This window comes from Mesorhizobium sp. WSM3879 (genome assembly GCF_002294915.1).
In the GTDB taxonomy this organism is placed as follows: domain Bacteria; phylum Pseudomonadota; class Alphaproteobacteria; order Rhizobiales; family Rhizobiaceae; genus Mesorhizobium.
Genome location: NZ_NSFZ01000019.1, coordinates 1 through 90,590 on the forward strand (window position 1 = coordinate 1; position 90,590 = coordinate 90,590).

68 protein-coding genes and 12 pseudogenes are annotated in these 90,590 nt (G+C 58.6%); 25 read left to right on the forward strand and 55 right to left on the reverse strand.

Annotated elements, in window-relative coordinates:
- The 8 genes from CK218_RS28050 to CK218_RS28080 form a co-directional block, all read right to left on the reverse strand.
- Nucleotides 1-565: ABC transporter permease (locus CK218_RS28050; protein ID WP_095829617.1), on the reverse strand; the 565-nt coding region annotated here is incomplete at its 3' end.
- A gap of 6 nt (nt 566-571) precedes the next feature.
- Nucleotides 572-1,561 (reverse strand): ABC transporter permease, encoded by a 990-nt coding sequence (locus CK218_RS28055; RefSeq protein ID WP_095829618.1) that lies wholly within the window; start codon nt 1,559-1,561, stop codon nt 572-574.
- Complete coding sequence (locus CK218_RS28060) at nt 1,543-3,132, reverse strand: ABC transporter substrate-binding protein (protein ID WP_095829619.1); 1,590 nt, start codon at nt 3,130-3,132, stop codon at nt 1,543-1,545. Before CK218_RS28060 ends, CK218_RS28055 begins: the two co-directional genes overlap by 19 nt.
- A gap of 711 nt (nt 3,133-3,843) precedes the next feature.
- Nucleotides 3,844-5,238 carry an MmgE/PrpD family protein gene (locus CK218_RS28065; protein WP_095829620.1) on the reverse strand — a complete coding sequence of 465 codons (1,395 nt, stop codon included), beginning with the start codon at nt 5,236-5,238 and terminating at the stop codon, nt 3,844-3,846.
- A 217-nt stretch (nt 5,239-5,455) separates the two neighbouring features.
- The gene (locus CK218_RS28070) at nt 5,456-7,039 is read right to left on the reverse strand and encodes an ABC transporter substrate-binding protein (RefSeq protein ID WP_095829621.1); all 1,584 of its coding nucleotides are present in this window, start codon (nt 7,037-7,039) and stop codon (nt 5,456-5,458) included.
- A gap of 698 nt (nt 7,040-7,737) precedes the next feature.
- Nucleotides 7,738-7,914, reverse strand: a complete 177-nt coding sequence (locus tag CK218_RS30860) for a hypothetical protein (RefSeq protein ID WP_179294627.1) — start codon at nt 7,912-7,914, stop codon at nt 7,738-7,740.
- Between the two features lie 25 nt (nt 7,915-7,939).
- Nucleotides 7,940-9,256, reverse strand: coding sequence for a serine hydrolase (locus CK218_RS28075; RefSeq protein WP_095829622.1), 1,317 nt, complete (start codon nt 9,254-9,256; stop codon nt 7,940-7,942).
- A 681-nt stretch (nt 9,257-9,937) separates the two neighbouring features.
- Nucleotides 9,938-10,399 carry an Lrp/AsnC family transcriptional regulator gene (locus CK218_RS28080; RefSeq protein WP_027163259.1) on the reverse strand — a complete coding sequence of 154 codons (462 nt, stop codon included), beginning with the start codon at nt 10,397-10,399 and terminating at the stop codon, nt 9,938-9,940.
- Nucleotides 10,400-10,675: 276 nt separating this feature from the next.
- Between CK218_RS28080 and CK218_RS28085 the strand changes: the two genes are divergently transcribed.
- From CK218_RS28085 to CK218_RS31250, 3 genes and pseudogenes are all read left to right on the forward strand, one after another.
- Nucleotides 10,676-11,869, forward strand: a complete 1,194-nt coding sequence (locus CK218_RS28085; protein WP_095829655.1) for an aminotransferase class V-fold PLP-dependent enzyme — start codon at nt 10,676-10,678, stop codon at nt 11,867-11,869.
- Nucleotides 11,870-11,906: 37 nt separating this feature from the next.
- On the forward strand, nt 11,907-13,052 hold the full coding sequence (locus tag CK218_RS28090) for a M20 family metallopeptidase (protein ID WP_095829623.1): 1,146 nt from the start codon (nt 11,907-11,909) through the stop codon (nt 13,050-13,052).
- A gap of 169 nt (nt 13,053-13,221) precedes the next feature.
- Nucleotides 13,222-13,425, forward strand: a pseudogene (locus tag CK218_RS31250) (amidophosphoribosyltransferase); the annotation flags it as partial.
- A 1,523-nt stretch (nt 13,426-14,948) separates the two neighbouring features.
- Here CK218_RS31250 and CK218_RS28100 read toward each other — a convergent pair.
- Together CK218_RS28100 and CK218_RS28105 are read right to left on the reverse strand one after the other, a co-directional pair.
- Entirely contained in the window at nt 14,949-17,423 is a 2,475-nt protein-coding gene (locus tag CK218_RS28100) for an FAD-dependent oxidoreductase (RefSeq protein ID WP_095829624.1), read from the reverse strand.
- A gap of 509 nt (nt 17,424-17,932) precedes the next feature.
- On the reverse strand, nt 17,933-19,114 hold the full coding sequence (locus CK218_RS28105) for a Xaa-Pro peptidase family protein (protein WP_095829656.1): 1,182 nt from the start codon (nt 19,112-19,114) through the stop codon (nt 17,933-17,935).
- Between the two features lie 650 nt (nt 19,115-19,764).
- Between CK218_RS28105 and CK218_RS28110 the strand changes: the two genes are divergently transcribed.
- The 7 genes and pseudogenes from CK218_RS28110 to CK218_RS31270 all read left to right on the forward strand — a co-directional run bounded on the left by CK218_RS28110 (nt 19,765) and on the right by CK218_RS31270 (nt 26,656).
- Nucleotides 19,765-21,243: an NAD-dependent succinate-semialdehyde dehydrogenase gene (locus CK218_RS28110; protein ID WP_095829625.1), complete on the forward strand. Its 1,479-nt coding sequence runs from the start codon at nt 19,765-19,767 to the stop codon at nt 21,241-21,243.
- An 11-nt stretch (nt 21,244-21,254) separates the two neighbouring features.
- A complete protein-coding gene (locus CK218_RS28115) occupies nt 21,255-22,658 on the forward strand; it encodes an aspartate aminotransferase family protein (RefSeq protein WP_095829626.1) in 1,404 nt (467 codons plus the stop codon).
- Between the two features lie 418 nt (nt 22,659-23,076).
- Entirely contained in the window at nt 23,077-24,054 is a 978-nt protein-coding gene (locus tag CK218_RS28120; RefSeq protein ID WP_245435229.1) for a GlxA family transcriptional regulator, read from the forward strand.
- Nucleotides 24,055-24,331: 277 nt separating this feature from the next.
- Nucleotides 24,332-25,444, forward strand: a pseudogene (locus CK218_RS28125) (M24 family metallopeptidase).
- Nucleotides 25,445-25,730: 286 nt separating this feature from the next.
- On the forward strand, nt 25,731-25,814 hold the full coding sequence (locus CK218_RS31525) for a hypothetical protein (protein ID WP_348628742.1): 84 nt from the start codon (nt 25,731-25,733) through the stop codon (nt 25,812-25,814).
- A 192-nt stretch (nt 25,815-26,006) separates the two neighbouring features.
- Nucleotides 26,007-26,309, forward strand: coding sequence for a peptidase dimerization domain-containing protein (locus CK218_RS31265; protein WP_245435230.1), 303 nt, complete (start codon nt 26,007-26,009; stop codon nt 26,307-26,309).
- Nucleotides 26,249-26,656, forward strand: a complete 408-nt coding sequence (locus CK218_RS31270) for a M20/M25/M40 family metallo-hydrolase (RefSeq protein ID WP_245435220.1) — start codon at nt 26,249-26,251, stop codon at nt 26,654-26,656. The genes CK218_RS31265 and CK218_RS31270 overlap by 61 nt, the downstream gene beginning before the upstream one ends.
- A gap of 147 nt (nt 26,657-26,803) precedes the next feature.
- On the opposite strand, the gene CK218_RS31275 is transcribed toward CK218_RS31270, so the two are convergent.
- The 9 genes from CK218_RS31275 to CK218_RS28170 form a co-directional block, all read right to left on the reverse strand.
- Nucleotides 26,804-27,106 carry an alpha/beta hydrolase gene (locus CK218_RS31275; RefSeq protein WP_245435221.1) on the reverse strand — a complete coding sequence of 101 codons (303 nt, stop codon included), beginning with the start codon at nt 27,104-27,106 and terminating at the stop codon, nt 26,804-26,806.
- Entirely contained in the window at nt 26,994-27,647 is a 654-nt protein-coding gene (locus CK218_RS31530; protein WP_348628741.1) for an alpha/beta fold hydrolase, read from the reverse strand. Before CK218_RS31530 ends, CK218_RS31275 begins: the two co-directional genes overlap by 113 nt.
- Nucleotides 27,648-28,004: 357 nt before the next feature.
- Complete coding sequence (gene ehuA / locus CK218_RS28140) at nt 28,005-28,781, reverse strand: ectoine/hydroxyectoine ABC transporter ATP-binding protein EhuA (RefSeq protein ID WP_179294629.1); 777 nt, start codon at nt 28,779-28,781, stop codon at nt 28,005-28,007.
- A 106-nt stretch (nt 28,782-28,887) separates the two neighbouring features.
- Nucleotides 28,888-29,556, reverse strand: a complete 669-nt coding sequence (gene ehuD / locus CK218_RS28145; protein ID WP_095829629.1) for an ectoine/hydroxyectoine ABC transporter permease subunit EhuD — start codon at nt 29,554-29,556, stop codon at nt 28,888-28,890.
- Nucleotides 29,553-30,224, reverse strand: coding sequence for an ectoine/hydroxyectoine ABC transporter permease subunit EhuC (gene ehuC, locus CK218_RS28150; protein WP_095829630.1), 672 nt, complete (start codon nt 30,222-30,224; stop codon nt 29,553-29,555). The genes ehuD and ehuC overlap by 4 nt, the downstream gene beginning before the upstream one ends.
- Nucleotides 30,225-30,301: 77 nt before the next feature.
- Entirely contained in the window at nt 30,302-31,186 is an 885-nt protein-coding gene (gene ehuB / locus CK218_RS28155) for an ectoine/hydroxyectoine ABC transporter substrate-binding protein EhuB (protein ID WP_095829631.1), read from the reverse strand.
- Nucleotides 31,187-31,381: 195 nt separating this feature from the next.
- Nucleotides 31,382-32,551, reverse strand: coding sequence for a Xaa-Pro peptidase family protein (locus CK218_RS28160; RefSeq protein WP_095829632.1), 1,170 nt, complete (start codon nt 32,549-32,551; stop codon nt 31,382-31,384).
- Nucleotides 32,552-32,734: 183 nt separating this feature from the next.
- The gene (locus CK218_RS28165; protein WP_095829633.1) at nt 32,735-34,213 is read right to left on the reverse strand and encodes an aldehyde dehydrogenase family protein; all 1,479 of its coding nucleotides are present in this window, start codon (nt 34,211-34,213) and stop codon (nt 32,735-32,737) included.
- A gap of 230 nt (nt 34,214-34,443) precedes the next feature.
- Nucleotides 34,444-34,869: an SET domain-containing protein-lysine N-methyltransferase gene (locus CK218_RS28170; protein WP_095829634.1), complete on the reverse strand. Its 426-nt coding sequence runs from the start codon at nt 34,867-34,869 to the stop codon at nt 34,444-34,446.
- 519 nt (nt 34,870-35,388) lie between these two features.
- Between CK218_RS28170 and CK218_RS28175 the strand changes: the two genes are divergently transcribed.
- On the forward strand, nt 35,389-36,126 hold the full coding sequence (locus CK218_RS28175) for a hypothetical protein (protein ID WP_095829635.1): 738 nt from the start codon (nt 35,389-35,391) through the stop codon (nt 36,124-36,126).
- Nucleotides 36,127-36,276: 150 nt separating this feature from the next.
- Here the strand turns inward: CK218_RS28175 and CK218_RS28180 are convergent.
- Nucleotides 36,277-37,122: pseudogene (locus CK218_RS28180) on the reverse strand (prephenate dehydrogenase/arogenate dehydrogenase family protein).
- Here CK218_RS28180 and CK218_RS30985 point away from each other — a divergent pair.
- Nucleotides 37,046-37,210 carry a hypothetical protein gene (locus CK218_RS30985; protein ID WP_210201082.1) on the forward strand — a complete coding sequence of 55 codons (165 nt, stop codon included), beginning with the start codon at nt 37,046-37,048 and terminating at the stop codon, nt 37,208-37,210. The pseudogene CK218_RS28180 and the gene CK218_RS30985 overlap by 77 nt on opposite strands.
- 99 nt (nt 37,211-37,309) lie before the next feature.
- Complete coding sequence (locus CK218_RS28185; RefSeq protein ID WP_095829636.1) at nt 37,310-38,986, forward strand: GMC family oxidoreductase N-terminal domain-containing protein; 1,677 nt, start codon at nt 37,310-37,312, stop codon at nt 38,984-38,986.
- A 533-nt stretch (nt 38,987-39,519) separates the two neighbouring features.
- Here CK218_RS28185 and CK218_RS28190 read toward each other — a convergent pair.
- Both CK218_RS28190 and CK218_RS28195 read right to left on the reverse strand, forming a co-directional pair.
- The gene (locus CK218_RS28190; RefSeq protein ID WP_245435222.1) at nt 39,520-39,984 is read right to left on the reverse strand and encodes a DUF2267 domain-containing protein; all 465 of its coding nucleotides are present in this window, start codon (nt 39,982-39,984) and stop codon (nt 39,520-39,522) included.
- A gap of 135 nt (nt 39,985-40,119) precedes the next feature.
- The gene (locus tag CK218_RS28195) at nt 40,120-41,046 is read right to left on the reverse strand and encodes a 2-oxoglutarate and iron-dependent oxygenase domain-containing protein (RefSeq protein WP_095829638.1); all 927 of its coding nucleotides are present in this window, start codon (nt 41,044-41,046) and stop codon (nt 40,120-40,122) included.
- 731 nt (nt 41,047-41,777) lie between these two features.
- On the opposite strand from CK218_RS28195, the pseudogene CK218_RS31280 reads away from it, so the two are divergent.
- Nucleotides 41,778-42,574, forward strand: a pseudogene (locus CK218_RS31280) (transposase); the annotation flags it as partial.
- 81 nt (nt 42,575-42,655) lie between these two features.
- Here CK218_RS31280 and CK218_RS28200 read toward each other — a convergent pair.
- The 3 genes from CK218_RS28200 to ectB all read right to left on the reverse strand — a co-directional run bounded on the left by CK218_RS28200 (nt 42,656) and on the right by ectB (nt 46,535).
- The gene (locus CK218_RS28200) at nt 42,656-43,447 is read right to left on the reverse strand and encodes a LuxR family transcriptional regulator (RefSeq protein ID WP_245435223.1); all 792 of its coding nucleotides are present in this window, start codon (nt 43,445-43,447) and stop codon (nt 42,656-42,658) included.
- A gap of 996 nt (nt 43,448-44,443) precedes the next feature.
- On the reverse strand, nt 44,444-45,286 hold the full coding sequence (locus CK218_RS28205; protein ID WP_095829640.1) for a hypothetical protein: 843 nt from the start codon (nt 45,284-45,286) through the stop codon (nt 44,444-44,446).
- The gene (gene ectB / locus CK218_RS28210; protein ID WP_095829641.1) at nt 45,276-46,535 is read right to left on the reverse strand and encodes a diaminobutyrate--2-oxoglutarate transaminase; all 1,260 of its coding nucleotides are present in this window, start codon (nt 46,533-46,535) and stop codon (nt 45,276-45,278) included. The genes CK218_RS28205 and ectB overlap by 11 nt, the downstream gene beginning before the upstream one ends.
- Nucleotides 46,536-47,509: 974 nt before the next feature.
- Between ectB and CK218_RS28215 the strand changes: the two genes are divergently transcribed.
- From CK218_RS28215 to queC, 5 genes are all read left to right on the forward strand, one after another.
- On the forward strand, nt 47,510-47,830 hold the full coding sequence (locus tag CK218_RS28215) for an iron-sulfur cluster assembly accessory protein (RefSeq protein ID WP_095826311.1): 321 nt from the start codon (nt 47,510-47,512) through the stop codon (nt 47,828-47,830).
- Nucleotides 47,831-47,856: 26 nt separating this feature from the next.
- Complete coding sequence (locus CK218_RS28220; protein WP_095780070.1) at nt 47,857-48,318, forward strand: iron-sulfur cluster assembly scaffold protein; 462 nt, start codon at nt 47,857-47,859, stop codon at nt 48,316-48,318.
- Between the two features lie 236 nt (nt 48,319-48,554).
- Entirely contained in the window at nt 48,555-49,190 is a 636-nt protein-coding gene (queE, locus tag CK218_RS28230) for a 7-carboxy-7-deazaguanine synthase (RefSeq protein WP_095780047.1), read from the forward strand.
- A complete protein-coding gene (gene queD / locus CK218_RS28235; RefSeq protein WP_095780046.1) occupies nt 49,187-49,540 on the forward strand; it encodes a 6-carboxytetrahydropterin synthase QueD in 354 nt (117 codons plus the stop codon). The genes queE and queD overlap by 4 nt, the downstream gene beginning before the upstream one ends.
- Before the next feature lie 4 nt (nt 49,541-49,544).
- Nucleotides 49,545-50,282: a 7-cyano-7-deazaguanine synthase QueC gene (gene queC / locus CK218_RS28240; RefSeq protein ID WP_095829642.1), complete on the forward strand. Its 738-nt coding sequence runs from the start codon at nt 49,545-49,547 to the stop codon at nt 50,280-50,282.
- A 1,837-nt stretch (nt 50,283-52,119) separates the two neighbouring features.
- On the opposite strand, the gene CK218_RS28255 is transcribed toward queC, so the two are convergent.
- The 12 genes and pseudogenes from CK218_RS28255 to CK218_RS28305 all read right to left on the reverse strand — a co-directional run bounded on the left by CK218_RS28255 (nt 52,120) and on the right by CK218_RS28305 (nt 65,288).
- Nucleotides 52,120-53,133, reverse strand: coding sequence for a 1-aminocyclopropane-1-carboxylate deaminase (locus tag CK218_RS28255; protein WP_095829657.1), 1,014 nt, complete (start codon nt 53,131-53,133; stop codon nt 52,120-52,122).
- Nucleotides 53,134-53,515: 382 nt separating this feature from the next.
- Nucleotides 53,516-54,475, reverse strand: coding sequence for a S8/S53 family peptidase (locus CK218_RS30865; RefSeq protein ID WP_170950394.1), 960 nt, complete (start codon nt 54,473-54,475; stop codon nt 53,516-53,518).
- Nucleotides 54,476-54,697: 222 nt separating this feature from the next.
- The gene (locus CK218_RS28265; RefSeq protein ID WP_245435231.1) at nt 54,698-55,681 is read right to left on the reverse strand and encodes a S8/S53 family peptidase; all 984 of its coding nucleotides are present in this window, start codon (nt 55,679-55,681) and stop codon (nt 54,698-54,700) included.
- A 34-nt stretch (nt 55,682-55,715) separates the two neighbouring features.
- Nucleotides 55,716-56,240 (reverse strand): hypothetical protein, encoded by a 525-nt coding sequence (locus CK218_RS28270; protein WP_245435224.1) that lies wholly within the window; start codon nt 56,238-56,240, stop codon nt 55,716-55,718.
- A 1,492-nt stretch (nt 56,241-57,732) separates the two neighbouring features.
- Nucleotides 57,733-58,020 (reverse strand): annotated as a pseudogene (locus CK218_RS30990) (ATP-binding protein); the annotation flags it as partial.
- A gap of 63 nt (nt 58,021-58,083) precedes the next feature.
- Entirely contained in the window at nt 58,084-58,404 is a 321-nt protein-coding gene (locus CK218_RS28280; RefSeq protein WP_095829644.1) for an exopolysaccharide production repressor protein, read from the reverse strand.
- 37 nt (nt 58,405-58,441) lie between these two features.
- Nucleotides 58,442-58,757 (reverse strand): annotated as a pseudogene (gene fdxB, locus CK218_RS28285) (ferredoxin III, nif-specific).
- Nucleotides 58,754-58,956, reverse strand: a pseudogene (locus CK218_RS28290) (CCE_0567 family metalloprotein). The pseudogenes fdxB and CK218_RS28290 overlap by 4 nt, the downstream one beginning before the upstream one ends.
- Nucleotides 58,957-59,763: 807 nt before the next feature.
- A complete protein-coding gene (locus CK218_RS28295) occupies nt 59,764-60,918 on the reverse strand; it encodes a TlpA disulfide reductase family protein (RefSeq protein ID WP_170950393.1) in 1,155 nt (384 codons plus the stop codon).
- Between the two features lie 22 nt (nt 60,919-60,940).
- A complete protein-coding gene (locus CK218_RS30435; RefSeq protein WP_141245535.1) occupies nt 60,941-61,324 on the reverse strand; it encodes a hypothetical protein in 384 nt (127 codons plus the stop codon).
- A 363-nt stretch (nt 61,325-61,687) separates the two neighbouring features.
- Nucleotides 61,688-63,670 carry a class I tRNA ligase family protein gene (locus CK218_RS28300; RefSeq protein WP_245435225.1) on the reverse strand — a complete coding sequence of 661 codons (1,983 nt, stop codon included), beginning with the start codon at nt 63,668-63,670 and terminating at the stop codon, nt 61,688-61,690.
- A gap of 313 nt (nt 63,671-63,983) precedes the next feature.
- Nucleotides 63,984-65,288, reverse strand: coding sequence for a SidA/IucD/PvdA family monooxygenase (locus CK218_RS28305; protein WP_095802839.1), 1,305 nt, complete (start codon nt 65,286-65,288; stop codon nt 63,984-63,986).
- Between the two features lie 1,509 nt (nt 65,289-66,797).
- On the opposite strand from CK218_RS28305, the gene pyrE reads away from it, so the two are divergent.
- Nucleotides 66,798-67,394, forward strand: coding sequence for an orotate phosphoribosyltransferase (gene pyrE / locus CK218_RS28315; RefSeq protein ID WP_066993327.1), 597 nt, complete (start codon nt 66,798-66,800; stop codon nt 67,392-67,394).
- A gap of 551 nt (nt 67,395-67,945) precedes the next feature.
- Here the strand turns inward: pyrE and CK218_RS31535 are convergent.
- The 11 genes and pseudogenes from CK218_RS31535 to nifH all read right to left on the reverse strand — a co-directional run.
- A pseudogene (locus CK218_RS31535) lies at nt 67,946-68,565 on the reverse strand (FAD-binding oxidoreductase); the annotation flags it as partial.
- A 203-nt stretch (nt 68,566-68,768) separates the two neighbouring features.
- The gene (locus CK218_RS28330; RefSeq protein ID WP_348626615.1) at nt 68,769-69,092 is read right to left on the reverse strand and encodes a hypothetical protein; all 324 of its coding nucleotides are present in this window, start codon (nt 69,090-69,092) and stop codon (nt 68,769-68,771) included.
- 262 nt (nt 69,093-69,354) lie between these two features.
- Nucleotides 69,355-70,236 carry a universal stress protein gene (locus CK218_RS28340; RefSeq protein WP_095780036.1) on the reverse strand — a complete coding sequence of 294 codons (882 nt, stop codon included), beginning with the start codon at nt 70,234-70,236 and terminating at the stop codon, nt 69,355-69,357.
- Nucleotides 70,237-70,334: 98 nt separating this feature from the next.
- A complete protein-coding gene (locus tag CK218_RS28345) occupies nt 70,335-71,117 on the reverse strand; it encodes a response regulator transcription factor (RefSeq protein WP_095780035.1) in 783 nt (260 codons plus the stop codon).
- A gap of 24 nt (nt 71,118-71,141) precedes the next feature.
- Nucleotides 71,142-71,621 (reverse strand): NifX-associated nitrogen fixation protein, encoded by a 480-nt coding sequence (locus CK218_RS28350; protein ID WP_095829648.1) that lies wholly within the window; start codon nt 71,619-71,621, stop codon nt 71,142-71,144.
- Nucleotides 71,622-71,637: 16 nt separating this feature from the next.
- Nucleotides 71,638-72,135, reverse strand: a complete 498-nt coding sequence (gene nifX / locus CK218_RS28355; protein ID WP_095780033.1) for a nitrogen fixation protein NifX — start codon at nt 72,133-72,135, stop codon at nt 71,638-71,640.
- Nucleotides 72,101-73,483: a nitrogenase iron-molybdenum cofactor biosynthesis protein NifN gene (gene nifN, locus CK218_RS28360; RefSeq protein WP_095809485.1), complete on the reverse strand. Its 1,383-nt coding sequence runs from the start codon at nt 73,481-73,483 to the stop codon at nt 72,101-72,103. Before nifN ends, nifX begins: the two co-directional genes overlap by 35 nt.
- 9 nt (nt 73,484-73,492) lie before the next feature.
- On the reverse strand, nt 73,493-74,983 hold the full coding sequence (nifE, locus tag CK218_RS28365; protein ID WP_095829649.1) for a nitrogenase iron-molybdenum cofactor biosynthesis protein NifE: 1,491 nt from the start codon (nt 74,981-74,983) through the stop codon (nt 73,493-73,495).
- A gap of 59 nt (nt 74,984-75,042) precedes the next feature.
- Nucleotides 75,043-76,584: a nitrogenase molybdenum-iron protein subunit beta gene (gene nifK / locus CK218_RS28370; RefSeq protein ID WP_095829650.1), complete on the reverse strand. Its 1,542-nt coding sequence runs from the start codon at nt 76,582-76,584 to the stop codon at nt 75,043-75,045.
- Between the two features lie 127 nt (nt 76,585-76,711).
- Nucleotides 76,712-78,217, reverse strand: a complete 1,506-nt coding sequence (gene nifD, locus CK218_RS28375) for a nitrogenase molybdenum-iron protein alpha chain (protein WP_095829651.1) — start codon at nt 78,215-78,217, stop codon at nt 76,712-76,714.
- A 102-nt stretch (nt 78,218-78,319) separates the two neighbouring features.
- Nucleotides 78,320-79,213: a nitrogenase iron protein gene (gene nifH / locus CK218_RS28380; RefSeq protein WP_095829660.1), complete on the reverse strand. Its 894-nt coding sequence runs from the start codon at nt 79,211-79,213 to the stop codon at nt 78,320-78,322.
- Nucleotides 79,214-79,876: 663 nt separating this feature from the next.
- Between nifH and CK218_RS28385 the strand changes: the two are divergent.
- Nucleotides 79,877-80,029: pseudogene (locus CK218_RS28385) on the forward strand (aldehyde dehydrogenase family protein); the annotation flags it as partial.
- Nucleotides 80,030-80,626: 597 nt separating this feature from the next.
- Here CK218_RS28385 and CK218_RS28395 read toward each other — a convergent pair.
- From CK218_RS28395 to CK218_RS28410, 4 genes and pseudogenes are all read right to left on the reverse strand, one after another.
- Nucleotides 80,627-81,312 (reverse strand): annotated as a pseudogene (locus CK218_RS28395) (cytochrome); the annotation flags it as partial.
- Between the two features lie 9 nt (nt 81,313-81,321).
- Entirely contained in the window at nt 81,322-82,347 is a 1,026-nt protein-coding gene (locus CK218_RS28400) for an ATP-binding protein (protein WP_095780029.1), read from the reverse strand.
- Nucleotides 82,348-82,350: 3 nt separating this feature from the next.
- Complete coding sequence (locus tag CK218_RS28405; RefSeq protein ID WP_095780028.1) at nt 82,351-83,043, reverse strand: response regulator transcription factor; 693 nt, start codon at nt 83,041-83,043, stop codon at nt 82,351-82,353.
- A gap of 67 nt (nt 83,044-83,110) precedes the next feature.
- Nucleotides 83,111-83,623 carry a Spy/CpxP family protein refolding chaperone gene (locus CK218_RS28410; protein ID WP_095780027.1) on the reverse strand — a complete coding sequence of 171 codons (513 nt, stop codon included), beginning with the start codon at nt 83,621-83,623 and terminating at the stop codon, nt 83,111-83,113.
- Nucleotides 83,624-84,132: 509 nt separating this feature from the next.
- On the opposite strand from CK218_RS28410, the pseudogene CK218_RS31295 reads away from it, so the two are divergent.
- Nucleotides 84,133-84,897, forward strand: a pseudogene (locus CK218_RS31295) (IS256 family transposase); the annotation flags it as partial.
- A 709-nt stretch (nt 84,898-85,606) separates the two neighbouring features.
- Here the strand turns inward: CK218_RS31295 and CK218_RS31300 are convergent.
- Entirely contained in the window at nt 85,607-86,152 is a 546-nt protein-coding gene (locus CK218_RS31300) for a hypothetical protein (RefSeq protein ID WP_245435226.1), read from the reverse strand.
- A gap of 124 nt (nt 86,153-86,276) precedes the next feature.
- Between CK218_RS31300 and CK218_RS28425 the strand changes: the two genes are divergently transcribed.
- Nucleotides 86,277-86,993, forward strand: coding sequence for a tyrosine-type recombinase/integrase (locus CK218_RS28425; protein ID WP_245435227.1), 717 nt, complete (start codon nt 86,277-86,279; stop codon nt 86,991-86,993).
- Here the strand turns inward: CK218_RS28425 and CK218_RS28430 are convergent.
- Nucleotides 86,980-87,279 carry a hypothetical protein gene (locus tag CK218_RS28430; RefSeq protein ID WP_176477790.1) on the reverse strand — a complete coding sequence of 100 codons (300 nt, stop codon included), beginning with the start codon at nt 87,277-87,279 and terminating at the stop codon, nt 86,980-86,982. The two genes, CK218_RS28425 and CK218_RS28430, sit on opposite strands and share 14 nt — an antisense overlap.
- 251 nt (nt 87,280-87,530) lie before the next feature.
- Between CK218_RS28430 and CK218_RS28435 the strand changes: the two genes are divergently transcribed.
- Nucleotides 87,531-88,403, forward strand: coding sequence for an aldehyde dehydrogenase family protein (locus CK218_RS28435; protein WP_348628743.1), 873 nt, complete (start codon nt 87,531-87,533; stop codon nt 88,401-88,403).
- Between the two features lie 110 nt (nt 88,404-88,513).
- Nucleotides 88,514-88,968 (forward strand): annotated as a pseudogene (locus CK218_RS28440) (transposase); the annotation flags it as partial.
- 544 nt (nt 88,969-89,512) lie between these two features.
- On the opposite strand, the gene CK218_RS28445 reads toward CK218_RS28440, so the two are convergent.
- Nucleotides 89,513-90,590 (reverse strand): thioesterase domain-containing protein (locus tag CK218_RS28445; protein WP_245435228.1); only part of this gene is annotated, 1,078 nt, incomplete at its 5' end.

Sequence of the window (90,590 nt, forward strand, 5' to 3'; positions counted from 1 at the left end):
ACATTGCATTGGGCAGGATCTCGCGAAAAATGATCCAGCCAAGACCCTCTCCCCGCAACTTGGCTGCTTCTACGAAGTCCATTGCGTTGATATCCGCAGCAACGGCACGTGAGAGGCGATAGACGCGCGTGGAGCTTAAAATCCCCATCACGAGAATGAGTGTCACATTGTTCGCGGGCAGCACTGCCAAGATCACGAGACCGAAGATCAATGTCGGTATGGCCATTAGTAGATCGACAACGCCCGACATAAGTGTGTCGACCAGTCCCCCGACCACGGCAGCCGTAAAGCCAAGGATAGCGCCGAGAGAAAAGGACAGAGCAGTTGCCATACCGGCAATAAAGATCGTGATGCGGGCGCCGTAGATCATGCGCGAGAGCAGGTCTCGCCCGAGATTATCAGTGCCCAGCCAGTGCGCCGACGACATCGGCACCCATACGTCGCCCACGATCTCGCCATTGCCGTGTGGAGCGATCCATTGCGCAAAAAGCGCACCGATAACTGCCAGACCGGTCAGGAGTAGGCCGATCAACGCCGCGAGCGGGATTTGTCTGATATTGAACATTGTTACCTACTTGGGATGCCTCAGGCGCGGGTTGGCAAGGATCGCAGCGACGTCGGCCACGATGTTGAGCCCGATGTATACAGCAGCAAAGATGAGACCGACGGCTTGGACCACTGGCACGTCTCGCTTGACGACATGATCGACGAGATACTGCCCCATCCCCGGATAGACGAAGATCACCTCGATCACGACAACGCCGACCACTAGGTAGGCCATGTTAAGCATCACGACATTGACGATGGGCGCGATGGCGTTCGGGAAAGCGTGCTTACAGATAATATCCAAGGCTGAAAGCCCCTTGAGCTCGGCCGTCTCGATGTAGGCCGACTGCATCACGTTCAGGATAGCTGCACGCGTCATGCGCATCATGTGCGCCAGCACGACGATCACCAAAGCGATTACCGGCAGCACAATCGCTTTCAGCTTTTCAAGAAACGGCATTCCGCCATAGACGGTCGAGATCGATGGGAACCACTGCAGCTTCACGGCAAGGAATAAGATGAGCAGATAACCGATGAAGAATTCAGGTAGTGACGTCGACGCTAAGGCAAATCCCGAAATCGCCTTATCGACTGGACCGTTGCGGAAACGCACAGCTATCAGCCCCAGGATAATTGAGACGGGAATCGACACGGCGGCGGCCCAGAAGGCGAGGAACAGCGTGTTCCACAGCCGAGGCATCAGCGTCACAGTGATCTCCTGTCGCGTGGTGAGCGCCTTCCCGAGATCGCCAGTCAAAACCCCACCAACCCACTGGAAGTAACGCATATAGGCAGGATCATTGAGGCCCAGCTCCTGACGCAAATTGGCAACCGCCTCGGGCGTGGCCGACTGACCAAGGATGGACTGTGCCACGTCGCCTGGAAGAATCTGGGTCCCCGCGAAGATCAGCACGGAAACGGAAAAAAGGAGGAAAATGCCCAGCGCAATGCGCTGGGCAACCAGCCTTAGAACGGGCGAGCCCCTAAACGCGCCCTTCACGCTTCGATCCAGCATTGCGCCAAGGCGTAGCCGTTGCACATATCCCGCGCAGGATGCTTCACGAAGCCCTTCACGCCGGACCCTGTCGCGTCAATGAACTGGTTGAAGAACGGCACGATCACGCCACCCTCGTCCCGAACGATGTTGGCCATCTCGCGATAGAGGTTCTTGCGCTTCTCCTGGTCGAGTTCGGCGCGCGCCTCTTTGAGAAGCTTGTCGAATTTGTCATTGAAGAAGTGAGTGTCGTTCCACTCCGCCGTAGACAGATACGCACTTGAATACATCTGGTCCTGCGTTGAGCGCCCGGTCCAATAGGAGGCATAGAAAGGCTGCTTTTGCCACACCTCCGTCCAGTAACCGTCCCCCGGCTCACGCTTGACCTTGAGGGTGATGCCGGCCTCGGCGCAACTCTGCTGATAGAGCTGGGCGGCATCAACCGCGCCCGGAAAGGCCACGTCCGAAGTCCTGAGCAGGATCGGCCCGCTATGGCCTGACTTCTGATAGTGGAATTTGGCTTTATCTGGATCGAAAGCGCGCTGCTCCACGTCACCGGGAAAGAGCGGATAGGCATCGTTGATTGGGAAGTCGTTACCCAACGAGCCATACCCCCGCAGAATCTTGTCCAACATTTGCTCGCGGTTCAAAGCAAGCTTCAACGCCATTCGGAGATCGACGTTGTTAAACGGCGAGGTGTCGCAGAACATGTTGAAAAGGTAGCAACCTCGCCCCGTCACATTCTGGATCGTGACGCCAGGGACGCGCTTGACCAGGTCGACGACCTTCGGCTCGACACGGTTGATCATGTGGACCTGTTTGCCTTGCAGCGCAGAGATACGTGCCGTGGCATCGTTGATGACGATGATTTCAATTTGGTCGGCATGGCCGAGGCTGTTGCCCTGCCAGTAATCCTTGAACTTTTCCCCGCCGTGCCGCACGCCGGGCTCGTTGACGGTCACCTTGTAAGGGCCGGCCCCTATCCCTGCGGCAGGAGCATCCTTGCCGCCATTGGGCTGAATGATCAGGTGATAATCGGTCATCAAATAAGGCAGATCAACGTTGGGTTCCTTCAGCGTGATGACGACGTCGCCGCCATCGACCTTGATCGTTTCGAAACCGCGTAGGACCCCCAGAGCGCCTGATTTGGACTCCTTATTGGAATGACGCTCTAACGTGGCCACAACGTCTTGTGGCGTTACATCCTTGCCGTTGTGGAACGCGATGCCCTTCCGAATCTTCAGGGTCCAAGTCTTCGCATCCTTCGAGGAGTCAATTTCCTGGGCGATGCGGTATTCGATCCGGTTGTCGGGGGTTACTTCCATCAGCATCTCGCCCCAACATCTGCCGAACGCAATCGGAGGGGCCCCCGCCGGAAGCGCTGGGTCGAGACTGTCGGTGGCGCCACCGCCCTGAAGACCGGCCTTGAGAATGCCGCCCTTTCTCGGCGCCTGCGCCTCTGCGGCGCCGGCAATGAGCGAGTTGGCGAAGGCGGCGCTCATGCCGAGTGCCGTCGCGCGGCCAAGAAATTCACGTCGGCTCATCCGGCCCGCAACGACGCGGCAGTTGAGATAGTCGAGCTCCTGCAACATCGGATGCTCCTCCCTTTGTTTGGTACCCGACGACGTTCATGCTGGTTTTGTTTTGGTGATTTTAGGCGGCTACGAACTCCGGCTTGCGCAAATTTTTCCATGATTGACGCAGGAAATCGGCATTTTTGACGCATTATGTATATAAGACGGCGGCACCCAACTTGGTAAAGCAGGCCTGCCGGATCCGGTCATGCCTCGGCGAAATTCGACTGGGTTGCAGTAGATAGCCACAGGCGCATATCGCCAAGGCGGTGGCCATTCCCAGAAAATGGTACCGCCAACCCCTTTCACGATCGCAGTTCGAGGCCAACTGAGCGAGCAGTACTTGGGTGATCCCGAGCAACCCTAGGTGCCCGGCCGCCCCGTCGACATACTATCCACGACAGTGTGTCGTACCAATCCTTCGCATCGTGTTCGAGGAGCGCGAAGTGGCGGCCGTAATCAAAAGGGCCCGCGAAGCTCTTGCACAACCACTGCATAGCCCTGTGCCGCGAACATTATGGCTACAGGTTTGCTGGGTTTAGGCAGGCGAGACTTTGCCGTACTTCCTCCAAAATCACGGACAGCTTGCGGGCGGCGGTACACCCCGTTGCAAGTTCCAAGCCGTCGTTCATAGCGACACGCAGCCCCGCCTCCAGAACTATGCGGCGCGAACAGCGTCGTGCCAAGTTCAGGCCACGTGGTGGATGTCTCTATGCTCCTGGATCTGGCCTATTTACCGCCAACCAGCAGATCGAACAGCGGTGCCAACGTAGGCCGCTTATCAAGTTCCTCTATGAACTCGCCGATCAACTCGAGCTGTTTCTCAGAGAACGGCAACATGGACATTTCGGCACAAGCTTTAAGCTTCAGCATGCCATCGGTGAGCGAAGCAGGGTTTTCGGGATGGCCAAACGGCTTATCGATGCGAATGAAATGTTGCGTTCCAGACTTTAGCTTCACCTTTACTGTAGTCGGCGAATTGCCGTACCGACCGTGAGTGCGATTTATTTCTGGATCAATCTCGACCTTTGTGGCCGCCATTATCCGGCGGACCGATGGATCCTGAATGGCCTCGGCGCGGAAATCGCCAATTGCGACTTGCCCGCGCTGCGCCGCCACAGCTACGGCGTAAGGCAGGCTGAAACGCGCCACGACCGGGTCATCTGGATTCCATTTTTGGTCGCGCGGCTCGACGACCACACTCGCCGCACGTTCATTCAAACCGAGCTCAATACAAAGAATATCTTCGCCAGTGAAATTGTGCTCCTCACGCAATTGAAGGAGACCATCGATCCCGTGATGCGTAGCTCTGCAGGATGGCCAAGGTTTAAAGCTAATAGAGGCGTTCACATAGTCGGAACCAAGTTGGTCCACTATCGCATCAAGGCCATAGTCCGGTTCAAAGGCTTTATAGAAGCCGTACTTCCCAAAGAACGGCTCCCTCGGACCGTTGAAACCCACCATCGCTGATAGGGCTGATTCTACACCCGAGCGGGCCCGCAACCCCTGCTGCAGCGCCACCGTGTGTGCATTCTCCTCATACATTTGGAACTCGCCAGCGGCATGGGCGTAAGCGATACCGAATGCATTCCGCATCTTCTCTTCATCGACCCGCAGCAACTTCGCACTCACCGCCGTGGCGCCCCAGACAGCGACCATATTGTCGCGGCCTGTATCTATGGCGTTGGTTGCGACGCTTCGTGATAGACGGATGTGCAGATCGATAGCCGTCGCGAGAGCCGACAGCAATTCGGCTCCGCTTATAGAAGCGTCGCGTTCGGCAAGGGCCAACGCGGGCGGAACATTGTATGCGCTGGCGTGGCAACCATTAATAGCAATCTCGTAGGTGTCATCATAATCAAGGGCTCTAGCTGTCGTGGCATTGACAAGGACAGCCAAGCTGGATGGGAGCTTTTCTCCGGAAATCCAAACTGAGCATTCAGGTTTGCCACCAGACAAAGCGCCCAGTTGGCGGGCAAAGTGCGCAATAAGATCATTCGATCCCCCGATAGCGCACGCTATAGTGTCTAGGATCGAGAGTTTCGCACGTTCAATCGCCTTCCTAGGAATCCTGTCCAAACTCGAATTCAGAACGTGACTGATGATTTGCCTCATAATATCCATTGCCGAACCTCCAGGCAGGTAGATCGCTCTTTTCTGAGGAACAAATCCCAGCCGCCTCGTCAGGACGACAGCAACGATCTCGAGTGCATGACCTACACGAGCGACGTTCTATGTTTAACGCTCACCTCAGCGTCTGGCTGATGACGAGCGCTTTCACAAGCCATCGTTTAGTCAACATAGGAAGCCGGAGATCGTCCGTCAAAAAGCCGGGCTTCATTCAAGGCTCGATCCAGCATTTCGCAAACGCATAACCGTTCATCAGTGAGTCGACCCCTCCGACATAGCCGCCAACCTTGTCGGAAATGGCGTCAATGAACTGGTTGAACATCGGCACGATCGTGCCGCCTTCATCGCGAACGATGTTGGCCATCTCGCGATAGAGGTTCTTGCGCTTATCCTGATCGAGCTCGCCGCGCGCCTCGATGAGAAGCTTGTCGAACTTTGCTTTGGAGAAGCGTGAGTCGTTCCAGGGCGCCTTCGACAAATAGACGGTGGAGTATATTTGGCTCTGCGTCGCTCGTCCGCTCCAGTAGGTTGCGTGAAAGGGCTGCTTGTTCCAGACTTCCGACCAGTAACCGTCGCTCGGCTCGCGCTTGACCTCAATGGCGATGCCGGCCGTGGCGCAGCTCTGTTGGAAGAGCTGCGCGGCGTCGACTGCACCGGCAAAGGCAACCTCGGACGTCCTGAGAAGGATTGGACCACTGTGGCCCGACTTTTTATAGTGGAACTTGGCCCTATCCGCATCGAAGGTGCGCTGCTCGATGCCTTCGGGAAAGAGCGGATAGGAGGCGTTAATCGGGAAGTCGTTGCCGATGGTCCCATAGCCGCGCAAGATCTTATCGACCATTTCCTGCCGATCTATCGCAAGCTTAAGCGCCATCCTCAGATCGCTGTTATCGAACGGCGCTGTGTCGCAGAACATGTTAAAAACGTCATAGCCGGGACCTGACACAGCCTCGACCTTCAGACTGGGCACGCGCTTGACGAGATCGACAACCTTGGGCTCCACCATGTTGATCATGTGGACCTGGCCGCCCTGCAGCGCGGAGATGCGGGCTGTGGGGTCATTAATTGCGAGGATCTCGACCTGATCGGCGAAACCCATCTTGTCAGACTGCCAGAAATTGGCGAAGCGCTCGCCGACGTAGCGGACACCGGGCTGGTTGACGGTCACCTTATAGGGACCTGCGCTGATGCCTTCAGCCGGATTGCCCTTGCCGCCGTTGGGCTGGATGACGAGATGATAGTCCGTCATCAGAAAGGGCAATTCGGCGTCCGGCTTTTTGAGGGTGATGATGACGTTCCGGCCGTCGGCCGTGAGGCTCTCAATGTTGGCCAAGATACCCAGCGCGCCGGATTTCGATTCCTTATTGGAATGCCGTTCCAGCGTAGCCACAACGTCTTCCGCTGTCACCGTCTTGCCGTTGTGGAATTCTACATCGTGACGAATTTTGAAGGTCCAGACCTTGGCGTCCTTGGACGAGCCGACTTCCTCGGCGAGGCGATGCTCCAGTCCGCCGCCGGGCACCATCGCAACCAGATACTCGCCCCAGCATTTGCCGAAGTTGGCCGGCAACGTCATAAACACTGCCGGATCGAGGGTTTGGGTCGCCTCACCACCATGGAGGCCGCCCTTGATAATTCCGCCGCGCACCGGCCCTTGGGCCCGCGCGGCGCTAGCGAGGAGCGAATTCGCGAACGTGACCGAGACGCCGAGCGCCGTCGCGCGGCCGAGAAATTCACGCCGGCTCAGCCGGCCCGCAGCGACGCAGCGGCTCAGATAGTCGGCTTCCTGTGACATCTGGATCTCTCTCCTTCCAAGTGTTACCGTGGGCGCCCTCAGTGCAGCCTCTAGCAGAACAGTAGCAACGCCAATGCGGTCGCTATCCGCGAATCTCCGTCATGGAGCGCAGGAAACCGGCGTTTTCACTCGTCTGATGCACAGAACAACTTCTCATCGAGCGGGTTCGCTGGCGGCCAATCGGACTCCTGCAGTCCAGAAGGGAAGCAGCCAGCAGACTTCAGTTTGAGCTGCTGGATTCGATTGACGGCCGACGAGCCCGATATCCTAGGTTCGTAGCGCGCTGTTTTTGATGTTTGCAGAGATCATCCATTGCCCATGAAACGAGTTGAAAGCGTCTCAACGCCGTGCGGCGCGATGATCGCCTTAAAGGGCAGAGCCTCTTGTCAGCAGCGACTGACGCGACAGTGAGACGCTCTGGTGTCATCGCGGGGGGGGTGATGTTGCCGCAGTGCCCCGCAGGCCGTGATGACCCGTGCTGATGCTCGGGCCATCAGCCTCAAGCGCGATCGAATGCTATCATTAGTCTGCAACAAACGGGATGTGGGGACCAACATGATGAACGTCAAGACTCGGCGCTTGGCGAGGTCGACACGATGTCGTTGGCAAGACACGCCTCCTCGTCACGACCACCCCTTAGGGCTTGGGCCATGCCGGCATCTCAATGATCCCCGCGCCGAGATTGGCCAGAGCCTGCGTCAAATCTTCGCGCCGCAGTCCGCAACAGACGGCGCAATCTCCAAAGCTGTCGATACGCAGGCGATGACGCCGAGTGCCACACCCCTGCCCTGGAGGTCGGCCGGATACATCGCCAGCTCGACCAAATGCCGCTCAATGAGGCCGTCGTCTGGATCGCGTTCCGCGATCGTGGCCACGGAGAGCAGCGCATGCGCACAGCTTCTAGCTTTCCAATTCATCTCGGATGGCGCGGATCGCGGCGAAGGAATCAAATTTTAGTGGCCTTGGGCCTTGGTCTACAAGGTCAGGCCACTGTGCGCGCTTCACCGGCAATTGGCCAGGCTGATGTGAGAGTTTCACCGCTGCGAAGTCCGCCTCAGGATCAATATAGATCACTTGGCCACCATACCCCCACGCGATGTAAGCACCTCTCTCTTGATCTTCGATCCAGAACGTATTGTGATAAGTACCGCTTGGCAACTTTGACTTCGCATCTACGTAAGAGCTTGCGTCATTCTCGAACCGCTTGAACAGGAGAGGATTAGGGCGCCGTGTGGCCTCGATCCATTCAGATGGAACGATCTGCCTTCCGTTCAGTCTGCCACGGCGCAGATGCAGCAGCGCGAATCGTGCAAAATCCCGCAGTGTGGCCTGGAATCCGCCAGACGACATGGCGAAACGGGAGGCGTCCACGATTTGGAAAGCATCTTCCTCCGCCCCCATCGGCCCCCACAATTCACTGCTGAACAGCTCGGGTAGAAACTTGCCGGTTACGCGCTGCATGATGAGCCCCAGCACGTCGATGTTGGGGTCAAAATACGCGAAGCGCGCGCCGTGCGGCGCCTCCTGATCCGTTATCCGCAGAATGGCTTGCCACACGTCCCCTGGAGCGTCAGGATGTGCCTCCGAGGGGCCAAAATATCCTCCAGCCACACAGAAATTGTAGTATTCAGTATGCGGCTCATGCCACGGCCCTTTCATCGTCGCGCCCGTAGTCATGTCTAGCAGATGCTGGACAGTAGCGCCGCGAAAGGCGGTCGCTTGAAGTTCAGGTAAATACTGCGTGACCAGACCTTCGGTGTCGATCAGCCCCCGGTGGACAAGGATCCCAATCATCGTTCCCGTGACGGACTTTGAACCCGATCTCGCAATGTGCTTAGAATGCGGCTCCATCCCATTCATGTATGTTTCGAACACAATCTCGCCGCGATGCAGCACGAGAAACCCGCCAGTATAGTCCTCCTCGAGATATTCGCGAATCGTCGCACGCTGGCCTTCTCTGGACGCGATCTCGATGTCGCCGATATCGTTGAACCGACGCGGAAGCGGCAAGACCGGGCCTGGCCCCCGCCAAACCATGGCCGTTCGCGTGTATTCGCTTACACGCGAAAACGTCCAACGGCTGTATGGCCAAAAGGACCATTCATCGGGCGGGATCATAGGCGCGCCTAGCGTCGGATCGAGCTGCCATGACTGGGGACCAGACTGCGATGGCTTGCAGGCAGAGCGGCGGCTGAGATCGTCGGCTTCTTGCGACATGTAAATGGCTCCCCTTTTGTAGCTCGACAGGCAGGATTAAATGGACCATCTGTATAATAGCATCGTCGCTGAACTGCTTCGCCCGCGCTGCCTACTGTGGACGCATGAAATCGGCGTTTTCTCGTCGGCGAAGCAGTTTGGACGCGCCTTGCAGGCTCGGCGACCAAGACAGTGTCGATCTGGAGGGTCCGGCTTGGGGTCTCAAGTTCGTTGGCCGCTATTGAGAGATTACTAACAAGGAACGTACCCCTCCTCTGCCTACCATCTTGCCGATGGCAGCATCCGAGCATGCGGCCTACCACAATGTTGCGAAAGCATTCGCTACTCTTAGCTTGCGCGACTCGCCCGCTGTCCTAAATTTCAGCAGAGGCTGGTTAAGAGCAAAGCCGGTCCCGGCGCCAGCCTCGCAGGCATTGCGTCTCGAAGGAACCCGGCGCTGTATCGAGCGGCACGATGTGCTGCGATCGCTCTATGATGCGCCATGATCATGAGCCCGATCCTGCTCGAAAGCCAGACGGCCGAGCTCTTGCGCGAAGAACGCTCCAGTACGTCGAGATAAGGAAAGATGTCCGGGCACTTCGCCGACGCAAGGAGATCATATTACTACCCGACGAAACTCAATATTGCTCTTTGGTAGTTGGCACGAAACCCAGCTCTGGGCTGCGAGATCGAATACTGCCGTTACTCTTCAATAGGCAGAGCTAACGACGCCTTTATTCGGTCCATAACCACCATCGTCTTAACTGCTTTGATATCAGACTCGTGGAAAAATCGACGGGTAAATGCCTCATACTCCGCCATATCCCGCACTGATATCAGGAGAACGAAATCAGCTTCACCCGTCACATAATACGCGCTCATGATCTCAGGCGTGCGTCGAACCGCTTGCTTGAAGCGATCAATGATATCCACCCGCTCGCGCTCGAGACTGATGGACGCCAGCATGAGCATGGGTCGACCCACGGCTTGCGGCGAGACTATGGCAACGTCGGCCTCTATCACGCCATCATCCCGCAGTCGCTTCAGTCGCCGCTGGCAAGCCGTCGCAGAGAGGCCGGCAAGTTCGCCTAACTCGGCCGTCGTTAAGCGATTGTCGCGCTGCACAGCGTTCAGAAGCTTCCGATCAACTCGATCCAGGTCCATTTCACGATCATTGCAAAAAAGGAGAGATCTGCGCAGAAAAACTGCTTGACCTGCGCGATATTAGCCTGAGTCCCACAAGGATCAAGCCATAAAATGATCCGATCAGCGAAAGGCGCATTTGCCTCCCGGTGGTGAACCTCTTGCCCTTATAAGTTGGGGCGAATGGTAGGATCGTCCGCAAGTAGCTCGGCTTCTCAATCAAGGCGCTTGGTTGCTCACAACCGCAGAATCGGCGTCCTGATTAGGTTATACGCCTTTCACCACGAACAGGATTTGATGACGAGCATGACTAGCCATTTTCTTCCTTTAGACGTCCTCAGGCGCGAATTTCCAGCCACCAAAAGCGCCATTTACATGGATGTTGCAAATCAGGGACTCATATCCAGAACCACCCGCACGTCCATGGATCAGCACCTTGATAACCGGCTAAACGGCCTGAATGACGAAGAAGCAATGATGCAGCTTGTCGAGCAAACACGCTCCAGATTTGCTCAATTCATTGGGGCCGAAAAAGTCGAAATCGCTGTGACGAAGAATGCATCGGAAGGCATTAACATAATCGGAAACGCGATTGCTTGGAAGTCGGGAGACAACGTTGTCTTGTGTCGCCAATTGGAGCACGCAAACAACATCTTGCCTTGGCTGCAGCTCAGAGACAAGCACGGAGTTGAGCTACGGATTGTAGAAGCTGATAATGGCGCAATCCCGTCCCGCGCCACTATCAATCAAATCGACTCGCGCACCCGTATCGTAACAGTATCGACTGTCACAATGGTGCCAGGCTTCAAGACAGTGATGGAGCCGATAGCTGAGGCTTGCAAGCGCCTTGGCGCCTTTCTTTTGGCTGACGCCTCCCAATCAGTTGGCATCCTCCATACCGATGTTAAACTCCTTGGCGTCGACGGTTTGGTGGCATCATCTTACAAGGGGTTGATGGGCCTCTATGGGTTGGGATTTCTATATTGCCGCCAAGAATGGGCCGATCGCCTAAGCCCCGCCTACCTCGCCCGCTTTAGTGTCGATTTGGGCGACGCACCAGAGTCGGCTCCAATATTCGAATCGGTAAAATTGCGGGCCGGCGCGCCCCGCTTCGAGGTTGGCCATTTCAATTTTCCCGGCGTCATAGCGGTCCACGCATCCATCGGACAGCTGATGAAAATCGGCACGCCCGCCATTGAACAAAGCGTTACATCGGTCGCAAGGCGATTGGCGGCGGGCCTCCTAGACCTCGGGCTACCTGTCTGCGGCGGAACGCCAGGGGATCACATCGGAAGTATTGTTGCTCTGGGAGAGCCAGCACCTGGTTGGGGAAAAGCCGATAGCCGCTTTCAGTCGCTCCACGAGCATTTATTGAAAAACCAGGTGATCGTCTCAGCACGCCGAGGAATGCTGCGCTTCTCGCTACATTTATACAACACCGCAGACGAGGCTGACCGAGTTGTCAGCCTGGCAAAGAACTGGCTGGTATAGCCGCAAACTTGCATTCCACGGGAGGATAGGAGTATTCATGTCGTCCATCAGCACACAGACGGTAGATCTTCTCAAACAACTCATTGAGATTGAGAGCATCAACCCTTCAGCTTCGGCAAAGGGGAGCGGTGAACAAAAGATCGCTGAGTTCCTTGAGGCTTTCTGCCTAGAGCGAAATCTGCCCTTTGAGTATCAGGAGGTAACCGACGGCCGCGCCAACTTCTTCACCTGGGTTCCTGGGCAGGAGCCCGATAAGCGTGTCCTGTTCATATCCCACATGGACACGGTGCCGGTTGATAATTGGGAGGCAGATCCTTTTTCGCCGGACGAACGGGATGGTCGGATCTATGGGCGAGGAAGTTGTGACGATAAGGGCCCGCTCGCGGCAATGCTCATGGCTCTTAGCACGCTGGGGGACCGTAAGCCACGATACACGATTGTCCTAGGCGCAAGCGTCGACGAAGAATACCGAAAGAAGGGAGCGCGAAAGATTGCTCAATCAGGTGTTTCCTACGAGGCTGCGGTGGTCGGTGAGCCCACTGACTTGGAGCTTGTCGTTGCGCATAAAGGATCAGTCCGCTGGCAGGTTGAAGTGGAGGGCGTGCCGGCTCACAGCTCCAAGCCCCACCTCGGAGTGAACGCGATCACGGGAATGGCCAAGGTTATCTTAGCGCTCGACAAGGCTAACGAGTCTCTGTCCCAACGTATGCACCCCCTGGTCAGCCCTCCTACCCTTACCATCACGCTGATCGAAGGGGGTGCGGAATTGGCGACGGTGCCGCCATCCTGCCGCGTGTGGATCGACCGGCGGCTCATCCCGGGAGAGCGACCGGCCGACGCGCTACAGGAGGTAGAAAACATCCTGGAAGGCCTGCGCCGGGGTCCCGATAAGGTCAAGGTGCGCTCGCTGCTACCCGCTCTTGAAGATCCAGCTCCCCCGAGTGCGGAAGCCACAAAAATCGCCGCGGTGGCAGCAAAGGCCTGTGCTGAAGTTGCGGGAACGGGCCAGCACCGCGGAGTTCCATATGGGACGGATGCGAGTCAGCTGTCGTTGGGGGGTATTCCCTGCGTCATTCTTGGACCTGGGAGTATTGATCAGGCCCATACCGCTAATGAGTACGTGGAGATTGATCAGTTGGCCAAAGCCGTCGACATCTACCAAAGGATCATGCTTACCTACTAGCGACACTGGCACGATCACGCAACCATACGATCCCGCGATGACCTGGGCTTCGCGGGACCACGTGTTACGGCATAGTTTCAAGCCCTATCAGTCCCCTTACACATGGATCCCGCCGTTGCCGGATGACCAACGATCATCTCTGATACGGCAAGGTGCATTGGGACGATATCGGCCGGGGGCTTCGCCGGTCGAGGGCCGCAAACGTCTATGAAGTGCGGAAGAAGATTGTCGTCGAGCTCGCCATTGAGAACCCGGTCGATGCCGATATACTTCGTGCCTGTGCCCGACAGCGGCACGCCGGCCGCGATCCGCTCGCTGAAGCCGCCGGCCTCCCTTCGAGCTCGGCATCATCCGCAAGCATAATGTCGGCCGCATAGACCCCACACTGCCTGCCGAAGATAAGGTGGTCAGCCAAGGTCAAACTTGGCCTGTATCGTGAACTCGGTCGAAACCGTGTGGGGGCTGACTCCCTTCGATCCGTTACGCTCGAACACCGCACTACCTCTGAGTCCTTGGTCGGTTTGTTCGACACGGCTCGCCGACAGATGCAGCGTTTGTTCCGGGCACAGGGCGCCTCTGCGCAGATCAGGAGACCAATCTTCGCCCGCTGTTGTGAAGTCGCGATCGCGTCGGGTGGGTCAAATGGTGCGGATCGGCGGCACGTGCGATGAGGTCCTCCGAAAGGTCCGGCTGCTCGGCGAGGACTTTGCGGATCGTTTTACGGGAGGACAGGACAAGCTTTGCAAGCTCTACCATCGGATCATACCGATCGCGGGCATCAGAGCTGTTGCCACGGCGGTGCTGCTTCGAGTATCTGCGGCTAGTCTCTGCATTGGCGGAAATGTCCGCGACGCACTTCGCGCGCCGAACATCGACGGCATTGGTCCGAAGCACAGTGAGTGCAGGATGTTGTAGGCCATCACCGGCTCCATGAGGTTCAGCTGCAGCTGTCCCGCTTCGGAGGCGAGCTAATCGTGAGATCTCAACCGATGAACTGGAAGGCGACCTGTTGGCCACGTCCGGCACTACAGGATTGACCTTTCCGGGCATGATCGAGGAGCCTGGGGCTGAAGCGCTCGCAAATTGATTTCGCTGAAGCCGCCACGCGGGCCGCCGGAAAGCAGCCGCAGATCGTTACATATTTGGCCGTCCATTCCCGAGAAGAGCACGAACGCACAGGTGTGTCCCAGCAGCCTTTAGATTTACGGCCGAGACGAAGGCAGGCCGGAAATCGCGCGCAACTCGGCGACAGATGCCGCCTGATACCAGGGTTCGCATTGATGCCGGTGACAATCGCCGTGCCACCGAGATTGAATTATTGGAGAAAGCGCTGGGGTCGCGTGGCAGTCCTATGATCTCCAAGCCGCGGTTGGCGATCACCTCATGTTCATGTTGGTCGAGGTGCCTGCTCCTGAAACACATCGAGCGGGAAGTGGCTCAGATGGCAAGATGACATCGGCCTTTTGCTCGTACGGATCGCCAAGCGCCGCGTTGGCCGTGCCGCTGCCGTTTTACATAAGCAAGCGCCTTGATAAGGTTCGGAAGATGGCTGATCCGGATACCCGCAATCGGGAAGTTAGCAATGGCCCGAGCGGTTTGCGGGCCATAATAGGCTTCGACCGGGATGCTTACAGACCAAGCGGATCTTTCTCGATGCGCTCTAAATGTGGAACCTTCGTCACCACGGTTACCTCACTCATTTTCGCTGGCGCAGTTGCTCGGGGGCACAGGCCAGTCGGAAGCATCAAACTCGCCGCTCATCGAAGCCTCGTCATGGTGCCTGCCTCTGCGGCCGAGCGGTCCAACAGGCCACAACTTTGGGCCTCTGTAGTTGCGGAGCGGACACGTCCGGGGAACAGAAAGAACTAGCTGCTCCGCCTGATGGTGGTGCACAACCTATTGCTTAGCCCGATCGCCGTTTGGATCGAAAAAGGCCCGGAGCGACGCGTCACATTCATAAAGTTTGCCGGCGATCTCGATTTCCCATCGACCGTTTTCGATCAGGTCCTTCGTGACACCAGCGGGGTGGTTTACATATCCCATTCCAATTGACGTTCCGATCGTAAAACTCTTCACGCCGGACGAAATATATCCAACAATCCTCCCGTCACATCGGATAAGCTCTTCATGAAAGAGGACAGGCTTCGGATCACGAAGCTTGAATGATATCAGTCGTTTTTTTAGCGGTCCGGAATTTTTCTGAGAGGTTAACGCCTCTTTTCCTATAAAGCCGCCTTCTTTATTCCAATCCACTGTAAATCCTAACCCCGCTTCAAGCAACGTATCCACTGGCGTCAGGTCGAGTTGGTATTCTCGGTAGGCGCGCTCGGACCGCAGATGTTCAAGGGCGTGGTATCCTGCCGCCTTGAGCCCATACGCCTGGCCGGCCTTCCAAACAACGTCAAAGACGTGCTGGGCCATCTCGGTTGGAATATGAAGCTCCCAGCCAAGCTCTCCGACATAGGTCAGTCTATTGGCTATTACGCGAGCATACCCGATATCAATTTCCTGACTGGTGGCGAATGGGAAGGCCGAGTTTGCCAGATCTGTGTCCGTTACCCGGGATAGGATTTCGCGCGATCGCGGGCCTTGCAATGAAAGGACCGCGTACCCGGATGTCACATCAGTTACCGTGACATTCCATTCATCGGTAATATGCTTTGAAATCCATGCCTTATCCCTAGGATGGACGGTCGCTGAGGAGATGATTAGGAACTCCGTTTGCGACAAGCGGTTTACAGTGATATCCGTTTCTATCCCGGCCTTTTCATTGAGCATGTGGGTGTACACCAGCTTCCCCACAGCAACATCTACATTGCCGGCGCAAAGCCGCTGGAGGAAGCGGCAGGCGTCGCGACCCTGAACCAGATGTTTGCCGAAAGAGCTTTGGTCCAACAAGATAGCATCGCTGCGGGCAGCCTTGCACTCCTTACTGACATACTTGAACCAGTTCGGCTCGTCGTAGGAATAGATGTTTTTGGTCGGCTCCCCCTCGCCTGCGAACCACATGGGACGCTCCCATCCCATTCCTTCACCAAAGCTGGCTCCAAGCCTCGCCCACCGGTCGTGAAGCGCGCTTTTGCGGACCCCTCGGGATGTCTCAGGCTGGTAGGCTGGCCAGTGCATCTTGTAGTGACGACCCAGCACTTCGGCTGTGCGATCGTGCAAATATCGCTTGTTGATCTGGAAGGGATGAAATCGGGCGACGTCAACGAAGCTGATGTCCATTTGAGGCTCACCCGCGATGATCCACTCTGCCAGAGCTCGCCCGGCTCCTGCGCCGAATTCAATGCCCTCTGAGTTATAACCGGTGGAAACGTAGAGGTTTTTCAATCCAGGAACTTCACCGATCATGAACAAAAGGTCGGGGGTGAAACTTTCCGGACCATTGAAAAATTTGGCAATGCCGGCGTTCGCGAGATCAGGCACAATTTCTATCGCCTTGGTCATCGGCAGTTCAAAGTGCTCCCAGTCTTCCGGAAGCTCAATGAAGGCCGTGTCCTTCGGAAGCTTCCCCATCGGCAAAGGTTTTCCCCAAGGCTCGAAGGCACCCACCAAGAGCTTTCCTGTATCTTCCTTAAGATAGACATGCCCGTCGGTGTCGCGTAGCACTGGCAAGGTGGGCGTCACGAAATCCATGGCTTCGGTCACTACATAAAAGTGCTCTGCCGCATATATCGGGATGCGTGCCCCTAACTTCGACGCAAGTTCTCTGGTCCAAAGCCCACACGCAAGTACGAGAATTTCAGCTTCAACAACTCCGTCATTAGTCCGAACTTGGTAGTGCCCATCTGCTGTGCGCCAGACGTCGGTCACCTCCGCTTTTTCGGCGATTTTTGCGCCGTTTTTCTTGGCACCAAGTGCTAGCGCCATGCACGTGTCAACAGGATTTGTTTGGCCGTCGCCCGGGATAAAGACTGCACCTTCGATGATCGAGGCGTTGAGGGCCGGATAGAGCTTTTTCGCCTCGCTCGGCGAGATAATATTGGCCTCAAGGTCAAAACTCTTGGCGATCGATGCGTTGCGAGCGGTTTCGAATAGGCGCTCTTTGGTTCTGGCGACCCCAAGCGTGCCATTTCGTTTGAATCCGGTAGCTTGCCCGGTCTCGGCCTCCAGAGCGGAGTAGAGTTCTGCATTATACTTTGCGATCTCCGTTAGCGCATGGGTGCCACGCGTCTGCATGATCAAACCTGCAGCGTGCCAAGTTGTTCCGGACGTAAGGCTGTTGCGCTCCAGCAGCGCAACGTCCTTCTTACTGTTCTTTGCAAGGTGAAAGGCAATACTTGCTCCCGCGATGCCTCCACCAACTATCAGAATCTCGTGGTGGCGAGTGGGTACCTCACGAGGACGGAGGGGCGGATTCGTAATCATATGTATCCTTGTTCGGTTTCACTCAAGGGCGGGCGGCAAGGGTTCGACCTGTTTCGCCGGCTTGAGGCTCTATGGCAGCGTTTCCGCGCATTTCCGGCAGGCGATCCAGATTAGTCATTTTGCAACAGATTAAGGGCCGGAGCGCGCAGAGAGCCTCCTAATGGGACGCAAAAACGGTGCCGTTCTGCAATTTCTCAAGTTCGGCGCTGAATTATTGCGCTGGGGGGGGACGGAAGCAGCGAAACCCGGTATGATGCCATTGCGAACGCTTGCATGGCGCGTCCGAGGTCCGATAGTATCCTGCAACCTCTTTCCCGATGACAGTCCTCAAGGCAGACGTCTTGGGACCGCCCTCGCCGCTTGGCGGAGCCTCTGGAAGTTCTATGCCCTCTCTACACGACCCATGAACCGCATTTGAATTTTCGCTTGTTTGCCATGGGCCAGAGGATGGGAAGCAAAGCACATGATTGCAACTTCCCAACCCGATTAAGTAGAAAAATTTAAAGCAGCTAATCCACGACTATCAACTCGCGGGCAACATCAGCTAGCCGCTCTCCACCTTTTTCTGTAACAACAATCGACTCCGATATTGCGGCGCCGAAGGCAGGAGGCCTCACCCCAGATTGGAAATGGAAGCACATACCCGCCTGGAGCACAGTCCTTTCTCCGGCCCGAATGCTCACGGTACGTTCGCCCCAATCCGGCGGAAAATTCATGCCAATTGAGTACCCGGAACGGCCTTTCTTGGTGTACCCGTGGCGATTGAGAACGCTATGCCAGACGGCATTCACCTCGTCGACGACTACACCGGGCTTTGTCATTTCGAGTACAGCATCGCCACCTTCCACTATGGCGTTGGCGAGGTGCCTGACCTCTGCGGGTGGCTTTCCCATGTAAATGGTACGCGTCAGCGGCGCATGATAGTGGCGTCTCGCCGCCGCAACTTCTAAGAGAACGAGCCCTGACGACGGCAATGGTTTATCCGACCACGTGAGGTGCGGAGCATTCGTCTTTTCGCCGACCTGAATCAACGGACAAAGGCTAGTATAATCACCGTATTTTCCGCCAATACCTCTTGTTTGAGAGGCGTAAATCAGAGCGGCGATCTCGTATTCAGGGACTCCCGGCTTTAGATTTTCAATCGCCGTGCGCATGGTATGACTGACAATTTGGCCCGCTTCTCTCATATAGACCAGTTCAGCGTCGGATTTGACGAGCCTCGCCCAATTAACGAGTCCCCGGCTGTCGGAGAACTCTGCATTCGGAAGCCCTTTAACAAGGTGCTGGTGTGCTCGCGCAGTATAGAAATGGGCATCAAGCTCGACCCCTATCCGATCGGATCCCCATCCGCGTGATCTTATGATTTCGGTGACTTCGTCGTAAGGATGCAGCTCCACATGATGGAGTCGGTCATCCGAGAAATTGATGATGTTTTCCGCAGGCAGGTCCGTCGTAGCATGAGCACCGTTTACGTCAACCAGCCGTCCAATCCACATCGGCGATTCTGATTGGAGATGCAGTAGCACTACTTGCGGCGTGTAGAAGGACCAGGCGTCGTATCCGGTGAGCCAGCACATATTTGCCGGATCTTGGCAGATTAGTAGGTCCAGTCCTGCTTGCTCCATCCGTGTCTTTACGTCCTGAACACGGCGTTGGTACTCCGCAGGCAGAAAGGGTTTCTCATAAGTCATTTCGTAGTCGTCCTCTGCACCTATACCGGCCAAGCATTCTGCTAATGCCATTCCCACTAACCGCGATAACCTAGCATGCCTCCCAGGACTACTGGGCGCGGACTCAGCGGGCCAGCCGCACAAAACCTGCGTATTCGGCCTTGCGGGCGCAGTTTGCCTTCCCGTTGCGTGAAACTTTGGCGCCGCGACCGCAGCTCTTCTTTTGCTGACAGAGGCACAACGAGGTGCGAGCCTAGGGTTGGCACCTCAGACTTCCATCATTTGAGAGATCGCCGGCGATCTCTCAAATGAAGTTCACTCGCCAGGTCGCCCGATCTTGTCTGGGCGATGCTCTCTTGGATGATCGAAGCGCCACGACAACTGTAACTGCGTACATGACGATCCGGCACATCCCCGCCACAGCGCGGTAGACACTTGCCGGCTACGCGGCGCTCGACACTGAGGCGTGACCGTCGTCCTCCATGCGTGGACAGCTTCGAACGTTCAGTTGCTCGAAAGTCTCCGAGAAGCAAAGACGGATCAGACGGAGAAAAAACTCGGCAAGACCCCTTTTTTCGCAGGGGAGCGCCTCGGTTGGCCGGGATCCCGCTGCCGACCGCCCGTGATGCAGCGCTAATTTGACGAAAATGAACACTCGATAGGGGTTAGAAATGAAAGGTATAGCAACTGCCGCGTTAAAGGAGCTCAAACGCCCGGACCTTTTCCAAACATGCGCCTATCTGAATGGAGCTTGGCTCTCCAAGTCTGAAACGGTCTTGGTTGTGGATCCGGCTACTGGCCAGCCTTTGGCTCAGGTGGCAGCCTGTGAGGTGTCTGATGTAGATAACGCGGTTAGCATCGCGAGAACCGCATTTGAACAATGGCGCAATGTCCTACCTTTGGATCGGGGCGCATGCCTGCGGAAGTGGGCTGCAGGTATGCGCGAGAATGCGGAAGACTTAGCCGCCATAATGACCGCCGAGCAAGGCAAACCATTGACCGAGGCGCGCGGTGAGATTTCATATGCCGCTAGCTTTCTTGATTGGTTTGCAGCGGAGGGCGAGCGGGCATATGGCGAGACCCTCCCGAGCCATCTTGCGGGTAGCCGGCTCTTTGTGCAGATGCAGCCGGTCGGAGTGACCGTCGCTATCACCCCTTGGAACTTTCCGTCGGCGATGATCACCAGAAAAGCAGGGGCCGCGCTGGCTGCCGGGTGCACCATGATTGTCAAGCCGGCCCCGGAAACGCCCTTGTCAGCCCTGGCGCTTGCCCATCTTGCCGAGGAGGCAGGAGTCCCCGCCGGCGTGTTTCAAGTGATCACAGGAGAGGCTGCCCCACTCGCAGAACGGCTATTGGCTCACAGCGATGTGCGGGCATTCTCGTTCACCGGCTCGACCGAGGTTGGTCGCATCCTGCTCCAGCAATCCGCAGAAACTTTGAAGAAGGCTTCACTTGAGCTCGGCGGCAATGCTCCTTTTATCGTTTTCGATGACGCCCCGTTAGAGACTGCCGTAGCTGGATGCATGGCAGCCAAATTCGCCACGTCCGGTCAGGACTGCCTGGCAGCTAATAGGATCTATGTCCAGCGGGGGAGTTATCAGCGCTTTGTGGACGAATTCGCGAAGGCCACAAGTAAATTGAACGTCGGGCACGGATTCGAGCCCAGTGTCGACATTGGCCCACTGACCAAACCATCTGTCGCGGAAAAGTGCAGGCGACAGGTTTCCGAAGCTCTTTGTGCCGGAGCCCGCATCGTTGTTGGGGGACAGGATAGTCCGCTCGGGGGCAATTTCGTGACTCCAACTGTTCTCGCCGACGTCACGGATGACATGCTGGTCGCGAAGGAAGAGACCTTTGGGCCGGTGGCTGCAGTCCTTCCGTTCGATAAAGAGGCGGAAGTGGTTTCGCGAGCCAACAATTCGGAAATGGGCCTTGCGGCATACGTTTACACAAGAGATCTGAACCGCGCCATGCGGCTGACCGATCAGTTGGAGTATGGCATGGTCGCCGTTAATACCCCGAAATTCACCGGCGCTCCCATACCTTTCGGCGGGTGGAAGCAATCCGGCCTCGGTCGCGAGGGCTCAAGACATGGTCTGGCCGAATATCTCGAACCCAAATACGTGTGCATCGGTAACGTAGCAGACTGAAAGGGAAGCGTATGACCATCGACATCAAGGACATCTGCGAGAAGGATAGAAACGCTGTCCTGCATCCTTTCACGCAGCTGAAGGATTTTGCCACCGGCAAGCTCGGCGATCCTACCATCGTCGAGACGGGCAAAGGCATTCGCATCCAAGATGCACATGGCAACCAACTAATCGACGGGTTCGCCGGCCTTTATTGCGTCAACGTCGGGTACGGCCGCAGCGAAGTCGCCGAAGCGATTTCCCGCCAGGCTTTCCGGCTCGCCTACTACCATTCCTACGCTGCCCACACGACCGACGAGCTTGCGATCCTGTCCGATCGCCTCGTCAAGATGGCGCCAGGCAAGATGAGCAAGGTGTTCTACGGCATGTCCGGGTCGGATGCGAACGAGACCCAGGCCAAGCTCGTCTGGTACTACAACAATCTGCGTGGCAAGCCGAACAAGAAGAAGATCATCTCGCGTGAACGCGGCTATCACGGCTGCAGCGTCGTGTCTGGCTCAATGACGGGCATGAGCTTTTATCACGACCACATGGACCTGCCGCTCCCGCAGATCGTTCACACCGGTGTTCCGCATCACTACTGGGGCGCCATCCCAGGCGAGTCCGAACGCGAATTTTCAGCGCGGCGCGCCGAGGAGCTTGATCAGCTGATCGAACGCCTAGGCCCGGACAACGTTGGCGCCTTCATCGGCGAGCCGGTGCTCGGCACTGGCGGCATCACACCTCCGCCGGAAGGCTATTGGGAGGCAGTCCAAGCCGTTCTCAAGAACCACGATGTGCTGCTCATTGCAGACGAAGTCATAACCGGCTTTGGCCGGACTGGCTCGATGTTCGGCTCGCATCATTACGGCATTGAGCCAGACCTCATCACGATCGCAAAGGGTCTGACTTCGGCCTATTTCCCACTTTCCGCGGCAATCGTCGGTGAAAACATCTACAACGTCCTGGAGGATGGGGCAGACAAGGTCGGAGCATTCTCTCATGGTTACACCTACTCAGGGCATCCGATCGGGGCTGCCGCAGCCAACGCGGTGCTGGACATCGTTGAGAAAGAGGACCTTCCGGGGAACGCTCGCGAGGTCGGTGCATTCTTCCAAGCGCTGCTGAAGGAGAAATTCGGGCAGTTGCCGATCGTCGGCGAAGTGCGCGGCGTCGGGCTCATGGGGGCAATCGAGTTCGTGACCGATCGGGACAAGAAAAGGCGTTTTGATCCCACGCTCAAGGTTGGTGCACGAATTTCGAAGGCAGCGCGTGAACGCGGTCTTATCGCACGCGCCATGCCGCAGGGTGACATTCTGGGCTTCGCCCCTCCCTTGGTGACAACCAAGGCTGAAGCCGAAGAAATCGTTGGCATCGCCGAAAGTGCTGTGCGCCTCGTTATGGATGAGCTCACGCGAGACCGGCTTAACATCTGAGGCGAACGACAGTGAGCTTGAGATGTCAGGCCGCAGTGAAAAACATGCCCAACGTTCGCAGGCGCAGCCTGGGCGCTCTATCGAGCGGTCACGGTGTGGCGAGGCAAGTAGGGAGAACAAGTGCACTTTGCGGGAGCACCCTCGTCGGAACCCGGCGCGATCGAGCTTTCGACGCAGCTAGCAACGATTTCGCCAGAATGCCGTCGAACACGTCGACAGGCATTTTGCATACTGCTCCGGTCCCCGACGAAGGAGTCGTCGCGCAGTTTCGCATGGTGCCGCTGGAAGCACGACAGATCAGGCTAGGAGAAAGGGAGCCCCGGAAATGCTAGACTCACAGTCTACTTGCCGAAATTTCTGCTTTTACCTCCTACCGGCCTTTTCGCTCCAGGCCTTCTCGTCGGCAGTAGAAGCGTTGATGCTCGCCAACGAGGTGTTAGGGCGGGACGTGTATAGGTGGCAGGTCATTTCAGACGACGGGCAACCTGCATCCTCAAGTTGCGGGCTGTCCGTTTGCGCCGATTCTTCATTGTCCTTCGAACGTGAAAGAATCCGTCGATTGAGCTCAGCACCAGCGGTCGTGATCGTCGGCGGCCGCAATACTCCAAGTCCGCACAAACAGCTTGATGCTTGGGTACGAGAGTGTCGCAACCGCCGCGGCAGCCTCGTAGCGATAAGTAGTGGTACGGTTGTCCTTGCTCGGGCGGGACTTGCAGAAGGGCGGCGCTGCGCGGTTCACTGGGAGCAGTTTCCTACATTCTCTGAGCGGTTCCTAGATGTGGTAGCCACTCAGACCGCGTTCGAGCGGGATGGGGATCTATACACATGCGCCGGGGGGGGCGCCCCCTTTGACATGTTTCTGGAGTTTGTTGACCGCCATCATGGGACGATAGTCGTCAATCGTATTTGCGAAAAAGCTATCGCGTATAGGACCCGTTCGGCGGGTGACCGCCAACGACTGCCTCTTCATTCTCGGGTGCAACTTAACCATCAGGCGGTGATTAAGGTGATCGAGGAGATGGAGGCTAACCTCACGGAGCCAGTGCTATTGGACGAACTTGTGGAGTCAGCCGGCCTATCCCGCCGTCAAATCGAGCGGCTGTTTAGACGGGAACTGGGATGTTCTCCGAGCCGCTATTATTTGGATCTTCGTCTGGAACGTGCGCACCTTCTGCTCATCAGCTCGCGTCTGCCAGTCGTCGAAATCGCGATGGCTTGCGGCTTTGTCTCTGCATCGCATTTCTCAAAAGCGTATCGGGATGCTTACGGATGCGCGCCGCATCAAACACGATTGCCAGTTTACCAACGAGAAAAAATGCGGTCGAACGGGTCGGAAAATAGAATCCGGCAAATCGATCAGAGGCTAAGTAGCGAAAGAAGGCCTAACTGCCATTAGGAGAGCGCGGCAATGTTTCTCCGGGCCGCATGTTTTTCTAGATAGAGCATGGAGCTCCATTTGGTGTCAGAATACCAGCCGGGGAACCAGAGTTCACCGTGACTCCGGCTTTCGATCATCTCTTGACCATTGTCCCGTTGCAAGCCGGCTCGGCCCAGCCGTTACTAGAACTGGCCGCGAACACACTCGCGGCACATAGAATAGGATAGTTCAATATGATCCAATTGCCTTTGCGCTTAGCGAATACCGCAGCAAGCTTTCCGCCATCCGCGCCGAAATGGCGCGCCGCAACCTTGACCTGCTGATTGTCAACGATGTCGCCAACCAGCACTCCATCACCGCCAGTGACGGCTGGTCGTTTTACACGCGCAAATGGTCCTGGTGCCGCTCGCCAGCGAGGAGCCGGTGTGGATCGGTCGCGCCATGGATGCCGCGGGCGGGCTGTTGACCGCATGGATGAAGCCCGAGAACGTTGTCGGATTTCCGGAAGATCATGTCCAGAGGCCTGACCGCCATTCAATGGACTGGATTGCTGCCTGGATCGAAAGAAAGGGCTGGGTACGCGGCAATACGGCATCGAGCTCGAGGCCTACTACTATTCCGCTAAGGCGCACGCGAGTCTGACCGCGGGCCTGCCCAATGCCATCTTCCACGATGCCGACCTTCTGGTGAACTGGATCCGCAGCGTCAAGTCGGACGCCGAGATCGGCTATCTCCGCAAAGCCTCGCGCCTTGCCGAGGCGGCGGTCACCGCGGCCTATGATGTGATTGCGCCAGGTATGCGCGAGTGCGACGCAGTCGCCAAGCTCCAGGCCGCCCAGATAGCCGGCTCGCCGGATTTCGCTGGTGACACCACTGCCCTCCTGCCGACCATATTGGGCGGCGAAAACGCCTCGGCGGCGCATATCATGTGGAGCGACCGCCGCTTTGGCGACAAGGAAACCGTCGCACTCGAACTCGCCGGGGTTGTGCGCCGCTACGCCGCCGGGCTGGCGCGGACGCTTCAGCTGGGGGCCATGCCTGCCAAGGTCAACGACACCGGCAGGGCCGTGCTGGAAGGCATGGAGGCCGTCCTCGCTGCGATCAAGCCGGGTGTTGTGGCGCAAGACGTCGAGGCGAGCTGGCGCAAGGTCATCCAGCGTTACGGCCCAGAGAAGAAGTCCCGCATCGGCTATTTCATCGGGGCCGCTTATCCGCCAGACTGGGGTGAACACACGATCAGCCTGCGCCAGGGCGACAAGGCGATTTTGAAGCCGGGCAACGTCCTTCATTCCATCCTCGGTATGTGGATGGATGGCTGGGGCATCGAATGAGCGAAACTATCCTCGTCACCGCCGACGGCTGCGAAACGCTGACCAGCTTCCGGGGAGAGATCCATGTCAAATGCTGATACCGGCAAGGTATTGATGGATGCCGCGCTGGAGCGCCGGATGAGCCACCTCCACCGCAATCCGGAGCTCTCGAACGACGAGAGCGAGACCCAGGCCTTTCTGAGACAGGTGCTGGAAGACGCCGGGCTGAGCGGAATCAGGCCCGGCCGGCTTCGGTCTCGCCCTCGATATTGTCGGTGCGGCCAGGTCGCTCGAACCGCAAAATCGTGATCCGTGCCGACATCGACGCGCTACCGATCACGGAAAGCCTCGGGCGTGCCGTACAGCTCTGAGCGTCCGGGCGTCATGCACGCCTGCGGCCACGACGCTCATACAGCGATCGGCTATGCGGCCAGCGTTCTTCTGGAGCGCCAGAAGCAGTCGTTTTAGCGGCACCGTCAGAATCTTATTCAGCCCGCGGAAGAGGAGGAACCGCTCGACGGCCGCCGAGTCATAGAGGAAGGGCTGCTGGACGACGTCGACGCGGCGATCGGCATCCAGGTCGATCCCTATACCGCGACCGGAAAGATAGCGATCGGCGCGGGGCCGTACACGCTTGCCTGCGATATTTTCGACATCACCATCACCGGCAATTCCGCGCATGCGGCAAAACCGTCCGAAGGCGCCGACGCCATCGCCATCGCCTGCTCGATAGTGATAGAGCTGCAGAAGATCGTGTCGCGCGAGATCGACCGTATTGACCCGCTGGTCGTCTCTATCACCGGCATCGCAGGCGGCGGCGGCACTTACAATGTGGTCGCCGCCGAGGCGAGGCTGAAAGGCGCAGTGGGCATGGAGCGACCCGCCAGCATGCGAGGAAGAGGTTGCTGCAGATCGCGGAGGGCGTCGCTTCAAGTGACAATGCCGGTGCGGAGGTGGACCTGAGGCCTGGTGAACCACCGGTCATCAACGACCTTGACGTGGTCGAGATCATCCGCCGAACCGGTGCCGGCCTGCTGGGGCAGGACAATATGCTGAATGCGCCGGGCTGGACCGCAGCCGATGATTTCGCCTTCTACAGCCGGAAGTGCGCGTCAGTCTATTTCCGGCTCGGCATCCGCAACGAGGAGGTCGGAGCGGTCTATCCACTTCACAATCCGCGATTGCGAGTCGATGAACAGGCGCTGTCGACAGGCGCTGGTGTTCTCTGCAACGCTGCCCGAAATTTCTTGATGCCGGTAGTGCTAGCCCGCCGGAATAAGCATTGCGGCCCAGGATACCCCCTCGCCTAATTCCCTTGTATTGACTACAACCACTTCGCGGCTCGTGCGTGACAATGCTGACGGGCTCCGCCGATCGGCTGAAGCCGCATGTGCTGCCGCGAGGTGCAGCAAACCTTGCGACAGTAACTTCTCGAATTCAGGTGGAACAATGGAACTTCAGAAGTTGGCTGTAGAGCAAAATGGAGGGTTGACAGCTTCGCTCTGATCGATGTGAATGGCATGCGCTGCATTGTGCAGCAGGTGGAAATCCGAATTCCTGATCAGCCTTGCCAGCTTCAGCCCTTGTTCCGGCGTTACGGTTGGGTCGTCCTTGGACCAGATAATCAACGTCTCGGACTGAAGCCGATCAAGGTAAGGGAAGATGTATCTTTGTTGTAGCGCAACTAGAGGCGCATATTGGTTTCTTCTTCGGGCAGCTCCTGGAATAACTCCATTGTCCGATGGCCGCAGCTCGCCCACAGGCCTCTCGCTTCGCGTCTTCCACATCCTGCCCACAGGCGCGGGGGCCTTTCCACCATCTACTAACGTATTCCTGTTCGTTCGGCATCGGTCCCGAATAGTCGCAGGCCTGCTGGCAGGTCTGCATCCAAGCATCGTCACGGTCGTCTCCAAGCGCTGGTGATACGGAGTTGGCGGTCAGCAGCACGAGCTTGGAAACAATGTCGGGACGCACAATCGCGACCCGCGCGGCGACGAATGATCCTTCTGAATTACCCACCAACGTGATCTGCTTCAATCCCGCGCTTCGGTGAAGCCAAGCACGTGATCCACACGACCCAGGTGGTTGATGTATTGTGATCAGCGGGATAATCCGTCCCACCGAAGTGGAGCTGGGAAGCCGCGACCACTCTAACTGGTCGGACAGCCGTTCAACTGCCGCACAAAGGAACTCTTCCCTCCGCGACGAATCTCCCGTGTAGACATACAATGGGCTCCCGGCTCCGGCCTCGCAATATGAGGTCGCGATATCGCCAACGGATATGCGGTGTTGAGTAATCATTGGTTTTCTCGCGAGCGGACCGCTTACTTGTGAGGATACCAGCGTCACTGGGACGCCTTTGCGCAATCATCTTCTATCAGCGAGACAAGGCATCTCGCTATTGCAATTAGACGACCGAAAGGCGCGAACTGATGAGCAGCAAAACGGAAGAACTGGCCGGGATCAGGTCGGCTTGTAACACCTGCGCGGATGGGGCGATGTCAGCAGCAGCAAGGGCCGAGCGACGGCTTATAGCGAGACATGGCAACATCCGTCTCAATCACACCGCCTGAACTCAGTGAGCCGCGCCGCCGTTTACGGCCGGGGTGAGAATGGCGTGGTCGGGCTTCTACCGTCCCCCAATCTAAGGCGGCGCCGTTATTTCGCCTCCAGTACGGCGCTGAGGAACTGCCGCGTCCGCTCGTTCTGCGGATTGCCTAAGAGCTGGTCGGGCGGGCCCTGCTCGATGATCTCGCCGTCGTATAAGAAACAGACCCGGTCGGAGAATTCCTTTGCGAAGCCCATCTGGTGCGTGACCATCAGCATAGTGAGGTCATGCTCGGCGCCGAGCTTGCGGATGACGCTGAGCACCTCCCCGATCAGCTCCGGATCGAGCGCCGATGTCACTTCGTCGAACAGCATTACCTTGGGCCGCATGGCCAGCGCACGAGCGATCGCCACGCGCTGCTTCTGTCCCCCGGAAAGTTGGATCGGGAAGTGATTCTTCTTTTCGCTGAGCCCCACCATCTCGAGCAGGTCGGCGGCGCGCGTCTCAGCTTCCTTCTTCGGTAGCCCGAGCACGGAAACCGGCGCCTCCATGCAGTTTTGCAGCGCGGTCATGTGCGGGAAAAGATTAAAGTGCTGAAAGACCATGCCGATCTTGCCGCGCACCCGCCTGAGATGCCGATCGCTCGCCAGCACCATCTGCCCCCTCTTCTGCACGTGCGTCAGCGGCTCACCGTCGACCCATATCACCCCCCCGTTGATGCGCTCGAGCGTCATCAGCATGCGCAGCACCGTGGTCTTGCCCGACCCAGAAGGGCCGATGATGCTAACTTTCTCGGCGCGGGCGATGTTGAGATTGAGTTTGTTAAGCACCGTCAGCTCGCCGTAGCGTTTTGTGACGTTCTCGAAGCGGACGATGGGTTCGTTCATGACCTTCCCCTTGCACGGGATGTCGGGATTGTCCGGCACGGTCATCGCCCCATAGCGTTTTGGGATGTTATCGAATCTGATTCCCGGCTCTTTCACGACGGATCTCCTACTGCAAATGATAGCGGCGGTTGAGCCACAGGCTAACCAATTGCAGAATGGCGGAAGCGACCAAGCTGAACACGAGAAAGAAGAAGCCGGCCATGATTATGGCCTCGGTATAACGGTAGTGCTCGGCCCCGAACTTCTTCGCCTGCTGCAACATCTCCAGGATCGCGACGGCCGCTAATGTCGGCGTTTCCTTGAACATACCGACAAAGTAGTTGCCCAGGCCGGGCACGATGGGCGGGATTGCTTGCGGCAGGATGATGGCGTGCCAGGCTCGTTGCCGCGACAGGTTGAGAGCCGTGCAGGCCTCCCACTGGCCTTCTTTCACCGCCAGGATGCCGGCACGATACACCTCAGAGCAATACGTCGCGTAGTGGATGCCGAGCACGCCGATACCAGCCATCCAGGCGGGGATGACGATACCGTACTGCGGTCCCACGAAATAGATGAAGAAAACCTGCAGCAGCAGCGGCGTGGAGCGGATGAACTCCACGATTTCCGCCAGGGCTTTGGACACGTAGCGGTTCGGCGACTGGCGGATCAGCGCCAAGACCAGGCCCAGCACTAGCGCGATCGCGAAGCCGAGCAGTGTAGCCTGAACCGTGATAATCGCGCCGCGGCAAAGGTACGGCAACGCTTCCCACACGTAGGTCCAGTCCCATGTGTTCATGACAGCACTCGCCGCACGAAGCCACTTGATAGGCGACGCTCCAGCCATCGCACGAAAGGCGTGATCAGGGCGCGTGCGATTACGTAGTATCCAAACAGTGCCACCGCGAAGAACAGCAGGTAGTTGCCGGTGGCGTCGGCTGCCAGCTTGGAGGCGGCAGTAAGCTCGGTGATGGTGATGAAGAAAATGAGCGAGGTCGACTTAAGCAGCTCGATCAGCAGGTTGCCCCAGGGCGGCAGCATGATCCGGACCGCCTGCGGCAACACGATGCGGCGCATCATGGTCAGCCGTGGGAAGTTGAGCGCGATGCAAGCTTCATACTGGCCGCCGTCGACGGCCTGGATGGCGGCGCGCACCAGCTCGGCGCCGTAGGCGGAGACGTTCATGCCGATGCCAAAGATGGCGACGGTCCACGGCGCTAGGGCGACGCCGAAGATCGGCAGCACAAAGAACATCAAGTACACCTGCACGAGGAGCGAAGTTCCGCGGAAGAATTCGATATAGCCAACCGCAAACCAGCGCAGCGGCCAAAGGGGAGAGACCCGGAGTAAGCCGGCGATCAGCCCGAGTACGATCGCAACCAGAGATGCGCCGACGGTTATGATAAGCGTGGTCATAGCGCCCTTGACGAGCGACGCCGCGCTGAAGCCAAGCGCCAATTCATTCATGTCCTTGCTCTCCGCCGAGCGCCTGCCCGGCCAAGACCGGGAGGCGCTAAGGTGTGGAAGACGGCTGAAGCCGGGCCTTACCCCTTGCAGAGCTCGGCGGTCGTGGTGGCGTCCGGAAGGTGGATTTTGGTGTAGCCGTATTTGCCAACCAACTTCATCATCTCGTCTGAGCCGATATAGTCCTTCAACGCCTTGTTGAAGGCGTCGACCTCAACCTGCTGATTGGGCAGGAAGGCGATACCGGAGTAGCCGGGCTTTTCCGACGGGCTGAACGGATCGGCCATTTCGACGCTGGCGTCCTTGTCGGCGAGGTGCTTCACGGTGAAATAGAAGGCCGAGCCCCCTGCCGCGCGGCCGGCTTTCACCGCCTGCAGGATTTCGGCCGGGCCGGCGACCTGCATGATACGATTTTCCGGAATGCCGCCGTTTTTGGCGGTCTTAACCGTCTCGTAGCCGGCGGCGGTGACCAACGTTAGACCCTTGTCACGGATATCGCCGAAGGAGTGCAGATCTTCAGGGTTGCCCTTCGGAACAAGCAGGCCCTCGGTAAACTTTCCGATCGGTTCGGAGAACAGCACGTTACGGCAGCGCTCGGGCAGGATGTACATGCCGCCAGTGATGATGTCGAAGCGGCCCGCCTGCAGGCCAGGAATGAGCGACCCCCATTCCGCGACAATCGGCTCGACCTTGGTCGTGCCGAGCTTCTTAAGGATGTTGAGCGTGATGACGTTGAAGAAGCCGAGCGGCTCATTGCTTTTGCCCGGGTAGGCCGACGGAGGAGTGTTGGAGAATCCGATCCGGATCGTCCTTCCGCTCTTGATCTTCTCGAGTAGTGTCTGCGCCAAGGCGGAACCGGCGAACCAGGCGGTTGCCAGCGCCGCCACACCCAAAGCAGCCGTACCCTTCAGAACAGCGCGCCTGAAAACATCACCCCTGTGCTCAACGCATTGCCACTTGTTCATAAGTAATTCCTCCGTTCCTTCTAGCCGCTGGCCACACCAGCACGCACCGTGAGCGAATTCATATCCATCCGTCGAGATAGACTACCAGTTATGATGCGGGTCCCTTGCTATGCGAGCTTAATTGCGCCTCGGTAAACCGGGTTAGATCCAACTTGCCCACCGTTGATACCGGGCCACTCAGTGTCCACTTCGCGCTCATTCCAATATGAAAAGTTGACGCGGCGCCTTTGTAAGAACCTCGACGCCGGATTCGGTGATGCGAATGCTTTCGCTAAGCACATAGCCGAAGTCCTCCTCGACCCAAGAACCTAGGTGCAAGTGGAAGGTCATGTTAGGCTCAAGAACCGTGGTATCGCCCAACTTGAGGCTGGTCGTATTTTCCATCCAGTTGATACCGATGGAGTATCCGGCGCGCGACCGCTTCTTGAACCCGTGCTTCTCAGTCGTGCTGTGAATCACTTTGGCCACTTCTCCGCTCACGGCGCCGGCGCGGATTACATTCAGCCCCGCCTCGAGGCCGGCGAGTTGGGCTTCATGGATACGCAGCAAGCGGTCGGACGGTTTGTCCAGGATATAGGTCCGGCAGATCGGAGCGTGGTAGTCATGTCGGACGCCAGCTATTTCGAGATTGACCTGTGAACCTTCCCGGAGGGTGTCCTCGCTCCAGGTGGTATGCGGATTTCCAATTCGAGACGTGGCGCTGAGGAAGGGCGTTGCGATCCAAGTTCCGGGCTTGCCGTTCGCTCCACGGGCGAGCGTCCCGACAATTTCGGCGATGGCATCTGCCTCCCGCATGCCGGGGCGCATAACTTCGGCCGCCCTGAGCACACCTGCGTCCGAAATGGCAGCCGCTTCGCGCATGACGCTAATCTCAAGATCCGACTTAAGCGTGCGGATTCGGGGTACCACGGTCGAAAAGTCATGCATGCGGGCCTGCGGCAAACGGCACCTGAACTTTTCACCCGAGTAGAGCGTCAAGTTGCACAGCTCGAACCCAATGCTGCACTGCCCCAGTCCCTGATCCAACAGGAAGTCAATCACCGCATCGTGACCATCCTTGTCCGGGTCACCCATCAAATCTTCTGAGTAGCCTATGATGTTGTCACGTGCCATGAACGTTTCCTGGACGGCGGCAGCAACGTCCATCCAGCGCAGGATGAAGACCGGCTCTTCCCGCGAGGCCAGGATGACAAGACCACGTGCGTCATAAGAGCGAGCAACCGACCCCGTGAGGTAAGTTATATGTGCGTTGTCTGTGATGACAACCGCCGCGACATCACGCTCAGCCATCCTGGTTTTCACCGCGTCAATCCTGCACATATATTCCGAGCGCGGGAATACCTGCGGGCCTTTGAATACTTGCATTACCAACTCCTATGACGTGCCTCAGAGTGTGTCTGGCCATGGCTCGTGCGCCTTTCACTGGATGAGCACAGCCCTACATTGCCATCGATCTCGCCTTGCAATTCAACAGATGGACACGGACTTACTCTCCGCAGCAACACTTGCGGACTGGCTGAGCATTACATGCAATGACGGTCGACCATGTCATTTTGCGCGCCTCTGCTTCCTGGTGCTCGATGGTTGCGAGATCCGGATGCCGACGTTTCTGGTCTGAACGTAGCCATCCAGTGCTTCCCCACCCTTCTCCCTGCCGTAGCCGGACTGTTTTACTCCACCGAACGGCGTCTCGACGCCGCCGACGTACCAACCGTTCACGTACACTTGGCCAGCCCAAAGCAGATCGGCCGTCCAGAGGGCTCGGTCAATATCCCGCGTGAACACGCCCGCAGCCAAGCCCAGATCGGTGCCGTTCGCGAGATCGACCGCCATTGCCGGATCATCGAACGCAGTGACGGCAAGAACAGGGCCGAAAACTTCTCTCTGGAAGAGGCTAGTCTCTTGCCCAACATCGGCAAAAACCGTGGCCGCCATGAAATAGCCGCTCCGCTCAGAAACTGCAGTTCCGCCGGTCACAAGCCGTGCCCCTTGCGAGAGGGCTATCTGGCAGGCTCGTTCGACTCCGTGTCGCTGCTTTTGCGAGATCAAGGGGGTGATTTCGAAGTTCTCGCGTCCTGGACCAACCGACATTCCTTCGACGCAGACCTTCACTTTCTCTACTAGTTCGTCGGCAATAGAACGTTCCACAAGCAGTCGAGTAAGGTTATTGCAATTCTGGCCGGCATTTAGAAAGCTCCCGATGCGCACCGCTTCTACAACGCCGTCAAGATCGGCATCAGAATACACAACCGCAGCCGACTTGCCTCCCAGTTCCATGATACAGGGCACTAGACGGTCCGATGCGTTCTTGAGGACCATCCGCCCGGTTGCCATCGAGCCCGTGAAGACGATGTGACGAACATCGGGATGGTTGATCAGCGACTGGCCTGCCGTTTGCCCGTAGCCGCTGAGCACATTGACTGCCCCGGCAGGCAGCCCCGCGGTCTCGCAGGCGCGTGCGATTTCAATTCCGGACAGCGGAGCCAGTTCGGGTGACTTCACCACCACGGAGTTGCCGGTTGCGATGGCGCACGCCAACGAACGCGCCGTCAGCTCTAGTGGACCGTTCCACGGGACGATCTGGGCGGACACGCCGAAAGGACTTCTGATAGTGTAGTCGACTAAATTGGCCCCACGCGGGATCGAACGACCTTCGAGCTTGTCGGCCAGGCCACCATAGTACCTCAGGTATCTAATGGCGGTTCGAACTTCGTCATGGGCGAGATCCAGCGCCTTCCCCGTCTCGGCGCAATTAATTGTCGCGATCTGCTCGCTTCGGGCTTCGAGTGCGTCAGCAACGCGAAACAGCATTCGTCCACGATCATAGGGGTGCATATCTATCAGAACGCGGTCGCGAAAGACGCGATGAGCGGCAGCAACGGCGACTTCGACATCTTCTGGCCCTGCTTCTGCTACGACGGCAATCGTTTCGGCATTCGAGGGGTCATCGACCTCGATCCGTGTACCGGACAGGGAATCCCGCCACTTGCCATCGATGTAATTTCTGATCACCTCTGCGTTGGCCATTCTAGCCCTCTTTCGACATCTCATCGGCGCGTGCCGCTGCTTGACGTAGTGACCTCCTCGGGCGGATTGGGTTGACGCCCGATGGCATTGAAGGCCTTGGCTTAACCTTTACGCCGGTCACGATCGACAAGGGTGGCCGCTACACGTGGAGAGCGCTTTGCGTTGCCTGAAGCTCATCCGCACGTTAGGTCGGTGAGAGGCACTGGTATCGCCGCGCATCATCTTCGCGCTCATTCGATGAATTTGACCGTTGAAGGATAATCCGAGATATTCTTATAGCGATGAGTAATTTCTTCGTCCACGATTATGTCTTTTATTGCGACAAGACTCGCCCACGCGCCGGCGTCTCCATCAGTCCAGATTGTTTCTGCGTTTGGGTTCGAGGAATGATTCACTAATGAGATGAAACCGAAGACAACGTAACCTATCACCCTATTAGATCCTTCTCGCTGGCCAAGATCATCTCTCACAAAGTAATATTCGAGCAATCCTGTACTATTCAAGATTTTTGCTTCATCGCTTTCGAATCCCCATGTCGGGGCGCGATCAATTACATCCCCCGCCTTGAATTGAACATTTGCAAACACGCCGCGACCTTTGCAGGGAACGTTTTTAATATACACTGCATTGCAACGATCAAAGATCCTGTCGACCATCTCTGGTTCCTCCTTGGTGATGGAACGTTCCTCACGTTGTGTTCACTAGGGCGAGTCGCAGCTCCCGGCCCGCTTTAGCTGCCTTCAAAGAAGTCGACGACGAGGGGCGATCCGCACTCCGCCTAGGAGGATCGCTGTGTCAGGCGCGGCAAATCCAAGTTTCACTATCGGCACCATGCCTCTCATACGGGCTACCTCACAACGACGCAGCTCCTCGCTAAAAAAGCCGACACATTGCTGGGACGACAGCGCGTCTTCTGCCGGACAAAGCCAAGGCACTATGTAGTCCGTATTCCTCTTTGGTGAGACCTACCAAAACGCGTGGGTGATTCTCAGGTCCGTAAGACTTATCGTGCTGACGCACCGGCTTCTGACCGTCCCTGTCGCTGGCCTCGCATGGACACCTCGAAACCTGACTTCGATTCTCTGCGCCGGTGATTTGCGTTAAGGCGGCGGACGGGGACAGGTTGAGTCCATGGCTGCTCTAGAGAAAAGGGCCTCAACGCGAGGAACTGGTAAATGAGTGATCACATTACAATTCTTGTCGCATCAAAATACATCTCTCTGCTTGATCACGCAGCTCGCAATTGTGGTTTGCTATTCAGGATGGGTGAGAATTTCGAGGAATACGCTGAGATTACTGCGAGCATTGCCGGAAAGGCCCGCACAGACCCGAACTTCCGCCCAGATTGTTCTCAGCTTGTCGGTGGTCGTGCGTTTTGGATCGTCGGAGAAGACCGATCTGGCAAAGTAGCGCATGTTCAGGCACTTCGCGTGGACGATTTGACGACCACCAACTTGGCTAGACACCTAGAGTCATTGAAAGCCTTCTACGCAAATCCAAAGAGCCTCGCCGGCTCAGGCTCCTCATGCATTTGCCGGGCACCCACCGCTCAAAAGATAACTCGACTAGTAGCTTATCACGGCGATATATGGCTCCGACAGGATTTTAGGGGGCAGGGGTTATCGAGAACGTTTGCGGGTATTGCATTTGGGCTGGCGTGGGTGAAATGGTCACCCGATTTCATTTATGCCCTTGTCCCTACTTGGTCAGTTGAGAAGGGCGTTGCCGATCAGTATGGCTATCTCCACCGAGAGGCGAACGGGGCCATTTTGAGTTTACCTGACCGAGGAATCGAAGAGGATGATTGGCTTGTTTGGCTAACGCGACGCGAATTGTCCCGGCTCATTAAAGTCACCGTGGCTAAGGCGCTAGAGCCTTCTGCTGTTGAGCACACGCGTAGCCGGCATTCCTAAATAAGAGCTAGCACATTCTTGCGGAGTGAAGATCTCGAGAAGCTGGACGATCCACGAGGACAATTTCGACCGTGCAGGTGAGCGGCCGCAAGGTCCCTGGTCGGCGAAGACCTGCTGGGGTCAGATCGGGCGAATATTTAGAGAGGCGGATCAAGTGCGCTCCCAGCTTGCGGGTGTCGTGGCGAACGGCCTGTCCGTTGTGCGAGCATCCAGCCGATGCCCGACTGCCTGGCCGAAGTAACCGGACACGTCGATATTTTGCCCTCCTCCATGAGATCGAACAGCTTGTCGCCTTCGCCCAGCGGATCGCCCGCTGCAAGGTAGGCTAGATCCTCCAAGAAGCGAACCAGCATTTCGAGGATCGCGTTACGATTGTGCAGACACATGTCGTGCCACGTTCCGGGATTGGAAGCGGCGGGGCGAGTGAGATTGCGGAAGCCGGAGGCGGAATATTTGATGACGTTGCTTTTGTAACCGTTCCCAGGTCCTCCGCCGTGCCGACGATGATGTGCGGCAGGTGCGAGACGAGGGCCAAGGTTATGTCGTGGTGCTGGGGGCGCCCATTGTGCCAATGTTGGCGCGGCAGCCCCGCCAGAATTCGGAGAGCTTCCGCGCTCCGTGAGGTCGGTATCTTCCAGCGGCGTTAAAATGCACCAGCGGTTCTCGAACAGATCGGCAAACCTCACGCACTGACTTCTCCGTGTGTCAGCGGATGCCGGGGATGAAGTATACGCCCTCCGGCACGAAGGGCTGCATCTGACCCATCGCGGAGACCTTGGCGCAGCCGACTTCGGTGGGGATAGCGCCCTCCTTAAGCGCCGGCTCGAGGTCGGCCCGCACACCGCTTCCTTCGCATCCGTCGCATAGGCATCACGAGCTTCAGCTCCTCGGCGCGTCGGGTCTCGATGTCCGACTTGCGATGGCGATGTGGTCGGCCAACCGCTCGCGGCAGATGACCCGCGCCAACGAAGAGCCTATCGGGCCGATGCAGACCAAGACGATCTTCCAAACAAACGTTTCGACTCCGCCGCATCGCGATCAACCTTTTATTTTTGCTGATTCTCGACCGGTCGCCAACTACTAACGTCTGGTGTGGAATCATGCGTTGCGAGGAGGCAATTTGCGGAAGTCGCACCCGCTACCGTTGGCGGGGGCATAAACAGATGGAAGCGAGGGACCGGCTTTGCTATTTGACTATATAATCGTCGGCGGGGGCTCCTCCGGATGTGTCATAGCGAACAGGCTATCGGCCAACGGAAGTCGCGTCCTGCTCATTGAGGCTGGTCCTGACTTTTCCCCAGATGCCATCCCTGATGATATCCTCGATGGCAACCCTACGAGGGCTTACTACAATCCTCGTTATCAGTGGCCCTCACTCAACGCGACCATGGTGCAGGATGTCAGCAGGGGCGCCCACTATGAGCAAGCCCGTGTCATAGGCGGCGGCTCTAGCATTAATGCACAGGTGGCTAATCGGGGAGCCCCCTCGGACTATGACGAGTGGGCGTCTTTCGGTGCGACGGGCTGGGATTGGGCAGGTGTCCTTCCATACTTCCGTCGGCTTGAGTGCGACTTAGACTTTGACAATGAATTTCATGGCAACAACGGTCCACTGCCGATTAGCCGCGTGCGTAAAGCAGAATGGTCTGGCTTTATACGCGCTGTATCGACGGCTTTTGAAGACAGCGGTATACCGTTCCGGCCAGACTTTAACAGCGGGTTTGGCGATGGCCACTCAGTTGTACCATTGACGAACCGCAACGGTCGTCGCGTCTCAGCTGCGATGGCCTATTTGTCGGAGAGCGTCCGAGCTCGGCCCAACCTGACAATCATGCCCGAGACCACGGTCGTACGGTTAACCTCTTCAGCTCGTCAAATAACTGGCGTGGAGACCGAAAGTAAGAATGGGCGGCCCTCCTATCGCGCATCAACGGTGGTCCTATGTGCCGGGGCCATTCATTCACCTGCCTTACTGATGCGATCCGGGATCGGTCCAGCTGAGCAGCTAATAGATCTCGGCATTCCAATGGTCGCAGACATAAAAGGCGTCGGGAAAAATCTTCAAGAGCATCCCGGGGTCGCCATCTCAGCGTATCTGAGCCCGGACGATCGCATGGCGGCTAACGCGACCGGCTATATTCAGATGCATGCTCGTTACTCGTCCGGCTTCGAGGGCTGCCCGTCAACAGATATGGCCATCTCAGCCCTCGCAAAGTCTGCGTGGCATCCGATCGGCAGGCGCCTTGGCAGCTTGGCTTTTTGGGTCAACCGGGTCTACTCAACAGGAACGGTTTCGCTCAAGAATTCATCTCATGCTACCGAGCCCGAGGTGAATTTCAATATGTTGAGCGACAAACGCGATGCTGAGCGACTGAAGGAGGCGTTTCGGTTTGTAGCGCATCTGCTAGAGCACAAAGCGCTGGTACCGGTCGCGCTCGATCCGTTTCCTTCTGCCTGGACTGGGCGAGCAAAGCGGATCAGCAAGTACAGTCGCCTCAATTTGGGGCTCACCTCCATTGTCGCCACACTTATGGATAGTTCCCCGTGGTTGCGTCGAAACCTCATAAGGTCTGCGATCGCCGATGGTCACACCATATCAACCCTTCTCCAGAGCGATGAGCTTCTTGATCAATTTATACGCCAGAATGTCTTTGGAAATTTCCATCCGACTTCAACTTGCCGGATGGGACCTGCTATGGACCCAAGTAGTGTTACGGACTCGTTCGGTCGCGTCCACCGAGTGGCGGGCCTGAGAGTTGCCGATGCGTCGGTGATGCCATTCTGCCCTCAAGCGAACACGAATATCCCAACAGTTATGGTCGCCGAAAAGATTTCAGACGCGATGCTTAATGAGCGTTAATGGAGGCGTGGGTGCCGTACCCGTTAGTGTCGCAATTTGGTGGCGCAGTCTCCGGTAGGTTGAATGCGATGAGGTCCAAACCCTGGCGTCATAGGATTGGTGGCCAGCCTGTGACATCTGGCGATTTTTTCGCATCGAGCCTTAGCGGTCGCCATGAACGCCCAGAACGTCTTTCGGCCCCAGCACGGTCTCGGTCTGGATGCGCCGTTTGAACTTTTGGTGCTTGGTGCCGACGTTTTTGGGGTCTCGACCCGGGGCCCGACTTTCTTGGAAGAAGAGGAACGGGAAGCCTCCGGAGGCCTGGCCAACCCCATCCGATATCAGATTTAAGCCCAGCCGTAGTTACCACGTACCATGCGACACCTCACGATTGTTGAAGAAAGAGCCGATTCGGCGCATAACTTTTACCTTTCCGACCATTATAACAATAAGGGAGTTGCCGGGACAGAGATTCGGGCGTTCCCCCGATTGGTCTTGTTGCATTGTGGAAAGGTTCCTAGCGGGCTTCCTGGACAGTCACCGGCAGACCTGCCTCAGGCTGGCCAAAGGTCATGCAGAACTCTGGGAGTTGCAGCCTTAGCCACTTCGATCTCTGCTGCAGACAAACGGTCCGCCAATTGTCCTAGGACCGAACGGGCGACCTCTTCCGGATCCACTGCCGGGTCGCGGTGGACGCCGTCGTGGATCCGGTCGAGAAACGAGTTCCGGTTTCTGGCTATGGCGCGGCGGCCGGGGTGCCAACTCTCGTAGTAAAAGCCGCGCAGTAACGCTGGCAGCTGCGCACCCATATACACGGCCTCGTCGCGACCCAGGCAGTCGCGCAGCGCATGCAGCGTTGCAATCAAAGCCAGGAAAGCCCGCTCGCGATCATGCCAACGAAGTCTCCACACCAAATCGCTGATCCAATTCTGGGTCGTCTGCAACGCATAGGTGAGATCATGATCGACGAGCATGAGTATTTTTCTGTTCTTGAAGATTGTTAGCGCAGCGAGGAACACAATGGCTTCCGTGCGCCAGCCGCCGCGCTATACGCGCGACGCGCAACGGATAAATTTTGGGCGAGTCTTTTTGGCGTATCAGCCGAGGTGCCCGGCCCGTAGCCATGGAGTTACACACCCCGAGAACACCGGACACTACTGCAACTCTCGCGCGCGTCCGGCGCCATTCCCGGTTTCGACTGACTCGTAATTGCGCAGCATCATTTCCGAAACGCTGAACGCGTGCCCTTCCCGCGAAGTCAGGCGCGCGTCGACGTCGGGATAGATAAAGAATGGAAGCGAAATTCGGTCGGTCAGACCATTGTGCGCGACTTGATGCGGCGTACTCTTGAAGCGGTCGTCGCTCAAAGCTTGAAGCATATCGCCCAAATTGACAACGAGACTGTCGGGTAGGCTCGGCACTGGCACCCAGCGCTCGCGCAACCACACCTGCAACGACCGGGTGGGGAGTTCCTCCTGCAGCAGCAGCGTGAAGAAGCCACCATCGGTGTGCTTGGCGCACGTGCCCCCGCGAGCTGGATATCGAATTACGCGTTGCTCGAGCGTCGGCGGGCTGAAGTACCGTTGGAACCAGCCCTGTTCCATGCCGATCACGTCGGCAAGCGCGGTTCCGAGGTGCGGGACGACTTCGCGGAGCACGGTAGCCTGCAAGGCAAGCAGGCTTCGCGCGAAACCAGGTGCTAAGGCCTCATCCGGAAACAGCGTGCTCCCACCAAACGGACGGCGGTCGCCTTCGTTGTCGATTCCGAGATCGAACACTTCCTTCGGATCGCGGCCAGCGTCGGGATGTAGGATTTCCCCGTGCAATGGACTGTATCCACGGGCGATAGTGGGATAGATTCCCTGAGCGGCGTGACCAAAGCGCTCCTTCATTGACTGTGGCAACGCGAAGAACCGCCGGGAGGCCTCGATCGCTTGCGCGATCTGTTCTTTCGGGATGCCATGGTGGACAAGGTAGAAGAACCCGTAATCCTCGCATGCCATGCGTAAGCGCTTGCACTCTTCAGGCCGCGTTTTATCGGCCGCCAGATTTTCAAGTGATATTTGTGGTAGTGTGGTCATAGTTGTTCATCCTTGGTCCATTGTCCTGTGAACTTCGTCCCAAACTCAGTATTCCAGCAGTAGATCGGCGGTCGATTCGACAGTGTCCCGGCACAACGTGCTCACATCCTTGGAGAGCGACGCCGCCGCGAACCAGCTCGCGCAACCAATCAGCCCGGACGTCGCTGCGCGAAAAACGCATCCACCCGACGTAATCCAGGCCGGTCTATCAGGAACGACGCTGACTTGGACATGGCGGTTGCGGCGCGTTTCCTTTCAGGCCATCTACGATAAAGCGTACTTCCATTGTTTACGCACATGATGACTTCCACCATCCGCCGGAATGTATATGGGCGCCCTCGGCATCTCTACCTATATATCCACCGAATATCCGGCTTTATCAATACAACGTATGATAAGAATTTGTTGCAAAGGATTAAATCCAGCCCGCCACTGCTTAACATTTTTTATTTTGCGGTCCGGTTTCAGAGGGTAAAGGGATCTTCCTAGTAATGACCAACGACAGCCTGGCAGGGTTCACCGACTCTTAGCCAGAACTCGCTCGATGTCGTAGCTTCCCAGGATCTGCACCTCACAAAAGATTGTGTAGTGCCCCCGAAGGCCTCAAGGCGGCCGTCAGCAAGGCTCTGTCGGAGACGATGGCAACCTGCGCGTCCACTTCATGCGAAGGGTGCTGAAGCCTCCCGGCAACGAATTCGCCCTGCCACTACTTCTCGCGGAGCCTCACGGCCATGACCGACGATACCTTGCTGCCGCTCTAATTCCAGACGTTACGCGCAACAAGATCACAGCTCCGTTCAATGGCGGACGCATCACCTCGGATGGGGGCGTCATGTGGCCGCGGCCGAGCGAGGGCTTGCAACTGGCCGACAGACTATCCACTGCGATCCAGAATTCGCCCGATCCACAGCGGGTGACGCACGCCATGGCCGACATTCTGCGCCGGCATCTTTGCGACCGCCTGCGGCTACGAGGATGCCAACGACCTCGATTGACTGCGCCCCGACCCGGCCTTCAAGCTTGCCTGCGGACGGCCGCCCGACAGCGAGATTGATCTGTGCTCGCAGCAGACCGCTCGCTCCTAGAGAACCTGCCAGACCTGCGCACCGTCATCGGGCTCGGGCGGGTGCTGGTCGATCTGTGGCCGTCGAGCTATGCCGCGCCCAAAAGCGTGACGCTCGACATCGCCGCTACGCTTGATGTCGTTCACGCCATTAGCAGCTCTCGCTCTCCAATGCCCATTATGCCTAGCGCTGCTCCTGCCGACCCACATCTGTGACGCCGCGCCCGCCGTGCATCCTGTCTGCTGGCAAGACACCGGCAAGGAGATCCGCGGCCATCTGCGCCCTTGTCCAGCGCATCCGCGCGAGCCGGCCGGCCACCCAAACCCTGGTCCGCGGCTACAGACGGCCACCTATTGCCGGGCGCAGGTCATGGCCTGGTTCGATAACAACCCGCTCGACTACCTCTTCGAATTGCCGGCAACAAGGTTCTCTCGCGCCTCGCTGAGGAAGCCGCCGACGATATCCCAGGGGGTGAGTACCGTTCTCCCTCACAACACACTACCCCCGTGACTTCGGTGCAAAGCTTTTTGCGTTTACGTACCGAATCATAATTCTACTATCCCGCGCTTTGTCACTTCTATGACCGCTGTTATTCTGCTAGTAGCGTTCATTTTCCTCATCACGTTTTTTATGTGGAAATTAACGGTATTTACAGATATCCCTAGAATCTTTCCTGTTTCCCACGAGGATTTCCCTTTCGCCGTCCATAGGATGCACTCCTTTTCTCTTGGGGAAAGGTTGGAGGTGCTTTCGATGCCTGTCGCATCAGCAAATTCTGCGACCCTCAGATGAAAATGTAACGCCGCAAATTGCAAGTATGTGATTGTTCTATTTGGGAATTCACGCTCCCAGGCCCGAGCAAAGTTCACGATCGCACAGCTCCCGTCGGGGCCGTGCAATGGGACGCTAATGCCTGCCCGTAAGCCAAAGGTGGCAGCCTCGTCCAAAACGCGCCGCTCGTCTTCAGTCGTGCTTTCGTCGTTGTACACCTCGCTCCAAGGAAAGGCTTCTATTCGCCTCCGACTTCTCTTGATAATAGGGTCTATCCTGTCATAGCCCATTTCGAAATAGCGCTCCCGCCATCCATCAGGGTAATTCAGCATGACCGCCGGATCGCCTCGCACCGGCTTTAAGCCTTTTTGATCTCGTGCAAGAGAGCCATAGGAGACCCACGGGCAATCAAAATTCTGGGCGAAAGCAGATAGCAGGTCAAACAACTGCTTGGGTTTTCCGATACCATCAGTCCGGTCGAGAAAACGCGCAAATTCGACCGCCAACGCCTCGCTGGCAGCCCCAAGGAAATTCATCCTGCGTGACAAAGAGAGCTGGTCGGACACTCTAGGTGAGAGCTCTCGAAAATCAGTGATAGCAGTCAGTCGCCGGGATTCCATAGGCTCTGCTCCGTAGCCATTCGATTGGATAGTTGTCCCTTTGGCGCACCACAGGTTCCAGCTGTGAGGCTACGGCTCCACGTCGTCGGCAGGCCAACATCATCGGAGCTGTATCATCTCACCGCAATTGGTTAAGTTAATTTAATTTACACCGGTGTTTCGCTTTCGCGAACCGCGCGCAACAAACAACACAAGCGTCTAGCTCAATATGCATTTCTGCCTACGCTCCGTTTGGGGCGATCGATATCGTTGCGGCAAATGGCTGTCTTCAAGGTACGAACGCAGAAGAGTTGCTTACGTGCGATCATTTTGTCTATTTCGGCATGTTTCCAACTCTCACCTTTTCTGCACTCTGTTGGGAGGCGGTCGTAACGGCTTGCCAGAGAACGTCGATGGTCTGATGGCCTTGGCGCGCAGATGCGCCTTGGGCTTGGCGAGAGCCGTTTATCAGAACCTTGTGCGCATGACATTTGTCGCGGATGACAACATCGACCTTTGCTAGCGTAGGAGCGAGCAGCGTTTCGAGGTAGTTCTGAAAGAAGCGCTAGCTCATCGGGTGTCGACGAAGAGAGGTGCGGTGAGCCATGGCACCGCAGCCCGGCAATAAAGCCGTTGCCGTTTAGGCAACGGGGCGCAGGCGCGCGGTTCCATTTCGTCGATGAACACAAGCCGATCCGGCTCGAGCCGCATCCACGGCTGGCACCTCTGACGGCCACTGCTGCCGCCCCTGCTCATGTCGTGTTGGCCAGCAGCATTTCTGGAGGCGGTAGCCGCTCCGATGAGCCAAACGTGATTGAGGCGAGAGCGACCTGCAGGGCTTTTGCAGGCAGCAGTCAGTTCGGCAAATTCCCGGCGGTCTTTGGATCAGCCGAGAGCTATGACTGAGGGGCCTCTCCTTTGACAGCCGATGTGATGCGCGGAGGTGTCGGTCAGACATTCACGTCAGGTCCACCAGAGAACAAGATCTGGCCGCGCAAATCCGAAAAAGCAGTTCAGAAGCACGCGACGCTTTCCGTTGCCTGATTGGCCGGTGACCCCATGGACGAAACCGCCGTCAAGTAAGGCGATGTCCCCGGCCTTGAGTTGGATGTCGCGACACGGCACATCCTTTAGATAGACTGCTGAATAGGGATAGCCCGTGGTCTCCACCCCCTGCGACTCTCGGTCGTCGACTGTGGGCTTGTGGCTCCAGAGCCGCAGATTGCCGCCTTCCTCGGACATGCTGGGGTAGAAGTTGAGCGCGGCTACGGTATTGTGCGCTACCGCAGAGAGCTCGTAATCGTTCCCGGCACGTAGCACTTGAGCGACATCGTCGTGGGGGTCCAAGGCAAATGTGCCACTGCCAGACCAACTGAGAGCGCGACAGACGTTAGCCTGACCGTGTTCTGAACGGGCCAGCCGCAATTCGATGCCCTCTTTGTGAAGCTCGCGCTTCAGCGCTTCGAATAGTGCTCGGACCGGGTCAACTAAATTGCCAAAAAGAGCCTCAACGTGCGGCCGCGCATTTTCCGCCTGCCTGAAATAGGTGGCTGCATCCTTCCTATAGTGGGAAGCGCCGACATATTGTCCGGGGACACCATCTATGCGCTCGTTAAGACCGGGACTGCCAAAAAAATTAGAGGTGATCTCGTCGGCGATTTCGCTGCTGAAAGCTTGCTTGATATGCAGAGCCGTGATCTCACCCTTCAGGACCGAGATGATCTCCGCAGTGCTGATCGACCCGGTTCGTTCTTTGATCGTAAGAGGCGAGATGGCCGGCGTTTGAAGTGCTTGGTTAGTCGCCATTTGTTTTCTCCTGTAGTGCCTGATCGAGGATGGCAATGCCGTGATCGAGTTCGTCATCTGAGATGGTTATCGGCGGAAGGACTTTGATGACGTCGCGATTTGGCCCTGAAGACTCGATCAGCAGGCCGTTTTGGAACGCGACATCGTGCACGCGACCGACAAGGGCCTGTGAACGGCACTTGAGGCCGGCCATCAGACCGCGGCCGCGCTTCTGTTCAATGGAATTAGGAAATTTCGCAACGAGGCGATCAAGGTGTTCTTGCAGTTTGACGGCCGTCCGCTCGACGGCTGTAGTGAACTGCCTATCGGACCACATTGTGCACATGGCCGCGGAAGTCACGAAGGCGAGATTATTGCCTCTAAAGGTCCCGCTATGTTCTCCCGGCTTCCATATATCCAGGTCGGGGCGAATGAGAACTATGGACAACGGGTTGCCTGAACCGCTTAGCGATTTTGAAAGACACACGATGTCGGGCTCGATTTTCGCGAACTCGAATGAGAAGAAATCGCCCGTTCGTCCCGAACCTGCCTGAATGTCGTCGACGATGAAAACAACATCGTGCTTACGGCAAATGCGCTGAATTTCTGAGAGCCAAGGTGCGGATGCGGTGTTCATGCCGCCTTCTGCCTGGATGGGCTCCAGGATGATTGCGGCCGGCTTTTCTATACCGCTGCCTGGGTCGCCCAACACGTGATCGATGTAGCTCGCGGAATCGAAAGTTTGGTTCGGATAGTTCTCGTAAGGGACACGGATCACATCGTGGCGAGCAACGCCGCCAAGCTGTCTGGTTGACGCTGAACCCGACACAGCTAAGGAGCCGAGCGACATGCCGTGGTACGAATTTGTGAAGGCCATGACACTCGAGCGGCCGGTATATTTTCGCGCCAGCGCCAACGCCGCTTCGTTAGCGTTTGTCCCCGTCGGCCCAGGAAACTGGATCTTGTAAGAAAGGCCCCGAGGCTTCAGGATCGACTCAACGAAAACTTTGATGAAATCACGCTTTGCGGCTGTATACATATCAAGCGACAAGACAATATTTTGCTCGGCGAGATATTCAATTGCCGGCGCCATGATACCCGGGTTATTATGACCGTAGTTGAGCGCGCCCGACCCTACAAGGAAATCAATATAGGGCTTGCCGGACTCGTCCCAGATTGTCGCCCCAAGTGACTTTTTAAAGACCGTTGGAAACGATCGTCCATAGCGACGAACGTTAGACTCGTAAGCTGCAAAAATGTCGATATCCATTAAAGGGCCTCTCTGTATGCGGCTTGCGATCAACGTTGCAGGTTCTATGTTCACGCATTCCAAACCGTTGAGTTGGACGATTAGCTACGGCCAATCTCGGACTTGAAGTAGCATGGTCGGCGACTTGCATTCGCAAAGAGTCTGTAAACTTGTTTGACGAATCTGTTGCATCGCTTTGGATAGGGATAGGCACCCGCCTTGGGGCAACTCTATCGGCGGGGTTGTTCACGGGGCCAATGACATAACCACCCCGGTGCCAGCATGATTGAAACCACGATGCTTGGGTATTTTTCTATTCCGGCCGTGACGGGATCCTTGCCCACGGGTAGCCGTGACAGATAGCGATTTCTCTCCTTCGATGTGACGGCGAGACCGGTGCTCGCTCGAGTTTCGTCTTGGAGCGCGGACGAGCCAGACCGCGATTTGCGATAGAATTGGAGCTGACCGGCGCGCCCTCTACTCGAAGCCGTGGTCGCCGTGCCGCTGATTGGACCGTTCCCTTGGGGGCGCGTTGGCCCACCTGGCTTGACGCCATTTACAATACCTCAGTCGGCCCTCGCGAGGCGACGGCCGCACTGCGGCCACGGGCCGAGCACGGGAGTGCTTCGCCATCACGGGTTGACGCGGAAGGCGCCTGCTTCGAGAAGGCACGATCGAAGCGTCATCGACGAACACGGTGTTCGCCACCGAACCGGTGGTGACGACGGCGGGGCTTTGGAGCGCAGCACAACTGAAATGTTCCCATCCGGTTCACATTCATATGATCGAAAACGCAGGCTGGCTCAGGCGACGACATTGGCGATCTGTCCGATGCCGCTTTTTGTACGCTAGGTTTCACTTCAGTCGGACATCCGACAAATTGTTGGATGTGAGACACGGGGCCAAATCAGCCAACCCCGTTGTTTTTAATCCAATTTCCTATCTGGCACGTTCTGTGCAGCGTGGCTTGCGAACGCATCAGCGAGAATATTCCTATGATCACACTCACTGAAAACGCCGTCGCCGCCGTCAAGGCCGCGCTTTCCCGCGCAGACGAACCGGCGGAAGGCTTTCGCATCATGGTCGAGCCGGGGGGCTGCGCCGGCCTCAAATACCAGATGGGTCTGGAAAGCGTCTCGCGCGAGGGGGATGCCCTCATCGAGGCGAACGGGGTCAAGGTGTTCATCGACGCAAGCTCCCAGCCCCTTCTCGCCGGCATGACCGTTGACTTCGTGACCAACCTGGAGTCCTCGGGCTTTGTCTTTGACAATCCCAATGCGCGGGACAAATGCGCCTGCGGCAAGTCCTTCGGCTAGCCGCGATAACGACAAGGATCGGCGCCGTGCGGGATGATACCGAGAACGTCTGCCTCACCAGCGACAAGGTCTATTTCATCAACCCCAACAATGTCGGCGCTTTGGACATCCCCAAAGCGGCCGGCAAGGTCGGCGCCGTCGCCTACGGCGATGGGCTTAAATTGACGATGGCTTTCGACCGTAAGACGCAAACGATCTCCGCCGCAACGTTCCAGACCTTCGGCCGCGGCTCCGACATAACCGCTTCCTCGCCGCTTGCCGAATTCATCGTCGGCAAAACTATCGATGAAGTCCTTCAGATCGCCGATGAGGACATGGCGGATTTTCTCGGCGCTATGCCGTCGCACACGACATACTCATCGCTCGACCGCCTCATTCTGGAGCGCGGCTTGCGGCTGATGGGCGAGTTCTTCCGTGCTGTGAGGCAGGCTTCCGACGAGACGCCAGGATTCTCACGGGTGGTCCTCGTCAAGGCGTCATCGCCATGAGCGACGTGATCGAACCATTTCTCATCATGATAGGCTTCGAGGAGCCAGAGACCCTTCCCCACCGCTTCCACCCGCTGAAACCTTCTTCCGCCCGGAGTTCGGGCGTGTGGGTATTCCGCATCGGGCCCCGACGGTGGAACGAGCTGGAAAGCGTGCGGTGGGTCATCTCCCACCTTTTGCCGCGTCTCAGAAGCCGGCAGAGATGTTCCATTGCTCACTCGAGGGCCGCCTAAGCAATGTCATATGCGGTCAAGGAAATTTTCTACACTCTTCAAGGTGAAGGACGAAATGCCGGGCGGGCTGCCGTATTTTGTCGTTTCGCCGGCTGTAACCTTTGGTCGGGACGTGAAGGCGACCGGGAAAGAGCATTCTGCGGATTCTGCGACACTGATTTCGCTGGGGTAGATGGCCCCGGTGGCGGACATTTTGCCACCGCACGGGAGCTTGCGTTGGCGGTCGAGCAAGCCTGGCGCGGGTCGGGAGCTGGGCAGCGTCTTGTCGTGCTCACCGGAGGAGAACCCCTCCTCCAGATCGATAAACAACTCCTGGAAGCGCTGCATTCCGTGGCGTTTGAGATTGCCGTTGAGACCAACGGAACCATTCCCACGCTCGCCGGCATCGACTGGCTGTGCGTCAGTCCGAAATGCAATGCACGCCTCGTGGTCACGGCAGGGGACGAGCTAAAGCTTGTATACCCTCAGATTGGCGCCGAGCCCGAACATTTCGAAGTTCTCTCGTTTGAGCACCTTTTGCTTCAGCCAATGGACGGGCCAGGGCGCGATGCGAACACGGCCGCCGCAGTGGCCTATTGTCTTGCCAACCCACGTTGGCGCTTGAGCCTGCAAACCCACAAGCTTCTCGGGATCCCATGAAAATTACGCAAGTGTTCACCTTCGAGGCAGCGCACCGTCTTCCGCGTGTGCCAGAGACCCACCGCTGTCACCGCTTGCATGGCCACTCATACCGTGTGGAACTGCGTCTGGAAGGGCCTGTCGATCCAGACACGGGCTTTGTCATCGATTTCTTCGATGTTGAGGCTGTGTTCGGACCGCTTTTGCAACGTCTCGACCATCAGTATCTGAATGAGATTGAGGGTCTCGAAAATCCGACCGCGGAAAACATTGCGGTCTGGATCTGGAACCAAACCAAGCCGCTTATTGGCCAGATGTGCTCGGTAACGGTCTATGAGACGCCACTGTGCTGGGCTGAATACGAGGGTTGACCTGATGCAACGAGATTCGGGAACCGCACTCGTGCTTTTCTCCGGCGGGCAGGATTCGACAACCTGCCTGACCTGGGCGCTGGAGAACTTCGAGCGCGTCGAGACAATCGGTTTCGACTATGGACAGCAGCACCGGATCGAGCTCGATGTGCGGCCATACCTGCTCGGGCGCATTCGAAAAGACTTTCCGGCCTGGGGTGGACGACTAGGCGAGGACCACATGATTGACATGACCGTGCTCGGCCAAATCAGTGATACCGCGCTCACGCGCGACGTCGAGTTCGCAGTGAACGCGAACGGCCTAGCGAATACCTTCGTGCCTGGCCGCAACCTTCTGTTCCTCGGCTTTGCGGCCGCGATAGCTTACCGGATCGGCGCAAAACACCTCGTGATCGGCGTGTCCGAGATGGATCGTTTCGGCTACCCGGATTGTCGAAATGACGCAGTTAAAGCGATGCAACTTGCCCTGAACCTTGGTATGGAGACGCGTTTCGTCATTCACACACCCCTTATGCGGCTGGACAAGGCGCAGACCTGGGCGCTGGCGGATTCGCTGGGCGGCGAGCCGCTGGTGAAGCTCATCTGCGAAGAAAGTCACACCTGCTATGGCGGAGACCGCGAGCATCGACATAGCTGGGGTTTCGGTTGCGGGACCTGCTTCGAGTGTAATCTTCGCGCAGCAGGATGGGAGCAATTCCGATCCTCCAAAGAAGGACCCTTGGCCTCCCATGAATTGACGTGAGCGCCCGGTTCCAGACCGACGGTGGCAACTGTTCCATAGATCGTTTCCTCCTCTTGTGGTGTTCAGCACGACCAGGTACGCGCCTTCGATGCCGTTTCGAAGGGCTGTCCCATACCATCGACCTTGATGATCTTCGCCGATCGCGTGGCGCTGTTTTGGCAGCACCATGGCGAGCAGACTGCGATCGTTATTCTTGATCCCGGTCGCATTGAGCGTGGAGCGTACTGCCGAGAAAAGGAGAGGTTGTGCTGTTTCGACGAGAGGCGGTTGATGCTCCACCCTGCTGATATGTGGAGATCGTCGATACACGTCCATAACCAGCATGGCCGCACCATTGAAGCGACGAATGACGACCGCATCGGCAATCATGCCGGCGCCTGCGTAAGCCGGGCGGGGGCAGGCTCCTGCGGCGAAGCGATGTTGCGGATATCGCTCTCTGGCCCACCTCGTCCCAAACGATTTGTCAATCGCGCCCTGCAAATGCGCCCAAAGAGCACCTTGGCCGTGCTACACCGATAATAAGCCAGTTTCGCTTTGAGAAGGTATCCCTCTTGCTTGGCCGCAGCGAATATCCCCGACTAAAATTGACTGCAGCGCCTCGCGCTTAGCGCTCGCTGGGCGGAGCTGGTCCGGGTTGCGAAGCCCGGCGAGCGCGGATCGTCTTGGACTAGTGTGGGGATCAGCCGCGGTTCTTGAAGCGCCAGGATTCATGTCCGATTTCGATAATCTCGCAATAATGCGGGAGATGGAGAGCAGTGCGGTCGTTGTCGCGTCGAAGAAGCGGCCGCGCCGGCCGTCGCGGATGAGCGCGCGGGTGATGGCATTGGCCCGATACGAGTTCCCGTTCGGGGCCAAAATCAGCACACCATAGAACAAACGCTATCAGGGGGAGATCTCAGCCGCCAGGCGAAGAAGGAGAAGAAAATGATGGAACGCAAGCTTGACGTGATCGCAGCCTCGCTGTGGAGTGTCGGGAGCGTGTCGAGGCATGCTTCGAAGAGTTAGAGGACGAAGGTCGAGAGCTTCGGCGAGCCGCGCCGTGCGGCTGGGAAGGCTCAGGCAGAGATTGTCTCCGACTCTAAGATCACCTTGGGTCTCGAAGAGGGATGAGCATGGCCGATATTTGTGCTGTCGACACGGAGAGCTACTTAGAGGCGATCGGGGGACAACTCGACCTCATCGTCGCCTCCGCTCGCGCGCCCCTGCCACAGAGCGGCTCGGTGAAGTCGTAGCCCCAAACCCTGCTCCGCCGAGTGCCAAAAGAGCGCCAGATGGACGAATCTGCTCGAAGGCCACGCGCGCCGGCTGAACGCGCCGTTTCGGTCAAGACAGATGAAGGGACGACGGTCTGTTCGCTCGCAATAGCTATTAGCAACCCCTCGTTAAGCCGTTAAGCCGGATATCGACCTGCCTGTTCTCACGCTCGCGGGGGACCCCTCTTCCCCCGCCCATGCTGGCCCGGTTCACCTCCGCGCCAGGGTGTCCGGCGATGTGCTCGCCGAGCACGACCAACTCGAGCACGCTTGGCCACAGCTTCGGTACCTGATCAAGTAGATGCTTCAACGCCTGCGCGACAGTTTCGTGGTTTGCAATTTATCAAATTCATGGCGATCATTGCCGCATCCGCTAAATGACAAAAAAAATTAAACGGCCATGTCTGCTGTCTCTTATGCGGCTCCAGCCCACATTGAGCACAAGCAAAAAGTGGTAAGCGTGCCAGCGCCACGACCACCACGTCGTGGCGGCAGTTATCAGCCCACAGGGTTTCCAACTGCAATCGGACAAGCTTGGCGCAGCGCTGTCACGGCAGACACGGCACGTCGAGACCTGTCGAGCGTCAGCCGTTGCGAAAGGTATAGCCGTAACCGTTGATCGCCGGCGCGCCGCCGAGGTGGACATAGAGGACGCGCGATCCCCCTGGAAAGAAATCTCTCTGGACGAGGTCAATCATCCCTTGCATGGATTTTCCCTCATAAACCGGATCGGTAATCATGCCCTCGAGCCGAGCGCACAGGCGGATTGCCTCCTTCGTTTCCTCGGACGGAATGCCATAACGCGGATACGCATAGTCTTGAAGCAACACCACGTCGTCCTCGACGAGGTCCGTTCCCAGCTCAACGAGCCTCGCTGTATGTTGGGCAATACGAAGCACCTGCGCCTTTGTCTTTGTAGGCGTGGCGGAGGCATCGATACCAATCACGTTGCGCCGTCGACCGTCCTCGGCGAACCCGACGATCATGCCGGCATGTGTTGAACCGGTGACAGTGCAAACGACGATGTAGTCGAAGGCAAACCCAAGCTGTTTCTCCTGGGCGCGCACCTCCTCGGCGAACCCGACATAGCCGAGTCCGCCATTCGGGTGAACAGATGCGCCCGCTGGTATCGCATAAGGTCTGCCGCCCCTCGCCTTGACCTCATAGAGCGCCTTTTCCCAACTATGGCGACTGCCGATGTCAAAGCCCTCGTCGACCAAGCGCACCTCTGCTCCCAAGATGCGGCTTAAGAGAATGTTGCCGACCCGGTCGTAGGCGACATCCTCATGCGGAACCCAGCTCTCCTGAACCAGAAGACATTTCATGCCGATCTTGGCGGCAACGGCAGCGACCATGCGCGTGTGGTTGGACTGCACGCCACCGATGGTGACAAGGGTATCGGCATCCGATGCGATCGCGTCGGGGATAATGTATTCGAGCTTGCGGAGCTTGTTTCCGCCGAACGCCAGACCGGAGTTGCAGTCCTCGCGTTTGGCATAGATCTCCACGTTACCGCCCAGATGCTCGCCGAGCCGGTCGAGCTTCTCGATGGGTGTGGGTCCAAAGGTGAGCGGGTAACGCTCGAATTTTTCCAGCATATTTCCTCCGGCGATGATCATTCAGGTGAAATAGCCACGCAAAACTCGTCTCATAAGCGCTGCTGGGATTGGTCGGCCGCGCTCTTCGACCCCCCATCCGAGCCTTGGGGATTTCGAGCGCTTTCCTTGCGACTGAGACGAAGCGATCCACATGTCGGCATGCTGCGGGTGAGCCGACCATCACCCAGGAAACCGACGGCACCCGGTCGGCACCTGAGCGCAGCCAGACCGCCAAATCAACAGACTTCGATAAAAAGCAATGGCTTCTTTTTTGTGATTGGACCGGCAGTAACCGCCCAGTTGCCGAGCCGAATTTCTGCGAGGCGATTTTGTGGCGCTCAACGCCTCACAGAAGTTTCAGCTGCTCAATCGAAGTGCTCGTCTACCTGATCACGACGGGTGCCAATGCCCTCGAAAGGCTGGCCTCCCCGCGTCCGTAAGTCGCCGCATCATAGTTGACGAGCGTGTCGGTTCTGGCTGTATCCAGCAGCTGATTGGTGATCTGTGTCGGTGTTGCGGACGTGAATTTGCTGCCAAGGATGGCGGCATAGCCTGCAACCACAGATGCCGCGACAGACGTTCCGGTTAGGCCAGTCTTGTCGCTCTCGACACCCACCGTCAGGAAGTGGTTCTGCACCTCCGAATCTGAACCGGCGTAATTCGAATAGGAGGCGAGCCTTGTCTGGTTTTCGGGAGTGCCATTGCGCTCCAGCGCACCCACAAAGATTGCCGATTGCTTCCCAATCAGGTCGAGAGCAAGGAAATCAATATCCCCATCGGCAAGGGTATCTACCGCTACGGACCCGTTGCCGGCTGCCTTTGTGAAGACCGCAGCACCCGCCCGAGCCGCATCGACAATCGACTGCTCAAGCCGGTACCCGCTCACTGGTTCCTCAAGGCCATAGCTCAGATTAATGACATTGAGGCCCTGCTTCAGCGTGAGCGGAACTTGTTCCGAATAGTCAAGCTCGGTTATGTTTGCGCCAGGCGCGACCATGCCGGCTGCTTGAGCGACCCACTGCCCATGTCGCCGCCATTGGGAGCCATGGCCGAGATCCCCCACCTGTCCCATGTTACCGGTGAAGTCATCTATGATAGTTACCGACACGCCAGACCCATTATAGCCCGAGGCCCATGCTGCGCCGACGTCCGGGCTCATCCAGCAAAAGGTGCCGTCGGCATTTTGTGGGCAACGCGAGCTGCTGCCGTCCATGGTTGGCCTCGCAGCCCCGCCATCGCCGGCGAGCCTGGATTGGAGGTCATCGGCGAAACCGGGTGGTGCCGACGTCCATAGGACAAGACTGGCAAGGTACGCCACCGGCAACAATCGCTTTATCTGCATTCAACTCTCCTGTTTGAACTGTTCTTCATCAACAAGACGAAGCATTTCACCATTGGGTAGAACGACCTCGAAACCAAAGACCGATGTTCAGCAGGTTCAGATGAGCGTTCGCCAGGTATTTGAATGTGTCCGCCGGCCGGAGCAGCGACGCCACGGACGGCAATTCACCGCCTGGGCGCCGCGATCCACCCACGTTCGGACGCATGAGGGTAGGGTGGCAGTCTAGTGAATCGAAACGGGTGCCAGCGCCCTCGAAAGGCTGGCTTCGCCGCGGCCATAAGTCGCCGGATTGTAGTCGACGAGCGTATCGGTCCTGGCTGTATCCAGCAGCTGATTAGTCACCTGTGTCGGAGTTGCGGACGTGAACTTGCTGCCGAGGATGGCGGCATAGCCTGCAACCACAGGTGCCGCATGAGACGTGCCGTATAGGCCAGTTTTGTCACCCTCGACACCCAGGGTTAGGAACTGGTTCCGCACCTCGGGGTTTGAGCCGGGATAATTCGAGTATCTGGCCAGCCGCGTCTTGTTGCCGGGAGTGCCATTATGGTCGAGCGCACCCACGAAGATTGCCGATGGCGCCCCGATCAGCCCGAGGGTTAGTCCATCGAAATGCCCCTCGTGGGGCCTACCTACCTCGTTGCTGCGGTTGCCGGCACTCTTTGTGCCGATGGCAGTGCCTGCCCAGGCGGCATCGACAGTCGCCTGCTCGCGCGGATGCTGGCTCAGTGGCTCTATGATGTGGTGGCTCGCATTGATGATATTGAGGCCGTCCTGCAGCCCGATCGAAGACCGCTCGAGATAGCCATACTTGAATATGTTTGCGCCAGGGGCGACCATGCCGGCAATTTCAGCGACCCAATCTCCATGTCGCGTCTGCCGACCGCGACCGAGATCTGCATCAAATGGCTGTCCCGTGAAGTCGTCCATGACGGTCACCGATACGCCGGAACCGGTATAGCCCGATGCCCATGCTTCACCAATATCCGGGCTCATCCAGCAAAAGGTGCCATCGGCATTTTGTGGGCAGCCTACGCTACTGCTTTCCGTGGTTGGCCTTCCGGCCCTCCCGTTGCCGCTGACCCTCGCATCGAGATCGCCAGCAAAACTGGGTGCCGTCAGCAGGCACATGAAAAAACTGGCAACGAGACCTACCGGGAACAATTGTGTTTTGTGCACAATAGACTTCCTGTCTGGATTGTTCTTCATCAACGAAACGTACCCCGCATGCCTTTCACTATTGCTAGAACTTACCTGTGAACCGGAGATCGAGTTTCAATCGGCTTGGATTTATGTTTGCCATATATTTCAACGTGTCCGCAGGTCGGAGTTGCGAGGCGGCCAGCCGGCAATTCACTGTCTGGAAGCCGCCGATGGCGCCATAGTCAGCCGTGCAAGGTCGTTCAGTCAGGTTCCCGCCCAAAATCGAAGTGACGGTGAGAGAAAGCGTGGTGGACAGCGTCGGTCGCTTTTGCAGAATAAAGCCGAGTTTCACACTTGGCTCGATTCGGACCTTTTCGGCACGTTGGCCGGTGCTCGCGCCCCACAGGAGACCGAAATCATCCGACAGTTGTGTCAACATTTCAAATCGCATGTCGATCCATTTGCTATGGTACCATTTGTCGAAAGACACTTTGGTACCGTCCGACAGCTCGTATCCGCCTCGTCCCAGATGGTTGGCGGCCGCGGTTAGCTCCGAACCCTGGTAAATGCCGACAAGGCTGGTCTCCTGTCCGTGCGCAGTCATATCGCTGACGAAGAATGCCATCACGAACAAGACGTAACCGGCCCCGAACCGTACGCACACCTGCAACGCCCATTGTTGGGCCCGACAGCAATTCATGTGGGATCGGGACGCGTACTGCAGTCCCTCGCCGCATCTTCAACCCATCCGGATGCTCTAGCCCCAGACGCATGGCCGCCAGCGGGCAACGTATTCATTCGCAACAAATCTGTGATCTCCCGTCCTTCAATTTTGCCGAGCCATCTCTTCGCTCTTCCCTGGCAAGCAGCTCCCGTCCTCTCAAGGGAATTAAGCGCAATTCATGCCAATCCGGGTGACGGTGGAACGGAAAAGATTGTAGGATTGTTTTCAGCGGCTTAGACAAAAACGTCCAAGATGCCGGCCAACCAAGGCTGTGTCGTCAAACCGACAAAGCCGGCCCAATTGTCGGATGTCGACGAACACGCTGAACATAACCCACCCCCATGGGCCAACACTCCCTTCTCGCTCCGGCCATGCATCTGAGAGCCCTCGAAAGGCCTTCATTTTCCATTCGACGCAATCCTCTTCAGCCCGGAAATTGCGCCGCCCAAATTTGGCATGCCCGGCAGAGACGGAGCTCTCTGCCGGGCCGGGTTCGCCTTGGGAGGTGGCGTAAGCTAGCGACTTTCGTCGCGGTGGGACCACTCAATCCGAGCGTTTTGCGCAATAGCGAGCATTTACTGTGCCAAGCCAAAAGCGCCTAAAAAACACCCCGAGGGCCAGCTTCCTCACGTTGCGTACCCGACATTGTCGGCTATCGGACAATGCCGAACGTGATCTCGGCATCGACCTACGTCTGAACCAGAGCGCACCCGCAAAATCGTTCGCTGCCATTTCGACCAGGCGAATTGGTGGTGACAGGTTTTAGACCCGAACTGTTCGCCGGCTGACGGCAGGGCGGATGTCGCTTTTAAAGAGGAGCTGTCTGTATCTTCTTCAAGAGACAGCGTGCGGCCCCGAGAGATGGCGCGGCGAATGCGGTCGGGCAGTTGATCGCGATCGCCACGATCGGCATGGACGCGCCGTGGGCCAATCAGTACTCCGGGGATCTCGCGATGTGACGCCCAGCAAGTAAGCCGCGAGCGCACGAAGAACGAAGGTTACACGCGTTTTTCCGGCTTGGCCCAGACTTAGAGGATTGAGGCACTCGAGTGCACCTCAGGCGGGCTTCGGAAGCATCGCGGGTCAGGTCGCCTCGGAGGTAAATAGGGTGAAAGATATCCTCGCCTGGGATGGCGAGCGGGCGACAGCAGGGCCGTCGCACGACATGGCAATGCGGAGGGCTCGAATGGCGGTACGGCGATGTCGACGAGGATGCGGACAGCTGTTCTGGGACGCACGGTAGCAGAGACCTGCCAATCGGCGCCGAACTTTGACCCTGATCGGCGTCGACTTAATAGCCCCGCTTGCATAAGCGCGACGAGGAGCGATCGCCGGGCGGAGCTGGTCGGGTTGCGCAGCCCGGCGAGCGCGGATTGTTTGGGCGGTGGGCGCGTCAGGCGCGGTTTGTCAGGCGACCAGGGTTCGTTTCCGGCTCTATGATCTCGCAGTGATGGGTGAGGCGGTCGAGCAGCGCCGTGTCATCTTTGCGTCGCTGGCAAAGAACTCGGTCATTCGCCGAATGCCAGGTCGGTGGTGACGATGATGGATGTGCGTTCGTACTGATGAAATGGAAGAGAAACTGCCCGCCGCTGCGGGTGAAGGGGACATAGTCGAATCGTCGAGGACGACGACGGTGGGCGAGGTAGTCAGCGATGCGTCCCTGCTTGCCGTTTCGGTGCTCCTGACCTCGATAATCAACTTGAAACAAAGTGACGAATCGGAGCTCTGATCTTGTTGCGGCGCCTCAAGGGAGGAGCAGCGATATGCCGAGCGTTTGATTGCGCTGTGGCACATCTTGAGTTTCATTTATATGCTCATCGTCGCGCGACTGGCACCGAACCTCCTGGAACCTATCGAAAAGCTCAGCCCCTTGCCGGGCTTTGCCCGCGCAGCTGGATCGCCAAATCAGAAAGAGCACACTTGCGAAATAGCCCAGCTGAAGAAGTAGCGAACAGCCCAGCGTCGTGATCACTGCTAGACGGAACGAATGCGAGGCGAAGTAAACCGTCATAGCGCTGCCGCACAGGACCAGCCCGGCGAGCCGACAAAAGGTGATGAAGCGCAATGCCGTTCTCCTGATTTCGTCTCGTCAATCATGCAGCTCATGCTGCGATCTGGTCGGCCGCGACATGGGTCTGGCAGTTCTTTGGGCAGACGCGGCTGCAGGCTCCGCAGCCAATGCAGCGGCCGGCATGGTCGACAACCATGACCATGCGATTGAGCTCACCATCGAAATCGTCGTCACTGCCGTCGCAGGCGCCGAGGATTTCACCCGCGTCATTGACGCTAAAGATGCATGACCTCTCGCGAGCAGACCTTGAAACAGCGGCCGCAGCCAATACAGATCTTGCCATCTATAGCTGTCAGGTATTGCGGCACCCATAAGGAGCCGTCGCGGCTGATGAATGTGCTCCTCATCGCAAAGTCTTCATTTTGGCGAGCTCTCTCCTGCACCATCCAGCTCGCCGTAAACGGCGTGCTTTCTCTCGGCGACATCCTCTATCTCAATCCATTTGACCGGGAGATCCTCGGCAAGGTCGCCCAAATTCGTCCTGGCGATTGTCGCGCGCAGTTGAAGCTTTCGGACTTTTTTCGTCATCTCATCCAGATTTGACATGATCCTTCCTCGAAAATCGGTTTCTTCACGCCGCGCCACGTCCCGGTAGGCAATAGCTGCAGTCGCATCGCCGACCAGTTTCGCCGCGGTAGCCACGAGTTTCCGGAGATTCTCGAAGCCGAACCGATAGATGCCTCGACAGACCGACGAACTGCCCGACCGTGAAAAGCACGCGCCAAGAGCACCGGTCGTCTTCATTTCGGTTGTTGACTATGTCATCACGTCTGAGCGCTCCTCGATCTCAAGCTCCACTACGGTCTAAAACATGCCGAGCCGCCCAGCGCGACCGGATCCGGATCGCCAATGATCGGATATTCCGCTGCAGTTCCTTGATGATGATGAAATTGGCCAGCAACCCGGTGTCCGATTTCTTGGCATGAGCCATTGAAGGCGAGCACGGATTAACCGCGGGAGGCGGACGGGCGGGCGAGAGCCTCGCCGTCCTTTTGACGGCAGGGCGATGCGCCGCGTGCGACATTTGGTTTCCTCGATTTCCGTGCTCGATTTCTGCTTTCGGGTTCGCCGACCCCGGGCCCGGTTGCGCAGCCGACGTCCGACCTGGCCGGGGCGGATCCCACGTCGATGCCTTCCCCTGGGCTGACCACGTCCCGGGTCGTGACGTCTTCCGATAGGCCCAAGTCGGCTCGGGCATCTCTTCCGCGCCGATCCGGTGAGAGGTACTCAGGTTCGAGCCTTGACGTTGAGCAAACGATCCAACCCTGTGCTGCCTGGACATACTTGCCGCGGGCGCGCTGCAGAAATTGGCGGATTGACCAGGGTTCTTTTTCACTTGTCGTCTCTTCGCTCTCAGGCGACTGCGCTTTGATTTTCAGCGGCCGTGTTTTGCGGAACCACGCAAAGATCCCCGGAGCATGCGTTCTCACCCGTGTAGTTGGCCAGGGCTTGGAGCAATGCGGTAAGGTAGTATTGTTTGATATGGTCCGGCATCATCCCTGGGTTCCCCAGAGATTTCAGCGCCACCTCGATCAACTCGATTGCTCGACCCTTGTTGCCGCTCTCGTAATAATACTGAGCGACCGGGACGTACCACCGGAATTTAAGAGGCCCCTCGCCGTATGGGGGATTCAGTGTCAGTATCTGTTCCGAGAGCTCGTGGCCCATCGCGAAGCGTTCAGCACGGGGGATATGTGAGTTGTCAATCGCGGGATCGAAGAGTTGGTTCAGGGCCATGACCATCCAAGAGACGGCATCGAATTTTTTGTCGATGGCGTCCTCCACCAACTGGCGCATGACGGGCAAGCCGGTCTGCATGTCGCGCAGCTTGTGAAGCAGTAGATTCGCGTGCGTTTCCCGGAACCCGATATAATCGGGCACTAAGGCGAGGCCTTCTTCGATGGCCGAGACCGCCGCCGTCCAATCCTCGGCCTGCATCGCCGGGTGAAGCTTGGCGTAAATCGGTCGGGTCAGTGCTAGCTCGCGTGCCTTGGATTGGTTAGTAGCGATCCGCCTTGCATCGGCGCGTTGAGCTTCATCGCTGTTGCGCCAACTGCCGTTGAGAACCTTTGGCAAAACGTCATCGAGTTCCGCCGGATGTCCTATGAAAGCGATGAGGCCGTCGCGGTCGACTAAGAACGAGGCGGGAATCCCGAGAGATGAACTGGGTTCCATCCATAGTCTATTCATTTCGCCTGTGTAATCGAACGCGATGCGATAATTCAGATTCGGGAACCTCTCTGTCAGCCAAGCATCCAAGCTAGTCCGCGTCTCCTCCGCGGTCGGGCCCTTTTCCCCAGCTGCGACTCCGATGACCTCAAATCCGCTGTCTTGATACTTCTCCTGCAACTGCGTCAGATGGGGCATCACCGCCACACAGGGTCCGCACCAAGTCGCCCAAAATTCTAGGAGGTACACCTTGCCGGGGTGAAAGTTGGCGAGGGGCTCGCCACGCAGCCAGTCGTCCACTTTGATCGGAGGAGCCGGGGACTCCTTATGCAACACCATATTGTTCTCCAAAGCTCTATTCTCACACCTTTCGGGCGTTTCTGACGAGCCGGTTCTCCTCTGAGAAATGGAAGAAACCGGTTCGGTGACCAGCACTCGTCTTGCGCGTTCGCATGCGGCTAGTCCTCACCCATTGTTGCCGCATCTCAACCAGCAATGGTCGTGCCAGCCCGCTTAGTGAGCGTAAGTGTGTGGTTAGCTCGGAAAACCTTTGGGCGTAGAAGGCGGTCGATTGTTTTGAACCCGACATGGTTCCTGCCGCTGTCTGGTTTTCGACACGCATCACTGATGCTTCACGCTTGAGAACCGAAGACAGCTTGGCTGTCTCGCCTGGGGCAATGTTCGGCGTCGGCCCGTCTAACAGCATCATTTCGGGGCCGGTCGAAAATGCGCCGGCGATCTCCACGACCGGCTCCCGCCTGCAGCCACTGCGTCCTGGCCTGCTGATGGCTGAGCCTCCTTCTTGGGCCGGGTCGGTGAGGCGGTGAGGCCCAGCGCGTAGACTGCGAGCCGCCGCCGTTACCGCTTATGATGTTTCGCGAGACGGCTGATCCCGCATTCACCAGCCGATATTTCGTGAAAGAGCTTTGGAAGCATTGCAGGTTTCTTGCGTAGACCACCCGCTGTTGCGGGCATTCGCGCCCGCTTCGCTGAATCGGAGGGTCGAGCTGGGCCAGTCTGGTCTCAATTGTCTGGTGGCGGCCCGTAGAGATGTCGGCTTATGCCGCGCAGATCTCGTCAAGATTCGGAAGGGCTATAGGCCTTCGGTTCATTGAGCAAAGGATTGTCGGCTCCCGTAGAACCCCAGTACGGGTCGGATATCAAAGATTGTCCCTGGCGGAAGGCGCCGGACGGAGGCAGGCCATTTTTCGGTTGAGACGCCGATGCCTCTCGCAAGCATGCTGGCAAATCGGGGCATCAGCGGTGCGAGTGTCTGCGCCAGGATCGCAGCGGCTGTAGCCTGAAGCGCGAGCGAGGTCCGGGTGCGGGCGGGATAGAGACGTCGCGCCGCTTCGTAGTCTTGCGCCTGACGGTAGATCAGGCAATCGCGCACGAAATCGCAGGCCTGCGCGGCCGCGCGCCGGACCGAGAAGCCATCATCCGAATAGGCGCGTTCCATCGCCGCGCGATGGAACTCTATCCGAGTAAAGAAAGCGCGATCTGCGGGACCCCAGTCGCCTGCGTCGGGCACACAGCCGCTAAAGTCCTGCTGGATTTCCCGGTGAAGCGCATCAAGCCATTTCAGCCAGGTCCCTTGGAACACCTCGTGCTCGGTGCGGCGTAACGCGTCCAGTGTGAAGTTCGTCCCCTCACCTTCCGGGCGTGTCAGGCCCAAATGAAGACGCACGGCGTCGACTGTCTTTGGGCCCAGAACCTCTTTGCCCCAGACCGCATGGCCACGGCTGGTAGAGAACTTCTGGCCGTCGAGCAGATAGAACTCGTTCACATGATACCGGATACGCGGCGTCCAGCGGGAGAACACCTCAGCGTAAAGCGCGGGATAAAGTAGCGCATGGTAGAAGGAATTGTCGAAGCCGAAGAAATGGACAATCTGCCAGTCATTGCTGGGCATCGCCGCATTCCAGTCGCGCCCCAGCAAGCGAGCTAGCGCCTGGATGTTGTAAAGGATTCCGAAAGCCATCTCCGGCCAAACCCACATCACCTGCCCCGGGAGCCCTTCGGCCGGCAGGGCCCAGTCCGAGGGGCGGGTGATGAGCACCCAAAAGTCGCCGCGTTGGCGTACACGCGCGAAGAGATCCAAAATCCGAGCGGGAGCGCCCGACGCTCTTAAATGCCGGTCGATCTCGTCGTAGCATCGATGCAGCGCAAGTTCGGCGCGACGCACGGAGCCGACCATCGGCGCCTCGACCGAGTGCCGCGACCCGGCCCTACCCAAGTCGTGACATAGGTTCGGCGCGCCGCATTCCTCGCAGATTTTGCCACCAGCCGAGCTGCCGCAATCGGGGCAGAGGCCGCTTACATCCGGTTCGTAAAGGTAATCGCCTGTCACTGCATCAAATAGCGCAGGGCTCTGGCGCAGATCTACCGCCGTGCTGCTCAGAAGAGTGCGGAAACACGTGGCTTGAAACTCTGCGTAATCGTCGTCCCCCAACGTGGGCAGGAAGCTGTGGACCTCACAGTCGAGAAGCGCAAGCGTGGCTCTGAGCTCGTCGGCGTAGTGGCGCGCCACCTTTGCGGGCGTCGATTGATCGGCATCGGCACGCGTGGCGACGTAGCTCTGGTGATCGTCGCTCCCAGTCAGGTGGTAGGCTTCGGCCCCAGTCATGCGCAGGAAACGCGTGTACACGTCGGCGCCAAAATACGGGCCTGAAAGATGCCCCAGCTGCAGATCGCCACTGGGCGTCGGCGGCGTGGAGAAGACGAAGATTGGCCTGCGGGGAGTCGTGACCTGTGCAGCAGCTTCGAGGGCGGCCTTGCCGTCGCGCCAGTAGACATCGACGAAATCTAGGTCTTCATCCCCATCATTGCACAGCACATGCGCTTCAAAGGGGTGGAACAGAACGACGTCGCCGGCTTTGACCGGGATTTCCCCAAGGTCGGTCCTGACCTTGCCCGCCCCAGACAGGACTACGAAGGCCTCGATTTCGTCGTGCCGATGAGGCTCGGATGTGACCCCTGGTGCCACCTTGCCGAATGAAAACCCGGTGCCCGCGCTTCCCGTTCCAAGCGTGGCTATGTCGATACCGAACGCACGCGACAGCTCCGTTCGAGAAAACCTGTATTTGCGCATGACGAAGCTCAGCCGTTGAAGCAGTGGTATCTTCGGCTGCGAACGCAACAGCCTCTGCTGCAAGTTGCGAAGAGAGGCGGCAGCCCGGACCGGTTGGCGGCCCCCGCGAGAACAATCCGGCTTTAGCCGGGGCGGGCTAAGACTGCGCGCCAGTAGGAATTTGGACGCCGGTGGCTACCTCTATCCGACGTGCCGACGCGTCGTAACGGGGCTGCGATACTCCAGTAGCCACAAATCAGAACGCAATGCTCCGCGCATTTTTGGCGGTCGATCGTTCCTTGGATGCCACCGCCAAGGATCCGCAGTCGGCCGGTCATATCCCGCTGCCCATTTCTTCTGCAACGGTGTCGGACCAGCACTCGACTGAGGTAGGGCCGATGAAGCCGGGATGCTCGGGGTTGGCGCGCGGCGCGCGCCCCAGAAGGCTGTCGAGGATGCGACGCGCTCGCCAGGCCAGCAGGCTTAGATTCGGATCAGCCAGCCCACGCTGCCCTAGGCTCGCGTTCTGTACGAAGATGCGGCTGTCACACGGTCCGTCCCAGCACACCGAAAAATCTTCGCGAATAGCCAATTCATTGTCGATCTTTTCAAGCCGGTTCGCGATCGGTTCCAAGAAGCCTGGCACCGCGTTCTCGTACCCGGTGGCCAGGATGACGATGTCGGCCGTGACGTCTTCGGACTCCTCCATGCCGTGCTGCAGGGTGAGTCTGTGGCCCGCGCCGGCGTTGATGCAGTGCGAGACAGTGCAGCCCGGCCGCAGAGTGATTTCGCATCGGTTTGGCTCTAGAAACGCGTGGCGGTAAAGCGCCTGATAGATCGCGCGCAACGTGCTTTCCGCAACGCCGTCCGAAGCAAGCACGAAGCGCCGCAGGAACAGCTTGCGCTGCGACTCGCGCATTGACGCGAAACGATCCGAAAAGAAGGGCATGAACAACTCGTTTGTGAACGGGCTGTTGTCGATGGGAAGGAAGTTTTCCCGCTGTGAGACCCAGGTTATCGAGACAGGCCGCCGTCCTTTTGGCAGGCCAACAAGGTGCAACAGCACCTCGGCTCCGGACTGTCCGCCGCCGACCACGCAGACATGGCTATTGTGCACCTCAGGATGGATGTGCAGCAATTCAGATGAGTGGAACAGGTTGCGTCCAATCCAGCCCTGAAACTGACGCGGAATATGCGCCTGCTTGCCAATGCCGACCACGACGTTTCTGGCACCGAGAACCGCCCTATCGGTGCGCACCCGAAACTCGCCGTCAAAGCGGATTTCGCGCACGGTCTCGCCGCCGCGGACAAGCGGGTTCTTGTGGAAGGCCCAGTTCAGGTATTGCTCGAACTCAGCTCTGAGCACGGCTTCGAAGTGTGCATTCAGGAAGTGGTACAGACGCCCGTTCTCATGGAGGTAGTTCACGAAAGTGTAGGCTGATCGCGGGTTCACCAGCGTGACCAAATCCTTGAAGTGGCTGACCTGGAGCTCCGAGGAATCGAATGCGCTGCCTGGGTGCCAGCGGAAGTCGACTTGCCGATCCAGGAACAGTGCCCCTTGCCCCATTTGCTCGTGCATCTGGCACGCCAGGCTCAAATTCGACGGCCCAGCTCCCACTCCAATGCAAGAGAGCTCCACTTGTCTTGCTCCTTTAGGTGCTTCCCAACTAGGCGATGTTCGCGAGGAATATCGGCTCTGGCCATCGGCTTCAGTCTCCACGCGGACGATCTCGACTTCGGTGCCGCTGGATTTGCTGGATTTTGTCCCCGCTTTCGTATGGTCGGGTATGAAGCCCACATGGATCCCGGCCAAGTGATGCGATCGACACTTATGTCCACGACTTGTGGGCGTGGACGGGATCGACGTATCTCCGCCCGCTTCGATGATCGCGTTTCGGTCAGCGACATGCTTTCGAGGCTTGTTCCGTGTTTCAATCGGCAAAGCCGCCCGCCTCCACAATGGTACGCCTTCCTTCGACCGACTTGGGGATCGGCGAGGGCGCGGTCTCGAATGCGGCGACATTGAGCCTGCTCATAGGAGGGCATCCGCTGATGTTTTTCGGAAGATCCCCCGCATCAAACGTGCCAGAAGGAAACTTTCATGGAAGCAACGGTTAGCGGGTTTGTGATCCTGTCGGGTATCCGACAATGAGGCGGGAAACCTTGCGCCGGTGGCCGATTTGCCGCGTCGCCGTCCTCTTGCCATGAGCCGCTAGTTAATCGGGCAGCTCCGCATCGGAATTTTCTCTCAGGACGGCCAGCAACCCAGGTTCACGGACTGTGGCGCGGTAAAAGGCTCTTGCCCTTCTCGCGGCCGAAATCTGAAAAGGCGCCTTTGGAAGCCGGGGTCCCACGAGGTCTCTCCCGTCTTGCGGAAGATTGAGAAGAGATCCGGATTTTGAGACGCAGAACCCAGCTAAAGGCGGTCACACTATGTCGAGGCCGTGTGCCACATCCTGCAGCACCACGAGCCTGACGGTGCTCGTGTGACCAGCGAGACGCATTCGATCCGCAGCTTTGTGGAGGCTGCCCCAGGCGGGTCCGCAAGGAGATATTTTGGGAAGGCGAAGTGTTGACGGGTTGGGCCGCGAACGCAGGAATAACCAGGCGCTGATCCAAAAAGACAACGTTGTTTCGGGCCAATCGAGGTTGGACCTGCTGATCGGTCGTCAGACGAAGCGAGCCAACTTGCGCCGCGGTGCGATGAACGAAATTCTCGCCGGCTCGAACTTTACCGCCTTACGAGGAGGTTGCACAAAAAGCGCGGCCTTGCCCAATCGTACCACAAGGGGGCCGACAGGGCGGCCGAAATGTGCAACCTGGTTAAGAAGCTGGCGCAACGGAGCCGAGCGAGGCGGACTCGAGGGGACGAGGATGAAAGCGCGCAAATCCTTAAAGAGACGGCGCGCGTCGAGAAAACTCGTGTCTGGCTGAGATCGGGGCAAGGGTAGCCAAGGCTCCCCAACCGTGGCGAGGCCCGTGATCACGCTTTAGGCACCCAATAATGATAATGGAAAAATCTGCGCGAAACGGTCGCACCGGTATTGACATTAATTGACACTCCCCGCGAACACTTGCATAAGCCACATAGCGGTAGTGACTAGGTGCATGCCGCACCCAAATTTTCCCTAGGGGCGAGGTCTGATCTATGGCGGCACTGGCGAAATTCAGACCAGTTGATTCCGGCCAACACGACAAGGACGAACTCCGCGAGATTGTCCGTGAGCGCTCTTTTCGATTCGGACGCTACACGCTCTCGTCGGGCATAGAGAGCGACATCTATTTCAATATGAAGCCTACCATGATGGTGGCGCGAGGCGCGCAACTTGCCGCTCTTGAGTTCCTAAAAATAGCTAAGCAAGTGAAAGCAGAGTACGTCGGCGGACTTGAAATGGGAGCGGTCCCCGTAATCGGATCGATGGCGGCTGTCAGCTCGGTGATGAACAATCCCATAAACACGATCTTCGTTCGCAAGGCTCCAAAGGCCCATGGCACAAGGGATGTGATTGAAGGTCTTGGGCCTAAAGAAGATCTTCAGGGAAAAGTGGTCCTAATCGTTGACGACGTTGCCACAAGCGGCAAGTCGATATTGAAGGCGATTGAAGAGGTTCGCCGCGTCGGCGGCATTGTGGGTGACGCTGCTTGCCTCGTGGACCGTGACGAGGGAGCTACGGCCCTGCTAGCCCAACATGGCGTCACGCTGCACTCCGTACTGCACGCGAGCGAATTTGTGGAACGCCACTGACAATCTCGTACAACGTCTTTCCGGCGACCTAGCCTTGGAGGACATTCCGCCGCTTTGCAGCGAGTGCAGGCGCCTCGCGAACAAGAGTGATTGCCCTTGCCCATCCTCCCTCCTTTTGGTGCAACATATGCTCGCTGCCGTTCACCAGCGGGTTGACGCTATTGACTACCTCTCAGAGCAACGCGTCCTAAGACTGAAGGCTTTTACCGGCTATCTGGCGGCGGTCGTTCGAATAGCTTCAAAGAGAGGCGACGCGGCACCCTGGATTGATCTAGCAACCCGGTTTAGCGCTCTTTTCGGTCCCGACGAGGTTGCCCATTAATCTCGCGCTGATCGTTTTTTCGTGGAACGAGCAGCCCTCGTCGGCAATCGCGAGCGGCATGCCGGCGCATATGCGAGCGTAAAAGCGCCGAGCAGCCGGTGCTGAATCTCGAACGTGACGACGCCGATTGGCGCGATGTGCGTCGGCTCGGGGCCCTCGTGCCCAAGCATGGTGCGTTCCCATTCCCAGCATCATGCTGCAGGGCAGAGGAGGTGCTGTCCCGCCAGTGTTAGATCACATTCAATTCCCTGAACGCCCGCCCCTCCGCGACGCGCTCATATCCGAACGCCGTGCAATCGATCGTGCGATAGCTGCCATGCACGATGAGCTCCGACGGCGCCTTGCCGACCGCCGGCGCCTGCTGCAGGCCGTGGCCGGAAAAGCCGTTGGCGAAGAGGAAGTTGTCGACCTGCGCATCCGGCCCGACCACCGCGTTCTGGTCGAGCGTGTTGTAGTCGTGAGGGCACGCGCGCGTCGGCTTAATGGCTTCGAAGGCGGGAATGGGGGTCGCCAGCGCCGGCCAGATCATCTCTTCGAACAGCGGCCAGTCGGGCTCGAAACCGTTGGGGTCGGCGGGGCCGTCGCCCTCTTCCGATTCGGCCCCGCCGGTGATGTAGCCCGAGCCTTCCGGTCTGACTAGATGCCGGTCGGATCGACCAGTATTGGCATGTCGTCATATTTCTCGCGCGCCTCGAAGAGAAAGACATTGCGCTTGCGCGATTCCACTGGCAGCGCCAGTCCGGCCATTGCTGAAACTTTGCCGGCATTCGGCCCGGCGGCGTTGACGACGATGCCCGCGTCGAGCCGCTCGCCATTGTCGAGCTTTGCCCTGGTAACACTGTCGCCCTGCGGCACCGGCATGCCTGCCTCGGCATCGTGCTGGCCCTCCTGAGGCGCATGATGGCATGAACCGCCTGGTTGAGCGCGCTACGCGCTTCGAGATCATCCTGCCGGTTAATTTGAATGGAGCACGCCTTTTCCGAAAACCGTGGTGAAGAATGGCTCGAAAATACGGGTCCGGTTGCTGGGCGAAATACCGCCGCCCTCGTCGCTCACCAGGACAATGGCCTTGCCGTCCCCGTCGCCCCTGTGATTAAAACCAGCGTGGCGCCGTGCCTCGCCGAATTGTCGATGAGATTGGCGAGCACATCCGCATTCTCGGCCGATATGCGCAGGCCGGTCGCTCCGCCGGCCTCGACGCGAAGTGCCGGCCTGTCCTGGGCCTGCAGCAGCGCCAGCCCGGCACCAATCGACGTGCTTTCGCCACTGGCGCGAGATTTTCGGCGCGCCAGGTCGAGCAGGCGGCGCACCAGCAGATTAAGCCGCCCCACGTCAGTGACGATATTTGTTCGAAAACCGCCGCCGCTTGGCCTCATTCATTGCGCTGCCTAGGTGCCAGCGGAATCGAAGTGCCGACCCAGGATCAGTGCCCCTTGCTCAATCTCTTCGAGTATCTTCCACGCAAGGCTCAAATTGGATGGGGCCAGCACCGAGACCAACGCAAAAGAACTCCACTTATCTTGCTCCTCTGATGAGTGTTTTCCACTCAGCGGGATTTTCGCAGCGACCCGCATTGGGCATTGCGAATGTCACAGGCACAGTGGAGCCTCGAACAGCATCGGTGCCGCTTCGGAACCGTCATCGGGCCAAAAACAGCGGCAATGTCGGCTTATCAAAGATCCATCTGGTCACACCGCCAAAGAGCCGCTCACGCAGCCGACGGCTGCCATAGGCGCCCATGACTATCATGTCGGCAGAAATGTCGATTGCGTGCTGCGCAAGCACCGTGGCCGCCGATTTGCCGGCACTTGGCAGTAGGTCAACCGACACCCGAGCACCGTGCCGAGTGAGATAGGCAGCGATGTCGGCTCCAGGCTCCGCGCCATTGCCGTTGTAGTCGACCTTCGGATCGACCAGGGCGACACGAACCTCCTCAGCAACGCATAGGAGACCCAGCGCTTCTCGAACCGCACGGAAGGCCTCCACTCGCGAATCCCAACCAACCAGGACTCGCCGTGGCCACAGCGTCGCCTCAGCACCCTTAGGCACTACGAGCACCGGCGTTCCCGTTTCGAACAAGCAGCCGTTGACCACAGGAGGTCCGAGATTCTCGTCGTTGAGGAGCCCTGGTCCGATGATCGTCAGGTCGGCGCAGAGCGCCCGCTGTCGTGCCGCTTCACCGAGGCTGGCCGGATCGCAATAGTCGGTGTCAACGTCATAGTTGAGCGACATAGATTCCAGCAGTTTCTGGATATCGCTGGAGCGCTTTTCCAGCCTGACCGCGTCCTGTGCAAATCGATCGATTTGCCGCAACTGATTGTTCAATTTGGCACTTGCCAGTCCACGTCCTACCGGCCACTCGAGGACACCATCTCCGATCCGCCACATAAGGAGCGTCGGATGGGGTATAATCAGTACGGAAAGATAAGCGCCGATTTCCGCACACAAGCGGGCAGCAGTTCTGACGTCCTGATCGGAATGGTCAGCGCCGGTCAAACAGAGTACGGTTCTAAAGGCCATTTTCCTAGTTCTTCCTGAGTATTCGTTGACGGCGTTTCAGGCCGCAAGACCGGCTCACCGCGCGAGGAAAAGGGAGTGGCACCACACCAGCGACTTGATCAGCCGTCCAGCTTCTCGAGCGAGTAGCCGGACGACCTCACTGTACGGATGACGATATCGGTCGAGGCCGTCTCCAGCGCCCTTCTGAGCCGACTGATGTGGACATCGACTGTGCGTTCACCGACATGAATATTGGCCGGCCAAGCCGCGGCGATCATCTCGTCCCGGCTGAAGACCTTGCCGGGAGTTTCCAGCAAATGCCGCAGCAAGTTGAACTCGATTGGTCCGAGATGAATGTCATGGCCATTGCCGCAAACCCGGCGGGCATCGAGATTCATCGTAACGTTGCCAAAAGAGAGCCAGCTGCCGTTTTCAACCCCGTTTGAACCCGGCTTCGGCAGCGCCAGCCTCGTCCGCAGACAATCGAGCAGCTTGGCCGGGTCGATCGGCCGCACAAAGCTCTCAACGCCTGCCTTCAACAGATCGAGGTGCTGGTTCTCGGCGCCAGGCGCGATCAGGGCAATGATGAGCAGACCGCCGGTCCGGGGCTCCCGCTTGAGCCGGGCGCAGATTGCGGACCCGGTAAGGCTCGTTGGACCGCAGTCCAGCACCACGGCCTGGAATTCCCGATCGTCGGCCAATGCAAGCGCCTCCTTCGCGCCGCCTGCCAGCTCACTGGCGAAGCCGTCCACCTCTAGTATGTGGCTGAGGAACAGATAGAACTCCGCATCTTGCGAACAGATCAGGACGAGTGGCTTCATTGGTGCTACCCCGAGAACCAAATTGGCCTCGACCACGTTGGCCGCGTGGGCTGGCCCAAGCGGCTCCTCAACGTCTGACATGGTTTCTCTTGCTCGAAATCCGGTTCATGCGCGTGCCACCTCGGGATAGGCGTCGATGGCTGCAATGGCATCGTCGACCAGTTTTGTACCGGCCGCGGCGAGTTTGCAGAACGTCTCGAAGCCGAACCGATGGACGTCGCGCAGGGTCTTCGACAGAACAACCAGCCGCCCGGCGGTGAACAGCACGCGCCCGAAGCCCTCATGACTCATTTCGATCATCGGCGATGCCATCAGGTTGGAGCGCTCCTCGATCGCAAGGGCGACGGCAGTGTAAAACTTGTCGAGTCTCCACAGCACGTCCGGATCGGGATCGCCGATGATTGGAATCGCACGGCGCTGTTCCTTGCTGACGATGAAGTCGGCCAGCAGCTCGGCGTCCGCTTTGCCGTCCCAGGACCCGTGGGAATCCTGCGCACGGATCAGTCGCACGAGGCATTTGACGAACGGCCTGGCAAGGGCCGCCTGGTCATCGTTGACAGCAGGGGTGATGGCGACTTCAAACATTTTGCTCTTCCTCGTTTCAGTCCTCGTCCTCGAAGGAGGGGTTCTTTTCGGCGAAACCAGCGTCAGCCAGCACCTTGCGCAGCCAGGGCGCAGGACATGTCCTCAGCATCATCTGCGTGCGCAACAGCACCGCTTGGATCGTTTGTGGCTGCGGCACCTTGATCGGATGGATTTTGGCAGAAACAACCTTAGCTGCCGAAGGCCCGCCGATGGCCAGACAAAACAGCAGCTGGCAGCCCTTCAGCGCCTCCACCTTTGGCGTGATGCGGTCATCGCCTTCGGTCCGATGCTCCCCACTCTCATCGGAAACGTCATCGAAGGCCACGGCTTCCACGAGATGCCACTCCTCGCGCGTGACGTCGTAGACAGCAAAGCGCTTGGCCGACCCGAAATGGGCATCGAGATTCTTCATGTCTTGCGTGGCGATGGCAACGCGTAATGCGCCTGCTCGTCGTCGAGGCATGCGTGGGTGAATCTCGTCAGTGACGAGTGATAGGCGACGAACGTAGCTCATCTGGCATTTCTCGTTTTCGGAATGGATCAAGCGCCTCAGGCGTCGGCGCGTGCTGATTGGCCTGGAAGATGTTGGCAACCTCGAAGATCAGGTCGCGGGTCCCCTGATAGAGGATTTTGAGCTTGTGCTGGCTGCCGAGCCGGTCGAAGATCGGGAAGCCGACGCGCATGAGCGGGATGCCAAGGCGTTGCGAAGCCTGGCGACCGTGGGAGTGCGTAACGAGGAGATCCGCGCCCGCTGCAAGAGCTTCCAAATCGCGGAGATCGCCGATCTGAACCCACTCCGCCGATACTTTTTCCAGAATCTTCGACATATCGGTCGTGGTGACCGCCGCCGCGATTTTGGAGCCCATGCCGGCGAAGAACGTTGCGAGTTGATAGAGTTGGTCTGGTTCAGCAGCGATCGCAATTTTCTTGCCTCCGAAATGAAAATGTCCGTCGAGCAACGCATCCTGCAATTGCGCCCGGCGACGGCGCACCCGGGCCGGCACCACCGCGCCCGAAAGCCACGACAGCAACGAGACGAACCGGTCGACAGCCTTCAATCCGGTCAGCGACTGCAACACCACGTAAGGCACGCCGGTCAACCCGTGCAGCATTTTCGCCGGGTGACGCATGTGTTCGCCGATGGCGATGCATTGCGCGGCGGTGCCCAGCTCCCGGATATCCTCGACGCTGGTGCCGCCATAGGTGGTCGTTACCCAGCGGTCAGGAACCGTACCGTCGAGCGAGCGGGAGACGTCCGGCAAAATAACCGGCTTGAGCCCAAAACTTTCAACCATGTCACGCAAATGCTCGATGTCGGCGACAGTGAGGTTGCATCCGGGCAGGATCGCAATCTTCTTTGGCTGTCTGGTCCGTACGCCCGGCCGTGTAATCCCTTCGATCATCGCCGCGACAGCTTTGGCCCAGCCTGCTTCGATCGCACCGTCAAAATCCGGCGTGTTGGCCAGCACAACTTCAGTACCGGCGAGCTCTTCCACATGCTTCAGCTTGATGTTGGCAATATCGCTCGCGCAATCTTCGCCACGGGTCTCTACCAGCGCGGTCGTGCACACTCCTATCAGCTTTGGCTTAGTGCGGGTTTTGAGATTGAGGATCGCCTCTTCCAGATGGTCCGCTCCGCCGAGTATGGCGGCCACCTCGTCCATCGCCGTTGTCTGCAAGGGGATCGCTTCCTTGAAATGACGCACAAAGAGCACCAGCGCGAAGCTGGTGCAGCCTTGGCTGCCATGGAACAGGGGCATCGCACCGTCGACTCCGAGAAAAGCGAGGGCGGCACCCATCGGCTGTGACGACTTCAGCGGGTTGACCGCCGCTGATTTGGTATTGCGAAGGATGCGGACCATCGGATGTCCTCAACGCTCGCCGAAGCGCTGAGCCGTCGCGCCGGTTAATTCATTGAAAGCGTTCACACTCGCGGTCCCGTCCTTCGTGCTCGAAAGATCGTCCTTCACGGCAGGCTGGCAATCCCACGGCGCCGGCTCACGCACCTGGCCCCAGATCGGGTTATGAATGGCGAGGTCGATCTGCCGTACAAATTCCACCATGCCGTCATAGCCGGCATATGGATGTTGGCGTTCCTGGTTGATATCGAGCCAGGGTGTCTTCGCCTTCAGCGCGATGAATTGCGTGCGCCCGCCCGACAGCATGATGTCGGCCTTGTCTTTTGAGAGCATTGCGTAAAGATCGCGCGCTGCCATCTGCTCGAACATGTGGTTTTCGTCCTTGAGGATCCGTTTGATCCGCTCCTTGTCTTCGACGGTGGATTTCTTGACCGAGGTGCCGACGATCTCCATGCCGATCTCCATCAGCGCGTTGACGACCGACCAGGACTTCACACCGCCTGTGTTGAGCAGCACGCGCTTGCCTTGAAGCCGCCGGCGGTAGGCCTCGAGCTTCTTCCACGCAATCGCCTCCTGCTCAGCAATCAGCCTCTCTGTGCGATCAAGCATCTCCGCATCGGCGCCCTTCCTCACTAGCAGCTCAGCCAGGTTGCGAAGTGCTTCCGAAGTATCGGTTATCCCGTAGAAGGACCCCTCGAAGAACGGGATGTCCCAGCGCTCCTCCATTTTGCGGGCCAGATTGATGAGCGCGCTCGAGCACACCATCATGGCCGCACGGGCGCGGTGCGCGGATGCAACGTCGATGTAACGCGCATCGCCCGGAATGCAGGCGCGCACCCGGATGCCGAGCCGATCAAGCAGCGGCTTCACCAGCCAAAATTCGCCGGAGAGGTTGAATTCGCCAAGGATGTTGATGTCGCAGGGCCCCGCGTCGTCTGGTTCCACCGTGCCGATGACATGATCGAGCAGCGCTTCGGCGGCGAGTTTGTTCCCGAGGTTCTTGGAGCCGGCCAAGCCCGGCGCGTTGATCGGCACCACGGCCAGACCGAATTTTTCGGCCGCGCGTTTGCACACGGCCTCGATGTCGTCGCCGATCAGCGCCGTCACGCAGGTCGAATAGACGAAGACTGCCGGTGGAGCGTATGTTTCCTTGATCTCGCGGATCGCCTTGAACAGCTTCCGCTCGCCATGCCCCATCACGACGTCGAGTTCGGTGAGGTCGGTCGTGAAGCTTGTCCGCCACAGGGTTGGCCCGGACGAAGCTGCGCCTCTGTTGTCCCAGGAATTCCCCTCGCAGGCGAGCGGCGCATGGACCAGGTGCGCAACGTCGGTGATCGGCTGCAGGACGATCTTGGCGCCGTCAAAGGCGCAGCCGCCGGCTGCCGCCCCAGGGGTCAGCGGCTTCGAGCAGCCCTCCTTGCGCGCCTTGGCATCCTTGCCGCGGTTTTTATCGCATGCGGGCTCGTCGAAAACGTCCTGGATCTTGGCACTGAGCGAGGTCATTGCGTCAATCTCCGAACTCATTGGGCGGGGCGGCCACGGCGGAAAGCCGGCACCGGCTCTTAGCGGGTGAGGTCATAGGAATAATCCGTCACGCCAGTCTCGCTCGTCTCGCGATCGAGCTTGTCGAATATCTTGTCGAGGATCGTCGTCAGCACGCGTAAACCGCCCTGGTAGCCCATGAGCGCAAAGCGATGGTGATGGTGCCGATCGAAGATTGGAAACGTCAGCCGGATCAGCGGCGTGCCGGTATCGCGCTCCAGATACTTGCCGTAGGAATTGCCGATCAGCAGGTCCACCGGCTCTGTATAGAGCAGCGAGCGCATTGCCCAGAGATCCTTGCCCGCCCAGACCTGCGCATCCTGGCCGAAGGGCGAGGATGCAAGCAATTCCTTCATCTCGGCCTCCCAGGCCGATGTGCCGTTGGTCGCGAGGCAATGTGTCGGCTCGCCGCCGGTCTCCATGACGAAGCGGGCCATGGCGTAGACGAAGTCCGGATCCCCATAGATTGCGTACTTCTTACCGTGCAGCCATGACTGGCTGTCGGCCATCGCGTCAACCAGTCGGCCGCGCTCCATCCGGATGGTCTCGGGAATCTGCTTGCCGGAAATCGCCGAGACCTTCATCAGTAACTCGTCGGTCGCCTTGACACCTAGTGGATAGCGGAAGGACGCCGTCGCCTGCCCGACCTCGCCGCAATATTCCAGCGTCTTTCGGGTGTTGTAATGCTGCAGCGACAGCGTCGCCTCCGCGTTGAGTGCCCCTTTCACGTCTGCGATCTTTGTGCCGCCGTCATACATGCGGTATTCGCCGTCCGACGGTGTGTCGAACTGGTCGGAAGCGTCTTGAATGAAGGTATAGGTGATACCCATCAGGTCGAGGAGGCGCTTGAGTTCCCGGTTGTTTCCGACGCAGAATCCGTCGAAGCCTGGAATGATGTTGATGGTGCCATCTATTTGGGAGCGCTCGCTGCCCTTCCAGAAATGCTCCAGCACACCCTTGACCATGCCGTCATAGCCATCGACATGGCTGCCGACGAAGGCAGGCGTATGAGCGAAAGGCACGTCGAAGTCGCCCGGGACCGAGCCTTCGTTTTTGGCGTTCTCGATGAAGCTGCGCAGGTCGTCGCCAATGACTTCAGCCATGCAGGTGGTCGAGACGGCGATCATCTTGGGGTCGTAGAGCTTGTAGGTATTGGCGAGCCCGTCAACCATGTTCTTTAGGCCGCCAAACACGGCCGCGTCCTCGGTCATCGAGGAGGAAACCGCTGACGACGGCTCCTTGAAATGTCGCGACAGATGCGAGCGGTAGTAGGCAACGCAGCCCTGGCTACCGTGGACGAAAGACATGGTCCGCTCGAACCCCGCGGCCGCGAATACCGCGCCGAGCGGCTGGCATGCCTTGGCGGGGTTTATGACAAGCGCCTCGCGAGCGAGGTTCTTTTCGCGGTATTCCCAAGTCTTGGTCAATTCGCGTTGATCCGCGACGATCTGATCAGGGTGCGGACATTCGAAATTCAGTTTCTTCTCGGCAAGCATATGTTTGTATTCCGGCTCGCGGAACAGGGGGGCGTGGTCGAGAACTTTTTCGGCCGATTGCGGCATGGTGGTCACCTTTCCATCTGGCTGCGCCAAGCGGCAGCACAGGGACATCAAGACGTTAAGGGCCTGCCTCGGATCGAGCGCGCCCCAAGCATTTATCGGCCTCCCTGCCTGGCAGGGAGGCCAGTCCTCATTCGGCGGCGAGCGCCGTCGGCGGCGCGTCCTTCATCTTCTTCCACGGCGCGCGGTAGAGGTCCCAGACCGGGTTGTTGATGGCGAGATCCATGTCGCGGGCGAAAATGGCGAAGCCGTCATAGCCGTGATACGGGCCGGAATAGTCCCAAGAGTGCATCTGGCGGAACGGGATGCCCATCTTCTGGACCGGGTACTTCTCCTTGATACCGGAGCCAACGAGATCAGGGCGGATGCCTTCGATGAACTTCTCCAGCTCGTAACCGGTGACGTCGTCATAGACGAGCGTGCCATTTTTCACGTAATGGCCGGTGCGCTGATAGTCGTCGTTGTGGGCGAATTCGTAGCCGGTACCAACGATCACCATGCCGAGGTCCTCGTAAGCAGTGATGACGTGGCGTGGGCGCAAGCCGCCGACATAAAGCATCACCGTCCTGCCTTCCAGGCGCGGTCGGTACTTGGCGATGACGGCATCGACCAAGGGCCGGTACTTGGCGATGACCTTTTCGGTCTTCTTCTCGATTTCCGGGCCGAAATGCTTGGCGATGTTGCGCAGAGAAGTTTCGATCTGGGAGGGGCCGAAGAAGTTATATTCCATCCAGGCGATCCCGTACTTTTCCTCCATGTGCCGGCAGATGTAGTTCATCGACCGGTAGCAGTGGATCAAATTGAGCTTGGCCTTGGGCGCGCGCTCTATCTCGGCGAGCGTGGCGTCGCCCGACCAGTTGCCGACCACCCGAAGGCCAATCTCCTCGAGCAGGATACGCGACGCCCAGGCATCGCCGCCAATGTTGTAGTCGCCGACGACGTTGACGTCGTATGGGCCGGACTCGAACTCGACATCTTCCTTGCCGAAGACCCAATCGCGGATCGCATCATTTGCAATGTGGTGGCCGAGCGATTGTGAAACGCCGCGGAAACCTTCGCAGCGCACCGGTACAATCGTCTTCTCGTGCTCTTTGGCCTTCTTGCGCGACACTGCCTCGATATCGTCCCCGATCAGGCCGATCGGGCATTCGGACTGCACCGAGATGCCGCCATTGAGCGGAAACAGGTCCTCGATCTCGTCGATGATCTTTTCCAGCTTCTTGTCGCCGCCGAAGACGATGTCCTTCTCCTGGAAGTCGGAGGTGAACTGCATTGTCACGAACGTGTCGATGCCGGTCGTGCCGACATAATAGTTGCGGCGTTGCGACCAGGAATATTGCCCACAGCCGACCGGCCCGTGCGAGACGTGGACCATATCCTTGACCGGACCCCACACCACGCCCTTGGAGCCGGCATAGGCGCAGCCCCGAATTGTCATCACGCCCGGAATGGATTTGATGTTCGATTTGACGTCGCATTCGGAAAGGCCCTTGTCCTCCGCTGAGGCCTCGTCCTTGCTCATTGCGACACCGAGGTGCTTCTTGCGACGCTTCGCCGCCTTGTCTGGATATTGCGACAGCACGTCTTCGATAAGCTTCGCATGCAAGGCGCCGTCATTCTCATAGTCGAGGCCCATGGGACCTGCCCCTTTCAAGGTTCGGGTAACGCCTCGCCAACGAGGCCTTGTTTCGCAGAAAGGGGCGCCAGGTCATGGTCGGCGCCCCTGTTGGTAGCGGGGTTACTGAACGACGGACAGTTTCGCTTCCTTGGCCTGAAGCTCGGCAAGCATTTGCTCGTCGCTCTTCATGATGCCGAAGTCGAGCAGCATGTCCTCGAGCTCCTCCATGGTGATTGGGGTCGGGATGGTGCCCTGGCCCGAATTGAGATGGATCTTCTCGGCCAACGCGCGGTACTCCCCTGCCTGTTTGGAGTCCGGCGCGTACTGGATTACCGTCATCTTCCTCAGTTCGGCGTGCTGGACGATGTTGTCGCGCGGCACGAAATGGATGAGCTTGGAATTGAGCCTGGCGGCCAGCGCTTCGGAGAGGTCGAGCTCGCGGTCGGTCTGGCGCTCGTTGCAGATCAGCCCGCCGAGCCGCACGCCGCCCGAATGGGCGTATTTTAGGATACCCTTGGCGATGTTGTTGGCGGCATAGAGCGCCATCATCTCGCCCGACATGACGATGTAGATTTCCTGAGCCTTGTTTTCCCGGATCGGCATTGCGAAGCCGCCGCACACCACGTCGCCCAGCACGTCGTAGGAGACATAGTCGACATTGTCATAGGCGCCGTTCTCCTCAAGGAAGTTGATCGAGGTGATGACGCCGCGGCCGGCGCAGCCGACACCCGGCTCAGGCCCGCCGGACTCCACGCACTTGATGTCTTTGTAGCCGATCTTGAGCACGTCCTCGAGTTCGAGGTCCTCCACAGAACCTTCCTCGGCGGCGAGATGCAGAACCGTGTCCTGCGCCTTTGCGTTCAGGATCAGGCGGGTAGAGTCGGCTTTGGGGTCGCAGCCGACGATGAGGATCTTCTGTCCGAGGTCGACCAGGGCAGCGAGCGTATTTTGAGAGGTGGTGGACTTGCCGATGCCTCCCTTTCCGTAGAATGCGATCTGACGCAGACCTGACATGTTGCTTCCTTCCTTCTTTCCATCCATAGCGGCTACCCGCGACTTGAAGTCCGGTCGGCAGAATCCGGCGCCTCGCACAGATCGTCTCAAAACTCGTGCCAATTTGTCCGGCTGGATCGAAAAAGAAATTTTATGATTGCTTTTCAGCTATTTAACATTTGGCGAAAATATTAAATTGGCTAAATAAACTTATGTCGCAGGCCCGACAAAGGCGACAGGAGCTGTCGATGGCGTTACTCGCGACCGCTATTGAACCGTAAGGGAGGAAGGCAACCACCCCATCTGCCAAGCCACCGGCAGGCGTTTTCTTAGGCGACGCGCCAGTTGCAAAGTCCAGCGCCGTCGCGTCGGCCAGCCCCAACCGAGTTTTGGCAGGATCTTTGTCGAATAGGCCGGCATGCGTTCACCTGTCATACCGAATCGGCTCGGCTACGACATAAAGACACGCTAACGCCTGCTGCCGATCCGATCGGACATCTGAAGGTGGCAGTCGCGTGGCGATAAAAGCCTTATCGCCTTCCCAGGGAGTTTGCTGGAGCACCTTCTGTAGGTCGTGCCCCCCGCGTGGTGTAGCTCGGCGGTTACGAAGCCGCTCGCGAGCGCGCCCTCAACAGCGCTGGAGCGAGCGAGCGGCGAAGCCGCGGCGCATGGCCGAGAAGGCGCGGCATGGTCTGGGTCAATGAAGGCCTCATCACCACGCCTGAGGCGCCGTTCGGCGGCGTCAAGGAATCGGGCCTCGGCAAGGAAGGCGGACATCAAGGCATCGAGGACTATCTCGACACCAAATATGTCTGCATCGGCGGACTTGGTCTCTAGCGTCGCCGGCTTTGCTGTCATTGAGGCGGAAGCTTCGGGCGTTGTCGCAGGCCGTCATCGGCGACATAATCCACACCGGTGCGCGGCGATGAGCTGATCCGCTCCCGCAACGTCGTTACAGCTGGAGCTGGAAAACGGCCACCCAGCTTTCAGCCGCGCTAGACATCATCGTCCGCCCGATGCGCCGTTCGCCAAGGCACTGCTGCGGAAACGCCCATCTCGGTGCGCGATTGTGTAGCCCTGTCGTTTACGTCGACATTGCCTATCGCGGAGCGTACCCGCGACGGCAGCTTGGGCCATCCTTCGTTCAAAATTGTCGCTGGCATTCAGTGAGGTGGGCCGGGGAGTTCGAGGAGCGCGTACGCTATCTCGTCCTCGGTCCCAGCCAGATTCCGCAGCGCGCTCAGCCAATTCCTGCAAGGCCGGTTCCAAGGCGAGCTGATATTGAAGGCTGCGCTCCGGATGCGGCCGGGCAGCTTGGGTCCACGATTGCAATCCTTGATCGCTTCTTTGCAGGCCATGGGCTCTCGCCGCTCTCCCTTACCCAGACGGGGCGCGCCAGCTCACGTGTTGTTGTTGGTGTGCGCCCCCGGCAACCAGGCCGATCACCTCTTCCTCGATCGCCTTGCCCTGGTCGACCGCCGAGAGCAGATCCGTCAGCAGGTTGTCGCCCGGATCCTGGCGCTTGTCCCACATCTTGCAGCGAATGTAGGCGCGCAGTTCTTCCCAGGCCAGGCGAGACGCGCTGCGCGGACCGCTTTCATGCTGGTGCGTCGTCACCTCGTCGGACAGCCCGGCGAAAAAGGCGTGATCCTCATAGAGCACGCCAATCAGTGCACTGATGACCATGGCCGGAAGCGGAAAGGAGAAGTGGCGCCTCAGGTCGGCGGGCTGGGGCTGGACAGCTAACGTGTCGAACAACTCCGCGGCGATCGCCTCGACCTGTTGCGCGAGCAGCTTCACCCTGCGGTTGCTGAAGGCCGGCGCCACGATCGTACGTAACCGATCGTGCTCGCCCCCCTCGTGCGAGACCAGCCACCCCGGCGAACCGAGAATCACCGAATCCGGGGTGAATGCCGCCGGCGGCATTCCCGCGGGCCGGAACGCCGCGTCGGACAGCGCCGCCTTGGCCTCGTCGTAGCCTGTCACCCACCAGCCTTCGTGCCCGGACGGGAAGCGCACGCGGTGGATCGGACCGTTGGTGCGTAACGCCAACATCTCGGGCGAGGGCTCGATGTGATCGACGCGCCACATCGCAGCGTCGGCAAGGGGTGTTCGGGCATGGTGGCACTTCACTCTCTAAGCGACGGAAGGGCGGAAGCTGACCGGCCACTTTCACAAGGATATGCGCCCGCCATATCAAGATACGCCGGAAAGGTGACGACAAAGCAGGCGCCGGCGCCGGAGGGCGATTCGTGGTGCACGGTTGCGCCGTGACGCAATGCGATCTTACGCACCAGCGACAGGCCGAGGCCCCAGCCGCCGGCCGTCTCGCTGCTGCCCTGTGGCCGGAAGAAGGGCTCGAAGACACGCTCACCGGTTCCTTCCGGCAGGCCCGGCCCGTGATCGCACACCTTGAGCACCACCGAACCGCCTTCGATCCCCACATGCGCGCTAACCGGCGGGCGGCCATGTCTCTGCGCGTTCTGCATGAGATTGCGAACTAGCCGCATGAGCAGCTTCGGGTCTCCCACGACGACGCCAGGTTCGCCTGAGACGTCGACGCCGAAGCGTGCGCCTTTTTCGGCCGTTAGCGCCAGTAGATCCACCGGCTCTACCTGCTCCAGCTTCTCGATGTGGTCGAGCCGGCTGGCAAGCAAGATTTCCTCCACCAGCGCATCGAGTTCGGCGAGGTTGCGCACGATCTCATCGCGCATCGGGCCGCTTTGTTCGTTGGCGATGAGGTCGATCGCCACGCGCAGCCGCGCAAGCGGCGAGCGCAACTCGTGGCTGGCATTGGCAAGCAGCGAGCTATGCGCGGCAAGCAGCCGCTCGATCTGCTCGGCGGCGCGGTTGAAGCTCGCCGCCACCGCCGCCACCTCGTCACTACCGCGCACGGCGACGCGCGTGTCGAGAGCGCCTGCGCCCCAGCGATCCGCGCCCTTGCGCAATGCCTCAAGGCGGCGTGTGAGATGACGCACGACTGGAAAGGCGACAAGCCCTATCACCGCGGCGATCAGCGCGAAAAAGCCTGCCGGGCCGAACGCGGCACTTTCGAGTTCCTGGCCCACCTCTACGAAGATCGCGCTGGCGATCGTCACTGCAGCGAGGCTGATGAGCACGGTGAGATAGATCTTGACGAAAAGGCTGTTGCGCATGGCTTATCTGTCATCGTCCTGGCAACGGGCAAAGACATAGCCTACGCCGCGTACCGTAATGATGCGGCGAGGATCTTTCGGATCTGTCTCGATCGCGGCGCGGATGCGCGAGACATGCACGTCAATCGACCGGTCAAACGCTTCGCCCTTGACAATGTCCATGAGCTGCTCGCGCGACAGCGTGCGCCCGGGACTTTCGGCGAACGCCACCAAGAGATCGAACTGATAGCTGGTCATCGGGCAGTCGCGCCCCTCGACGCGGGCCGAACGCGAGGCAGGGTCGATTTCCAGCCGTCCGAAGCGCATGATGCGCGGCGAGGTGTTCGCGCCGGCGTTACGGCGGCGCAGGATGGCCTTCAACCGCGCCAGCAACTCCCGCGAATTGGACGGCTTCGACAGATAATCGTCGGCGCCTATTTCCAGCCCCACGATGCGGTCGGTTTCGCCGCCTCGCGCCGTCAGCATCAGAACCGGCACGTCGGACTTCGCGCGGATGCGCTTGAGCGCCTCGAAGCCGTCCATGTCAGGCAGCATGACATCGAGAACCACGGCATCGGGCGACAGCCGCGCGATCTCGGCAAGGCCTGCGCCCGCCGTATCCGCCGTTACCACACGAAGACCGTTGCCCGTCAGATATTCCGCGACCATGGCGGACAGGCGCTTATCGTCGTCGATGATGAGAACCTGGTCCGCCATGCTCGTTTGTCTGCTCCGATTCGAACCTGTGCCGGTACAGAGCTTACCAGCGTCGGTGGCTGCGATCCTAGAAGAGTTCGAACAGCTCCGCCCGCTGCTCGGCCGTCAGCACCGCGGCTGCGTCGAGCAGCGCCGTCGTCAGCTTGCGCGAGGCCTCGTCGACCGCCGCGACGCGCTCAGCGCGCAGCTCCTCCGCCGCCTCGCGGTCGAGGGTTGCGGCGCCGAGCAGCTTGGCGAAATCGTCTTGCGCGTGGTGGAAGCCGCGTATGATCGGGCGGACATCGTGATCGAGCTTGTCCATGATCGCCTCCAACTTGTCTTCCTGCTCGGGTGTGATGTCGATATCATCGAGCATGCACTCTAAGTGATGCCTCAACCCAATTTCGTAGCTGAAGTTGGCCTGCATGTGCATGTCGGGTCCGCCGTGGCCCCCGTCCATGCCGAAGCGCTGCATGCGCCCGCAATCCTGGCTGAGCGCGCCAGTGACGCCGACGGCGGCAAGCGCTACTATCGCAATGCCGCCTATGGCGATGCGCTTGCCCCAGCCCTTCTTCTGCGTGGTGTCGTGATCGTACGTCATGATGGTCCTTTCGCTACTGCGGCATCTCTGCCGCGACTGGGCCAATCTGAGAGCCCAATGTTTCGGCTGTTGCGGGCGAATGTAAAGTTGTGTGAAGCCGGCAAGGCGATATTGCGGCGGGAAGCGCGGGAGTGCCGCGGAAGGTTCTCCACCCTACCTGAAACCCTGGGTCTTGAGCTCGATCTGATCGATGAGCCGTGAGGATCAATCTCTACGGTCTGGGAACAGGAAGGATGCGCGACGAGCAGACGTTCCAATGATGCGTCTTTGAGCGGCTACGTTTGGGGCCGTTGATCGGGATAGGGGGACGCCTCGCCGCGCCGACCCTCCCACACCACGGATACACGGATCACGTCCCAGGGCGGGTCGACCGGATTAAGCTCAGACAGATAGTGTCCTGAAGGTTCTGCAAAAAGTTCTGGAGAGAGACCAGCCCTTGCCCTGAGGCGAGGCGGCCATGGCACGCTGGTGACGTTGCGATCACCGATTCCCGTGGAAGGGTAAGTGCCATGACCAATCGAGAAATTAGACTGAGCAGAGGCGAGTTGAAAGCGTTGCTGTTGTCAGATGAGGACGGCTTTCGCAAGGTATTGCAGACTGTCGTGCAGGAGGCTTTGGTAGCCGAGATGACGGAGGCGATCGGGGTAGGCGAGCGGACGACGAAGCGGGTTGGTTAACGGTCCGGCTATTACGAACGCAAGCTTGTGACGCGGGTTGGCGTGCTGGAGCTCCGGGTTCCGCAGGATCCGGCCGGCCGGTTCTCGACGGAGTTGTTTGAGCGTTATTAGCGCTCGGAGAAGGCATTGGTGTCGGCGCTGGTCGAGATGTACGTGCAAGGCGTGTCGACCCGGAAGGTGAAGGCGATCACCGAGGAGCTGTGCGGCCATTCCTTCTCGGCCTCGACGGTAAGCCAGGCGACGGCGCGGCTGGATGAAGCCCTGAAGGCGTCCTTTGAGCAGCGGCCTGCCGAACCTTACCCGTACCTCATTCTGGATGCGCGCTATGAGCGGGCGCGCGAAGCCGGCGTGATCGCCAGCCAGGCGGTGCTGGTGGCGATCGAGGTCGACTGGGAGGGCCGGCGCCAGGTGCTCGGTGTCGATCTGGCCAACCGGGAAAGCCATTCGAGCTGGCGCGCGTTCGTGGCAGGGCTCAAGCAGCGCGGGCTCGCCGGCGTCGAGTTCGTCGTCTCCGACGACCATCCGGGGCTCAGGGCGGCGATCCGCGAAGTCCTGCCCAAGGCAGTCTGGCAGCGCTGTTACGTACATTATGGCCGATGTCCGGATTATGCCGACCTTGGGGGTGGATGTCGGCTTCGGAGGCGGCGATCGCTGCTATGGGGTCGGCATAATCACCGGCGGTCTGACGGATCGTGCAAACTCTTCTTCTTGTTTCCAAAGAAGGGGATGCTTTCATGTCAATCGATCCGGTTCGCGTTCGCGTCCAGGGCCCGCTTGCCCCGTTTGCGGCTGGGTTTGCCGGCGAACTCGCCCGACAAGGCTATACGCTGCTTTCCGCTCGCGAGCAGATGCGGCTGGGCGCGATTGAGCCGCTGGCTCGCATTGGAAGGCATGGACGTGGAGGGACTGGGTGCGAGCGAGGTCGATCGGTTTGTCCGTACCCGTCGTGCCGCTGGCCCGCAACTCCGCTCGATCAAAGCATTGCAGCCCCTGTTGGCCTATTTGCAGTCTCGCGGCGTGGTGCTGCCGTCGCCCCGTGCACCCGACGATCCGGCAGATCAGCTGCTGGAACGATACCAACGCTATCTGGCGATTGAGCGCGGTTGGGGGTAGCGACCGCCGATGTCTATGCCCGGATGGTGCGCCCCTTTCTGCGTCATCGATTGTCGTCCGACGGGCGTGCCCTGGACCTTGCGGGTTTGGCCGCGACCGACGCCGTCACCTTTGTCGTGGCACGTTCCCCTCAGCTGAGCCGCGGCGCGGCAAGCCTGACTGTAACGGCGCTGCGGTCGCTGCTCACGTTCCTTCATGTCGATGGTCTCATCGCGCGATCTCTTGCCGCTTGCGTGCCCTCGGTCGCCGGTCGGCGATTGGCTGGGTTGCCAAGGGACTGGATTGCGACCAGGTTCAGCGCCTGCTGACGTCCTGCGGCCGCGATACGTCGAACGGCTGCCGCGACTTCGCGGTCCTGACTATGTTGGTTCGTCTCGGCTTGCGGGCGGGGGAAGTCGCCAAGCTCAAGCTTGACGACCTGGATTGGCGGACCGGTGAGATTCTCGTACGGGGCAAAGGAAGCTGCATCGAACACCTTCCCTTGCCGGCCGATGTCGGCGAAGCGGTGGCGGCCTATCTGCGCCACGGCCGTCCCCGGACCGCCCAGGGCCGGACAGTATTTGTGCGAGTCAGGGCGCCCCACGATGCCCTCACAAGCGCTGGCGTGTCGCAAATCGTGGCCGCCGCCGATTGCCGCACCGGGCTCGGCCGGATCCACGCCCACGCCTGCGCCATACGGCGGCGTCGGCGATGTTGCGCGCCGGCGCGTCGAACGGAGGTCGGGCAGGTCCTGCGTCATCGCCGCGCCCTGACAACGGCGATCTATGCCAAGGTTGATCGCGAAGCCCTGCGAACGATCGCCCGCCCTTGGCCGGGAGAGGTGGCATGAGCGCCTTCGCCAGGCCCTGGCCGATTACCTGGCCATGCGTCGCGCCCTCGGCTACACGCTTGTTCGGTCCGAGAAGCTTCTTGCCCAGTTCCTCACCTATCTCGAGGCGCAAGGCGAAGACCACCTGACCACCAAGACGGCCCTCGCTTGGGCGATGCTGCCGGCAGGCGCGGATCGAAGCTGGATGTCGGCGCGACTTTCCGTCGTTCGCCGCTTTGCGACCCATCTGGGCGGGATCGAGCCGGCAACCGAGGTGCCGCCGTGTGATCTGCTGCCGGGGCGATCTTGCCGAGCGACGCCCTACCTCTATTCGCAGGAGGACGTCATCGCCTTGATGACGGCAACCGCGGCCTTGCGCACGCCGCATCGGGAAGCAACCTACCGGACCCTGATCGGCTTGCTGGCCGTGACCGGAATGCGGGTTGGAGAAGCGATCGGCCTGGACCGCGACGACTTCGATGCGGTCGGCGGCGGCCTCACCATTCGGCGCGGAAAGTCCGGAAATTCCCGCTTGGCGTTACATCCGAGCACTGTTGCGGCCCTCGGCAATTATCTGCGCCGGCGCGATCGACCCCGCCGGCCGCCGAACACGCCGGCCCTGTTCGTCTCACCGGCCGGCACGAGGCTGCTCTATGTGAACGTTCAAAACACGTTCCAGAAGCTCGTCTGTCGCGTCGGCATCGCCCCCCGCTCGGCAGGTTGCCGACCACGGCTCCACGACCTGCGGCACGCGTTTGCTAAAGACGCTTGAGCGGGAGCGGCTGACCCATCAGACGGTTCGCTATCATCTCCTTGCGGAATGCGAGATCGAAGGCATCGTCGTTGCGCAGCAGGTCCTGGTAGTCTCCGTAGGGACCGCTGAGGAAATAGATCAGCCAGACCGAGCCAAACCCAGCGCTCTGCGCGGGTAGGCCAAGGCGATCGATAATGCCGTCCAGCTCCGCTCGCATGAAAGCGCCAAGTGCGAAAAGACGTTCATAGAAGCGCGATATTGTTATCTCCGCATGCGTGTCCGAGTTGTCTATCTCGGCGATCACGTCGGCCTCCACCTAACCTTGCCGAGTGGGGAAGTGCTCGTGGCCAAGGATTCAAACCGTCAGGACGCGGGATACCCGGCTGGCGAGAGCGCAGATCGGAATCCGGCCGACGGTGTAGAGCTGCCGCGCGACAAGGCAAGCTGCGGCAAAGCTCGAGCCGATTCTGATCACCACAAAGGCGTCATCAACATCCTGACCGGCGGGCCGGCGAGATCGGCGACGAGATCTGCGCCAACCCGCTGGTCAAGAAGATCACCTTCACCGGCTCGACCGAGGTCGGCAAGATCCTGATCCAGAAGTCGTCCGTCACCGTCAAGAAGGTGTCGATGGAACTCGGCGGCAACGCGCCGTTCCTGGTCTTCGACGACGCCGATTCGAGCGCGCGGACCCGGAATGCGCGGCTTGCCGCAATCCGGTCGTTGTTCCGGTTCGCCGCCCTTCGTTACCCCGAGTACGCCGCGACAATCGAACGGGTGCTCGCGATTCCGCCTAAGCGTTTTGAGCGACAGCTTGTGACGTTCCTGACGGAGGAGGAACTCGATGTATTGCTGTCCGCCCCCGCGCGGTCGACCTACGCCTTGCTTCGGCTCGCCGCCCAAACCGGCCTGCGGGCGTCCGAACTGATCGGCCTTCACTGCGCCGATATCCATCTCGGTTCCGGCGCTCATGTCAGCTGTATCGGAAAGGGGCGAAAGCAGCGGATCACACCCCTTACCTCCAACATGGCCGCCGTGCTGCGCGTCGGGCTGGCCGAACGTGCCGGGCAGCCGGCCGATCCCCTCTTCCCTACACAGACCGGCAGGATGATCAGCCGCGACGCTCTCGAGCACCGGCTCGCGAGGTATGTCGAAATCGCTGCCAGAAACTGTCCGTCGCTGCAGCGGAAAAGGGTCAAACTGCACACCTTGCGTCATACCGCGGCAATGCGACTGCTGCGTGCCGGCGTCGACACCTCGGTGATCGCGCTGTGGCTTGGCCACGAACAGATCGAGACCACCCACATCTACTTGCACGCCGATCTGGAACTTAAAGAACGCACCCTGGCGAAAACCACGCCGGCCAACACGGCGCCAGGACGCTACAGACCGCCCGACAAGCTTCTCGCTTTCCTCGAGGCGCTCTGATTATGCCGACCCCATCGCAGCGATCACCGCCTCCGAAGCCGACATCCACCCCCAAGGTCGGCATAATCCGGACATCGGCATAATGGACCTTATGCCGACGTCGGCATAACGTGCATTTTATGCGCAACGTGCTGGCGCATGCCGGCAAGAGCGGCGCCGGGTCGTCTCGGCCTTCATCGCCACCGCGTTTGCCCAGTAGACGGCCGAGGCCGCAAGCGTGCAATGGCGCGCCGTTGCCGATCAGATCCGGCCGAAGGTACCGAAGCTCGCCGCCATCATGGATGAAGCCGAACACGATGTCCTCGCCTACATGACCTTTCCGAACGAGCACCGCGTCAAGCTTCACTCGATCAACCCGATCGAGCGGCTCAACGGCGAGATCAAGCGGAGGACGGAGGTCGTCGGCATCTTTCCCAATGACGATGCCATTGTCCGCCTCGTCGGCGCCCTGCTGCTTGAACAGAATGATGAATGGGCCGTGCAGCGGGCGCGCCACATGACCCTTGAGACCATCAGTCAGAAGAGCGATGATCCGCTCATCAGCCTGCCGGCAGTGGCGCGCTGATCATTCCGGCCCACGCCGGAGAGCACGGAGATCAAGGCCGTCAGCTACACCACGTCCGTGGACACGATCCTTCTGTATCGGGATATTAGTCAAACCTAGCACCAGAATATAAGATGGTTTTGCGGTGTCGTTGTCGCCGAGCGTTCGCTACAACTTCGCAACAGCTACATGCAAACGGATCCGTTGCGCGATGCCCAATTCATACTTACCAAGACCTTGATGCACACGTTCCGTTCCGCTGGCGTCTCTCCTGCTCTCAATTGCCCATGTTCGGTGACCGGCCTTTGCTCGGTTTCTGCCACGGCCAGTCGAAGGCTAGGCCAGGCGCTTGGTGCCCCGTAAGATAGAAAGCGAGTCTTTCTAACCAAATTGGATTGTCATTGGGCAAAGGCCTTGCCCAGCGCCGAAATAGCAGCGGGCGTTCACGAAGCATGGCTGAGGGCTGCCACGGGGCCTGACTTGAAGGCGCCCATCCGACCCTGCTTTCTTTGAGGCGGTTCGGGGGAGAGTTTTGGGCCAGGACCGACGTGTTGTGGGGTCGCGACTACTCCGGCGCTGACTGCAAACTGTCCGCCACCTCAGTCTGGCGGTGGAGTCCGTTCGGTGATTTGCCGAAGGCCTTTGAAATGGCTTGAGCCAAAACTTTGCAGTTTCCCGGGTTCGCCACCATGCTCTCGTGACCGCCTGGAACCGGCACGGTATGAATGGCCGACGCATCCAAAACCCGGTCCCATCCCCGCATTGGCGACGTTGCGTATTGGTCTGTGGAGTTCTTGGCGCGTTCCCTTCGGGGAAGGTTAGTTTCAGTGGCATAAAACTGGTGTATTGTTACCGGCAAGGATGGAGGTTCATACCCCTGCAGCGCTACATGAAACCGAGCAATTTTTTTATAAATCACCGCATCGTTTTGCAGATCACGATTTAACGGGATCGCTCCGATTTGCTGCGCTTTCTCGAGCAGCTGGGCGATCGAGCTTTGTTCAGCGAAACGTTCGAGCTCTGCAAAGCGCTCGTCGTCCAAGCATTCGAGGCTTTCCAGAACCAGTTCGTTGGCGATTTGGTTGGATGACATGGTCGAGCCATTTGCAGGTAGCGCAACATCGATGAAGGCCAAGAACGAGACAGCTTCGCCTAACCTCCACAGGTGCGACGCAATTGCGTAGGCCAATATTCCGCCTGAAGAATACGCTGCGAGGCGATACGGCCCCGTCGGCTGGATTTCTTTCATCACCCCGATCGCCTGCGAGGCCATTTCTTCAAGAGTCGGGGAACACAATTCATTGAAATCCGGCCATGGTACCGCATAGACGGGACAGTCTATGTCCATTTCGCTTGCCAGCTTGACGGCGTAGGAACAATCGCCCCTCCCCGTCGGAAGAAAAAAGAGCGGCGGTTGCGATCCCGTCGCACGAATGGGGATCACTCCTGAATTGCTCGGCTGTGGTCCCAAATTGCGCTTCAACGCCAGATCCTTCAGAATGGGTGTCCGGAACAGATCGCTGGCGCTGAATTGCAGCCCAAGATTTGAGGCCCCACTCAGCAGCCGCACCGCCAGCAGCGAATGGCCGCCGAGCTCGAAGAAGTGGTCGTGGCGGCCGACCCGATCGAGCCCCAGAAGCTCG

What these genes read in the sequence shown, in the direction of transcription:
- CK218_RS28425 (WP_245435227.1), top strand. Translation starts at nt 86,277, where the DNA reads ATGCGTCGCGCCCTCGGCTACACGCTTGTTCGGTCCGAGAAGCTTCTT.
- CK218_RS28120 (WP_245435229.1), top strand. Translation starts at nt 23,077, where the DNA reads ATGCTCGCCAACGAGGTGTTAGGGCGGGACGTGTATAGGTGGCAGGTC.
- CK218_RS28080 (WP_027163259.1), bottom strand. Translation starts at nt 10,399, where the DNA reads ATGGACCTGGATCGAGTTGATCGGAAGCTTCTGAACGCTGTGCAGCGC.
- ehuA (WP_179294629.1), bottom strand. Translation starts at nt 28,781, where the DNA reads ATGAACGAACCCATCGTCCGCTTCGAGAACGTCACAAAACGCTACGGC.
- CK218_RS28055 (WP_095829618.1), bottom strand. Translation starts at nt 1,561, where the DNA reads ATGCTGGATCGAAGCGTGAAGGGCGCGTTTAGGGGCTCGCCCGTTCTA.
- CK218_RS28075 (WP_095829622.1), bottom strand. Translation starts at nt 9,256, where the DNA reads ATGTCGCAAGAAGCCGACGATCTCAGCCGCCGCTCTGCCTGCAAGCCA.
- CK218_RS28100 (WP_095829624.1), bottom strand. Translation starts at nt 17,423, where the DNA reads ATGATTACGAATCCGCCCCTCCGTCCTCGTGAGGTACCCACTCGCCAC.
- CK218_RS31530 (WP_348628741.1), bottom strand. Translation starts at nt 27,647, where the DNA reads ATGATTACTCAACACCGCATATCCGTTGGCGATATCGCGACCTCATAT.
- CK218_RS28400 (WP_095780029.1), bottom strand. Translation starts at nt 82,347, where the DNA reads ATGCGCAACAGCCTTTTCGTCAAGATCTATCTCACCGTGCTCATCAGC.
- CK218_RS28195 (WP_095829638.1), bottom strand. Translation starts at nt 41,046, where the DNA reads ATGACCACACTACCACAAATATCACTTGAAAATCTGGCGGCCGATAAA.
- CK218_RS28255 (WP_095829657.1), bottom strand. Translation starts at nt 53,133, where the DNA reads ATGCTGGAAAAATTCGAGCGTTACCCGCTCACCTTTGGACCCACACCC.
- CK218_RS30985 (WP_210201082.1), top strand. Translation starts at nt 37,046, where the DNA reads ATGGCGATGTGGTCGGCCAACCGCTCGCGGCAGATGACCCGCGCCAAC.
- CK218_RS28405 (WP_095780028.1), bottom strand. Translation starts at nt 83,043, where the DNA reads ATGGCGGACCAGGTTCTCATCATCGACGACGATAAGCGCCTGTCCGCC.
- CK218_RS28270 (WP_245435224.1), bottom strand. Translation starts at nt 56,240, where the DNA reads ATGGCATTCTTCGTCAGCGATATGACTGCGCACGGACAGGAGACCAGC.
- nifH (WP_095829660.1), bottom strand. Translation starts at nt 79,213, where the DNA reads ATGTCAGGTCTGCGTCAGATCGCATTCTACGGAAAGGGAGGCATCGGC.
- CK218_RS28060 (WP_095829619.1), bottom strand. Translation starts at nt 3,132, where the DNA reads ATGTTGCAGGAGCTCGACTATCTCAACTGCCGCGTCGTTGCGGGCCGG.
- CK218_RS28330 (WP_348626615.1), bottom strand. Translation starts at nt 69,092, where the DNA reads ATGAGGCCAAGCGGCGGCGGTTTTCGAACAAATATCGTCACTGACGTG.
- queE (WP_095780047.1), top strand. Translation starts at nt 48,555, where the DNA reads ATGTCATATGCGGTCAAGGAAATTTTCTACACTCTTCAAGGTGAAGGA.
- pyrE (WP_066993327.1), top strand. Translation starts at nt 66,798, where the DNA reads ATGGCGGCACTGGCGAAATTCAGACCAGTTGATTCCGGCCAACACGAC.
- CK218_RS28165 (WP_095829633.1), bottom strand. Translation starts at nt 34,213, where the DNA reads ATGGCCAACGCAGAGGTGATCAGAAATTACATCGATGGCAAGTGGCGG.
- CK218_RS28085 (WP_095829655.1), top strand. Translation starts at nt 10,676, where the DNA reads ATGACGAGCATGACTAGCCATTTTCTTCCTTTAGACGTCCTCAGGCGC.
- queD (WP_095780046.1), top strand. Translation starts at nt 49,187, where the DNA reads ATGAAAATTACGCAAGTGTTCACCTTCGAGGCAGCGCACCGTCTTCCG.
- CK218_RS28175 (WP_095829635.1), top strand. Translation starts at nt 35,389, where the DNA reads ATGAGTGATCACATTACAATTCTTGTCGCATCAAAATACATCTCTCTG.
- nifN (WP_095809485.1), bottom strand. Translation starts at nt 73,483, where the DNA reads ATGGTCCGCATCCTTCGCAATACCAAATCAGCGGCGGTCAACCCGCTG.
- nifE (WP_095829649.1), bottom strand. Translation starts at nt 74,983, where the DNA reads ATGACCTCGCTCAGTGCCAAGATCCAGGACGTTTTCGACGAGCCCGCA.
- nifK (WP_095829650.1), bottom strand. Translation starts at nt 76,584, where the DNA reads ATGCCGCAATCGGCCGAAAAAGTTCTCGACCACGCCCCCCTGTTCCGC.
- CK218_RS28090 (WP_095829623.1), top strand. Translation starts at nt 11,907, where the DNA reads ATGTCGTCCATCAGCACACAGACGGTAGATCTTCTCAAACAACTCATT.
- CK218_RS28410 (WP_095780027.1), bottom strand. Translation starts at nt 83,623, where the DNA reads ATGACGTACGATCACGACACCACGCAGAAGAAGGGCTGGGGCAAGCGC.
- ehuC (WP_095829630.1), bottom strand. Translation starts at nt 30,224, where the DNA reads ATGAATGAATTGGCGCTTGGCTTCAGCGCGGCGTCGCTCGTCAAGGGC.
- CK218_RS28070 (WP_095829621.1), bottom strand. Translation starts at nt 7,039, where the DNA reads ATGTCACAGGAAGCCGACTATCTGAGCCGCTGCGTCGCTGCGGGCCGG.
- CK218_RS28110 (WP_095829625.1), top strand. Translation starts at nt 19,765, where the DNA reads ATGAAAGGTATAGCAACTGCCGCGTTAAAGGAGCTCAAACGCCCGGAC.
- CK218_RS28115 (WP_095829626.1), top strand. Translation starts at nt 21,255, where the DNA reads ATGACCATCGACATCAAGGACATCTGCGAGAAGGATAGAAACGCTGTC.
- CK218_RS28215 (WP_095826311.1), top strand. Translation starts at nt 47,510, where the DNA reads ATGATCACACTCACTGAAAACGCCGTCGCCGCCGTCAAGGCCGCGCTT.
- ectB (WP_095829641.1), bottom strand. Translation starts at nt 46,535, where the DNA reads ATGGATATCGACATTTTTGCAGCTTACGAGTCTAACGTTCGTCGCTAT.
- nifD (WP_095829651.1), bottom strand. Translation starts at nt 78,217, where the DNA reads ATGGGCCTCGACTATGAGAATGACGGCGCCTTGCATGCGAAGCTTATC.
- CK218_RS28345 (WP_095780035.1), bottom strand. Translation starts at nt 71,117, where the DNA reads ATGTCAGACGTTGAGGAGCCGCTTGGGCCAGCCCACGCGGCCAACGTG.
- CK218_RS28295 (WP_170950393.1), bottom strand. Translation starts at nt 60,918, where the DNA reads ATGGTGTTGCATAAGGAGTCCCCGGCTCCTCCGATCAAAGTGGACGAC.
- queC (WP_095829642.1), top strand. Translation starts at nt 49,545, where the DNA reads ATGCAACGAGATTCGGGAACCGCACTCGTGCTTTTCTCCGGCGGGCAG.
- CK218_RS28205 (WP_095829640.1), bottom strand. Translation starts at nt 45,286, where the DNA reads ATGGCGACTAACCAAGCACTTCAAACGCCGGCCATCTCGCCTCTTACG.
- nifX (WP_095780033.1), bottom strand. Translation starts at nt 72,135, where the DNA reads ATGAGCTACGTTCGTCGCCTATCACTCGTCACTGACGAGATTCACCCA.
- CK218_RS31300 (WP_245435226.1), bottom strand. Translation starts at nt 86,152, where the DNA reads ATGACGCAGGACCTGCCCGACCTCCGTTCGACGCGCCGGCGCGCAACA.
- CK218_RS28340 (WP_095780036.1), bottom strand. Translation starts at nt 70,236, where the DNA reads ATGGCCTTTAGAACCGTACTCTGTTTGACCGGCGCTGACCATTCCGAT.
- CK218_RS30865 (WP_170950394.1), bottom strand. Translation starts at nt 54,475, where the DNA reads ATGCAGATAAAGCGATTGTTGCCGGTGGCGTACCTTGCCAGTCTTGTC.
- CK218_RS28105 (WP_095829656.1), bottom strand. Translation starts at nt 19,114, where the DNA reads ATGACTTATGAGAAACCCTTTCTGCCTGCGGAGTACCAACGCCGTGTT.
- ehuD (WP_095829629.1), bottom strand. Translation starts at nt 29,556, where the DNA reads ATGAACACATGGGACTGGACCTACGTGTGGGAAGCGTTGCCGTACCTT.
- CK218_RS28170 (WP_095829634.1), bottom strand. Translation starts at nt 34,869, where the DNA reads ATGGTCGACAGGATCTTTGATCGTTGCAATGCAGTGTATATTAAAAAC.
- CK218_RS28160 (WP_095829632.1), bottom strand. Translation starts at nt 32,551, where the DNA reads ATGCAAGTATTCAAAGGCCCGCAGGTATTCCCGCGCTCGGAATATATG.
- CK218_RS28350 (WP_095829648.1), bottom strand. Translation starts at nt 71,621, where the DNA reads ATGTTTGAAGTCGCCATCACCCCTGCTGTCAACGATGACCAGGCGGCC.
- ehuB (WP_095829631.1), bottom strand. Translation starts at nt 31,186, where the DNA reads ATGAACAAGTGGCAATGCGTTGAGCACAGGGGTGATGTTTTCAGGCGC.
- CK218_RS28265 (WP_245435231.1), bottom strand. Translation starts at nt 55,681, where the DNA reads ATGAAGAACAATCCAGACAGGAAGTCTATTGTGCACAAAACACAATTG.
- CK218_RS28300 (WP_245435225.1), bottom strand. Translation starts at nt 63,670, where the DNA reads ATGCGCAAATACAGGTTTTCTCGAACGGAGCTGTCGCGTGCGTTCGGT.
- CK218_RS28065 (WP_095829620.1), bottom strand. Translation starts at nt 5,238, where the DNA reads ATGGATATTATGAGGCAAATCATCAGTCACGTTCTGAATTCGAGTTTG.
- CK218_RS31525 (WP_348628742.1), top strand. Translation starts at nt 25,731, where the DNA reads ATGCACGCCTGCGGCCACGACGCTCATACAGCGATCGGCTATGCGGCC.